We start from the raw sequence: 115,343 nt of genomic DNA on the forward strand, positions 1-115,343 counted from the left end.
TTCATTCTATCGAATTTCATTCGTGATGAGGAATAGGTTGTAGTCCCTATCTTTGATAGATTTTTACACAAATACCTATAAAAAACGGAATTTAATAAGTAGAATATACTAGTTAATAAGAATTAATTTATCTATTTATCATGAGTTTTAAATGTTTTGTGTGTAAAAATCTTGAGACGGAGGTAGTTTTCATTTCAAAAGATGTGTTAGGATTCACATCGCAAAGCTTTTCGTTTAAGTGTATCTTCATCATACGAATCTGTTTCTTTCAAAGCGTCCACCTCCAGATTGATTTTCAGAGAGCAGAATACTTGAATGTTGAAAATGATTCATGGGAAAATAAGGATGATTAAGCAGATAAGGGAGATGAGCTTTTGAAAAAAGTAACGCTTGGACGAACTGATTTACAGGTGAATCCGATAGGGCTTGGAACAAATGCAGTAGGTGGCCATAATTTATTCCCGAATCTGAGTGAAGATGCAGGGCGGGAGCTAGTAGAAACTGCTCTTGATCATGGTGTCAATTTCTTAGATTCTGCTTTTATTTATGGGCTGGGCCGTTCAGAAGAATTGATTGGCGAGATCATTGCCAAAAGAGGCGGCAGAAAAGAACTGGTTCTTGCGACAAAAGGGGCTCATAAAGAAGTAAACGGGCAAATTGAACTGGATAATAGCCGTGATTTCTTAAGACAGCAGGTCGAAGACAGCCTGAAGAGGTTGCAAACTGATTATATTGATTTGTACTATATGCATTTCCCAGACGGCCGCACGCCGCTGGATGAAGTGGCAGGTACTTTAAAGGAATTGAAGGATGAGGGGAAAATCCGGGCAATTGGGGCATCAAACCTTGATTTTGAACAGCTTCAAACCTTTAATCGAGATGGACACCTAGACGTGCTTCAATCAGAGTATTCTCTGCTAAAACGTCAGGCAGAACAAGACCTTCTCCCATACTGCGTGGAGCATGGGATTTCCTTTATCCCTTATTTTCCATTGGCGTCAGGCCTGTTGACTGGGAAGTTTACAAAGGATGCGACATTTGATGATATTCGAGCAAAGGACCCGCTTTTCCAAGGCGATGCTTTCCTTCAAAACCTCGAAAAAGTAGACAAACTGAAGGCCATTGCGCAATCAAAACATGCCGAAACAGCCCATGTAGCGCTGGCGTGGCTGTTGGCGCAGGATGGCATTGATGCCATTATTCCTGGTGCAAAACGAGCCGAGCAAGTCTTACAAAACTTGAAAACAAACGATGTTCAATTAACAAAAGAAGAAATCAACGAAATCGATCAGATCTTTTCATAATATAAAAAATAAGGTGCCAAGTAGCACCTTATTTTTTATGCCATTGTGAGAGGAATCTTGATCACGAGCCTCAGGTTTGGAGAACGATACGTAAAATCAAGCGTGCCGTCTGCCTTTTCAACAAGCTGATGAATGATATAAGTACCCATACCTTGATGATCACCGCCTTTTGTCGAGCGGCCAAACGTCTTGAACAGATGATCTAATATGTGTTTTTCCATGCCCTTAGTACTGTTTTCACAATGAATCAAAAAGAGCCCGCTTTGGATGGAAGTCGTGATCGAGATGCTTCCCTCGTTCCCAGCTTGCTTCGCTTCAATAGCGGCGTCTAATGCGTTATCAAGCAGGTTGCCAGTAAAACTCACCTGATCCGCCTTAGAAAAAGGAAGAGAAGAAAAGGGTGCTTGAAGATCTAGTGAAAGGGCAATGTCCTCTTTTTCAGCCCGCTGGAAAAAGGAATGAAGGGTGGAGGCCAAATAAGCATTTTCCCCTTTGATCCAAGGGAAATGTTTCACGTATTGCTGAATCAAATCTTTGATCTCATGCTCGTCATTCGATGCGGAAAAGGCATTTAAATGTCTAGCTGTTTCATGGTGTTTACTTCGCAGCTCAAGCAGCAAGTCATTGGTTCTCGACTCAGCATGAATCAGCTCTTGAAGCCGACCATTTAATCGTTGCTCCGTTTGCATCACCTTGAAGGAAAGGAGATCGGCTGTCAAAATGATGATGACAGTTAAAAGATGGCTTAGTCCATTTCCGTGCGTGAGAAAAAGTGAAATGCCTGAACAGGTGATGAGCACAAAAGCGCCTAATATCATGTAACCATTCATACCTAGCCAAAACCTTTTGTAAATGAAAAAGGTGTAAAGGCACAAGATGCAAAAGGTCAGAAGCCACACCATGCTTGATGACAAAGGCAGAACAGCTTTAGCAGCAGCTTGAACTGCAAGACCGAGCCAGATGAGCGTATATATGCGAAATCCAAGATAGAAAGCGTTCACGTTCGTTCTCCTTAAAAGTAGTATTTCTTAAAGTATTCTAATTGCTGCTTGGTCATCATGGCTTTTTTATCAGTCCCTTCAAAAGACACGATAAATGAATTTTTGGCATACGCCGAAAAGTTCTTAATGTAATGAATATTGATGATAAACGAGCGGTGGGAGCGGATAAAGTCTTTCTCAGCTAAATCACCTTTTAACTCGTTGAGAGTTTGGTATGTTTGAATATCTCCTGTTGTTGTGACAATGGTCGTCGACCTGCCAGTACGTTCAACAAAGATGACATCCTTTTTTTGCAGTACATGGATATCTGATTGCTGCTTGATGAGAAGCCGTCCGTGAATGCTTTTCTCCTGCTTGGTGGACATGTAGCGCTCTAAGGATTTGGCGATTCGATCAGCTTGATAAGGCTTCATAATATAATCATGGACATTCAAATCAAAGGCATGGACAGCATACCCACTGTTTCCCGTCACAAATACAACATCCACATTCAGTGCATGGGAGTGAATAAGGTCTGCTAATTCATAGCCAGACATGCCAGGCATCTCAATGTCTGCAAACAATAGATCAATGTCGCCCTGTTTGACCTTCTCATATGCATCCTCCGCTGACTGCGTCACAAAAACGATGTCAACGGCATCCATTCTGCCGACAATGGCATGCAGCTTTTCTAAATCCACTCGGTAATCATCGACAAGACCTACTTTTATCATAAAAATCACCTATGACTCTTCTTATTATTTGTCTATTTTACCATTTGTTTTTTAAAATGGATCATTTCAAGACAGAAAAAGGACGTTTCGCGACATTTTTATGTCAGACAGGCGGTATTTTTTCTATCATAGACGTAGATAGTCGAAAGGGGCGAACCAAATGATTACTCTCAGCGATTGTAGTTGCTGGTTTACAGATAAGAAAAAAGTCGTAAAGGCGATGAAACATATGACATTCTCCGTGAAGGAAGGAGAAGTCGTCGGCATCTTAGGAGAAAATGGTGCGGGGAAAACCACATTATTACGCGCCGTTGCGACATTATTGGAGCCTACTCATGGAACAGTCAATGTTGCAGGCTTTGATACAGTCAAAGAAGCAACTGAAGTGAAAAAGCGAATTGGTGTCTTGTTTGGCGGCGAGACGGGACTTTATGACCGTTTGACGGCTCGTGAAAACCTTGAATACTTTGGGAAATTATATGGCTTGGATCAGCATGAAATCAAAGCAAGAATTGAGGATTTAGCAAAGCGATTCGGGATGAGGCAGTACATGGATCGCAAGGTAAAAGGATTTTCAAGAGGGATGAAGCAAAAGGTGGCGATTGCCAGAACATTGATTCATGACCCTGACATTATTTTGTTTGACGAACCGACAACAGGTTTAGATATCACATCGAGTAATATTTTCAGAGAGTTTATTCATCAGTTGAAACAGCAAAATAAAACGATTCTATTTTCAAGCCACATCATGGAAGAAGTCAGCCTGCTTTGTGACAGTGTCATGATGATTCATCAAGGGGAGCTCGTGTACAAAGGAACGCTTCCAGAATTATATGCACAGGAACAAAGTGAAGACTTGAATTACATCTTTATGTCGAAGCTCGCAAGGGGGAATGCATAATGTGGAAAACCGTCTTTTTAAAAGAAATGACAGATTCGCTCAGAGACAGGAAAACGTTGCTCTTAACAGTGTTGATCCCTCTTTTGACGATGCTCGGACTCGTGTTTTTCTACGAAAGCATGATCGCTGATCCAGGCGATAAAACGTATACAGTCGCAATCAATGAAAAGCTTCCGTCCGATATGAATGACATGATCAAAGAAGTGAAAAACCTGAAACTTGAAACATTTGATGACCCGCAGCAAGCCGTTAAAGACGGTGAAGCAAATGCTTATCTAGAAATGCCAAAAGATGCAGGCGATATGCTTCAGCATCAAACATCGTTTGCCATTAAAGTCCATGGGTATCCAACAGATGATGATTCCGTGATTGCGGTTCAAATGCTGCAATCATTGCTTGAACAATATCAAAATCAAGTCGTAGAAAAGCGTTTGGCACAGGATCAGATCAAATCGTCAGTGATTCATCCGTTTGAGGTGCAATCGGTTGATGTGCAAGAAGGAGAGGACGGGGATGGAGAAAACGGGGTGACCACCATGCTGCTGTCGATTCTCCTTCCAATGATTTTAGTGACGTCTGTGATCTCAGGTGCTTTGCCAGCTGCGCTTGATATCGTAGCAGGTGAAAAGGATAGAAAGTCAATTGAAGCTTTATTCCTGACACCGGCCAGCAGACTTCAGCTTTTAATTGGAAAATGGCTAGCTGTTTCTATGTTTGGTATATTAAGTGGCATTGTGGCGATTGGCATGCTGCTGCTCTCTACATTGCTCTTTACAGAAAAACTGAAACAAGCGCTGAACTTCGGGGATCAAGTGTGGAGCATCATCGGCGTTATGTTAGCGGCATTAATTATTTTCTCATTTATGGTATCCATGATTGAACTGCTGCTCAGTGTCGTTTCAAGCTCAGTGAAAGAAGCACAATCGTACATGTCCATGATCATTACACTAGGTGTGATTCCGATGTTTTTCACCATGAGAGCAGGCGCTACGCAGCTAGATACGTATTACTTTGCGATCCCATTCCTTAATATTCACGCACTATGCAAGCAATTGATGTTTGGCATCGTTGACCCGATGTCAATTGCCCTGACGCTCGGCTCCTCGGCGCTGACAGTGATGATTTTGTTTGTCATCGTGAGAAGTTTGTTTATGAAAGAGAAATGGATGCTTGCGAAATAGAAAGAACATTTCATTGATAGAAATGAAGAACTTGTAGATTTTTTCTACAAGTTTTTTGTTTTGTATGTTTAAGTGAGTGATAAAAAAGGGCTGATAGAATTGAGAAATGCAATTGATAGAGCTTTAGGTTCTGTTGCACATTTATTCCAATCTGACTATGAAGGCGATGAAACTTATATTGCTTTAGTAGACGATGAGCAAAGGTTCGAGAAATTAATCACTCCTTATGTAGAGGAATACATACAAGAAGATGATGCAGTTGATCCGATTGACATCATAAAAGGATATGATGCTGAAAAGGGGAATTCATCTTCATAGTATGTTGTATCCTTTTGTCAGTATACGCCTTACAATAAGGAGGTGCGAAAATTGCCCGCAGCTTTCAGTTATGGAATCACCTGTTTCATCGCTTTTCTACTAATCATTTTTGTTCTCACCCATAAAAAACTAGAAAAAAAACTAGATCTCACAATTTTGATCGTAGTAGCCACCACATTATTGATGGTGAATGTCTTGTGGGTGTGGGTCACCATTTTCTTCCTTACTTGTTTGTATGTCGGAATCAAATATAGACATCAATCAAAAAAAGACTAAAGAAAACCCCCGGAAACCGGGGGTTTTTCTTTAGTTCTTGATGAACTTTTCAACCAACGAGCTTGTTTTGTAGTCGTTCAAATCAAGTTTCCATTGGTCGATATCGTTTTTCTTCATGTTCACTTCTACAGTTTCTTCAGAAGATGATGGTCCTAATTTTTTAAATTCATCTGGATAGATAGAAAGTAGATATTTCTGTGCATCATCATAAGATGCTGTACGGTTTTTGCTGTAGAATTCAGTTGCTTTTTCTTTTAAACGATCGACAAGCGGGCTTGCATCAATTGGTGTAAGTGTCACAGTCACGACAGCTTTATCACCGCTGATTGATTTTGTTTTCGTTGATACTTTTGATTTTTCAGCTAATGTTTCTTTTACAGCTTTTAGAAGCTTATCAAGGTTTTCGTCTTTTGCTGAGCTAGATGAAATACCAGAAGAAGAAATGTAGCCTTGTTTGAATGATTTATCAAATTCGTTTACGACAGTTGATTTGTTATCACCTGTTAGTTTTTCGAAATCGTCATTTTTCTTGCCAAAAATCATGACATCAATATAAGAAGAAAGGGCTTTTGCAGACGCTTGAAGTGTATCTGCCTTTTTCATCAAGTCTTTTCCTTTAATATCGAATTCTAGTGTTTTGTCATCTTTTTTCGATCCAGTACCAGGCTCTGTGTAGACAAGTTGATAGTCTTTTTCTTTATCAACTACATAGAAAAGACCACCTTTTGATACTTTACCTGCATTTAGAGAGCTTGAAGATAATACTTCGTTGTAGTCATCAGGAGAGATGGTAGACACCTGAGCGTCATCTTGGTAAAGCGTAAAGTTGCTTTTATCCACATTCAATGGTTCTTTGCTGATGTTTTTTACAGATACATTCACTTTTAGGACATATTGATCATCCTGAACAGATGTATCGTATTGAGGTGGTAAAGTGTACTCAGCACTTTCTACTTTTACTTCAGCTGCATCAAGGGATTTTTTTGTATCGCTTTCTTTCGCAGCAGTTTTGTCTTTTCCACCACTACAAGCAGCAGCGACAACAGTTACACACAAAATCAGAAGAAACAGGGATAATTTCTTTTTAAACATGAGATGTTTTCCTCCTCGGGTTTTATGGTGAATTTCATTGGAAAGCTTTAGTTCATATCGTTCTTTTTGCACAAAAAGAAAAATACTGTATGTTTTTTACTGTAGAATGAAGCGAAAGTACTGTCAATACCTCAGTGCGTTCGAAAGGTTCATCCACTTCAAGTAGTAAAAATGACACTATGTTGAGAGGAGAAATGTGTATTTTATTGTTTGAAATCTCCTGTAAAAACTCAACATTTTATATTTTAAGGTTTTGAGTCGGATTATTGAATAGGTTCAAATGACTGTTTTTGAAGAAGATGTAGCAAATAGAAGGATTTTTATGACTTGTAAATGAGTCGTTAGTAATGAATATTTTTTCCTGTGATGTGTATGATCACTAGGTTTGTGTGTTGTTGACATAGAGACACTTGTCCAGCGAAATGTTGAGGTATTTAGACAGGCTCTCGACACGGAATGTGTCTTTTCCCTTCAAAATGGCAGTCATCTACACAGAAACCCTACATAAAATAAAAGAGAAATGAATGGGAGGTGGATGTATGGCAGTGGTAAGAGCGACAAGCTCTGATATTGATTTAATGGCCAGACTGCTGAGAGCCGAAGCGGAAGGTGAAGGGAAACAAGGGATGCTGCTTGTAGGAAATGTAGGCATCAATCGTTTGCGTGCCAACTGTTCTGACTTTAAAGGGCTGCGTACGATTCCACAAATGATTTATCAGGAGCATGCGTTTGAGGCAGTCACGCATGGCTATTTTTATCAGCGAGCACGAGAAAGTGAAAAGACACTTGCACGGAGGAACATTAATGGTGAACGATTTTGGCCTGCGAAATTCAGTCTTTGGTATTTCAAACCGCCTGGAAATTGTCCATCCACTTGGTACAATCAGCCGTTTGTGGCAAGGTATAAGTCACATTGCTTTTACCAGCCCACAGCTGAAACATGTGAGAATGTTTATAACACCTTTTAGCTTGATGAACAGCACAATCCTTTGTATTCAAGAGGATTGTGTTTTTCTTTTTTTCAAAATGGGTAACCATTGTGTATCAACAAGATGAAGCACGTGATTGGAGGAAATGAAGATGTATCAAGATTTAAAAGGGAAAACAGCCATTGTGACAGGTTCTTCTAAAGGGATTGGACAAGCCATCGCCTTGAGGTTTGGACAAGAACAAATGAACGTGGTTGTGAATTATAAAGGTGATGAAGAGGGTGCTGAAGAAACAGTACAAGCCATTCAACAGCATGGAGGTAGGGCGGTGAAAGTACACGCAGATGTCTCCAAAGAGGAAGGGATTCAGGCGTTAATGGATGCCGCGCTGGAGAATTTTAACGCACTAGATGTGTTCGTCAATAATTCGGGATTTAATGGTGAAGAAGCAATGCCGCATGAAATGACGTTGGAACAATGGCAAAAGGTCATTGATGTGAATATCACAGGCTCATTTTTAGGAGCAAAGGCAGCAATCGCCTATATGATGGAGCATGATGTGAAAGGATCAATCTTGAATATATCCAGTGTCCATCAAGAGATCCCGCGTCCGTTCAATGTTCATTACTCTACTTCTAAAGGAGGAATGAATATGATGACGAAGACGCTGGCTCTTGATTATGCCGAAGCGGGTATTCGGGTCAATGCGATTGCACCAGGTACAATGGCAACGGAATCAAATGACGACCTTCAAGATGAACAGAAAAAACAAAAGCAGCTTGAGAAAATTCCAATGAGAACGTTTGGCGATCCAAAGGAGATTGGATCCGCCGCTGCATTTCTCGTATCGAAAGAAGCGGCCTATATTACAGGTACTACATTATTTGTTGATGGAGGAATGACACTTTATCCATCTCAATTAAATGATGAATAATAGAAAAACATCCGCCCCATTAGCCGGCGGATGTTTTTTCTTTGTAGCGGTGTGCTGACTTTGCTGGTTTGCCGAGCAGCATAGGATACTTGCTCAAGAAAGAGATACATGGCACCATGAGCAGCAATGTACCGATCGTATAAAAGAGCGTCCAAGAAAGCTGCGTTGTATCAGAGATATTGATGCCTAGTCCGTAATAAACAAATGCCTTCATGATATCGATACCGGCAAATTGCAGGACGAGAATCACAATGGAATGACGTCCGAGATACGTCAATATCGTGGACGTTTTCAATTTGAAGCTTAAATAAATAACAGCAGCTGAACCGAGCAGTGCACAAGCATAAAAAATGAATAGATCCCCATAGTCATTGACCCGCATATCAATTCGTGAATTAAAGCTTTGCATATATGCAGTCAGTACAAGCAGACCTGTACATAACAGAAGGGTAGGATCTGTTTTTAATTCCACAAACCATTGTTTTGCTAAAAATCCGATTGAATAAAACACAACAGCCGTTAACGCAACGTTGGCATTCCAAGGGAGACTCTGGTTTAACAATAGCGTGGAAGCATATCCGGCTCCGCCGCAAAGGACGGTCAGTAAAATCAATACAGCTGGTTTTCCTTTTGTCAGACGATGCATTAAGAAAAACAACATTTCCACTAAAAAGAGCGTCGTTAAAAACCAGATGGCTGGGTTATGCGTCAGTCTTGCTTCATCGGCATTTGAAATGAAAATTCCCGTAAATGGAACGAAGGGATCAATATCTGTTTGCCCCTTAAAGGCGAAAAATCGGGTCACCGTGAACCAGAAAACGTACGTAATAATGGAGAAATAGAGATAAGGTAAGAGCAAGCTTTTTGCTTTTTTCTGTATAAATGACATAGCAGGTTGTGAGGATGATCGAAACATCATACCTGATAGTAAAAAGAAGAGTGGCATATGAAAAGAGTATATAAATTGCTTGAATGAATCAGGAATGGGTACATGTGCCATAACGACGAGCAGAATGCCGATTCCTTTAGCCGCATCCACCCAGTCGAGTCGTTTATTCATGGCCAGTCATCTCCTTCCTTTCTCAGCATTGTAAACCGTTACTTCATATGTACCTCTACTATATAAAAGGTACACCTACCATGCGTTTACAGTTCGCTAACGATTAGAAGACACATTTGCGATCAGATGACAGAAGGAAGCTTTTTGACATCTCGATGTTACATTTCCCATTTTTTATGACAATGTAAAAAAAGAAGCCAATGAAAGATTGGCTTCAAAATAGTTCTGCGATTCGTTCAAAGGAACGCTGTTTTTCCATTGGATCAAATGAATTGTTTAATATCATCATCTCGTCCGTTTGATAACGGTCCATTAAGATTTTCAGCTGTTCTTGCACTGTTTGCTTTGAGCCAACAATCATTCGCTGGCGGTTTTGTACCACTTTTTTCTTTTCTTGCTCAGTGTAATGATAGTTCTCTGCTTCTTCTATAGAAGGAACGCGGCTGTCCAGCCCTTTTTCAACCCGAAGTAGCCATAAATCTGTACTGGTGGCAATGCGGCTTGCTTCCTCGTCTGTGTCTGCGCAGATCACAAAGACAGCAAACATAGACTGAGGCTGACGTGAGAAAACGGATGGAGAAAAGTGTGACCGATACGCTTCAAAAGCTTGCCGGCCTCGTGCAGGGTGAATAAAATGTCCGAAAATATAGTTGATTCCAAGTGATGCCGCCTTGATGGCACTGTTTTCCCCGAGTCCAAGCAACCAGACTGGCGGATAAGAATCAACGAGCGGAGCCGCTTTCACTCCTGCATGCCGATGACCAGAAGGCAGGCTGTCAGATAAGTAAAAAAGAAGGTCCTCCAGCTGGCGGTCAAATTGAGACAGTTCTTTCTTGACGCCGTCTGTCAAAGCGAGTCTCGTCCTTTCAATTCCGCCTGGGGATTTACCAACCCCGATCTCAATTCGTCCAGGGTAAAGGGCTTCAAGCTGGCGGGTGACTTCTGCTACTTTAAAAGGGCTGTACTGCGGGAGTAAAATACCCCCAGAGCCTGTGCGCAAAGTCGATGTGTGTGAAGCAATATGTGCCATTAATATTTCAGGCGCTGTACTCGCGAGTCCTCTCGTGCTGTGGTGTTCAGCAAACCAATACCGCTCATACCCCAGTGTTTCCGCAAGCTTGGCCAGCTCTGTCGTATGAACCAATGTTTCTTGTGCGGATTGGCCTTTAGGGATGGCGACTTGATCTAATATATGAAGTGATGGCATGATCAACACCCTTTCATCAATACGTTGAATTCTATCCATAAGTATAAAGAAAGTCAGGAACGGAAGGAAATGAAAGGGTTTATCACAGCTATGTACATGAATTTTCTATATCAACATATGAAGTGGGTGTGCGTCCTGTTTTTAAGCGAGAGGCTGTGTAACGGGAACATTCGACAATGTTTCACATGAAACACTTCTTTTACGACATGAATCATTTTTGTCATGGATCTTTCTTTAAAAAAATATCATCATATTGAAACCTCTTTTATACATAGATCGTATATACTAGTAAATAGAAAAAAGAGTAAGAGGCTCCAATGTCATTTCATGAATTTTGTCGAATTTTCATGTATGATGATTTTAATAGGGTCCATCGCTTAATAAATAGATTTTTATTATGCTGGAGGAGTGATTGATTTGGCGATTACATTAGAAAAAGGTCAACGTATTGATTTAACAAAAGGAAAAGCAGGACTAACCAATATTCTAGTTGGACTTGGCTGGGACCCTGTGTCACAAGGCGGCGGTTTTCTTGGAAAGCTGTTTGGCGGCGGAGGCGGCGCTGATATTGATTGTGACGCTTCAGTGCTGATGCTGAAAAATGATAAGTTTGTTGAAAATAAAGATTTGATTTACTTTGGTAACTTGAAAAGCAAATGCGGTAGTGTTGAGCATACAGGTGACAACCTGACAGGTGAAGGAGACGGAGATGATGAACAAGTCCTCGTCAACTTAAGCAAGGTGCCAGGCAATGTGAATAAATTGGTGTTCGTTGTGAACATTTATGATGCACTTAGAAGAAACCAACACTTTGGTATGATTCAAAATGCTTACATCCGAATTGTTGACCGTTCAAACAATCAAGAATTAGTGAAATATAATTTGAAAGATGAATATGCAGGTAAAACATCATTAATCGTTGGAGAGCTTTATCGCCACGAGAATGAGTGGAAGTTTGTAGCTGTAGGAAATGGTACAAACGATGCGAAGCTTGCCGATATTACGAGAAACTACATTTAATTAGAAGGGAGAGGTTCCTAGTGGGAATTTCTTTAGCGAAAGGTCAAAAAATTGATTTAACAAAAACGAATCCAGGTTTAACAAAAGTAGTCGTAGGTCTTGGCTGGGATGTAAACAAGTATGATGGCGGACATGACTTTGATCTAGACGCAAGCGTATTCCTTTTAGATGCAGCAGGGAAAGCAAACTCTCCATCTGACTTTGTCTTCTACAATCAAACAACTGGCGGTGGCGGAAGTATCGTACATACAGGCGATAACCGTACAGGTGAAGGAGACGGAGATGACGAGCAGGTCAATGTTGATCTTTCAACTGTACCAGCAAGTATTGAGAAAATCTCCTTCGTCATTACAATCCATGATGCAGAAGCACGCAGCCAAAACTTTGGACAGGTGTCTAACGCTTACGTCCGCATTTTAAATGCGGCATCAAATGAAGAGCTCATTCGCTATGATTTGGCAGAAGACTTTTCAATTGAAACAGCGATTATTGTAGGTGAATTATACCGTCATGGCGGAGAGTGGAAATTCTCAGCTGTTGGATCAGGCTATCAAGGCGGACTTGCCCGCATTGCAACAGACTTCGGCTTAGATATCGGGTAACGCCCGTTTTCATATTTTCAGAAGATAGGAGAGATACGAATATGGCGATTCAGCTTTCAAAAGGACAACGTGTCGATTTAACGAAAACCAACCCAGGGCTGACAAAAGTGATGATCGGACTTGGCTGGGATACGAATAAATATTCAGGCGGAGCCGAATTTGATTTGGACGCTTCGGCTTTCTTAGTAGATGCAAACAATCGTTGTCAACAAGATACAGACTTTGTGTTCTATAATAATCTGCAGCATCCAAGTGGCAGTGTCACTCACACCGGTGATAACCGTACGGGTGAAGGAGATGGAGATGACGAGCAAATTCTCGTTGATTTCTCGAAAATTCCTGCTAACATTGATCGTATCGGAATTACAGTTACGATTCATGATGCAGAGGCACGCAGCCAGAATTTTGGACAAGTCTCTAATGCATTTGTTCGTGTTGTAAATGAAGAGGGCGGGGAAGAATTGATTCGTTTTGATTTAGGCGAGGACTTCTCAATTGAAACAGCTGTCGTTGTATGCGAACTATATAGACACGGCAGCGATTGGAAGTTTAACGCAATCGGAAGCGGATTCTCTGGCGGACTTGCAGCTCTTTGTCAAAATTATGGGTTAGAAGTGTAAAGAGAAGAAACAACTTCATTCAAGAGGCGCTGCCAATGACTCATATGAGGGTATTTTCCAAAGTGAGAAAGAAACAGCGATCAAGAATAACAGCAGGCGAAAGCCTGCTGATGCTTCTACACTTATAGGAGGAAAACCAGTTGGACATTTTGAAACATATGTTGGACACGTATGCCTCGTTTTTTGATTGGCATATGTGGGCAGAGGTATTAACAGACCCTGTCTCTTGGGGGCTTATTGGGACCCTTGTCGTGCTTGAAGGTTTGTTGTCAGCGGATAACGCACTTGTATTAGCTGTTATGGTGAAACATTTACCTGAAAAACAGCGTAAAAAGGCATTAACCTACGGATTAATTGGCGCTTATTTCTTCCGTTTTCTATTTATTGGCGTAGGGATGCTGCTTATTAAGTTTTGGTGGATTAAGGTACTAGGCGCTGCATACTTAGCTTGGCTGGTCATTAAGCACTTCTGGTTAGGTGACGGAGATGACGAAGCGAAGGAATTGAAAAAAGAAGGCTGGATGATTCGTGTATTTGGCGTCTTCTGGGCAACTGTTATTTCTGTAGAAATTATGGACCTTGCCTTCTCGGTAGACAGTATTCTTGCTGCATTCGCTGTATCTGAGGAAGTATGGATTCTTCTTTTAGGTGGAATGCTTGGAATTCTCATGATGCGTACAGTGGCACAATTATTCCTTGTGCTCATCGACCGTATACCAGAGCTTGAGAATACGGCATTTATTCTCATTGGAATTATTGCCATCAAAATGGGCTTAAGTGCTGCTCATATTGAAATCCCGCATCTTGCATTCTTTGCGATTATTATCCTAGCGTTTATCGGAACGTTTATTGTTCATAAAATCAATAAGAAGAAGCATCAAGGTGTAACAAACGAAGCTGCGGCTTCAAAAGAAGAATAGGACGATCAAAAAGGAATGGAGTTGACTAGCGGCTCCATCCTTTTTTGAATCATCAAGTCATTACAACAGGAGGTGGCACTGCATGCGATATTTTCGTTTTTTATCAGAGACGAGGCAGCACGATATTTTTTTAAAGCGGCCGGCGGCAGTTCATTCATTGACGCCAAGGCATGTACTTGCGCATGCATTAGGTGCTACTTTGTATATGCCTGCGACAAGACAGGATGTAGCAGACATGCTGCTTTCGCAGAAATATGAAGCGCTTTGCTCTGTTGTGTTTTGCTTGGAGGACGCCATTGGTGATCAGGAAGTGGACATGGCTGAACAGAATATAGTGGCACAATTGACCTGCCTTTCTGAGACAATTCATCACTCTCCAGAAATAGCTGAGCATTTGCCGCTTTTATTTATTCGGGTTCGTTCGCCCAAACAGCTGCTCAAAATGGCAGATTTGCTCGGTCCCTCTCTTCATTTACTGACTGGTTTTGTGTTTCCGAAGTGCTCCGTTCACAATGCAAAGGAATATATGAACAGTTTGAAACAGGCTTCAGCACAAACTCAGAAAACACTATACGGAATGCCCATTTTAGAAACACCAGATTTACTAGAAAAAGAAACGAGATATCAGGTGTTGTCTGAGTTAAAGCAGATCATGCTGAATGATGAGGAATATATTTTGAATATTCGCATTGGGGCAACGGATCTGTGTGGATTATACGGCATTCGCCGTGATCGCGAGACCACTATTTATGAGATCAGAGTCATTGCTGAGTTGATCACAGATATCATCAATTATTTTGGTCGTTCTTTTGTGATATCAGGTGCTGTATGGGAGCATTTTGGACCGGCACGAAAAGAACAAAATCCATTCATCCGTGCAATTTCTAAGAGCGGTGAATCTTCCTCATCTGAACTCGATCATATGCAAGGTCTGCTCAAAGAGACAAGGTTGGATGTGGTAAACGGTATTCATGGCAAGACAGTCATCCATCCAACGCATCTCAAGCCAGTTCAAAGCATGTACGTTGTCACAAAGGAAGAGTACATGGATGCATTAAGTATTTTAGAACATGCAGATGGTACAGTCGGCGTGATGAAGAGTACCTTCTCTAATAAAATGAACGAAACGAAGCCGCACTATCGCTGGGCGGAAAACATTTTAATGAAGTCAGACATTTACGGGGTGTTTCATGAAAATAGAAGCTATATCGACATACTCACAGAATCAGAAGCCGCATACGCTGAACATCTTGGAACATATGGAGGTGGAGCTTAACCTCAAAGGGGGTACGCTTCAGCTTGAAAAAGAACATCTTTTTGACATGGCGGCACGGGTGAACAAAAAGAGAGCCTTTTTATTTGTTAGTAAGGTGCTCGGGAAACATATGCCTGTTCACCCGTTGAAACCACTCCTCGTCTCAGGTCTTTTGGCAATGGCTTATGCAAAAGAACAAACAGGCAAGACGCCCCCGCATCAAGACGATATAGTAGAAGCACTAAAAACGAATGATCATGTTAAGTTAACCGAAGCCTATGCTGCGCTCAAAAAAGAGAAGCTTTCGGCGGTAAACGAGCCGATTGTGATCGGCTTTGCTGAAACGGCAACTGCGCTTGGTCATGGTGTGTATGACGTCATAGAAGGAGCATCTTACATTCATACGACACGTGAACAGCTGTTGGATCTTGATCCTTCACTCGTATTTGAAGAGGAACATTCTCATGCGACAGATCAGCTTTGCTACGCAGACGACGCCTTACTTCGGACGGATCGCCCGATTGTGCTAGTAGATGATGAGGTCACGACAGGCCGGACAAATATGAACATCATTCGGGATCTGCACGCAAAGCACCCTAGATCCTCTTATACGATTCTATCCATTTTAGATTGGAGAACAGAGGAGCACGAGGAAGCAATGCTTCAGCTTCAAGAGGAGCTAGGTGTAAATATCACATCATTATCTTTATTAAAAGGGCAGATGATGTTTCGGGGGACAACGCTGGATGAGCCTGCTTATTCGTATGAAATTGCTACGCAAGAGAAAAGACCTGAACTCTCTTTTCATTCTCTTCAACCCTTCTTTAAGCAAGTGCCATATTCACTTTCCCATGCAGTCAATCCGGCGGGGCATTCGCCGTATATCCATGAAACAGGTCGTTTCGGTTTAAACGCAGCGGACACGGACGCCATTGATCAAGCAACTGCTGAGGCTGGGCTGAAGCTTCAGCGAAAACGAAAAGGAAAACAGACACTCTGCTTAGGAACAGGAGAATTGATGTATGTGCCGATGAGACTTGCAACTCATATGGGCGAAGGTGTCCTTTTTCATTCGACGACAAGAAGTCCGATTCATCCGGTTGAAAAGGAAGGGTACGCTGTTCAAAACGGATTCGCATTTTTGAGTCCAGAGGATGCCCGCATTCAGCACTACGTGTACAATATCCCTAAAGATCAGTACGATGATGTCTTTTTGTTTTTTGAGAAAAAGGTGTCTCAAGAAGCTTTGATGCCGCTGATCCACTTATTTGCTGAGCGGCATGTGAAGCATGTGCATATTGTGACTTTATCAGATGAGGTGAAGGTGAATGGCTAACGTGTATACAAAGATGGGAAGCTATCCAGAGCAGGACGTAACCTTCTTACTCAAGGATTTATCGTCGATTGAGATGGAGAAAAGTACAGAAGAGCGGGAGCGCTCTATTCAAAGCGGTGCCCATTACTCAGAAATGCTGCCAATTGAATATAAGCCGACGTCATCTTATATGGACTTATTCTATCAATCTCTTGAAGAAAGTAAGCAAAAGGTAGCGGAAGCCGTAGCGGTTGTCGCAGAACAAATTGTGAAAAAGCGAGGATTTCAAACCGTTCTTTGCAGCTTGGCACGGGCTGGGACACCAATCGGGGTGCTCATTAAACGGTATATCAGAAAGACGTATGGTCTCGATTTGCCGCATTATAGCATCTCTATTATTCGTGACCGCGGAATAGATGAAAATGCGCTGCATTATATCCTCAAAGAACATCCAGGTTTTGAGATTGCCTTTATTGACGGTTGGACCGGAAAAGGTGCTATTTCCAAAGAGCTTCAAAAAGCGGTGCTTGATTTTGAACAGAAGTATGGAATTCGTCTTTCGAGTGAGTTAGCTGTGCTTGCTGATCCTGGTTATTGTACAAATGTTTACGGAACGAGAGAGGATTTCCTCATTCCAAGTGCCTGCTTGAATTCAACGGTCTCTGGCCTAGTTAGTCGAACGGTGCTAAACAACCGCTGGATCCATGCCGATGATTTCCATGGGGCCAAGTATTATGAAGAGCTCATTGATGAGGATGTCTCTAATTTGTACGTGAATACAATTGAAGAAGCATTTTCTGAACTTAAGGCAAATGTACAAGAGAAAGCAGAGACCCTGCTCGCACAAGGAACGCCTCCTGATTGGCGGGGAATGACATCCATTGAAGCAATTGGTCAGGAGTTCAAAATAGACAATACACATTTGATTAAGCCGGGCGTCGGTGAGACGACCCGTGTGCTGCTCAGAAGAGTCCCTTGGAAAGTACTTATTCAGCCTGGATCTCGGGAAAAGCTCAAGCACATTTTACTACTCGCAGAGGACAGAGGCGTGCCCGTCATTGAATATGCCAACATGTCCTACACATGCTGCGGACTCATCCGCCCATTGGAGCAATCGTCATGAAGAATATCGCATTTGCCAGTGATTTAGACCGGACACTGATATACTCACATCGAATGCTGGAGCAGTATGCATACAAGGGAGCATACGAATTAATTGAGGTGCTGGACGACCGGCCGCTTTCCTACATGTCGATTGAAACGAAAGCATCCTTACAGGCAATTCATCAAGCAGGCTGGTTTATCCCAGTGACGACAAGAACGACAGCACAATTTGAACGAATCACTCTCTTTCAGCAAGAGATTAAACCAGAGTATGCCGTCACGACAAACGGCGGCTGTATTCTTCATCACGGTAAGCCGCTTGAGGAGTGGCAGGCGATTGTAGATGAGAGACTGCAAGAGTGTATGCCAGTGATAGATATGCTGCGGGCGATCTCTGAACTTCCGGTTGCCGCTTGGGTGAAACGTACTCGAACAGCTGAGGGAAGATTTCTTTATTTAATTATGAAAGACGAGTTTCTTTCTCATATTCCGCTCGCTGAATTAAGGCTGTGGGGTGAGGAGAGAGGCTGGCAAGTTTCCCTTCAAGGCCGGAAACTGTATTTTATTCCAAAGCCGCTCAATAAGTGGGCTGCTGTTGCTTTTCTAAAAGAAAGGCTACACCTTGAATATGTATATGGTGCGGGCGACTCCTTGTTAGATGCTGATCTCATACGTCAAGCGGATAAAGGCTTCGCTCCGAGTCATGGGGAAGTCTTAGATGTTGATCTATCGCTTGAACCGACGACAGCCTCTGGCATGGCGGCGGCAGACGAAATCGCCGCTTCTGTCGCAAAGAAGATGAACACAGCAAAAAAGCCTTCGATTCGATAGCAGAAGTAGAAGGCTGAATGATATGATAGTAGTAGCTTTCGAGAAAATATAGGAGAAAGGAAGGAGCGGCGTGAGCTATAAAGAAATCAACGTAACCCAGACACGGGCGAAACAGGAAGCCTGGAAAAACCTGCTGAAAAAGCCGCTCCCTGAACGAGATGGCTACGTCAAGGACGAGCACACTTTATCCTTGCCGCGTCTCGCTGCCCGCGTCCTTGGAACTCCGCATGATGCAACCGATTATTTTATTTATTTACATGAATTATACGAAACTGACGGCATGCATATTTTAAGTGAAACCCTCAACCGGCATATTGAGCCGGAGCACTTTCAAGCGCTCCAGCGGATTCATATGATCAATCAGGAAGAAAAGGGATTGTCCGTGAATCGATTTGTGGCTTTCTTAGACGGTGAACAGCTCATTGTCCGTCATCCAAACCCAGTGATGAACCGGCATATTCGCCTTTCGTTAATCCAGGTGTTTGAACATTTCAAGCAGTTGCATGAAGGGGGATTCCAGCATCCTGATTTCCGCCGCGTGCTGCTAGATGTAGTGAAGTTTTCAAATAATCATCTAGGACCATGGCTGAAGGAAGGCAATTTGGAAGAAAAAATGCCAGCTGTCATTTGGTATGGAGAGGCGAATAAAAGTCAGCTTTATTTTCTTTACTATGTCATGCTGATTGGCTGTGATGTGGTGCTGTTTCATCCAGAAGGCAAGGATCAATTTCGTGAATTAGATCCAGAAGAAAAGCTGACTTTTATTGATCAGTATCCAGGGACGTCAAAGCTTGAACCGTTCCCTACTGAAAAGCCTGAGAGGAAATCAACGGTGGCATATCGTTCGACAAGAGAGCTTGAAGAGGTACTTCACACAGAAGATTCCATGCTGTATAAGCCATGGCAATTTAGAGATCATACCCCTCATTCTATTACGCTAAAGACAACGTATGATGAGCTGTTTTTAATTGCAAAGGAACGGTCGTTTATCCGCCCGAATTTCAAAGCAGACCGTGACACCATACAGATTCCGAATCTTTTTGCGAAGATGATGGGGGTGACGAGAGACAAGCGAGAATATTGGGACCGTATCCATACGCTAATGGAGGGGAAAGAAACGAAAACGATCCGTCATTTCCCTTTCACACAAGAAGTGTCTTCGAATTATCAATTTCATTATCAGCATGCACTTTCTAAAGCAGGAGAAGTTGACCCTGATTTGTTAATGAAAAGCAATGTGTGGCAGTTCTCGCATTTGTATGAGGGCACGCAGCGTGCGATCGCAGAGGCCATTTCTCGAATTTGTCAGCATCCGAAGCTGTTAAAAGAAGGTCATGAGACCGAATTAGATGTGCGTATTTATTTATTCAAGCAGCTTTTGCATATGAACCAAGATGTAATTGAACTCATTCAAACCTTTGATTATGCCCAGACTGTACCGAAAGTGATTTTATACCATACGGAATATAATGGTGAGCTGACTCGTTCTGATGCGGCTGCCCTGATTTTCCTAAATGAAATGGGTGTGGATCTCTTCGTCTATCATCCCGCCGGCTATCAGTGTATAGAGCGGTATATAGACGATCAATTATTTGATACACATTGGCTTGATGAAATGGTCATGAACCAAGAGTTTAAAGAGCCGTCCATTGTGAGAAAGTTATTTCAATCCATTAAAAACCGATAAGGAGATCAAAGCTTATGACAAATACAAACGGAAATGACATCATTTCAATTGATAAAGAGGAAATCACGATTGAAAAGGCAGACGATATTCGCGTTCAGCTGCGCAATGAACCAGAAGTCCAAAACATTGCGAGACAGATTGATGCCAAAAATCAGCTTGAACTGCTTGAATACGGAAAACAGCCGGCTGTCGAAATCTCTAAGTTTTCTGACCGTATTCTCTCTATGATGCGTTCAACAAGTGTCACAGACTCAGGAACGATGCTTACACAGCTTGGAAAAATTATGGATCGTTTTGATAAAAATGATTTTGACGAGCCAAAGGGCGGTTTGTTATCAAAAATCTTTAAACGCGGTGGCAGCATGATCGAGAAGATTTTCAGCAAATATCAAACGCTCGGTGCAGAAATTGAAAAAATTAATGTGGAAATCAGTAAATACAAAGATGAAATGACCAAATCGACGGTTACGCTTGAAGAAATGTATGAGCATAACATTCAATACTATATGGAGCTTGAAAAGTATGTCGTCGCAGGGCAAATGAAGATCGAAGAATTAAAACAATTGGTTCCTTCTTATGAAGAAAAAGCGGCGGGGGGAAACCAGCTGGCACAAATGGAGCTGGATACGCTTCGTAATGGGATTCAAGCGCTTGAAGAACGTGTATATGATCTTGATATGGCACGGATGGTGGCACTTCAAACCGCACCGCAAATCCGTTTGCTGCAGCGTGGTAATACGAAATTAATCGGGAAAATTAACTCTGCCTTCATCATTACGATTCCAATTTTCAAAAATGGAATCATTCAAGCGGTAACAGCGAAGAGACAAAAGCTTGTGGCTGATTCCATGAGTGAGCTGGACAGAAGAACGAATGAAATGCTGAAACGAAATGCTGAAAATATCTCAAGTCAAAGTGTTGAGATTGCTAAATTATCAGGTCGTCCAAGCATCGACATTGAAACGATCGAATCATCCTTTAATACGATTGTACAAGGGATGAAAGAGACGAAACAGATTGAAGAAGAAAACAAACGATTACGTGAGGACGGAACAAAACGTATGCTTGAACTTCAAGATAATATTAAGAGAGCTGCCCTAGAGTCCTAAAAAAACAGGCTGTCTGTAACGAAAGTTGCAGGCAGTTTTTTCATGAATTTGATTAAAATTTGAGAAAAAAGGTTTTTATGTGACCTTTTTCGGGTAAATCCTGTTCAGGGGCATGGTTCACCGATGAAAGAAAAAGCCCGCTACCACAAGGATTTGACTTATTTTTTAGCACAATAAGGAATTTCCAGTAAAATATTGTCTGGTGAGAGAAAATACCCCGTAAAATATGTAGTTTATGAAGCATTCTATAGGATTTACGAGTAATACGGCGTATAAACTGTAATCACCAGACCTCTATATGGAATTCATACATATTGTACGGAAATAAGCGAATTCTAAAGATTGTTCGCATCATAACGCTTATGTTACGGTTATAAAGATGCTAATTTGGAGGGAAAAAATGAATTCTGAAGAGAGAAAGATCAAAATCAAGATAAATAATGTATCTAAAATTTTCGGTAAAAATGCTAAAAAAGCATCTCAAATGCTTGAAAAAGGGAAGACAAAGAGAGAAATCCTAAAAGAGACCGGCGCAACAGTTGGTGTCAATCGAGCAAATTTTGATGTGTATGACGGCGAGATATTTGTCATCATGGGGCTATCAGGGAGCGGAAAGTCCACACTTGTGCGGCTGCTGAATAGGTTAATCGAACCAACCTCCGGCGAAATTTATATTGATGGGGATATGATAACAAATATGTCAAAGGATCAATTGCGTGAAGTCAGACGGAAAAAGATCAGCATGGTCTTCCAAAACTTCGCATTGTTCCCGCATCGTACCATTCTGGAGAATACAGAATACGGACTTGAATTGCAAGGTGTAGAGAAGGATCAGCGCCGCTCTAAAGCACTTGAATCTTTAAAGCTTGTTGGACTTGAAGGTTTTGAAGAGCAGTACCCAAATCAATTAAGTGGCGGTATGCAGCAGCGTGTTGGATTGGCACGTGCACTAGCTAATGACCCTGATATTTTGTTAATGGATGAAGCATTCAGCGCACTAGATCCATTAATTCGTAAAGACATGCAGGATGAATTGCTTGAGCTTCATACGTCTGTAGGAAAAACAATTATTTTCATCACGCATGATTTAGATGAAGCGCTTCGTATTGGCGACCGCATTGTCCTCATGAAAGACGGGAATATCGTTCAAATCGGAACACCAGAAGAAATTCTGATGAACCCATCGAACGAGTATGTTGAACGTTTCGTTGAAGATGTAGACCTTTCTAAAGTATTAACCGCTGGTCATATTATGAAACGTGCAGAAACAGTTCAGATTGATAAAGGGGCACGTGTTGCGCTCACGCTCATGAAGAACCTTGGTATTTCGTCTATCTATGCAGTAGATAAGAAAAAGCATTTATTAGGTGTTATTTCTGCACAAGCAGCGAAAAAAGCGGCAGAAACGGGTGCGTCGCTAGAAACTGTTCTCGATAAAGAATTTACGACAGTATTGGAATCAACGTATTTAACAGAGATCTTTGATGCAGTATCTGATGCGGCAAATATTCCAATTGCCGTTGTAGATGAGAAAAACAGAATGAAGGGTATTGTGGTCAGAGGTGCATTGATTGGTGCATTATCAGGTAATGATGAATATATCAACATGTCTTCTAACAAGCTAGAGGAAATTAAAGCACAAGAGCCTTCTGCACAGGAGGTAGAATAAGATGTTTAGTATGAGTGATTTACCTAGAATTCCGTTCGCGGATTATATCGATCAATTTGTTGACTGGTTAACATTAACCTTTGGTGGTTTCTTTGATGGCATCACAAATGGATTAGCTGGAACAGTAAATGGTATTGTAGCTGCACTTGGCGTCATTCCATCTATTATTTTAACGCTTATCTTTGCCGGCATTGCTTGGTGGATCAGTACAAGAGGAGTTGCTCTTTTCACACTTATTGGATTCTTACTGATCGACTATTTAGGCTATTGGCAGCCAATGCTGCAAACACTTGCGCTCGTTCTGACAGCTGTGGTCATTTCTATCGTGATCGGGGTTCCGATCGGTATTTGGGCATCACAGAAGGAAACGGTGCGTAAAATTGTCACACCTATTTTAGACTTAATGCAGACAATGCCTGCATTCGTTTATCTTTTACCAGCAATCTTCTTCTTTAACATCGGAGTAGTACCTGGCGTTGTGGCATCGGTTATTTTCTCTATGCCGCCAACGATTCGTATGACCATTCTTGGGATTAAACAAGTACCATCTGATTTAATTGAAGCAACAGAAGCTTTTGGTTCAACGACATTCCAGCGTTTGTTCAAAGTTCAGCTTCCACTTGCTACAAAAACCATCTTAGCTGGGATTAACCAAAGTATCATGCTTGCTCTATCCATGGTCGTCATTGCGGCAATGGTTGGTGCACCAGGACTTGGTTCGGAAGTATATAGTGCAGTAACGCAGCTGAAAACAGGGATTGGTTTTGAAGCTGGTATTGCCATTGTTATCGTAGCGATTACACTGGATCGTATTACACAAAACATTAAAACGAAAAAAACCAGGGGGAATGCTTAATGTGGAAAAAGTCTCTCTACATTGGGATGACCGCCCTGCTTGTCTTTTTACTAGCCGCTTGTGGTGCACAATCAGATTCAAATGCAAGTGCAGCACAGCAAGTGAATAAAACGATTATCGGTATTGATCCGGGTTCAGGTATTATGGCGCTGACGGATCAAGCGAAAAAGGACTACGGTTTAGAGGATTGGACGGTTGTGTCTGCCTCAAGTGCAGCGATGACAGCGACATTGAAGAAATCGTATGACCGTAAAAAACCGATTATCATCACTGGCTGGAATCCTCACTGGATGTTTTCCCGCTACGATTTAAAATATTTAGATGATCCGAAAAAATCATATGGTGAGGAAGAAGAAATTCACACCATTTCACGTAAAGGATTTGCGAAGGATCAGCCGGAAGCAGCCAAAATGCTCAGTCAATTTAAATGGTCTCAAGATGACATGGGCGAAGTGATGCTTGATATTCAGGATGGCGTCAAACCGACGGATGCTGCTGTTAAATATGTGAAAAAGCATAAAGATCAAGTAGCGAAATGGACAAAAGGCGTGAAAAAGTCAAACGGTGACAAAATCAATCTTGCCTACGTTGCGTGGGATAGTGAGATTGCAAGTACCAATGTGGCCGCAGAGGTATTGCGTGAACTTGGCTTTAAAGTGACCTTGACTCAGGTTGAAGCGGGCCCAATGTGGACAGCAATTGCAACCGGAAGTGCTGATGCATCATTATCTGCATGGCTTCCAAATACGCATAAAACGTATGCAGCGAAGTTTAAAGGAAAATATGATGACCTCGGTACAAGTATGAAGGGTCTTCGCATGGGTCTCGTTGTTCCGACTTATATGAAAAACGTCAACTCGATCGAAGATTTGAAAAAATAGCCAATTGTATAACAGTTCCCTTATAATAGAAGGGAGCATATGGAAAAAGCAGTCTGCTCAAAAAGCGACTGCTTTTTCTTATATATAAGGATGGTGGATGAGTTGTCGATGGTGGAAAAACCAATGATGATTTTCCTGCACGGTGGAGGCGTAAGCAGCTGGATGTGGCAGGAGCATATGGAAATATTCAAAGAAACGTATGAATGCTATACCCCTGATTTTATCGGTCACGGGACAAGAGCAAATGAAACGTCGTTTTCCATGCGAGAAAGTGCTTTTGAAATCATTTCATGGATAAAGGAGCATGCACATGGTCGTACAGTCATTCTAATTGGCTTCTCTCTAGGTGCACAGGTAGCCGTTGATGTGTTATCGAGAGAGCCAGACATCGCAGACATCGCCATTATCAATAGCGCCCTTGTGTTGCCATTACCATGGCTCTATTTGATGGTAAGGCCCATTTTACCTCTTACATATCCGTTATTAAAGAAAGATTGGTTCATCCAGCTGCAAGCAGAAAAGATGGGACTTCCAAACGATGTACTGGATCATTATGCAGCGGATTCCAAACAATTGCAGAAGAAGACGCTGCTTACGATGTTTCAAGAAAATCTTCATTACAAGCTCCCTGAGACGTTTCAACAAGCGAAGGCACGGATTCTTGTGACAGTGGGAGAAAAGGAAAAGAGCATTATGACTAGGTCAGCAGAAAAAATCACGAATGCACACCCGAATGCAGCCGGGTTCATCGTTCCTGACATTGGACATACGTTTACTTTTGAAAAGAAAGAACTTTTTGTCGACATGATCAAAAGCTTTATAGAAGAGCGTGCGTTACCAGCGGAATTAAAGGAAATAAGGAAGCTAGGCCATTTAGAAAGTGAAGATGAGCATAAAAGGGGCAGGCATGTATAAGACATTGTATGATATAGGTATAAAACGCTTACAGATGAATGGGTATATGGATGGAAGCTTGTAAGTGAGCCATGAAGGAGGAAGCATGAGTAAAAACTATATCATATTTGGTGCGAGTCAAGGATTAGGGGATGCCTTTGTAAAAGGTCTTCCTTCAAGTGGAGATACAGTATGGATTGTGTCACGAAGTGAACCAAGCAGTTTGAACATAGACGATGGAGTGCGTAGAATTTGGCTGAAGATCGATTTATCAAGCCAAACTCATATCCCTTTTATGCTCGAAGCATTGAAGGATCAGACAATTGATGTACTCATTTATAACGTCGGTTTATGGGAGAAACGCGGCTTTGAAGATGATTATTCTTTCGATCTTGATCAACCGGAGGATATCGCTCATTTAATCAATGTGAACGTTACCTCAACGATTACCTACATCCAAGCTCTGCTTCCGCACGTAAGGACATCTGAGAATGGAAAGATCATCGTCATTGGTTCTACTGCGGGACTTGACCATACGAATTTGTCTCAGGTTTCTTTTGTTGCTTCTAAATTTGGGCTTCGTGGTATTGTGAACGCACTAAGAGAGCACGTAAGGAAAGATAAAATATCCGTTACCTGTATCAATCCAGGAGAGTTGGCGGCAGAAGTTCCGTACGAAGATGGCGCTGAAAAAGCCATTGCTCTGTATGATGAAACGAGAATACCTGTACAAGATATTGTCGAGCTGGCGAGATGTGTCATTCATCTATCCAGGGTGTCCTGTGTGAAAGAAATCAATGTACCGGCAATGACAGATGTGAATGCGTAAAATAAAGGAGGCCACCCGCTTCAGGAAAGACGGGTGGTTTTTTTATTTTACGATGAATGCTGCTGAAGTGTTTCGTATACAGCTTCCGTCAAAATCTCAATGCCGGTCAAAATCGCAGAGCGATCGAATGTCATATAAGGGTGATGAAGCCCAGGTTTTAAATCACAGCCTAAACCGAGCATCGTCGATTTAATATGAGGAAGCTTTGCTGCATAAAAATGAAAGTCCTCTCCGCCTGTCGTCACGATCGGTGGATCGAGCTGTTCTTTGCCTAGCACTTGCTCTATAGCATGTGACATGATCTCCACAGCTTCTTCATTTAATGTCGCAGCTGGAAGACGATGATCAGTTGAAAGTGTGATAGAGGCGCCAAAAGCATCCGCTACAGAATGGCATGCTCTTTCAATTTCCTTTTCTAATTCATCCATCACTTCGTTTGTCTGTGCCCGAACGTCGAGTGTAAAAGAGGCCTTGCCAGGTATGATGTTGGAGCTGCCGCCGCCTGCATTTAAATTGGTCATTTTCACAGAATGGGCGACTCGTGGATCGACATGGATATGCGCCAGTCTCTGCACAAGCGTAGATGCAACTTCGATGACGTTGACCCCAAGGTGCGGGCGTGCACCGTGTGCTTCCTCCCCTAGAATGGTCCCGACGTAATGATTACTTGATCCGTGCAAAATGGCAGGAGCGCAGCGTCCGTTTAAGGTTTCTTGAATTGGGCGCACATGCACCCCGTATAAATAATCGACGTCAGCTAACACACCTTTTTCGATCATCTTTAAAGCGCCGCCGCCTCTTTCTTCGGCAGGCTGAAAAATGAATCGGATCGTGCCACTTGGAAGTTCTTTTTCTTTCAATGCCATGAATGTCCCAAGTGCCATCGTCATATGTGCATCGTGTCCGCATGAATGGTTGGCTTGAAAAACGCCATCTACTTCCTGCCACAGTGCGTCAATATCGGCTCTCACAGCAACCACTGGTGCGCCTTCCCCAATTTCACCGATTACCCCTGTACAGTCTTCAAATGTTCTCGTTTTACAGCCTAATTTCTTTAATAGAGCTTCAATATAAGCTGTCGTATTTGTCTCTTCCCAGCTGATTTCTGGATGGGTGTGCAGATGTTCAAAGATGTCTGTCACGGTTTGTTTCATCTCGTTTGTCAAAGTTGTCATGAGAAGCCTCCTTGCTGACAGATAATCTGCCAAAACATTCTTTTAGTGAAATAATATTGATCTTAAATATCATCAGTGTTTATAATATAACACATCATTTGATTATTCAGAAAATTAAGTGAAATTCCGATCGGGACAAAGGGGTTTTGACAGATGAAAACAGCAACAGTATCAGCACCTGAGAAACAAAAAAGAAAACTTCAGATGCCGGATGCGTATGTACTCTTATTTATGATTGCTTTAATTTGTACGATCGCAACGTATTTTGTACCAGCCGGTGAATTTGATCGGAAAACGTCAGGAGAGATCACAACAGCTGTTCCTGGCAGTTATCACCGTATTGATCAATCACCAGTTAGTCCGGTTGGTTTTTTTACAGCGATTCAAGAAGGGATGGTTGGTTCATCCTCTATTATTTTTCTGATTCTTTTTACTGGCGGAACCATTGCAATTTTGGAAAAGACAGGTGCCATTAACGGGATGATTCACAATGTCATCAGCCGGTTCCAAACGAAACAGCTGTTGTTTATTTGTATTGTTGGCGGATTGTTTTCTGTACTTGGGACGACCGGAATTGTGGTGAACTCAGTCATTGGTTTTATTCCTATTGGGATCATTGTGGCACGTTCTTTAAAGTGGGATGCAGTGGCTGGAGCGGCGGTTATTTACATCGGCTGTTATGCAGGTTTTAACGCAACTATTTTGTCTCCATCTCCATTAGGTTTATCACAAACGATTGCAGAACTGCCGATTTTTTCTGGTATTGGGCTGCGTGTCATCATTTATCTTTGTTTTCTCCTATCTAGTATTGTGTACATCTATTTATATACAAAACGCTTGAAAAATAAAGAAAAGGGAAGCCTGCTTGGTGACGAGTGGTTTCCAGCTAAAGGGTTAGGAGGAGCTGATGCGGAATCTGTGGACAAGCCTGAATTCACCGGTAGACATAAGCTGATTTTAGCGGTGTGCGGTTTGTCGCTTGGGGGTTTTTTATATGGTGCGCTTCAGCTCGGCTGGACCGATAAGGAAATGGCTGGTGTGTTCATTTTCATGGCAATTGCTGCTGGCCTGCTTGGGGGATTAGCTGCCAATGATATTGCAAAAACGTTTATTGTCGGCTGTCAAAGCCTTGTATACGGCGCACTCATTGTCGGCATGGCACGCTGCATTTCAGTCATTTTGGAAAACGGCAAGCTGCTTGATACTGTGGTGAATGGGCTTGCGAGTATGCTGACAGGGTTTAGTCCAATCGCTGGTGCGATCGGCATGTATATCGCCAGTGCGCTCCTTCACTTTTTGATTTCATCAGGATCAGGAGAAGCGGTTGTTTTTATACCGATTCTTGCGCCGCTTGCTGATTTAATGGGTATCACGAGACAAGTAGCGGTAGAAGCAGTGATGCTCGGTGAAGGGGTGGTCAACTGCGTGAATCCGACTTCAGGTGTGTTGATGGCTGTCTTGGCTGCAAGTGGGATTCCTTACGTGAAATGGCTGCGTTTTATGGTACCGCTTGCGCTCATTTGGTTCGTCATCGGCCTTGTCTTTATTTGTATCGGTGTCATGATCAATTGGGGACCTTATTAAATAAGAAAGAAGCTGCCAAAGAGTGTTTGGCGGCTTTTTTCTTATGAGAAAATGTATGGGGACAGCGGTTTAAAACCACAATAAGAGTGTTCACAAAATGGCTACATTATTTTTTTGAGCAATCCCCTTGCAAAAGTTTGTGAAGTATTGCACAATAAGAATGTGAAATACTTCACATATGAAAAACAACCTAGTTTTACTCAGGAGGATGAGATAAATGTCAAACGAAAAAGTAAACAAAGTAGCACTTATTGGAGCAGGTTTTGTCGGTAGCAGTTATGCCTTTACATTAATAAATCAAGCAATCACAGATGAATTGGTAGTCATCGATTTGAATCAAGACAAAGCAATGGGTGACGTCATGGATTTAAACCACGGGAAAGCATTCGCCCCGCATCCTGTGAATACTTGGTATGGAGATTATGAGGATTGTCAGGATGCTGACATTGTATGTATCTGCGCTGGTGCAAACCAAAAGCCAGGTGAAACGAGACTTGATCTTGTTGAGAAAAATTTAAATATATTTAAAGGCATTGTAGACAATGTGATGAAAAGCGGATTCGATGGTATTTTCTTAGTTGCTACGAACCCAGTTGATATTTTGACATATGCGACTTGGAAATTCAGCGGACTGCCAAAAGAACGAGTGATTGGTAGTGGAACAACGCTTGATACGGCAAGATTCAGATACATGCTTAGTGAGTACTTTGAAGCAGCGGCGCACAATGTGCATGCGTACATCATTGGAGAGCATGGGGATACAGAGCTTGCTGTTTGGAGCCATGCGAATATCGGAAGTGTACCGATCACAGAATTAATGAAGAGAAATGACCAATACAAACAAGAAGATTTAGACGACATCATGGAAAATGTCCGTCATGCTGCTTACCAAATCATTGAGAAAAAAGGCGCGACTTATTACGGCGTAGCGATGAGTTTAGCCCGTATTACTAGAGCCATTTTACACAATGAAAACAGCATTTTGACTGTCAGCACTTATTTAGATGGAGAATACGGAGCAGAAGATGTCTACATTGGTGTACCTGCCCTTGTGAACCGAAATGGTGCAACAGAAATTATGGAGCTCGCACTGAACGATACAGAAAAAGAAAAATTCGCACACAGTGTGAATGTGTTAAAAGAAATTTTAGCTCCTCATTTTTAATCAATCAAAGGCAACCTATCTGAGCAGAAAAGGATGAATCACTATGTGGCAGCAAATATATGATCCGTTTGGCAATGAGTTCGTCAGTGCATTGGTGGCCATGCTTCCAATCTTGTTTTTCCTACTAGCATTAACTGTATTTAAGTTAAAAGGGGTATTAGCCGCTTGTTTTACCTTGATCGTCAGTTTTGTAACAGCTGTTTTCTTCTTTCATATGCCAATTGAAAAAGCATTATCTGCTGTGGTGCTCGGTGTATCTAATGGGCTGTGGCCGATTGGATATATCGTCATCATGGCCGTATGGCTCTATAAAATTGCTGTGAAGTCTGGAAAGTTTGATGTCATTCGTTCTAGTATTGCAGGAATTTCTCAAGATCAACGGTTACAGCTCTTATTAATTGGTTTTAGTTTTAACGCATTTTTAGAGGGAGCCGCTGGATTCGGTGTTCCGATTGCGATTAGTGCCGCTCTTTTAACAGAGCTTGGGTTTAAACCACTAAAAGCCGCCATGCTTTGCTTGATTGCAAATGCTGCGTCTGGCGCTTTTGGTGCAGTAGGTATCCCGGTTATTACTGGAGCGCAAATGGGGAATATGACGCCGCTTGAGCTGTCTCAAACCCTTGTGTACACCATTCCGTTTATTTCTTTCTGTATCCCGTTTCTGCTTATTCTCATTGTAGACGGCTTTAAAGGGATCAAAGAAACGCTTCCGGCCTTGCTTGTTGTGAGTGGAAGCTACGCGATTCTGCAGGCTGTTACAATGGTCACGATGGGCCCTGAGCTTGCCAATATTATTTCAGCTTTAGCGAGTATGGGAATTTTGGCTTTATTTCTTCGAAAATGGCAGCCGAAACATATTTATCGTGAAGAAGGGGCACCAGCCATTGAGAAGAAACAAACGTATAGCGGGGTTGAGGTGCTGAAAGCATGGTCTCCGTTTTATATTTTAACTGCCGTCATTACTGTATGGAGCCTACCAGCTTTTAAAGCATTATTTGCTGAAGGAGGACCGCTTAACTGGACAACCATTTTAGTGAAAATGCCGTTTCTGCATCAGCAAATTGTGAAATTACCGCCAATTGCCCAAACAGAAACACCGATTGATGCGATCTTTAAAATTGATGTTATTAGTGCAACAGGTACTGCCATTCTAATTGCAGTGATGCTGACAGGATTGTTCAGCAGACATATTACATTAAAAGAAGGGGCTGCCTGCTTAAATGCAGCGGTCAAAGAGCTTTGGGTCCCTGTTCTTACGATTTGTTTTGTCATGGGCTTTGCCAACTTGGCGAACTTTGCAGGTCTAAGTTCTGCTATCGGACTAGCGCTTGCTAAAACAGGCGATTTATTCCCGCTTGTCAGCCCAGTGCTTGGCTGGATCGGCGTGTTTATTACGGGATCTGTTGTGAGTAACAATGCCTTATTCGGCAACCTTCAAGCAGTCACCGCTTCTCAAATCGGCTCTCAGGCAGGTTTGTTAATCGGGGCAAATACGACCGGTGGTGTGATGGCGAAATTAATTTCTCCACAATCCATTGCCATTGCAACAGCAGCTGTTGGAGAAACAGGTAAAGAATCTGAGCTCTTCCAAAAAACAGTGAAGTACAGCTTCATTTTGCTCGGCATCGTATGTATATGGACATTTATTCTTGCTCAATTTATATAGGTTGATCGATTGATTGAAAAATGGAAGACTGAGAGATTTCTCAGTCTTTTTTTATGTGGATTCTCGTGTGACAAGCCGAGTAGGTAGCTGAATATGTTCACGTTGTAATGGTTTTTGATCTTGGAGCAGCTGAATCATTTGTTTTACAGACTGCTGGCCAAGCTCGACGATGGGGATGTCGATGGTCGTGATCGTTGGAGCTGTCACCTCGCAAATGTCTTGATTGTCATAACCGATTACCGCTAAATCCTTAGGAATGTGATATCCATATGAAATGGCTTGTTTAATGAGGCCTGCTGCCACTTGATCATTGCCGGTGAAAATCGCATCCGGCGCATCCGGCATCCGGTGGATTAAGTCCATCAAACGAAAGCCGTCCTCAATGGTAAAAGCCTCGCCGAACAGCCAATCTTCTTTAAGCGGCAAACCGTGATCAGAAAGCGCATCAAGATAGCCTTGCTTTCTTTGTTTTTGCGCTTCACTGCTTTCTGTATCAAAGCAAAATCCAATGGATGTACGCCCTGATTGAATCAAGTAGTCAACCGCTTTATAAGCAGCTTCCCGCTCATCATATCCGATAATCGGAATGTCTGCTGTTTGATGAAATTCATTTGCCATGACGATCGGGCCGTTTGCTAAAAATGGCTCGATTGTTGCCCACTTATTTTCTAACGCCCCCAATATGACACCATCTACTTCTTTTCTTTTTAATAATTGAAGCCCTTCAAGTTCTGCTGATTCTTGATAAAACGTCTGGAGCACGATGGCTTTATACCCTTGATCCAGTGCTTCTTTTGAAATGCCTTTAATCAATTGTGCAAAAAAAGGATGGTCCACAGCTGGAACAGACACAGCAATGGTTTTTGTCTGATGTGACCGAAGGGTGCGGGCTGCTGAGCTTGGTGTATACTCCATTTCCTTCATCACCTGTAAAATGTGCTGGCGCTTTTCTTCGGATACATATGGATGGTTGTTCAGCACCCGAGAAACAGTGGTCGTTGAAACCCCGCAGCGTTTGGCAATTTCATAAATTGTACACATATTAACAAATCCTTTACACAAAGTTATTGTTCTGAAATCGATAACATCATTTACAATGTGAAACAAGTTAAATATTAACAAATGGAATTGATTAATTGGAGGGAATGGAATGCAAATATTGACGAAGATATCAGGTAAAAGCAAGGATTATCTACCGTTGCTGGATATGATCAATCAAGGTGTTCAAGTAAAGGCTGATTCAGTTGAAAAGAATCTAGCGAATGATAAGCTTGCTGCGTTCCTTGAGCAAGATATTACGCGTACAGGTTTGGAAAAAATTCTCTTCCATTATAAACAAAATAAGGAAAAAAAGATACCGTTCCTGCCGGTCGATAAACTGATTTCAGAGGATGAGATCGATGATATTATGCAGGTGCTGAAAGAAGTATTAAGTTCAGGCCGTTTTACATCAGGCCCTTATATTCCAAAGTTTGAAAAGACGCTCGCAGCATACTTAGGGAAAAAATATGTCATTGCCACATCAAGTGGAACAGATGCCTTGATGATCAGTTTAATATCAGCAGGCGTCCATCCTGGAGATGAGGTCATCCTGCCTGCCAACAGCTTTGCTGCAACAGAAAATGCAGTGCTTGCGATTGGTGCGGTTCCAGTCTATGCCGATATTGATCCAGACACCTACTGCCTAGCGCCGAATGAAATAGAAAAGCATATCACAGATAAGACAGTATGTATTCTTCCGGTTCATTTGTATGGAAAGCAAGCGGATATGAAGGCCATTTCGACGATTGCGAAACGGCATGGTCTATCGATCATTGAGGATGGCTGTCAGGCGATTGGCAGTAGCGGGCTTGGGGAATTTGGGGATGGACTTGTTCTCAGCTTTAATCCTTACAAAAACCTTGGAGTTTGCGGAAAGGCAGGAGCCATCGCGACAAATGATGAAGCCCTAGCCGAAAAATGCATGGAAATCAGCTATCACGGTTTTGAACCAGGAAAGAAAAACGTGAAGCGCAGTGACTATGGCTTTAATTCTAAGATTGATAACTTACAGGCTGCAATCGGGCTAGAACGAATGAAATATTTAGGTTTACAAAACTTTAAACGCTTTTACTTGGCAAAGAGATACATAGATCAGCTGCAAACGCTGGAGGACGAGGGCTATATAAAGCTTCCGAAGCTGACAGAGGATCATGTATGGCATCTATTCCCGATCAGAGTGGTGAAGGGAAGCCGAGATGAGCTGGCAGAGAAATTACTGGAGATGGGCATAGAAACAGATGTCTATTACCCGATTTTATCGCATCAGCATCAAACGAATCTTGTTTCTCAAAAGTATAAACAAACGGCACTTCCACATACGGAAAAAGCCGTACAGCAATTACTCCATTTGCCGCTTTATCCAGGTATGCCGCTGCAAGATCAGGAGAAAGTCATCGAGGGGGTCCATCATGTTATCAAATCTTCCATTCAATAAAAAGCTGGTGCATCAACCACAACATCCGCAGTGGATCGTCTTCTGTGATTTCGATGAGACCTATTATTCTCACGGAATGACCGAGGAGCAGAGAGAGGATGTAAAACGGCTGGAAGCTTTTGTGGCAGAAAAGAGCGAAGCCGGACAGCTCATGCTGGGCTGGGTGACGGGAAGCAGCCTTGATTCTGTTACGAGCAAAATGGAGAAAGGCGGTTTCTATCAATTCCCGCATTTTATTGCGTCGAATTTAGGAACTGAAATCGTGTATACATCAGATGGGAAATTTGGACAGCCGGATGCAGAATGGATGAAACGGCTTGATGCACAGGGCTTTTCAGACGAAAAAATTGAAGATATTCTGCAAGCCGTACGTGAAAAGGGGATCACCCTTAGGCCGCAAACGCAGCTAGGCAGCTCTGGGTATAAAAAGAATTTCTATTATCAGGAGCAGGATGAACGAACAGATCTCCATCATCTATCATTCATCCAAACACTTGCGAAGGAGCGGGGAGTGGAGGTGAACATCAACAAATGCAACCCACTTGCGGGTGACCCTGCGGATTGCTATGACGTTGATTTTTTACCAGTGGGAACAGGAAAGGATGAAATCGTTCGGTTTATGCTGAATCAATATAACCTGTCAAAAGATAAGGGCTTTGCTTTTGGTGATAGTGGGAATGATCTGCGGATGCTTCAATCCGTCACGCACGGCTTTCTTGTCCAAAATGCAACAGCCGAAGCCAAACGGCATCATCATCAAATTTGTCATCATGGGTATGCAAAAGGAATCTATGAAACACTGAAAACAGTGATGTATAAACATGAGGAGGCACATTCATGAAGAAAATTGGAATTGTTGGAGCAGGGAATATTGCAAAAGCACATGCTAGAGCATTATCAACGATCAAAGGTACAGAATTATCTGGGGTCTATGACTTGCACGAATCCGTCGCACAAGGATTTATTAAACAGTACGGTGGACGGGTGTATGCCAGTATCGAAACACTAGCGGATGCATCAGATGGATTGATCATTGCTTCCCCTAACTTCTGTCACAAGGACCATGCCCTTCAGGCGCTTAGAGCAGGACAGCCGATTTTATGCGAAAAACCGATGGCTGTATCGTTAAAAGAAGCGAAGGAAATGGTGGAGACAGCCAAACAGTTCCAGATTCAAGCCAGTATGGGCTTTAACTATCGCTATTTATCCTTTGTGAATATTTTGAAGAACTTGATCGCCAATGGTGAATTAGGACGCGTTTTGACAGTACGGACACATTTTAAGAAAAATAGTGCCCTTAGAAGAAAGACATTTTCGTGGAGAGACAGCGGCGAAAGTCTGCGTACAAGCGGTGCATTAGGAGATTTAGGGATTCATTTGATTGATATGCTGTGGTACTTATTTGGCAGTGAAATGAAAAAAGAATCCCTTAATACGAAGATGCTGACACATGTAAAGGAAAAAGAAGAGAAAAAGGTACAGGTCGATGACCATACCGAAATTTTTGGGCAAATGGAGAATCAAGTGTTCTTTCATTTGGTGACGTCCAAAAGTACGCAGCCGGAGGAATGTGGATTTAGTGTAGAAGTAGTGGGGCATGACAAGGTTTTTAAATACCATACAAACATGAAAAACGAATATGAGATCAGTGATGGCTTGTGTGTAGAGCGTCATCAAATGCCGCAAACATTGCTGACAGATCCACCAAATGAATTTTATGGATGGTCTGATACATTCCGTGATCAGCTGATGCATTGGGTAAATACAAACTCATATCCATCTCATATGAAGGTAGCTGATTTTGAAGATGGTTATCGCGCGCAGGCTGCGCTGAATACGTGCTTCGAGAGGGAAGAGGCTGTCGTCTCTGCCCGCGCATATTAATGAAGAGGTGGAGCGGAGGATATCATGACTCCGCTCCTTTTTAGAGGAAGTGAAAAGATGAAAAAGGTGTTTTATTTTGGCTGTATCTTTTATTTTTTTATTGGGACCATTCATGTGTTTTTTGGCAGTTTAACGCCTTATTTGCTGTCTAGTTATGAGAAGGGTCCTGGGGAATTATCTTCTTTAATCTTCTTTCAGTTTATTGGCTTTTTGACAGGCGTTCTTTTGTCGCCCATTCTTGTGAGGAAAAAAGGCTATGGCGCTGTTCTGACGATGGGATTGCTGCTGATGATTGGAGCGCTTCTTCTTGGCCTTTTGGTGCCAGGCTGGACGATTCTTGTGGTGGCAGGTTTTTTCCTTGGGAGCGGTGCAGGCAGTCTTGAGACGACGGCCGGGGCGTATGTCATTTCAATGGCAAACAGTGCAAAGCGAATCAGCATCATGGAGGTCTTTTTTGGATTAGGTGCGCTATTATTTCCTCTATTGATTCTGCTGACTGTGACAGAGGAAACGTGGCATTATGTGTTTTTATTTGAAGTCGGTGCACTGACTTTTTTCCTTATGCTCTGGCTTACCTTTATGAATAAACTCCCTCGTGGGCGGATGGCGGCTCCTATTCAAGACATGAAGAAACCGTCCTTGCTGTTTGATCGAGGGAATCGAATGATTGTGGTGCTGATGATCTGTTTTGCGTTTTTCTACGCAGGAATTGAAACGAACTTTGCGAACTTTTTACCGTCGATCATGCTAGAAAAAGGGGGAGACAACTGGGGTCTTTTTGCGGTCTCTACTTTTTGGACAGCGATCGTCATTGGCAGAACTGTCATTGCGAGAAAAGCCGATCAGCTGCATCCGCTTCGTTTTTTAAAGTTAAGCGCAGCGCTGATGATTGTGCTGCTCGCCGTATTTGCTCTAGCCACCCACATCGCCGCGCAGCTAATTCTTATCTTTTTCATCGGTCTATGCGCAGCTGGCATGTTCCCCATTGCCTTGACAGCTTCTGCATTAATGATTGAAAATGCCATCGACGAGGCCACGAGTTATTTTATTGCTGCCGCTAGTTTAGGTGGAGCTTGTTTGTCCTTTTTGATTGGGTTTAGCCTTGAGTGGGCAGGTGCGGCAAGCGCCGTCTTTGTTTTCGCCTTTTTAGCTGTTCTCCTTTTTGCGGCTGCCATTCAAATGAATCGATCTCGGAAAAAAGAAACCATACCCACACAGCCGCCGGCGATGAAAGCAGATCGATAAGCAGCTGATCCGGTGGCTCCTCCTTTTGTATAGCTTATCTTCAGAAAAGGTGACGAAGGACTTGTACTAAAACAACGAAAGCGTGAATAACATGTACAAGTCAGCATCAAAAGGAGGACGTCTATGTGGCGGTGTTTTTTGGTTATATCTTTTTAGGGTTGTCACTTTCAGCGCCTGTTGGGCCAGTCAATGCAGCCCAAATCGACAGAGGGATTAAAAGTGGATTTTGGCACGCTTGGATTTTTGGTGTGGGGGCTATGGCTGCGGATATTGTCTATATGCTCCTCATCTATTTTGGTGTCGCCCAGCTTTTGACTGCACCTCTTGTGAAAACCTTTTTGTGGCTGTTCGGCTTTTTCGTTCTAACCTATACCGGTATTGAAAGCCTTCGTAAAATCAATTTGCAGGAAAGTCCAAAGAAGGATGGAGGAAACACGTCGATCGGGCATTCATTCATGACGGGCTTTTTCATTTCTCTTTCCAATCCGCTTAGCATTTTATTTTGGCTTGGAATCTATGGCAGTATTTTAGCCAATACGATCGAAAAGTATGGAGCATCTCAAATGCTGATGTATAGCGTGGCTATTTTTATCGGCATGCTCTTATGGGATTTCTGTATGGCGCTACTCGCCAGTACGTTTAGACGGTATTTAAATGAACGAATGTTGCACGGCTTATCCGTTCTGGCAGGTCTCTCTTTACTTGGCTTCGGTGCCTATTTTGGATATCAAGGGATCATGGCGCTCATTGGATAGAATGGTTGATAAGAAAAAGGGCTAAAATCTAAATCATTTTAGCCCTTTTTCATATTTGACAGAAATAGGACACTCTTCAATCATGATGGAAGATACATAAAATTGAAGGAGTTTTTGCCATGCGTATGTTCCTGCCAGCATTCAACTATGTGTGTATGCTGATTTTGTCTGTGATCACAGCGACATTTGTTTATACCATGTTGTTTGCCCCACCTGAATCCAGATTCAGTTATGTGGAGGTCACCAGTCTTTTCATTTTGATCGCTTATGTCCTATTTGCTACACCTATCCAAATGGTTTTACACCGTCATCCTGAGAAGTTTCGACGCCGTGATTTATTGGTTTATTTTATCGGGGCGTGGGTGGTTTGTACGGCGCTCGCATTATGGATTGATTATGGTGTTGTCGTCTTTATTAGCTACAAAGTTTATCTATTTAGCTTTTGTGCGGCCTTTATTTATTGGCTGCTTGATTCCGTCTTTTTAAAGAAGAAACAATCATAAAGGCTTTTCCCGTTTTTTCTCTTGAACATGAACGTGTATGACCTTCGAGAGTCCGCTTGATACAAAAGCAAGAGCCGTCATCAGAAGGACCCAATATAGATTGCTAAGGTCAAATCCAGTATAAGCGAAGATGAAAATCATCGAAATCACGGACGTTAATATGAGGACAGGCCATATCCGTTTAAATAGCAGATAACCAACAAATCCCCAAAGGAAAGCCATCACTGGTAGTGTAAATAAGATCAGATACATCGGATGGAGAAAAAGAAGACGCATGTCATTCACCCATTTCTTTTATAATGACCAACTCTATTAGATAGAGGCGGCTAAATGATGATATGCAGAAGCATACTCATACATGATTAGATAAATGGAAGTGAATTCCTGCTTCATCCGGCAAATCAATCACCTTGTGAATGTCCAGTGAAAGTCGTTGAAGGACAGTCACCACAGCTTTTTCCTCCTCATAGGCTATGGAGAAGACGCTAAAACGAGGTGGAAGAAAATGGCCCAGCTGTATGCAAAAAGTTGCCTTGATCAAAATCTACGATCACTGGAAGAATGGAAGCAGGATGCCTTCACGCAGTTTGGAGAGATGGTAGGGGATGAGGCAGATACATTTCCGTGTGTACCAGGCAGACAAGGATTTTTTCTCGATCATTTACGCTATGGATTTGTCGGTGATCCGCGGGGAGAAGAGGCCGTGAATGAATTAGCAGAGCTTTTAAGGGAATACCAAAGCTGCTCTAGGGAAACCGGTCAATATGCTTCGTTCATTTGCTTTTTTGAAACACCGCAGGATATGAAGGAGTATTCGCTCGAAGAGTATGAGGAGCAGTTTTGGTCGGTTGTTCAGCAATTACATCAAAAGGATGAAATGAAATGGCCAGAGGAAATTCCATCAGATCCTGAAAATCATGAATGGGAATTTTGTTTTCATGGGGAGCCTTATTTTATTTTATGCGCGACACCAGCGCATAAGCTAAGAAAAAGTCGTCACTTTCCTTATGTGATGTGGGCCTTTCAACCAAGGTGGGTGTTTGAAAAGATGAACGGTTCCACCACATTTGGTCAAAAAATGAGTAAACTCGTTCGGAAGAGGCTGAAGGCGTATGATCAAGTAGATGTACACCCAGCATTAAAATGGTATGGGGATCAGAAAAATTTAGAATGGAAACAATATTTTCTCTCAGATGATGAGGCGGAGAAACCAGCCTCCGCCAAATGTCCATTTACTGCTTTAAAAAACATGATGAAATTATGATGCGGCCTGATCCTGTTTCCACTTTTTTCTCATAAAGAGTACCATGATGCCAATCACGGCGATGATCCCAAGGCTTATAAAAAAGCCGGGTCGTCCGCTTGCCTCTGTCAGAGTGCCTGTAACGGCCGCACCGATTAAGAGCAGGGCAAGAACCGTTTCACACGTTTGACGAGTAGATGGTTTTGACAGCTTTTTGCTCGAAAGCAGAATAAACACCCATGTGTATAAAAGAGTTAAACCGGCTGCTGTTGTGAGATGCTCATATATGTGTTTGGACAAAAAGAGTGCCAGCAAAATCGAGACAATCAATCCAGCAGCAGTTAACAAAATCGAAGACCATCTGACATGAGATGGTTCTTTTTGTTTAAAACAAGCAGGTGCATCGTGATGTTCCGACATCGTGCCAAGCAGCGTCGTGACCGCATAGAGGGAGGCAACCAATGTGGAAAACCCGGCAATAATGAAAATGCCATTAAAAATATGAAGAAAAATGGATAAATGAAATGGCTCCAGTGATGTAATGAATGGACTGCTATTCTCGTTAAAGGCTGTCACTGGAACAAGCAAAAGCGCAAGGCCGATGGAGACGATATAAATGACAGCAAGAATGATCAGCATCACACGTCCAGATTTTGCGGCGTCTTTCGGGTCTTTTAAATGAACCGCCATCAGCCCCATGACTTCAATTCCCCCGAAAGCATAAAACGCATAAATCAGCCCATTCCATAAACCGAGCGGACCGAGCGGCATCCATTCATGGTCTTTATTTGGCAGGTGGAGGGTGGGCCTATGCTCTGTGAGAATGCCGCATAAAACAAGAACGGCAAGGACGACAAACAATAGGATCGCCCCGGTTTTCAGCACGGCAAGGACATTTTCCGTCTTTTGAAAAGAAGAGAGCCCAATGATAATCACAAGCAGGGCAAGAGCGGAATAAATCGCTGAAAATACCCAAAGTGGAATGGATGGAAACCAGTGACGAGTAAAAAGAGAAATCGCCGTCAGCTGACTACCTGTAATCAGCATTTCTGAAAACCAATACACCCAGCCATTACTAAAACCCGCCCAGCGCCCATAGGCTTTTCGGGCATAGGAACAAAATGATCCCTTATCTGGGTTCTCGGCTGTCATCGCAGCCAGGTGTTTAAAGACGAGATATGTGCCGACTGCCGCAAGCAAAAATGAAATGCAGACGGAATAACCGGATTTTGTAATAGCGATGCTGGAACCAAGGAAGAAACCAGTGCCGATTGTACAGCCGACTCCGATAAGAGAAAGCTGCCACCAAGATAAAGATTGTTCTTCTTTCAATGCATGTGCAACACCTTTCTGATTCAATAGCATTAGCTTGTGACCGCCTCTTTTTTTTATACATGATCAAGAGGACGTTTTGGGCATACTGTCAACATGGAAAGGAGTGCATGTGATGAACGGAGAATACGTGATTTTACCAAAGGATGGATTTGGCTTTCGGTTAGGAAAAGGACAATGTATGCGAGTGGTTGATGTCGAAGGGCAGCAAGTAGCAGACGTGATGGCCTATCATGAAAAGGATTTTTATGAAAAATTTGATCAAGGCGCTACAATGGATAGCCTGTTCTCTTCCAAGGTGAAAAAGGGAGATCAGCTTTATTCTAATTTATATAAACCAATGTTTACGGTCATCGAAGATACAGTCGAATGTCATGATTTATATATGCCTGCGTGCCGACAAGAAATGTATCAGCTCTTATACGGCAGGACGCACCTAGAGGTCATGCATACATGCTACGATAATCTCAGAACGGCTTTTGAGCCATTCGGGATTCCAAAGGAAGATATGTATTATCCTTTTAATGCGTTTATGAATACAGTCATTGATGAAAAAGGAAAGCTGTCTGTCGAGCTGCCAAAATCGCTCTCCGGTGATTACATTCGTCTGCGTGCAGAAATGGACCTCATTGTCGCGGTGTCTGCATGTCCTGCCGACATTGGAAAATGCAATGGCTCAAGCTGTACATCCATCCGGGTGGAGATTGATTGAAAAGGAAAGACCAGTCAAAACGGCTTGGTCTATTTCGTTTGTGAATGTTTGATCATTTATGAAAAAGGGGAACGTCTAAAAAATATCTTTTTTCAAAACATGATATAATAAAGTGGCTAAAATCGTAGGTAAATCAATTGAAATGGAAGTAAAACCTGTTCTCTTCATGTAGAGGATGCTTAGGAGGAAAAGTGTATGAGTTTGCAGAAAAAGATCAGCCAAGAGTTGCATGTGCAGCCCTCAATTGACCCAAAGCAGGAGATCGAAAAACGGGTTGGATTTCTAAAGGCTTACTTGAAAAAGACCGGTGCAAAAGGATTCGTTCTCGGTATTAGCGGCGGACAGGATTCAACACTTGCCGGCCGTCTCGCTCAGCTCGCTGTAAGTGAGCTTCGTCAAGAAGGAAAAGAGGATGCTGTCTTTATTGCAGTCCGCCTACCGCATGGCACGCAGCAAGATGAAGACGATGCGCAGCTGGCTCTATCATTTATTCAGCCGGACAAGTCTTGGAAATATGATATCGCACCTGCCGTGACGGCATTCAGTGAACAATATCAAAAGGAAACAGGCGGTGCGCTGTCTGATTTTAATAAAGGGAACGTCAAAGCACGCATGAGAATGATCGCACAGTATGCCGTCGGTGGACAGGAAGGCTTACTTGTCATTGGAACGGATCATGCAGCCGAAGCTGTGACGGGCTTTTTCACGAAGTATGGTGATGGCGGTGCAGATGTTCTTCCGCTCACAGGTTTAACGAAACGCCAAGGACGGTTGTTGCTAGAGACTCTTCAGGCGCCGGAGCGATTATACTTAAAGAAACCGACAGCCGATCTGCTGGATGACAAGCCTCAGCAAACGGATGAAACAGAACTTGGTATTACGTACAATGAAATTGATGATTACTTAGAAGGAAAACCAGTTTCAGATCAAGCAGCAGAAGCGATTGAAAAACGCTATGTTCAATCAGAACATAAACGTCAAGTACCCGCTTCTATGTTTGATGACTGGTGGAAATAAAATAAGTGACCTCTCCAGAAGATGGAGAGGTTTTTTTATGTCAAATTTCAGCTGAATTTGACAGAATGAATCGAAAATGGTTCATTAATTAGTAGAACGATCTACATAAGTCTGTTTGACTAAATAAAGGGTAAATTAAAGAAGAAGTGGTGAAATAATTAGTTCGATTCACTTAATTTCTCATCAAAAGACAGTATTTTCAGAAAAAATGATTGACGATAAAAACGAATGCGCTTACAATGAAAACACATTCCAAAAAGTGAAATTGAATTCCACTAGACGGAATAAAGGAGTCGTTCATCTCCAAATAAGTGGCTAAAGGAATGATTCACACAATGAAAAATCGAAGTGCACTGGAAATATACAAAGAAGGAGGCGCTTGGTGGGAGACTGAGATTAGTCATATTCAAAAAAATTCAATTGAACTTCGGGGCTATCCAATTGAAGAGCTTATTGGTCAATTATCGTATCCACAGATGCTTTATCTACTGCTTGTTGGTGAATTACTAGATGATTCGAAGGCAGCTCTTTTTGAAAGTGTTCTTGTCGCAGGTGCGGATCATGGGCCAAGAGCACCGTCTATTGCAGCGGCAAGAATGGCGGTTACGTGCGGCATTTCGTTTAATTCTTCTGTTGCAACAGGGGTGAATCTATTAGGTGATATTCATGGCGGAGCCGGAGAAAAGGCGATGCGTATGTTATACGAAGCCAAAGCAGCCTACGATGAACACAAGGATATCAAGTCTGCTGCAAAGCAAGTATGTCAGACATGGTTAGCTCGCAAGGAAAAAATTCCGGGAATCGGTCATCAGCTGCATGATGATGATCCGAGAGTGAGACGGCTGTATGAGCTGAGTCAAACATATGTGCAGCAAGGTGATATCAGCGGAACGTACTTACGGTTAGCTGAGGCGATTAGACATGAACTTGAACAATTAAAAGGGAAAAAAATCACGATGAACATAGATGGTGTATCTGCTGCGATCCAATGTGAATTAAACATTCCAGCTGAAGCGGCAAAAGGCATCTTTTCCTTATCCAGAGGAATGGGCATCGTGGCGCATGCATATGAAGAGCTGACAAAAGGTGCCCTAGTGAAAGGTCCTTGTCCGAATGAAGAAAGACTTGTTCGTTATGCGGGGGTCGGGACGCGTCACTTGAAGGAGGGTGAGAGAATTTGAGTGAATTGAAAGCGTTGTCATATATAAACGGCGAATGGCTGGATGCAAACCATGTCAAAGAAGGCATTATCAATCCATACTCTGGGGAAATGATCGGTACATCCTATCTTGCATCCTCAGAAGATATAGAACAGGCGCTTTCTATTGCGCAGCAAGCTAAAAAACAATTAGCGGCAATATCAGCATTAGAACGCTCAACGCTTCTAACAAAGGCAGCTGCCTTATTGGAAGAACAAAAAGAGCATTTTGCAAAACTCATTTCTTTAGAATTAGGCAAACCGCTTAAAAATACAAGAGATGAAGTCTCACGATCAATTGAAACGCTGGCGCAGTCAGCCGAAGAAGCCAATCGACTAATCGGTGAGACCATTCCTGGCAATGTATCTTCCCGTGGACAGAGAGCAATGGCGATGACATTTAAAGTACCGGTTGGGGTTGTGCTGGCGATTACGCCTTTTAATGCGCCTCTCAACTTAATTTGTCACAAAATCGGTCCAGCTTTTGCGGCAGGGAATGCCATTATTTTAAAGCCAGCACCGCAAACATCAGCTGTTGCCACAGCGTTTGTTAAGCTCCTGCTTGAAGCAGGGTTTCCAGAAAAGAGCCTGCAGCTTGTGATTGGAGGAGTAGACGCCGGCAGACAGTTAGTCACTGATGAAAGAACCAATCTTGTTTCTTTTACTGGCGGTGCGGTGGGCGGAGAACATATTTCAAACTCTGCTGGATTAAAAAAGGTACTGCTGGAACTCGGAGGAAATGGAGCGACGATTGTTCATCATGATGCAGATATCGAGCAAGCCGCATCTCTTTGTGCCAAAACGGGCTTTAGCAACTCTGGTCAAAGCTGTATTTCTGTTCAAAGAATTTATGTTCACAAGCAAATTATGTCGACATTTACTGAGACACTTAAACAAAAAGTAGAACAGCTCGTCGTTGGAGATCCGCTGTCTAGTGAAAGTGATATCGGCTGTATGGTTGATGTACAGGCAGCAAAACGTGTGGAGGCTTGGATACAAGAGGCAGAGAAAATGGGTGCCGAGCTTCTATCTGGAGGACAACGAAATGGCGCAAGCATCACACCGGCTATTTTGCTAAACCCGCCAAAACAAGCCAAGGTCGTCTGTGAAGAAGTGTTCGGTCCAGTTGTCAGCATTCTCCCATATGAGGAGCTGGATGAGGCAATCAAAGAAGCAAACGATAGTCGATATGGTTTGCAGGCAGGTGTCTTTACGAATCAGCTAGATGTTGCGTTACACGCAGCAAAAGAGCTTGAAACTGGCGGCGTAGTCATCAATGGGACATCGAATTTCAGACTAGATCACTGGCCATATGGCGGGATTAAACGAAGCGGTATTGGAAGGGAAGGCCCACGTTTCGCCATCGAGGAGATGACCGAAACCAAAATGGTTGTGCTGCCAAATGGGCTATAAAGGGGGCAGATGGATGTGAATGTCTTTCAGCAAAAGTTAAAAAATGTGCAAAATGGCGGTCAGCCAATGATTTGTACGCCGCTCATTGGACAAACAAAGGAAGAATTGTTTCTTGAAGTTGAGGTGTTAGCTGAGAAAAAGCCTGATGTGATAGAGTGGCGAGCGGATTTTTTCAATCACCTCAATGACAAGGAACAAGTCATCGCCACCTTGAAAGGGATGATCGAAAAGGCAGATAGCATCCCATTTTTATTCACCATTCGTTCTGAAAAAGAGGGAGGCGAACGCATCTCACTCTCAGAGGATGAAAAGGTTTCCCTGCTTGTCGAGCTTTGTTCCACTCAGCTTGTGGCTGCCGTTGATTTTGAATTAATGCATGATGTCTCGCATATCCAGCAAGTCAGTCAGGCGGCTAAGAGAAACGGGGTCATCTTGATTGTGTCGTACCACGATTTCCAGCGTACCCCTGCGGCGGATCGGCTCGTGGAGCTATTCACCCATGCAGAATCGGTTGGCGCCGATATCGCAAAGATCGCCGTCATGCCGCATTCCTATGAGGATGCATTGACACTGCTTTCTGCGACGGGCAAGGCGAACAAGCATCTGTCCATCCCCGTTATTTCGATGGCGATGGGGGAATATGGCGCCTTCACAAGAATGGTAGGTGGACTCTTTGGGTCTATCATGACCTTTGCTGTAGGGAAAGAAAGCTCAGCACCTGGACAAGTTGCGATACAGGGTTTGAATACCGTTCTATCGATTGTGTTTTCAAAGAATCAGTGAGTAGCAGATTCATAGCTGCACCGTGAGAGGAGAGAAACATGAAGAAGAATATATCTACACAGGTCATTCAGTATTTAGAAAATCGAGGAGTTGAGCATATCTTCGGTCTGTGCGGCCATACGAATATTGCTTTTTTATCAGCGCTAGAAAAAAGCCGTATTCAATTTGTGAATGTCAGACATGAACAGATAGCGGCGCATGCAGCAGACGGTTATGCACGAGCGAAAAAACAGACGGCTGTTGTGCTCAGTCACTTAGGTCCTGGACTCACCAATGCGGCAACAGGCGTAGCGAATGCTGCACTCGATTCCATTCCAATGGTTGTTATTGCAGGAGATGTTCCAAGTCATTACTACGGAAAGCACCCACACCAAGAAATCAATCTTCATTCCGATGCTTCTCAATACGAAATTTATCGCCCGTTTGTGAAAAGAGCATGGCGAGTCGACATTCCAGAATTATTTCCAGAAATTTTATCAAAAGCGTTTCAGTTAGCTGAAAGCGGCCGCCCTGGGCCAGTCCTGATTTCAGTTCCGATGGATGTGTTCTCAAAAGACTTAGATGTGTCGTTATTTGAACAAATCGCTCATCATACACACACCGTTGAAAAACCATCTATTGATGATCAAACAGCGAATCGGATATTAGATCGATTGCTGCAGGCAGACAAACCGCTTTTATATGTAGGGGGAGGCATTTTACTAGCCGATGCAGCAGAAGAGTTAAAGGCATTTTCTGACCATTTGAGTATCCCTGTTGCCCATTCTTTGATGGGGAAAGGGGCGATGCCAGATGATCATCCAATGACCCTTGGCATGACAGGGTTTTGGGGGACGAAATTTATCAATGATCAGTGTAAAGCAGCGGACTATATATTGGCTTTAGGCACCCGTTTTGCTGAAGCAGATGCGAGTTCGTGGGAATCGGAGTATACGTTCAATTTCCAATCAACCAAGCTCATTCATATTGACATTGATCCGAATGAAATTGGCCGAAATTATCCTGTGGAAATTGGAGCGGTAGCAGATCTCAAGCAGGCCCTGACCGTACTCAATCGTGTGGCGAAAGAAAGGTTGCCAGAAGGTCTGGATCGCCCTCAATTGAAAAAGGATATTGCGGTATATCGTGAGGAATTTCAGAAGAGCAATTTGACGAATATTCAAGACGAGTCTTTCCCAATGAAACCACAACGTATTTTGCAGGAAGTGCGGGAAGTATTGCCGCCTGATGCCTTCATTACAACCGATGTTGGCTGGAATAAAAATGGGGTCGGACAGCAATTTCCTGTATACACGCCAGGCACTATTTTAACCCCAGGTGGTTTTGCGACGATGGGATTTGGCGCTCCCGCTGCACTTGGAGCAAAGATTGCCCAGCCTGACCGTGTCGTTGTATCACTTGTCGGGGACGGCGGATTCGGTCAAAATCCATCTGTTCTCGCAACAGCTATGGAAGAAAACATTCCTGTCGTGTGGATTGTGATGAACAACAGTGCGTTTGGGACGATCGCCGGCTTGCAAATGGCACACTATGAAACGACATACGGCACTGTTTTTAGAAAAGATGGAGAAAGCTATTCGCCTGATTTTGCAGCCATTGCAAGAGGTTATGGGATGAAGGGGATCAAAATTACGGCGGCTTCTGAATTCAAAGAAGCTTTGGCGGAAGCGATCGCTTCTCAGGAACCGTGTGTCATTGATGTAGCGATGAAAAATGATCCTGTGCCTACTGATGGACATTGGAACATTAATGATATTTATTCACCAAATACAAAACGTTCACATGTCAGTGTGAACTAAACATGACTAGGGAGGAATCAACAATGAAAATTAAAGTATTAAATCCATTTCAAGACGGTCATCCATTATGGTTAGGTTTAGATCATCCAGAAGAGAACATGATTCGGAAGGTGTTTCAAACGATCACACCAGATACCGTTGGATCAGAGCATATGATGGCAGGTCTCACTATTTTTGAGCCGGGAGAAGCAAGCTCAGTACACAATCACCCGGGTTCAGAGGAATTTGATTATGTGATTAAAGGGTCTGGCGAAGTCATTTGCGATGGAGAAAGACAATCATTTAAACAAAATGACTTTATGTTTATTCCAGACGGTGTCTCGCATCAGCATGTGAACACAGGGGATGAACCTTTATGGCTGATTTGGCTCTATACACCGCAAGGGCAGCTTCCGAAGGACTAAAGAAACCTTGCACGAGAGAAAGAAGAAAAGGGGCTAAAATAGAAAGCATTTTAGCCCTTTATCAATTGAACGAAAGGGAGTCAAGCAATGAATAAGAATACACCGCTTGAAGGAATCAAAATATTAGATGTTTCTACGATGATTGCTGCACCATACGGCGCGGTGCTTCTAGGAGATTTCGGTGCAGAGGTCATTAAAGTCGAGATTCCTGGAAAAGGGGATACACTGCGGCATGTTGGCCCTTTTGCAGATGGTGAACCTTTGAGATGGTCAGGGCTTTCAAGGAATAAGAAATCTCTTACACTCGATCTACACAAAGAAGAAGCAAAAGACATTTTTAAAAAGCTTGCAGCGCAGGTTGATGTGATCATTGAAAATTTTCGTCCGGGCACACTTGAAAAATGGGACGTTGGGTACGATGTATTAAAAGAAATCAACCCTCGTTTAATTATGATTCGTGTTTCTGGTTATGGGCAAACCGGTCCATTTAAGGACAAGGCGGGATTTGGTACACCTGCGACGGCGTTTAGCGGCTTTACATATATTCAAGGGTTTCCAGATCGGCATCCAGTCAGCCCGTCCTTTTCCCTTACGGATTATATCGCAGGAATCTATGTGGCGTTTGCCACTGTGACAGCGATGTATTACCGTGACACACATCCAGAAGGAACAGGGCAAATGGTGGATTTGGCTCTCTATGAATCTGTGTTCCGCATGTTAGAATTTTTGGTTGCTGAATATGACAAGCTAGGGAAGGTGCGTGAGCGTTCACCAGGGTTAAGCGGTCATTCAAGCCCTGCCGGCACCTATGAGACAAAGGACGGGCATTATTTGGTTCTTGTGACGAGTACAGATTCGACCTTTAATCGATTGGCAGAGGCGATGAATCGCTTAGATTTACTAGAGAACGAGAAATTCTCTGTGAATGCAGCCAGGCTGAAGCATAACGATGAAATGGATGCGATCGTCTCGCAGTGGATTGCGTCCAAAACAAGAGATGATGTCCTAGACATTCTAGATACACATGGTGTGCCTGTGAGTCCAATTCTAAGCATTCGGGATATCTTTGAGCATCCGCAATTTAAAGCACGAGAAAATATTGTCGAGGTGCATCATCCACGTCTTGGAAAAGTGAAGGTGCCTGGAATCATTCCGAAGTTTGAAAAAACCCCCGGCCGTATTCGCCATATTGCGCCTGATTTAGGTGAACATAATTATGACATTTTAACGAATATGCTTGGCTTCACAGCAGAAGAGTGTAAACAGTTAGAAGAAAAAGGGGTCATTTAAGACACTCAACCGATCCGCACGCTGCGGAAACAAAGGAGGATGGTTATGAAAGTGCATTCAGAACTGAAGGGGAACGACTTGCGGCCTGCTTATGTGAAACCAACAAAAGCTCGTTTCGGCATCTTGATTCTGTTGTTTTTTATTACCGCTATTAACTATATTGATCGAGCCAGTGTATCCATTGTTGCACCTGCGATTCAGTCTTCATTGCAATTAAACCCTGCCTTATTAGGCCTCATCTTTTCAGCATTTAGCTGGACCTATACAGCCATGCAGATCCCTGGCGGCTTTATTCTTGATAAGTTTGGATCAAAGGTAACGTATGGAATATCACTCATTACTTGGTCTATTTTCACCGGTTTACAGGCGTTTGCGAACAGCTTTGCCTTCTTATTTGGCTGCCGTTTGTTTATCGGAATTACAGAATCTCCCGCATTTCCTGCGAATAATCGCATTGTGACCACATGGTTTCCAAGGCGGGAACGCGCATTTGCAACAGGGGTTTATACCGCTGGAGAGTATGTGGGGCTTGCATTTGCGACACCTCTTCTTTTTTGGATCATGACAACTTTCGATTGGAGAACCGTCTTTATCACTGCTGGTGCGCTCGGTATTATATTTGCTTTCTTTTGGTACAAGTTTTATCACGAACCGAAAGAGCATCCGAAGATCAATGAAGATGAGTTAGAATTGATCCGTCAAGGCGAAGGACTGACTGTGGCATCACAGGAGAAACTGAAATGGGCAGACTTTGCCGCACTTTTAAAATATCGTAAATTGATTGGACTCTATATTGGTCAATTTTCTGTTGCGTCTACCCTCTTTTTCTTTTTAACATGGTTTCCGACCTATTTAGCAGAGGCGAAAAATATGGCCTTTCTCAAAGTGGGTTTTGCGGCATCCCTGCCATACATCGCTGCATTCTTTGGAGTGCTGTTTGGAGGCTATGTGTCTGACTGGCTGCTTAAAAAGGGTGTATCGGTCAATGTAGCGAGAAAGCTGCCGGTTGTGGTCGGTCTGCTTCTGACAAGTACCATTGTTTTAGCGAATTTTACAACGAATATCCCGCTTGTGCTGACTATTTTATCCATCGCGTCCTTTGCGCAAGGACTGTCTAATATCTCCTGGACCATGCTGTCTGAGGTAGCACCAAGAGAAATGGTCGGGCTGGCTGGCGGCGTATTCAACTTTTTTGCTAACTTATCCGGCATCATCACCCCGCTGATCATCGGATTCATTGTATCGGCGACAGGCTCTTACAACGGCGGTATTTTATTCGTCAGCCTAGTGGCATTAGGCGGAGCGTTGTCGTATATCTTTATTGTAGGTAAGATTGAACGGATTCAATTAAAATAATAGAGAGTAAGAAAAAGAGAACTCATTGGGTTCTCTTTCAGCGTGTAGACAAACCCTCGCATTCGGTGTCAGTCCTGCGTGCCGGTGCTCACGAATGTCAAATTCGCTCCGCGCCGGTACTCGTCCTTCCTAGGGCTGCAAAGGTTTTCTATCACACTGAAAAAAAGACAAAGGGCTAAAATCAAGTTCATTTTAGCCCTTTGTCAACAATCTTAAAAGAGAACTCATTGGGTTCTCTTTTTCTATGAATAAAAGATGACGGTGATGATCGTTGCACATGCGATACCCATGCTGATATAAAAACCAGCAAACCAGATATTCCATCGAGTGATTCGGTAAGGGTTGACCTTCATCAAATCGGCTAATAGGGAGACAGATACATTATATGGGCTAAACATGACCGTTGAGGTTCCAGCGATAATGAGCATGATTGCGATGGGAAGGGCAGGCAGTTCATGAATGACAGGTGCCATCAAGCTCACTAAGAGAGCAAGCGAAACGAGCGGGTGGAAACCGCAAAGAGCGGTGATGAGAAAATACAGCCCGATGACCCCATAAACCCAAATGGCATGATCTGATATACTGACGATAAATGCTTGAATCGGCTGCAGGCTGTTTGTGACAAGTAGCATATCGACAAAGAAGCCCGCGCTTAAAAATAGACACATATAATTGGAGAGCTGGCGGGTTCGTTCTTTCCAATGGGGAATAGAGACAGCTACATATTGTTTTCGTTTTTTGATGATAGACGAGAATAATAGAGCGAAAGGAATAATCGTCAGCACAACAGCGAACAGATAACCTTTCCCAATCCAGGCGTCAACAAGCGAAACGACTGTCATAAAACTGAGCAGCATGAAAGCAAGCTGAATGGTTTTTCTCTTGATGCGATGAGGGTTGGAGTGAGCTTCTGCCGGCTGGATGATATGCGGCAATCGTTTGCTTTGACGAGAAAACAGCAACCAATCCGTCAACAGCACAAGCACCATTAAACAAAAGGTAACGGGTGCAATCTGATAATATTTCAATTTGGTTGCATCAATGGTGACACTCACCAGTACTTCGACAGGACTCCAGCTAAGACATAGCGCATATGACCTTAAAAGATTGCGCGTATAAAGGTGCTGTTTGACTTGTTCCTGAAGGGCGTTCAGCGACGGTTTCAAGGATGTATATAATAAGGGAATCGTTGCGATATTTAAAAACATGCCAAGAACATGAGTGACAAATGAACTCTTGCGATAAAGCTGATTTGTACTCGTTGTATGTAAGGTAAGCAGTTTATTTAATTGAGTATCGAAATGTCCAACATGTATGAGAGAATGAATAAATGGCAACATGAAAAATAAAGAAAGCAAGCCTAGCATGGAATGAAAATGAAGGAAAAGCGTATGCAAAGGCTGTTCTGACCAGAAAAATAACACCAATCCAATCAAGAGAAACATAGCACCCGTTTTCAAATAAAGCCCATTGGCCTTCTTAAAGGAAATGGTGAGCGAAGCAGCCGCCAGCAGACCAACCAAATAGGAGAGAATGGGAGCAGGGAATAGTTGATGAACGATGTATAAGCTAATAAGAAGTGTGAAAATGAGCAGGTAGATCATAATATCTCCTCCATCAAAACATCTATCGGTTTTATTCCGTACAGTGGAATTTGTTTTCTTTTAATGGAACATTTAAAATGGATTATAGCAAAATTGGTTAATCATGTCGATAAGAAATCAAAGGGGAAAAGGAGAAAGTGAACATGGCTGACAAAAAGTCAAAAGAAGAATCAGGATTGCGTACCGTTCAGCGCGCTTTGGATATTCTTTCTTGCTTTAGCGAAGAACGTCAAGAGTTGACGCTAACGGACATTTCAAAAGAGATGAACTTAGCAATGTCTACCACAACGAGACTGCTCAAGGCACTTGAAATGAATCATTTTGTGGAAAAGAACCAAGAGACAATGAAGTACCGGCTCGGTCAAAGACTTTATCTTCTCGGTTATATTGCTGGGAAGTCCATCAAATTGAGGGAACTGGCAAAACCGCTCATGTACACACTTCGTGATGAAACAAAGGAAACCGTTAACCTGTATGTGCTGGATCACAAAAGCAGGGTATGTATTGAACAAGCCGAAGGGCTGCAATCGATTCGGCATCTTGTGAAAATCGGTGAGAAGCTGCCGTTATACGCTGGTGCTGGTGGAAAGGTGCTGCTTGCTTTCCAAAGCGAAGAGTTTCAACAGCAAGTTTTTGCATCTGAGGCTGATCACATGACGATGGAGGAATGGCAAAAAGAATGTCGTCATATTCTTGAAACGTATACGGCTTGCAGTATTGATGAACGGGAAGTCGGATCGGCGGCAGTGGCGGCACCGATCTTTAACATTCATGGGGAGGTGCAGGCATGTTTATCCATATCTGGACCGACCCAACGATTTACTGAAGATGTCATCCCTCAGCTGCAGCAAAAAGTGAAAGAGCATGCCGAGAAGCTCTCCGAACAGCTCGGTTACGTCGTCAAACACAATTTTTAAGAATGCCTATCTTTTCTCAGTCCATTTATCATATAATAGAAACATTATGTAGCATTCCTTGTCGTAAGGAGGACGTGTCACGAACATGAAAAACAATAGAGAGATTCCTGTGAGACAGCGAAATATTGTCCTCATTGGCTTTATGGGCGTTGGGAAAACAACCATTGGGCAGCTGGTTGCCAAAAAGTTATATAGAGATTTTATTGATGTTGATCAGGAGATTGAGAAAAAGTACAACATGACGATTCCAGAAATGTTTCAACAAAAAGGAGAAGATTTCTTCAGACAGGCTGAAAAGGACTATATCGTCGATTTATGTGAACATACTCAGCTAAAGATCGTGTCTCTTGGAGGCGGTGCGTTTAAACAGGAAGAAATCAAACGATCTTGCTTAAAGCATTGTACGGTTCTTTTCCTTGACCTATCTTGGGAGAATTGGAAACAGCGGCTGGATATTTTAATTGAAAACCGTCCTGTTCTTCATAACCGCACGCTTGACGAGATGAAAGAACTGTTTGAAGAGCGCCGGGAAATTTATTCCCTTCATAACTCAAGAGTGGAAACAGATCATCTAGAAGCTGAAGAAGTCGCCAATTATATTGTCGACACACTCAAGCTTGGCTGGGATCTATATTCGAAATAAAAAAGTCTATCCTAAGGGGGTAGACTTTTTCTATTAGATCAGGAGTAGTCAAAGAAATCACAGTCTGATGGATGAAAAAAAGAAGAAAAGATGTTTTTTCCTTCGTCATTATATCAAAATGTATGCATCCTTTATGTGGTGTGTCTAGCCGTTTGAAAAAAGTGGTGATCAGACTACAACTAGGTCAAGATGATGAGGTTTTTTGATTGATGTGGGAAACGAAATATATCTCTCATTTTCTTTTTTTGAAAAAATAAAATAGTATCTAAATTCTAATAATAATTTTTTGAATTATTATAATTTTTAAAAATATTGTTGACACCTTCGGTTAGATCATTCTATGATTATTAACGTAAACGCTTACCGTAAACGTTTACTATAACCGATGGGGAGGAATTTGTTGATGAAAAATAAAGAAAAATGGAGCGGTGTATTCCCGGCAGTCTTAATTCCTTTTAAAGATGACTATTCAATTGATGAACCTGCTTTTCGTAAGCTTGTTCGCTGGGTGGCGGAGCACGAAGGGATTAATGGGATCGTTGTCAATGGACATACTGGCGAGATTATGACTTTGCTGCCACATGAACGAGCTGAAGCTGTGCGTATTGCAGCCGACGAATTAAAGGGAGAAATTCCTGTCATTTCTGGGGTTTCTGCTGAAGGGACAATTGAAGCGATCCAGCATGCAAAAGCAGTGGAGGAAGCTGGTGGAGAAGGTATTCTTCTTATGCCGCCACATTCATGGCTGAGATTCGGTATGCAGCCTGAGTCACCTGTCCAATTCTTTAAAGATGTTGCAGAAGCAATTGATATTTCAATCATCGTCCATCAATATCCAACATGGACAAAAACCTCTTATACAACCAGTCAATTATTAGAAATGTCGGAGATTCCAAACGTTGTCTCATTTAAAATCGGTCAAAGAGACATGGCGCAATATGAAGTCGATGTGCGCGCACTGAAAAAGCATGCACCAGATGTATCATTGCTCACATGTCACGATGAATATTTATTGCCAACATTAGTTCAAGGAATTGATGGGGCGCTTGTAGGTTTCGGCTGTTTTGTACCAGATTTGATTGCTGAGCTTGTGAAATGTGTGGAAGAACAAGACCTTGTAGCGGCTAATAAAGTGTACGATAGAATCTTTGAATTAAAGCATGCTGTGTATAAAATGGATGAACCTTCCTCTACCTCTCATCTGCGAATGAAGGAAGCGATGTTCCAGCGAGGTTTGATCAGCAGTTCGCTTGCGAGGAAGCCAGTATTACCTTTAACTCAAAAGGAAAAAGAAGAGATTCGTCAGGGCCTTCAAAGTGTTGGTTTACTTAAGGAAAACGTTAGTAAATAACAGACCATTGATTTCATGATGAAGGTGAGTCAGGTTATAATAGAGTATAAAACAACAGACTCCCGGAGGTATGAAATGTGTCAGTAAGTATTAAAGATGTCGCATTGAAAGCTGGAGTATCTATCGCCTCTGTTTCCCGAGTATTAAGTGGCAAACCAGGAGTAGGTGCTCAAACGGCTGAAAGAATTAAACAAGTGATTGATGAATTAGGCTATCGTCCTAATTTAGGAGCTAGAGGGCTCGTTAAAAGAAAGACTGGCAATATTGCTGTCGTGGTTCCTCGTGGTTCATATATTTTGAATAATCCATTTTTTTCGACGATTTTAGATGGGATAGCGAAGGAATTAGATGAGACTGAATTCAATATGTTGATGTCATTTACATCTGTACAGCAGCAGCGATTACTTGAAACGCAGGCTGTAGATGGTGCCATTTTATTTTCTCCAAGAAATGAAGAATTGAGCATGGATTGGTTAAAAAGTTTAGCTATTCCCATTATCGTTGTCGGAAGTTACTTAGAGGATTCTCCATTTCCATGTGTCAGGCCTGATGATGAAGAAGGTGTGTGCCAATCTGTCACGGCCTTATTTGATAAAGGTCATCGAACCATTGGACTGGTCAATGGTCCAATGAGTTCGATGCATAGTGTGAGGTATTACAAGGGGTATGAGCGTACACTGAAAAGTTTAGGATTAACAATGAACAAAGAGCTTGTGTTTGAGTTAGATGAATTTGATGGGGGAAAAGTAGTAGAAGTGGTTTCTCAATTTCTCCAAGGAAACCAGCACATGACTGGAGTTGTTTGCTCTTCAGATTTTTTGGCGATAGGGGTCATGAAAGCGGCAGATATCGCAAATGTGTCAATACCTCATGATTTGTCTGTCATTGGTGCTGATGATGTGCCCATTGCAAGTTTTCTAACCCCTTCTTTATCTTCTGTTCATGTTGATTTAGTTGGAATGGGAAGAAAAGCGGTTTCTTTACTAACGCAGTTAGTAGAAGGAGAACAGTTAGAGAAGATGGAACATATCTTCCCGATGTACTATGTAGATCGTGGCACCACTGGAACGCCAAAAAAGAAATGATAGATGCTGAAAACTCATATGATCGCTTTAGAATGTCTCTTCATTTAAAATGTAAGCGATTTCTTTTGTGCTCATCAGCATGTACTTTTGCATCATTTCCTCTATTAAGGAGGAGATATCATGACGTTAGAACTCAGCGGAAATTCAAATTCTCATGATGAGCAAGTTGTTGATAGAGCTTCACAACTATTGACTAGGATGGAAAGTGTACCTTTTTCGAGATGGCATTTAAAACCTCGTATCATTATGGGATCTGCTACCTTTTTTGATGCTTTTGATGCACTATCTTTAGCGTTTGTTCTCCCAGTTCTCATCGGCATGTGGAATTTATCACCTGCTCAAATTGGTCTTCTTATTGGGTCTGGTTATATCGGACAAGCGATTGGTGCTATTTTCTTTGGATGGTTAGCAGAAAGACGTGGCCGTGTATTTAGTGCAAAGTGGACTGTATTTCTCATGTCTATTATGAGTATCGCATGTGTATTTTCAGGTAACTTTATGGCCCTTTTTATTTTTCGTTTTATACAGGGGATTGGAGTAGGAGGAGAAGTGCCAGTAGCGGCCTCATATATCAATGAGTTGTCCCGGGCCCAAGGCAGAGGGAGATTTTTTATGCTCTATGAGATGATTTTTCCATTAGGATTAATGATCTCGGCTCAAATTGGTGCATTTGTTGTCCCTAGCTTTGGGTGGAAATGGATGTTTTTGATTGGTGGAATTGGCGGTTTAATCGTCTTTGTCTTCTTTTTCATGTTGCGTGAATCTCCAAGATGGCTTATTTCAAAAGGCAGGTTAGATGAAGCCGAAAGAATCATTGAAGAGATTGAAGCTAGTACGGATAAACGAATGCCTGTTGCAAAGCAAGTGTCCAGCAGCACTGAAAAAGGCGACTGGAAAGAGCTCTTTTCTACTTTTTATCGTAAAAGAACATTGATCGTATGGGGACTATGGTTTTCTGCCTACTTTGTATCGAATGGATTGAATAACTGGTTACCGAGTCTTTATAATACGGTTTACAATTTGCCAGTTGGAGATTCATTAAGGGCAGCCTCTCTCACAAATATTTTACAGACCATAGGGGTATTCGCTTGTGCATTTTTAATCGATAAAGTAGGACGGAAGCGCTGGGCAACCATTGCATTTATCGTAACAGGTGCTTTATTAACGGCTTTATGGATCAGCGGAGCAAATTCTCCAGAAAGCGTTATTTATTTAGGGTCCGCTGCCTACGGAATGATGGGGACAATTACAGTTCTTCTCTATTTATATACACCTGAAATCTATCCAACCCGTATGAGGGTAATTGGTACGGCATTTGCTACAGCGTGGCTTAGGCTGGCCTCAGCGATTGCTCCTATTATGATAGGTTTTATTTTAGAGGTGAGCGGTGTTTCAACTATTTTTATTCTTTTTGCAAGTGTGACTGTAGTGGGAGCAATTCTTGCTTTTAAAATGATCGAAACGAGAGAGAAAGTATTAGAGGATATTGCACCGTAAGTGATGCATGCAGTGAAGAACTTATTCTAAAGAGGGTAGGTTCTTTTTTTATTCAGAGGATTTACGTACACTTTTGAAAAAGCCTAACCTACCTCAGTTCAATTATCTTATAATAGAAACATCATGCAGCACTCCTTGTCACGAACATGAAAAGTAATATCTATCAGATAGTGGAAATGTATATTCATAATATAAAAGTCTACCGGCTAGGGTAGACTTTTTCGATCAGTTTAATGTTTGATCCCTTGAAGCAGTGCAGCTTTTAGGCAAAAGGATGTTGGCTGACGATGTTCGTCGAATTGCAGTTGAAACAGCTGTTTCGTTTCATCGTCTGCAGCATGAAGGTGGGCAACGATTTCCTTTTGAACATTTTCTGGTGTACGTCCTCGTATGATCCAGTCCTGATAATCAATATGCAGATCCCAGTAACGGATATCTTCTTTCGTCAGATGGTTGTCAGCGAAAAGCTCTTTCCATTCTGATAACGAGCTTTCTCGCACATGGGAGGGATCTCTCAGTCTATTTAAATGATTAATAAAGTCATCCTGTGCTTGGTTTTCAGGTGCATAATGATCGACAAGTAGAAATTTGCCGCCTTTCTTTAAGACTCGGCTGATTTCAGACATGGCTGCCGGGAGATGTGGGAAGTGATGGGCAGCAAATCGGCATGTGACGAGATCAAATGATGCATCAGAAAAGGGCAATGCGTCTGCGGATGCCTGCTCAAACGTAATGTGGTTCAGTTGGCGCTCTTCCGCAAGTGCTGTAGCAACCTCGATCATTTTGGGTGTGACATCAATCCCGATTCCTTTAGAGATGACGTCTGAAAAGGAGAAAACGGTATGACCTGCCGCGCAGCCGATATCAAGTAGATGCTCATCGCCCTTTGCCTTCGCCGCCGTTTTCATCCATTCAAGTTCTTTTCCAGCTGCAAAGATGGGTGAATCTCGGTAGTTCTCTGCATTTTGTGAGAATTGTTTCTCAGCTTTTGAATATGGATTCATTCCTTTACCCCCTTTTTGTTGTTTCTTTATCGTAGGGTTCTTCCCGTGATTTGTCTAAGACATAAAAGATATGATATGAATAGTTAAAACCTATGAGGTGAGAGAAGTGGATATACGAATGATGGAATATGTCATGGAAGTGTACCGGCAGCAAAGCTTTACAAAAGCAGCGGAAAAACTTCACATTGCACAGCCCTCGTTAAGTCAGCAAATTAAAAAACTTGAGGAGGAATTAGATACTCCTCTGTTTATTCGGAAGTATGGACAAGTCACTCCTACACCTCAAGGAAACCGATTGATCAAAAGAGCAGAAACCATTTTGAAGGAACGAGATGATTTATTGCGTGAGATGGGGGAAGCTGCTTATGAGGTAGGGAAAGAACTGATGATCGGTGCGCCAGCTGTCACAGGGGGATATGTCCTGCCAAGTTTATTAAAAACCTATTGTCAAACGTATCCGCACGTTCACGTTCATTTGATAGAAGAATCGCCTCGTGAGCTAGAAAGACGTTTACTCGCTGGGAAACTGGATCTGGCGATTCTTTCTCTGCCTGTCGAGCATGAATCATTGAAAACAAAACAAATGCTGACAGAGCCGCTTCTCCTCGCCATTCCGCAAACGGCTCAACCGTGGTTGACGGATGAACTCAATGAAATCATCAATCAAGCGGATCAAGAAGGGTCTATCCCGTTTCATCTTCTGGAAGATGCCCCATTTATTATGCTGAAAGAGGGATATGGCTTTCGGCAAGTGGTCACGGAACTGTGCCGTCATCATGGCTTTCGGCCGAGGATTGCATTTGAAACAAGTCATATTCAAACAGCTCAGGCATTGGTTGAAAATGAGCTAGGTGTGACGGTGGTGCCGAAAATGGTGGCACAAGAGGAAAGGAAAGCAGTCACTTATTTACACATTGATTCATGCCCAACCCGTACTCTTGTGTTTGCATATGTGGAAGAAAGATATTTAACGAAAGCCGCGCAAGCCTTCATGGACCTTCAACAGAATCAAGGAAAAACTTAAACAAACGTTTAATTAAACGTAAAAAGCAGGGGAGTCCCCTGCTTTTACCTTTTTTCAGCGTGATAGAAAACCTTTGCAGCCCTAGGAAGGACGAGTACCGACGCGGAGCGAATTTGACATTCGTGAGCACCGGCACGCAGGACTGACACCGAATGCGAGGGTTTGTCTACACGCTGAAAGCAGGGGGCCCCTGCTTTCTAATATAAATCCAGCCGCTGATCTGTCATGACGGGGATTTGTTGTCTCACTTCATCTACGAGCTGAAGATCAATGTTTGCATAATAAATGTCTTCTTCATCATTTGTCTCAAGTAGAATGCGTCCGAGCGGGTCAATCACCATGGAGTGACCAGGGAATTCAGTGTCTCTGCTTGTGCCCGTCCGGTTCACCGCAATCACAAATGACTGATTCTCAATGGCTCTTGCGATGAGCAGACTGCGCCAATGGTCCACTCTTGCTGACGGCCATTGAGCGGTATTAACAAGCACCTTCGCCCCTTTGTTCACGAGCGTCCTAGAAAGCTGAGGGAAGCGGAGGTCATAGCAGATCATCGCACCAATCTTGACATCTTCACCATAGTCAAATAAACCAAGCTGATCACCAGCGGTTAAATAGTTATGCTCATCCATTAAGCGGAATAAATGAATTTTGTCATAATCTAACAAAAGCTCACCTTGGCGGTTAAAGACATACATTGTATTGGTGATGTTTTCATTTGTTGTCCGTTTATTCAAGACACTTCCAGCGATGAGATACACTTGGTGCTGACGAGCAAAGGAAGAGAAGAGTTGTTTTGTCCGCTCACCATCTGCATCGGCAAGCTCATCCGCTTGCTCTAACGCATAGCCGGTATTCCACATTTCAGGTAGAATAATCAAATCAGGCTGTTGGCGGATGGCTTCTTCTAAAAACGCTTCTGCTTTCTGAAAGTTTACATCAGGTTCTCCTATTTGTACGTCCATTTGAATCAGGGCGATGTTCATGTCGGTCTGCCTCCTTTATTCGTTTCATGCAATGAATGGTTCGGGTGATATTGCCTGAAGCATCTAGTCTTCAAGCCAGTTTCTTTATCATAAAGCTTTCCGCCATCTTTGCCAATAGAAATGTCAGAAGGTTTTGTTAAATGACTTTCTCAATCAAGAAATGAGTGGTATGATACTCATAACTAATAAAACAAAGGGGAATAGTATGATATGCAATTGTTCGATTTATCACTAGAAGAGCTAAAAAAATATAAACCAAAGAAAACAGCACGTCCTGATTTCTCAGACTTTTGGAAGAAATCGCTCGAAGAACTGCGCCAAGTGGAGGCAGAGCCAACACTTGAATCTTATGACTATCCAGTGAAAGGCGTCAAGGTGTACCGCCTGACGTATCAAAGCTTTGGACATTCTAAAATTGAAGGCTTTTATGCTGTGCCTGATCAAACTGGTCCGCATCCAGCGCTCGTTCGTTTTCATGGCTATAATGCCAGCTATGACGGCGGCATTCATGACATCGTCAACTGGGCGCTGCACGGCTATGCAACATTTGGTATGCTCGTCCGCGGTCAAGGTGGCAGTGAAGACACATCAGTGACGCCAGGCGGGCATGCATTAGGATGGATGACAAAAGGCATTTTATCGAAGGATACGTACTATTATCGAGGCGTTTATCTAGATGCTGTTCGTGCACTTGAAGTCATTCAGTCTTTCCCCGAAGTAGATGAACATCGTATCGGCGTGATCGGTGGAAGTCAGGGGGGGGCGTTAGCGATTGCGGCTGCAGCCCTTTCAGACATTCCAAAAGTCGTTGCGGCAGACTATCCTTACTTATCAAATTTTGAGCGTGCAGTTGATGTTGCCTTGGAGCAGCCTTATTTAGAAATCAATTCATACTTTCGCAGAAACAGTGATCCAGAATCTGAAGAAAAGGTATTTGAGACATTAAGTTACTTTGATTTAATCAATTTAGCCGGCTGGGTGAAACAGCCAACATTGATAGCGATCGGTCTGATTGATCAAGTGACACCGCCATCCACCGTGTTTGCGGCATACAATCATTTAGAAACAGATAAAGAGCTGAAAGTGTACCGATATTTTGGGCACGAGTTTATTCCTGCTTTTCAAACAGAGAAGCTGTCCTTTTTACAAAAGCATTTGCTTCTATCAACATAAGAGCATGACAAAGAGCTAAAATGACATTCATTTTAGCTCTTTGTCTTTTTCAGCTATTGGAGCGATCAGCTTAATAACTGGTGTTCTGTCTTGTTTTTTCATCAGGCACTAATGCTGTAACGATCAGGGCAAGGGCTGTGATGATGTGAAGGATGAATCCGAGAATCGGAATCCATGCAAGGCAGGATGTGACAATTCCAATGATACTTCCAATCATTGGTCCCTGGTCTCGCTTCGATAAGACGAGTGTGATAATATGCAGAATAAGCATGACCATGAGCGGTGAATAGCCATTGCTGATAACGAATAGACCTCCGATCACAGGGATAGCAAGGCAAGCTTCAAAAATCCCAGTGATCCATTTCATAATGCGAGATATAGACATCAGATCCAACTCCTTTTTCATATATGTCTTATTCGTATTTTCCCAAAAGGTGAAGAAGTCATGCAGAATTCTATAGAAAGAGTTGATGGACACTTGAGAGAGAGAATTAAGGAAGAGCTGAAAATCATCGAAGAAACGTATGACGTCAAGATTTGTCTTGCCGCGAATCAGGCAGCAGGGCATGGGGTTTTCCCTCGACCGATAGTGATTATGATGTTCGCTTTTTATATGTTCCCCGGAAAGAATGGTATTGGGCGATGGAAGAGCATCGTGATGTCATAGAACGACCGATTGATGACATGCTTGATATCAGCGGCTGGGAGCTTAGAAAGGCACTGCGCCTATTCAATAAATCAAATCCGTCCATTATGGAATGGCTGTCTTCTGATATCATCTATGCTGAATCTTTCTCTTTGGCAAAGCAGCTAAGAGAATTAAAGGATCGAGCGTTTTATCCTGCGGCTTTGATGTATCATTACCTCAATATGGCGAAGCGGAATGAAAGCCGGCATTTACGAGGAGAGCAGGTGCGAATCAAGAAGTATTTCTATGTGCTTCGTCCGCTGCTTGCCTGCAAGTGGATTGAACGTTACCGAACAGTTCCACCAATGGACTTTCATGAATTACTCAAGGAGCTTGTGGAGGAAGGCCCGCTGTTAGCAGAAATTCACGAACTGCTCAAACGTAAAATGGACGGAGAAGAAATGGATGTAGAGAACCGTCTCGCTCATGTCCATCCATTTATTGATCAAGAGCTGGCGCGTTTTGATGAATTGGTGAAAAGCTACAATCAGCCGAAAGACAATCTGATGCAAGAATTAAATGAGCTTTTGCAGTCTACCCTTGATGAGGTGTGGGCGTAGGAGGGGAGAGTCAGCCGGATCGCGGCAGACTCTTTTTTTATCTCCTATTGTGATAAAACCACAAAAAAAGTCAGAATTTTTGTCATCTTCAAATATTGTAGCGGACAGCTCATGAGCCTTACAATAAAGACATAGCTTACAAAGAGTGGGAGGTGCCCTTTATGGAGTCGGTCACAAGAAATTTCTTCTTGTTTTTGTCAAAGAGCAGTCTCTTGAACCATATTGCTCGTAATTGGGGAAGTGCTGTTGCATCAAAGAAAATCATCGGTGGGAAGGATTTTGAGAGCGCTATCCCTGTCATCAAACGATTAAACGATCAAGGTATGGCCGTAACGGTTGATCATCTCGGTGAGTTTGTCACAAAGGCAGAGATTGCAAATGAGCGGACGAATGAGTGTATTCAAACCATTCAGCGCATTGCAGAGGCGGGACTCAATTCCCACGTGTCACTTAAAATGACATCGCTTGGCTTAGATATTGACGATGACCTCGTGTATCGCAATATGAAAAGCATTTTAGATACGGCAGAGAAACACCGTATTATGGTGACAATTGATATGGAGGATGAACAGCGCTGTCAAAAAACGCTGGACATTTTTAAAGAAATGAAATCTCAATATGAGTATGTCAGTACGGTTTTGCAGGCGTATTTGTACAGAACAGAACAAGATCTTGATGACCTAAATGAGTTGCAACCATTTTTAAGACTTGTAAAGGGTGCCTATAAGGAATCCGCCGAAGTGGCGTATCCAAACAAAAAAGACGTCGATCAGAATTACAAGAAGCTGATCGAAAAGCAATTACTCTCAGGGAACTATACAGCCATTGCGACACATGACGATCAAATGATCGAATTTACGAAACATATTGTGAAAAAACACAATATACAGACAAGTCAGTTCGAATTTCAAATGCTGTATGGCATGAGATCAGAAACGCAGCAAGCACTCGTGAAGGAAGGCTATCAAATGAGGGTCTACACCCCGTATGGACGAGAGTGGTATGGCTACTACATGAGACGTCTTGCAGAAAGACCAGCAAACATTGCATTTGCTTTAAAAGGGATGACGAGAAAATAATTTGAAACGGGAGCGTGACAAAGATGACAACACCTTACAAGCATGAACCATTCACGGATTTTAGCCAGGAAGAAAATCGCCAAGCGTTTGAACAAGCATTAGCCAAAGTAACAGAATCACTTGGGCAAACCTATCCGCTTGTGATTAATGGAGAAAGAATCGAAACAACAGACAAGATTGTCTCGATCAATCCGGCGAAGAAGGAAGAAGTCGTGGGTACCGTATCAAAAGCTGGGAAAGAAGAGGCAGAGCAAGCGATTCAAGCTGCGGCAAAAGCGTTTGAAACATGGCGCTACACGTCTCCAGAAGAAAGAGCCGGCGTCTTATTCCGCGCTGCGGCAAGCATTCGCCGTAAAAAGCATGAGTATTCAGCCCTTCTCGTAAAAGAAGCAGGGAAGCCTTGGAATGAAGCAGATGCAGATACAGCAGAAGCCATTGACTTCCTAGAGTATTATGCCCGTCAAATGCTAGAGCTTGCGAAAGGCAAACCGGTGAACAGCCGCGAAGGGGAACGCAATCAATATGTGTACACACCAACTGGCGTGACGCTTGTCATTCCACCATGGAACTTCTTGTTTGCGATCATGGCAGGAACAACCGTTGCACCAATCGTCACAGGGAATACAGTTGTATTAAAGCCAGCAAGTGCGACGCCTGTCATTGCTGCCCGCTTTGTAGAAGAACTGGAGCAAGCAGGTCTTCCGAAAGGTGTTGTCAACTTCGTGCCAGGTAGCGGAGCAGAAGTTGGAGATTACTTAGTAGATCATCCGAAAACAAGCCTTATTACATTCACTGGATCAAGAGAAGTGGGCACACGTATTTTTGAACGTGCGGCAAAAGTACAGCCAGGACAACAGCATTTAAAGCGTGTTATTGCTGAAATGGGCGGTAAGGATACAGTCGTTGTAGATGAGGATGCAGATGTCGAATTAGCCGCTAACGCCATTTTCACATCAGCCTTCGGGTTCTCAGGTCAAAAATGTTCAGCTGGATCTCGTGCTGTCGTCCACGAGAAGCTGTATGACCAAGTCGTTGAGCGAGTGAAGGAAATCACAGAAACGAAAACAACAGCGAATCCGTTATCAGCTGATGTGTACATGGGACCTGTCATTGATCAAGCTTCCTTTGACAAGATCACGGAATATATCGAGATTGGCAAGCAAGAAGGTCGTCTAGTCACTGGCGGAACAAGTGATGATTCAGAAGGGTACTTCATTCATCCAACCGTGTTTGCAGATCTAGAGCCAACATCTCGTTTAATGCAAGAAGAAATCTTTGGACCTGTCCTAGCTTTCTCAAAAGTCTCAAGCTTTGATGAGGCACTTGAAGTAGCCAACAACACAGAATACGGGTTAACCGGTGCGGTCATTACAAATAATCGTGATCACATCAACCGTGCGAAGCAGGAGTTCCATGTCGGGAACCTTTACTTTAACCGTAACTGTACGGGAGCGATTGTGGGATACCACCCATTTGGCGGCTTTAAAATGTCAGGAACTGATTCAAAAGCAGGCGGACCAGATTATCTTGCTCTGCACATGCAGGCCAAAACGATTAGCGAAATGTTTTAATATGGAAAAGCATGAACTCGTGCAGGCGAGTTCATGCTTTTTTTACCTGTCTACGACTTGTTTCTATACAAATATGACTGGAAAGAAGTATGATAAATGTATCACTTATTCAGGGAGCAATCGGGATGGAAGAGATATTAGAAAAGCTTCATACATTTTTTGATGTCGATAAATTAATTGCATTTATTAGTGGGTATTTAAAAAAACCAGTCATTTTAGAAAGTACTGAATGTCAGCTGCTTGCTTATAATTCTTACAGCATCCAGCAGTTCGACCCAGTCAATCAGCAAACCATTTTCTCAAAGGAATGCCCAGGAGCTGTGGTGGATTGGTTAAAAAAAACAGGGGTCATTGAGCAGCTATATACAGATTCAAATCCTTTTTATGTGAATGGTCATGAGGAGCTCGGGTTTAATCGACGAGTGGCTGTGAGCGCCAAACACAAACAAGAGGTTGTCGGCTTTATTTGGGTGCAGGACATTGAAGATTCTCTCTCTCAAGAGGAGCTGCAATTTTTACACGAGGCATCGTTTCAAGTTGGAAAAGTTATTTATAAAAATAAGAAACAGTTGGAGAAAAAGGAAGGCAAGATTGAAGAGTTCTTCAAAAAGGTCATGGATGATCATTTTTATACAGAAGAAGAGCTGAAATGGGAAGCTGAGAATTTAAGCATTCCACTGCCAGCTGTCTTTACTGTGATGGTTGTTCATGCCGCCGATAACAAAAGTGAGACGGCAGAAGATGTGAAGGATATGATTAGAACCTATTTACAGCTAGAAGACAAGGTCAATCACGTCTACTCTGTGCAAGCAGACATCGTCGTGATATTAGGCAGTTTGTCAGATCGCCACTCACCAAAAGCGACCGCTGCGGATGTCGTCGCCCATCTTCAATCGAAAACGCATACACATCCATCTCCTTTATATATTGGGATGGGAAGAGAATATCGAGATGTCATGAAAATGAGCACAAGTCGATTTGAAGCGATAGAAGTCGTGAAAGCAGTGAAGATTGTCGGCGGACAGGAATTGATTCCATACGATTACGAGCATTTGGGGGTCTTCCGGTTCTTAGACTCGATTTACAGTCACCAAAAAAAGAAAAACGACTTTAATCCAGATTTGTTGCGCCTAAAGGAAAAAGACCGTGACAGCCAAACATCATTTTTAAAAACCTTAGAGGTCTACTTATTGAATAATTGTAAGCTAAAACCAGCTGCAGAGCAGTTGTTTATTCATCAAAATACACTAAACTATCGAATGAAACAAATTTTTGAAATGACGTCTATAGATTTAAGTCATTTTAGCCAGCGATGTGAGTTATTTATTGAATTGATGCTGATGAAAAAAGATCAATAGGCGTGGACTCCGCAGGTGCAAAGGATGACCTGCGGATTTTTATGCGAGATCATAAAATGGCATACAATTGCCTTATTTCGTTGTATGATAGATAAAGATTTTATGAGGAAAGTGAAAGGAGGGCCACCTTTGGGATCAGTCACCTTGGCCATTTTAATTTTCATCATGACCCTCGTCCTTGTCATTTGGCAGCCAGGACGTTTAACCATTGGATGGTCAGCGTGCGGGGGAGCGATTCTTGCTCTTGTTTTTGGGGTCGTTCATTTGGGCGATGTATGGGAAGTTACCCAAATTGTCTGGAACGCCACCTTTGCATTTATTGGAATTATCATCATTTCATTGATTTTAGATGAGATTGGTTTTTTTGAATGGGCGGCACTTCATATGGCAAAAGCCGCAAGAGGGAACGGGGTCCGCATGTTTATTTATTTAACATTGCTCGGCGCTGTGGTAGCAGCTTTTTTTGCCAACGATGGAGCAGCACTTATCTTAACCCCGATCGTTTTATCTGTGGTCAGAGCGCTGAAGCTGGATGAGCGTATGATCCTGCCATTTGTCATGGCAAGCGGCTTTATTGCAGATACGACGTCTTTGCCATTTGTCATTAGTAACTTGGTCAATATCGTATCAGCCGATTATTTTCATATTGGCTTTCTTGAATATACAGCAAACATGTTCGTCCCAAACCTTGTATCGCTTGGCGCTAGTATGCTTGTGCTGTATGTGTTTTATCGGAAACTCATCCCGAAAACGTACGATGTTTCGCAGGCGAAGGAACCAGTTTCGGCCATTCGTGATCTACGCATGTTCCGGTTATCTTGGTATGTGTTAGGGTGCTTGCTTGTTGGATATTTTGCTGGGGAATTGGCAGGCATTCCGGTGTCAATCATTGTAGGAGGCATTGCCATTGCTTTCTTATGGCTGGCAAAACGGAGTCCACAAGTAGCGACAAAACGAGTCGTCAAAGAAGCACCGTGGTCGATTGTGTTTTTCTCTATCGGCATGTATGTCGTGGTGTATGGGCTGAAAAATGTCGGCCTGACAGAAATTTTAGCGGCGTGGATTGAACAGGGGGCGTCACACGGTTTACTTGCGGGAACGATGTTTATGGGGGTTCTGGCAGCAGTGCTATCTTCTGTCATGAACAACCTCCCAACCGTTTTAATTGATGCGATTGCCATCGGTCACACAGATACAGCAGGTGTGATGAGAGATGCACTGATTTATGCCAACGTCATCGGCTCAAACCTTGGTCCAAAAATGACCCCAATCGGTTCATTGGCGACATTGCTGTGGCTTCATGTCTTGAAGAAAAAAGGTGTGCATATTTCTTGGGGGGCATACATGAAAGCTGGAATCATTCTAACCATACCAACTCTGATCATCACGTTATTGGGGTTGTATGTGTGGTTATGGCTGATACATTAAAAAGCAGATCTCAAGGATCTTAGCGCGTAGGCAAACCCTCGCATTCTTTGTCAGTCCTGCGTGCTGGTGCTCACGAATATCAAATTCGCTCCGCGCCAGTGCTCGTCTTTCCTAGACTGCAAAGGTTTTCTATCACGCTGAAAAGAAAACAAAGGGCTAAAATCAAGTTCATTTTAGCCCTTTGTCAACAATCTAAGCAGATCCAATGGATCTGCTTTTTGTTGTTATAGATATTTTGCATAGCGTTTTTCCAAAAAGTCTTGGAGCAATGAGACCACACTGCATATGCCCCAGTAAATCAAGGCAACCAATATATACATGGTCATATAATCGAATTCTCGTCCACCCACAATTTTTGCTTGCTGGAAGAGTTCGGGCACAGTAATCATTGCCGCTAGTGAGGAAGCTTTGATTAAATCAAGCATGACGTTGGTCAGGGGCGGCAGTGCAATGCGCACGGATTGAGGCAAAATGACTCCACGCATCGTTTGCCAATAGCTGAGACCAAGTGATTTGGCGGCTTCCACTTGACCACTTGGAACAGAGGAGAGAGCCGCCCGGTTAATTTCGGCAATGTATGCAGCGCTATTGAAGCTGAATCCAATAATAGCAGCAGTGACAGCTGTAAATTCAATGCCGATGTAAGGGAATCCGAAATAAAGGATAAACAAAATGACCAGAATGGGAACCCCTCGCATAAATGAAATATACAGCCGTGCAGGCAGCCGAAGGAACCACGTATTTGCCATCCTAGCAAGGGCAATAAAAAAGCCTAGAATCGTACCAAAAAACATGCTCACAAAAGAAATGAGCAGCGTCAGCCAGATGCCTTTCATCACAAACGGAAATGACGCTTTTGCCAGTGCAGGATTAAAGATATATTCTAAATGAATATCTCCCACGTCTGCGGCTCCTTATTTAGAAATGTCGACATCTTCGACATCAACATCAATTTTCTTTGAGACGTCAGCATGATTAAAGAATTTCTCTGAAATCTTTTTCATGGTTCCATCTTTTTTCATCTCTTTTAATACACGATTTAATTCTTTTTGAAGCTCTGTATTGTCTTTTTTCATCACAAACCCTTGTTCATTCGGCATGTATTTTAAGTCTGGATGGATCGTAATATTTAGCTTAGGGAATGCAGCAAGCGCCAGTGTTTGCAAGTAGTAGTCATTTAAAATGACATCTGTACGGCCGTTTGCGACATCCTTTAAATATTGCTCGTTTGTGGCATTATCATAGATGACTTCTTTTGCACCATACTTACGGGCAACATCCATATAGATGGTCGTTGCAGCACCTGCTGCTTTCTTTCCTTTTAAATCCTTTAGCGTTTTAATACCTGACAGATCATCTTTTCTGACGATAGCGGTTCCATAGGAGTATTTATAAGGTGTTGAAAAGGCGAACTTATCTTTCCTGTCATCTGTGATGTCGATATCGTTTGCAGCGGCATCCACCTGACCTGAATTAATGGCACTGAGCATACCGTCATAACCCATTTCTTTAAATTCTACTTTTACGTCAAGGCGCTTAAATGCTTCTTTGACGACTTCCACTTCATAGCCAGTCAATTGATCCTTGCCGTTCGATGTATCATGGTAAGACGTAGGATACAAGGTGCCTGAAGTAGCGACCACGATTTTCCCTTTCTTTTGAATCTGATCCCACTTTGATTCTCCAGACTGAGATGAGCCTGATTGATTGCAAGCAGACATGACAAGCATGAGAGCAGACACAACAAGCAGCACCCATATAGGTTTTCTATGATAAAAACGACTCATTTAAGAATCCTCCTCTATTTTTTATACAAAACAAAACATAGCACGCTTTTTCAGTTAGGACAACGTTTTCAGATGAAAAGCGAAAAAGTAAGAATATTATGTGCAATTTCATGCTGTGAATAATGTATAAAAAAGGAAAGAGTGTGCAAATTAAAATCGAATAAAGGAGGGAACGACAGAGATGAAAAAAACAAGTGGTTTGATCTTACTAACGATGGTGCTATTATTTGGTTTTCAGGTGAATACGGCTCATGGAGAAACACCCCAAATGGAAAAGCGCCCCGTCACGCATCAAGTAAAATTAACGACAGAGCAACAAAAACAAATTGAAGTACTTGAACAGCAAATTTTGTCTAAACGAAAAGAAGTGATCGAAAAATACGTTCAGTATGGTGTGTTAACGAAGGAACAAGGCACGCACATCACAAAACGAATGGATGAACATTACAATCACTTAAAAAATAACGGGTTTGTTCCATTACTAAAAAAACCACAGCACCATCGACCATAAGTTTAAGAAAACCGGCAGCAAGGGGCCGGTTTTTATTGTTTATGTGTTAAAAGGTCAGCGTCTCACCATCTTGAGGGACAAAAATGGCCTGATCTGCATGTTTCTCTTGAATGTAAGATGTTAATGCGGCTCTTGTTAATAAACAATGATTCACGGCTTCAAGGTGACAGGCGATGATTTGAGCTTGTGGTTGAGTATGGTGAATGTCTACAATCTCTTCTTTTGTCATCGTAATAGGGTCTCCCTCTAAAAATTGGGCAGCCCCACTATTGACCACAATAATATCTGGCTGGCATGTATTCACAACCTCTTTCGGCTCATCACACCAAATGGTATCTCCTGCAATATAAAGAGTAGGCTCATCAGGATGAGAGAAAACAAAACCGCTCACTTGTCCCATCCGTTTAGCGGTTTCTCCTGTCCCGTGCTGCCCGCCAGTTCGTTTCATATGAACACCGCAAACATCCATTTCATCTTCAATGCATGTAACATGCTGAAATCCAGCTTCTTTCACTATCGTGCGATCTTTCTCTGATTGAGTATAGATCGGCAAAGTTTGCGCTAACCTCTTTTTTGCCTCGTCGTCAAAGTGATCTACATGTAAATGAGTGAGCAGGACAGCATCCGGCTGTAATATCTTGTCCAAATCAATGTTTGCAGGCAGATCCACAATTGGATTGTTTACATGTTGATTGGCAGTATGTGGGAACGGTGGATAGGTTCCTTTTGCTGCTAAAAAGGGATCGATTAAAAATGTTGACGGACCATATTGAAGGTATAAAGTAGCATTACGAATGAGTGTTATTTTCATTAGAAGGCCTCCTTTTTTTCTCATTAAGTTTACAGTATATTAAAAGAGCTTCATGTGACAGAGGATCATGAAAGTCTTTCAGCGGAACGACTTGATTTTTGAAAGAGGTGAGCCAATGCTAGACAAAACAGATATGGATATATTAAAAGAACTCTCAAAAAATAGCCGATTGACGATGAAAGCACTTGGTGAAAAAGTCCATTTAACCGGTCAAGCTGCTAAAAATAGAGTTTTAAAGCTTGAAGAAGAGGGGGTTATTGAAGCCTATACCATTTCAATTAACTGGCGGACACAGCAGAACATCCAAACATTTTTACAGCTCTTTACCCGAAGTCATGATCATGAACCGCTTTTATCGTTTCTCCATCAAAAGGAAGAAATCAAAAACCTGTTTAAAATAAGTGGAGAGGGCTGTTATATGGCTGAAGGACATTTTTCCAGTCATGATGAGCTTGATCAATTTTTAACGGAGCTAACAAAGCATGCAAATTATAAATTGTCTATCGCTGTGAAACGTCTCACTCATCAAGAATAGATGAGACGCAGGAGGAAATAACCGATGAAAAGATTAATTGAACATCAGGCTGAACCGATCACAAAGGAAAGAATCAAAGCGGATTTGGTTCAACTTGGTGTAAGGAAGGGCATGATCTTATGTGTCCACTCATCCTTGTCATCTATTGGCTGGGTGAATGGAGGAGCTATAGCCGTTGTACAAGCTATGATGGATATTTTAACAGATGAAGGAACACTGATTATGCCGGCACAAACATTAGAGCTGTCGGATCCTGCTGATTGGATCAATCCGCCTGTTCCTTATTCTTGGTGGAAACCGATCAAAGACACAATGCCTGCATTTGATCCAGCTTACACAGCTCCAACAGCAATGGGAAAGGTAGCGGAGACCTTTTGGAAATACCCAGGCGTAGAAAGAAGCAATCATCCTCATTTCTCATTCACCGCCTGGGGGAAAAGGAAAGATGAAGTGTTGAAACACCATGCGCTTCCTTATGGTTTAGGAGAAAATTCACCTCTTGGACGTATGTACGATCTTGATGCAAAAGTGCTGCTAATTGGCACGTCATTCGAGAGTGTGACAGCTTTTCACTTAGCTGAATATCGAATCTCACAGCAAGACCTCATGACACGAGGGGCCCCCATTTTAGAGAATGGTTGGAGGGTGTGGAAAGAGTATCAAGATATCATCACAAGAGAAGAACTATTTGAACAGATTGGTCGTGATTTCTTACAATCAGGATGTAGTTATAACCACAGTCAAATCGGGCTAGCCAATTCGTATTTATTGCCGATGAGAGAATCGGTCGATTTTGCGGAAAAATGGCTTGAACAGTACGACCAGGCGTGATCTAAGCAGTCTGAAAATCAAAATAATAGAGATCTTGATCAGGGTGCTCAGATATATAGCAGGTGAGCTGATAGTCTCCTTTTGGAATGGAGAAAGACAGTACCTGTGCCATGACGCTTGTCAGATAAACATGATCACTTGAATGAGTAAATGGCACTGTGATGACTCTATCAACGGATGATGGAGGCTCATGGCTGTTTAATGTCACGATAATAGAAGCTTTTCCGTTATTGATGCCTTCAAAAGAAATACCTCGATCCCCAGTTGCGAATCCTTGAAGAATATCGTCATCTGTCCAATCAATCACAGGTGGCGTCGTGCTTCCAGTGTATACGGTGATTTGGTGATAGGAGATAGATAGGGGATACGTTTGATTTAAATCATTCATAATAGATAACTCCTTTATTCATAAAATTTGTCCAGCTTGGGATCATGTTGAAAAGTGAATGTTTGAAAGTAAGATAATTGAAGAGAATGTTAGGCAGCAAGACGATTGTCGCCGTCTTGCGCTACTGTATGAGGGATCTAGATGTGAAATTGCGAAACCATTTCTTTTAGGTCTCCTGCTAAATGGGCGAGAGCCTCTGATGAAGCTGTTACTTCTTCCATTGCTGCAAATTGTTCTTCTGTTAAACCTGCTACTTGTTGTGAATGTTCACTCGTCAGTTTAACGCCTTCTGTGATAGAGGCAAAGGTTTGCTTCGCATCATTTGTATAAGCTGCGATTTTTTGGGATGCATCTGATAAATGTTTAATGCCATCTGCCATTTCCTTCATTGACTGCTGAATGTCAATAAATGAATCCTCTGTATGAGAAATAAGAACAGCCCCTTGAGCCGCTTCCTCTCGTACTCGTTTAATGGCACTCGTCGAATGATTCATCTCTTTTTGTATTTCGGAAATGAGATGTGAAATCATGTTGGATGATGTTTGCGATTCTTCTGCGAGCTTCCTCACTTCGTCTGCCACAACGGCAAAACCTTTTCCATGTTCACCTGCGCGTGCTGCCTCAATGGCCGCATTAAGAGCAAGTAGATTTGTTTGGTTAGCGATATCTGTAATCACTTTGGAAATTTGATCAATCTCGGCTGAACGTGTTTCTAGCGCTTGAATTGCTGTGCCGTTCTCTTCAATTGATTTTGCAATAGATGTCATTTGTGAATTGACTTCACCGATATTTTGTACACCTTTTTGGGCCATTTCTTGTGCGGACTGGCTTCTTGTTGCCATTTGTCCCGCATTTTCAGTGATGTTTACCAGCTCGTTAGATACTTGTCTCATCGTGTGCTCACTAGCTGTCATTTGGGACGATTGCTGTTCAGACGATTGAGCGACTTCTTGAATGGTATGGGTAATTTTTTCTGATGCTGCACTCGTTTCTTCTGCGCTAGCTGACAGCTCCTCAGAAGAGGTGGCTACTAATTCAGATGTTTTGATCACATTTAAAATGGTTTGATTTAATTTCTCACGCATCTTATTAAAGTGACCTGCCAGCTCAGAAAGTTCATCGCCTGTGTGATCTGTCACGTTGATGGTTAAATTTCCTTCGCCCGCACTCTTAATAGCAGATGCCATATGTTTGAGACGTGTCTGAATCCGCTTTGTGAAAATAGAAATAATGATAACAGAAACAATTAAACTTAACAGTAAAACCGTGACAAATTGAATAAAGAAAGACTGAAGCATTTGTGAAATCATGCTTTGATTTGCACCGGTATAGAAAATACCAATCGTTTCCCCTGTATCATTTTTGATGGGCATATAAGCCGTTTGGTAGTCTTTACCCGCAACATTGGCTGTTCCGTAATAATGTTCGCCTTTATCCAAAACAGCGGTCTTTACTTCAGGTGAGACTTCGGTTCCTACAGCTCGTTTCCCGTTTAACATGACATTTGTGGCAACACGGGTATTTCCTTGGAAGATCGTGATTGTATCACCAGTATATTCGGCTAATTGATCAACCAATGTGTCATGGTTATTGATTTGAGTATTTCCTTTGTAAAGCTTGCCATCTTTTATCTGCCACGAGCCAGCAACCTTTTCAGTTAGGTAAGCGTATCCTAGCTTTAGATCGCCTTTTGCTTTTTCGGTGGCCATTTGCTTAATGTTCTCTGTCATTTCGCGGTTCACTACATAACCAACCACTGCTGAAAATACGATGAGGACACTTAAAAAGATCAGCATTATTTTGGCGCCAAGCCTCAGTTTTCCTTTTTTCTTCATGCTTTTTACTCCTTTAGGTATAAGGTAGGGTATCCCTCCTTAAAGATTATCGGCATGAAAAAAATGTTTGATATACGTGAATGCACTTACACAGAAATTTTTGTTATGAAAAAAGGAAAGATCGTGCTACTCGATAATAAATTGGATTCTTGTGCCATCAGGATCATCTGATAATTGATGACTTACCCAAGAGCCTGCCCCCCTATTATCCGAAGGACGTACATATTTGACAGAAGCCCCTGCTCCACCTTCTTTACACATCGCCATTGGCCATTCATCACGATCATAACCACGCTTTGTTGGAATGCCATGAAGTGATTTGTCTCTTTGCTCATCACTATTTTTCCGATCAATGGTGCAAATGGAAGAATGACCTTCGTCAATAGCTTCTTCTATGTGCTTCGCAGTTTCTGGATAACGATCTGATGGAAAGTGAATGGTTTTGTCATAAGAAGAGTTTGTCGTCTCTTGTTTATGTTGCCCTAGTTGGACATAGCCTGTTGCTACACCAATGACAATCAATAAAAGCAAGAGAATGGTTTTAAGAAGTTTCATAGATGCTAGCTCTCTTTCTCTTTAGCGTATTTTGTAAACAGAAGTATAGCAGAATTACTTACCAATTTCTCCTCGTTTTGAAAAAACGTCTTTTAAAGTTCGAAAAACGTTTTTTACCTGTTTATGCTCTTTTCCTCGTTGTACAAACATCATAAAAATTTAATTTTGCTACTCAAAAAACATATATGCTGATGCAAAATGGCTTTATGATTGGTTTTTGGGCTAATTTCAAGATTTTAACACACAGAAATTTCAAAAAAATAAAATTGACTAGACCGATATGCTTTAATAATATGGAGTCAAATATCAAAAAATGTCGTAATTTATCAAAATATGATTCCATTTACATGACAGGAGGGAAGTACAAATGGCGGATGTCTCTTATCGGCTCGGAATAGACATAGGTGGAACATTTACTGATTTATCGCTGATGAATGAAGCAACAGGGGAGCTGACTGAACTCAAGACACCTACAGTGACAGATGACCCAGCTCAAGGAATTATCAATGGGCTAAAACTTCTAAAAGAAAGAGGTGTCGATTTATCCAAAATCCAATATCTCGTACACGGCATGACAATCGGTCTTAATACATTATTGCAGAGAAAGGGAGCAGATTTAGCCCTTTTTGTAACGGAAGGTTTTCAAGACATTTTGTCATTACAGCGTTTACGTCTACCCATTCCTTATGACTTTAATTCTCAATTGCCAGAACCATTGATACCACGAAAACATGTATATCCAATCTCTGAAAGGCTCATACACGATGGTTCGATCAAAAAACCTCTCCAACTGCAGCAATTAGATGATGCTGTCCAGCAGGTCATCTCTAAAAAACTAGCAGGCATTGTCATTTCTTTTTTACATAGCTATCAAAATCCAGTTCATGAATTACAGGCAAAAGCCTATATTCATCATCATTACCCACAGTTAGAAGTCCTGACATCATCAGAATTATGGCCACAAATGAGAGAATATGAGCGGACAGTGATGTCTGTTGTCAATTTGTACATTCAACCAAAGGTGAAACAATATTTACAAACGTTGAAAAACCGTTTGAAAGAAGAAGGTGTACCAATTTCTCCATACATTACCCAATCAAATGGTGGTTTAATGGATGCAGAAAGCGCAGCCACTTCACCCGTTAAAACACTTTTTTCTGGCCCGGCAGCTGGAGTAATTGGTGCGGCAAGAATTGCAACATCTGCAAATGAACCCAATTTAATTACGTTTGATGTTGGTGGCACAAGTGCAGATATCTCGATCATTCAAAATGGGCAGCCTACAATGGCTCAGTCGAATCAGCTTTCAGGATTTCCGATCATTCTTCCATCTGTTGCAATGTATTCGATAGGGGCTGGCGGAGGTTCTGTTGCATGGCTTGATCAAGGCGGGCTTCTTAAAGCAGGACCGGAATCAGTTGGCTCGCAGCCTGGGCCTGCTTCGTATGGAAAGGGAAAAAAAGCTGCTTTAACCGATGCATTTCTCATATGCGGTTACCTCAATCAAGATCGGTTTGCCGGAGGACATTTACAATTGCAGCGGTCTGCAGCGGAAATAGCCTTTCAGCCAATTGCTGATCAGCTTCATAAAACGGTCGAACAGGCGGCTGACCAGTTGATTCAAGTGGCTGTTGCCAATATGTACACAGAACTAAGCAATGTCATGGAGCAGCAAGGGTTTGATCCTAGAGATTTTAGTTTGCTAGCATTTGGCGGGGCAGGGCCTGTTGTCGCGAATTTCCTTGCGAGAGAAATTCATGCGAAAAATGTGGTCGTCCCTCCAAGTCCAGGGACATTATGTGCGCTAGGTGCACTTACAGCCGATTTTATCCATGATGCTGTGTTGTCTAAGAAAATATGCTTACAAGACTATACGATGGACGAATTAAAACAAGATTATGAAATGCTTTCTCGCAAAGCAACGGATTGGTTCAGCCAGCAAAATATTCAACATATCAAACAAACGTCCATTTTGTTATTAGCAGATGCCCGCTATCAAGGACAGGCATTTGAGATTGAATTGCCATTATCGGTGGATTGGCTAAAGCAGGAACAAGACGTCTATCATCTGATTGAAGCTTTCCACAGCCTGCATGAGCGTCAATATGGCCATAGAGATGATCAGGCGAACATTGAATTTACTCATTTGCGAGTTCGGGTTATAGGTGAAACGCCTCCACTGCCTTTCTCTTCTGTTGATGAAAGCAGCGGACAGCCTTTAATACCACAATCATACAGACGAATCTTTATAGAAGAAAAAGAGTACGAAGCATCTGTTTACAATCGGAGTACTTTGTCATTAGGTGCTGTTGTGAATGGACCTGCCATCATTGAGCAAGATGATACGACAACATTGATTTTGCCAAACTGGGCAGGCAGCATAGACCATTCAGGAAACTTGGTGATTTCAAGGGAGGCAGCTTTACATGGGAACTGATCCAGCAAAGCTTGAGATGATGAGGAGTTATTTTAATGCGATTGCATCAGGCATGGGACATGTCATTGAGCGGACATCCTTTACAACATTCGTAAAAGAATCGGCGGATTTTGCCACAGCATTAGCCACGCCTTCTGGAGATTTCTTTGTTTACCCAAAAACAGTCGGTGTCACGATCTTTTTAGGGCTGAGTCTCAGAAAAGCGATTGAAGAAAGCGGACCGATGCAGCCGGGTGACATTATCATCACAAATGATCCTTATACGACAGACGGTTTAGCGACTCATTTGCCAGATGTTCATATCATCAAGCCCATTTTTATAGAAGATGAAATTGTCAGCTATGCCTGGTCTTTTGTTCATGTAAGTGATGTGGGCGGTCTTGTCCCTTCAAGTATTTCTCCAACTGCAACAGATGTTCATCAAGAAGGATTAAGAATTCCGCCAGTGAAAATCTATGAAGGTGGAAAAGAGAATCAGGTTGTTCGTACCTTTTTAAGAGCTAATAGCCGGGCGAGTCATTTAAATGATGGCGATATTAATGCGATGATTGCCGCTGTTAATACAGCAGAAATCAGACTAAAAGAAATGATCGAGAAATTTGGAAAAAACGAAGTGAAGCAAGGAATGATTGATCTGCTGAAGCAAGCAGAGGATCGCGCCGGAAAAGTAATTGAAGCCATTCCTGATGGAACGAGTGAATTCGCTGATTATTTGGATGATGATATGATTTCGGATGTGCCGATCCGATTAAAGATCAAGCTGACGGTCAAAGGGAAACAGCTGACACTGGACTTCTCTGAGTGTGACCCGCAAGTTAAGACAGCTTTTAATCTTGTCACCAATGGTCAAAAGCACTCCTTCTTATATCAAGGGTTGATTAATTACATCATTAGTAAAGATCCTTTTATTCCGATTAATGGTGGGATTACGTATCCGATAGACGTGATTTCACCTAAAGGAACGCTTGTCCATCCAGAATATCCGGCTTCTGTCGGTATTCGGCATTCCATTACAATGAGACTGTATAATGTCGTGCTAGGTGCTATTGGTAAGCTGTTGCCTGAAGCAGTGCCGGCGGCAGGTGCAGGTCAATCCGCTATCGTCGTTCTCTCTGTTCCTGATGATCAAACAGGAGGCAGAAAAATGTCTGTGGTCGAACCGTTAGGCGGAGGCGGCGGTGCTCAAAAAGGGACTGATGGAGTAGATGGAATTGATCATTCGTCAGGATTTTTAAAAAATACACCTATCGAGAGCTTGGAACAGCATATTGATATTCATGTACACCGATATGAACTGTTGCCGAACACAGGTGGAGCAGGGGAACATAGAGGGGGACATGCGATTGGTTTAGAATTTGAAATGATCAAGCCAGAATCGATGGTGACGGCACGAGGAATGGAACGAATGAAGTTTCAACCTTGGGGGTTAATGGGTGGCCGAGCAGGAGCAATTGGTGAGGTGAAATTGACCAAACCAAATGGGGAGACACAAAACCAGCCGAAAATTGATGTCATGCGTCTTGAAAAAGGCGATATTGTTCAATTGGTTTCACCAAGTGGGGGAGGATGGGGGAATCCATTTGCTAGAAAGAAAGAAAAAGTCCTTCATGAAGTGGAAGCAGGGCTATTAAGTGAAGAAAGAGCACTTCAGCAATATGGCGTCAAAGTCTATCGAGATCATAATGAATGGAAAATTGATGACGAACAGACGAGCAGGCTTCGTGAAAAGATGAATGATGCTGATGCTGTCGCTTGGGATTTTGGAGAGCAAAGAGCAGCTTATGAGAAAGTGTGGACGGACGAAGCCAGCAGTGAGCTTGCTGTGCAGCTTCGTTCATACCCAGCAAATGAGCGTACGCACTATAAACATGCGGTTCATTCTCATTTTGGTCATAGACAGGAACCGTTAACAAAGATGGATATTATTCAAGCACTTCATCACTTGAATCAACAAAAAGGGGGAAATGAATCATGAAAAGAAGAGTAATCGCCATATTTGCAGGTGTCCTATCCGTCATGTTACTGCTGTCTGCATGCGGTGGAAATGGGCAGGACCAAAGTAAACAGCAGCAGACTGTGATCGTTGGTGTCTACGGAGGAGATTGGGAAAAGAATATTAAGCCAATCCTCGAAAAGTTTGAAAAGGATACAGGCATTAAGGTACAAACGGTCTCTGGGGCAGATTCTGAATGGTTTACAAAATTAAAAGCATCTAATGGTAAAAATCCACCGTATGATTTGCTTATTTTACAGCCTGATACGATTCAAAGAGGCATTGCGGCAAACGTTCTTGCGCCTATTGATGAAGATCAAGCGCCAAATGTGAAAAAGCTTTATCGTTCTGTTCAAAAGAAACTCACTGTTGATGGAAAACAATATGCAGCAGGCTTTAGTATGGGACAGCTTGGAATTGCTTATAGAAAAGATCTTGTCAAACAGGAGCCAAACAGCTGGACAGATTTATGGAGCGATCAACTGAAAGGGAAAGTGGCGATTTCTTCCCCAACTTATTCAGCGGGCTTACAATTTTTCTCTGCACTTGTCCATGCTCAAGGAGGGACAGAATCAAATCCTAAGGATATTGATAAAGCATTTAAAAGCCTCGCACAATTAAAAGGGCGTGTAGCTGCTTTTCCTGATAACCCAGGGTCTATTCAAACGCTGTTAGAACGTGGTGACGTGACGGCAGTTCCATATTGGGATGGCCGAGCATTTGCACTTGAAGAAGAAGGGATGGATATTGGATTCTCATATCCGAAAGAAGGCGCTGTGGCAGCAGTTGCGAGCTGGGCGTTAACAAAGGGAAGTCAGCATGAGGAAGCGGCTTATAAGCTATTAAACTACCTTAGCGGGAAAGAAGCTCAAGAAGCCTTCTCAGAAAAATCTTACTATGGCATGTCGAATTCTGATGTGAAATACGGAGACAAAATTAAAGGGAAAGTGAAAGTTGGCGAAAATTATTATAGCAAGCTGACTTGGGTAGATTACGAAACAGCGACTTCAGAGCTCGGTCAATGGACAAATCGATGGAATGAAGTACTAGGCGGAGGAAAATAGGTGATCGCATGAGTGGAATCAATTTGGAACATATCAGCCAGCATTTTGGCGAGCAGATTGCTCTTGATGATGTCAGTCTTACGGTAAAAGAGGGGGAATTTTTCTCCCTTCTTGGCCCTAGTGGCTGCGGAAAATCAACTTTACTCAATATCATTGGTGGTTTTTTAGAACCAACAAAAGGAGTCGTCTATATTGGTGATCAGGATGTGACGACTTTACCTCCTTATCAAAGGAAAACGGGGATGGTCTTTCAAAGTTATGCACTTTTCCCACACCTCACCGTATTTGATAATGTTGCATATGGGTTGAAGGTTCAAAAGAAAAAGAAGGCGGAAATCAAGCAAAAGGTGATGGAGAGCTTGTCTCTTGTTCAATTAGAGTCATTTGCCAAACGTATGCCGCACCAATTAAGTGGTGGTCAGCAGCAACGGGTCGCAATTGCACGGGCACTTGCTATCCAGCCGGCTGTTCTCCTTCTGGATGAACCACTCAGTAACCTAGATGCAAAGCTAAGAAAAAATATGCAGACGGAGCTGCGAAATATTCAACGGAATGTCGGAATTACGACTATTCTTGTGACGCATGATCAGGAGGAAGCCTTAAGCCTTTCCGACCGAATTGGGATATTAGGTGAGGGGAAAATTCAGCAGATTGGGACACCTTTAGAAGTATATCGTCAGCCAAATAATCGTTTTGTTGCTGAATTTATCGGACAGGTCAATCTATTTGAAGCGGAGTATGATGAAGTTACTTCCACATACACTGTTCCACATTTCACTCAATCAAACGGGAAGCAAGTTCAGCTAAAAGCCGCATTTAAAGAGAAGAGCGAGAAGCGTTTACTCATGCTGCGTCCTGAGAGAATCAAGTTATCTTCTGGCGGGGAGGAAGTTCAGCCAAATCATGTCACAGGAATGTTGGCAGATGTCAGTTATATTGGGCACTCTTTACGTTTGGTCGTTGGGCTTAATCAAGGTGAAATCATTGTCCATGCATCAGACGCAGCATTTCCCGAGCTGCCTCAAGTTGGAGAAACTGTGCATATTCATTGGCAGCCTGAAGATATTGTGTTCTTAGATTCGAAGGTGCATGCGTGATGCGAATCAAAAAAAAGAATCAGCGCTTTCATTGGTTTATGCTGCTGCCAGCTTGTTTGTTTCTAGTTGTATTCCTTCTTGCTCCGCTTGTGATGATGTTTGTCCTCAGTTTTCGTGATGTGGATTCGATGATGAATACGTTACAATCCTATAGTTTGTCTCAATATTTACATGTATTTACGACAGATGCATATGTGAAAGCAATTGGAAGTACTGTGTGGGTGGCCTTACAGACAACGGTGATTTGTTTATTGATGGCATATCCTGCAGCTTATGTGCTAGTGAAAGCACCTCATCCAAGATTGCGGGCTTTTTTCTATATCTTACTTGTATCGCCGCTTTTGACGAGTGTCGTCATTCGGACATTTGCATGGATCGTTCTTCTTTCGCAAAATGGCTTGATCAATGGCATGCTGATCGATTTACATCTGATTGAGAAACCGCTATCGATGCTGTGGAATATGAATGCGGTCATTATTGCTTATGTTCAAGTGATGCTGCCTTTTGCAGTGCTGCCTATTGCAACGAGCTTAACTGATATGGACCGTCACTTAAGACCGGCTTCTATGAGTCTTGGTGCTGGGCGTATACGGACATTTTTTCATGTGACCTTGCCGCTTACGATTCCAGGCATGATCACCGGAGCAATTATTGTCTTCTCACTTGCAGCAGGAAGTTATATTACTCCTCTGCTAGTCGGCGGACGGATGCAGCCGCTCTTGCCACTGTCCATTTATCAGCAGGTCATGCAGGTGTATAATTTGCCTCTTGCCGCTGCGATGTCTTTTACTTTATTGATTTGTGTGCTAGCGGTCGTCAGTCTATTAAGCTATCTATTGAAGCGTTGGGAGGCGAGGATGCATGCGTAAAAAATCAATAAGTGACCGTTTGCTTTCGATTCTGATATGGACCGCAGGCTCACTCGTTTATCTCTTTTTAACCGTACCTGTTCTTGTCATTGTTCTTTCTGCTTTTAGCCCGAATGCCTTTCCTGAATTCCCGCCGACTTCATTTTCCGTTCGTTGGTTTCATGAGGTCGTGTCGAATCCAGAATGGATGGAATCTTTGCGTATCAGCGTGATTCTGTTATTGATTGTGACGCCGCTTACTGTTCTTTTAGGAACGATGGCTTCTTATGCTTTAGCAAGGCTTTCCTTTAAGGGAAAGGAAGCTGTTCAAGCCTTTATTTTGTCACCTCTTATGATTCCTCAGGTGGTATTAGGGATTGCGATGCTGTATTTGTTTACGGCTATGGGTTTTACAGGGTCTTTGTGGGCATTAGTCATTGGGCATGTCATCATTGGTTTTCCTTATGTGGTACGAACCGTGGGTGTCAGTGTTTCAAATCTTGATCCACGTCTTGAGCTAGCTTCCATGAATCTTGGTGCAGGGCCCATACGTACTTTCTTTCGTGTGACACTGCCCTTGATCAAGCCGGGCATTATCGCAGGTGGCGTGTTTTCTGCTGTGACATCATTTGGTGAAATCTCGATTAGTTTGTTCGTTTCTTCACCTCAAACCATTACGATTCCCGTGAGGACGTTTAATTACATTGAGCAAACTTTTGATCCGAGTGTCAATGCGATATCTGTCATATTTATTATCATTTCTATCATTGCGTTGCTCATTATTGAGAAAACGATTGGTCTGTCTAAGGTGATGTAAATATAATGAAGAAACAAGGAGCTGTCATTTGAAATGACAGCTCTTTTTGTATTGTTTTTTATGGTAAAAATATTCAAAGTTTTAGGGAATATAGTTCTTAAGATTTAAGAAAATGCGAGGCGTGATAGGAGACCTCTCTCCTACATTTTCGGTCATATTTGCAAAATTTAAGGAAAAACATGAAATTTTTGCGGTAATTGGTCATTTATTTTCGGTGGAACGCAACTATTATTAGTTATTTTCGGTAAATATCGTAAATTATGATGTGATCCCTTCGGCATAACGCATGAATCTTTACACCCATTTTTCGGTGAAAAAAACAATAATTTCATATAAAGTGGACGTAAATAGAAAATATCTAAAAGAAAAGAAGAAAAAGGCAAATCTATGGAAACATAGAGACGCAAAGCCATGTCCTAAGGTAAAAGTTTCTTTTTTACTATGGTCGGCAGGTTACCGAATCAAAATGGGAGTCCCTCCGTTTTATTCGGGGTGGGCTCCTTTTCTGTTATTCGTCTATTTTGATGAAATAGACTTGGTTCTTTTGATATAGAGGGTGCAGGGTATCACATTTGGTGGAGAAAACATAGAAGAGCGGAGGATAAGAATGAGTACAGTTTATTACCCCTTAACACATGCGCAAAAGCGAGTATTCTACACGGAAAGATTTTATCCAGGCACAAGTATTTCTAATTTGGGTGGGTTTGCCAAGTTAAGATCGGTATCAGGTCTAAATCCTTCTTTGATCGTTGATGTGCTTCAAGCGTACATTCGTGAAACTGATTCTCTTCGTTTAAGGCTGGTGTATCAACATGAGCAGGAGGAGCCCGTTCAATATATCAAGCCATATGAAAAACAGCCGATTCGTTTGGTGAAAGGATGGAGTGAAAAGGAAGTCAGGGCGTGGGCGAACGAGGAGATTCGTGAGCCGATGGAACTGATTGACCGTTCCTTAATCGAATTTACGGTCTTTCAAATCAGTGATCAAGAGTGCTGGCTGTTCTGTAAAGCACATCATATTGTGGCTGATGGTATTTCAATTATCTTGATGGGAAACCGAATCATTGATCTATACCATGACATGCTGCAGGGGACAGACATCTCCCCAATTGAAGACATTTCCTTCGTTGATCACATCATGAGTGAGCAAACGTATGAATCTTCTAAACGTTTTCAGAAAGACCAAGCTTTTTGGAACGAGCAATTTGCCAATATTCCAGATTTCGCTTCTTTAACACCGCATAAAGGTTACGAGATGAGTTTGCATGCGGAGAGATTTTCAGGGGATATTCCAGATGCTTTAAAGGAGAAGCTTCGAGTTTTTTGTGAAGAAGAGAAAGTCAGTATGCTTTCTATGTTTATGTCCGCTGTCTATATTTACTTGCACCGATTTAGCGGCATGGAGGATGTGGTCCTTGGAACCTTTATGGGCAATCGGACAAATGCAAAGGAAAAAAAGATGATTGGGATGTTTGTGTCGACCATTCCGATGCGCGCATCTGTGCAAGGATCCCTCACGTTTCTTGATTTCGTGAAGCAAGTCATGGCGGATCAGATGAAGATCTTGCGTCATCAAAAATATCCTTACAATGTGCTCATGAATGATTTAAGGGAAAGAGATGGATTTACAGGACGCCTGTTTGATATTTCTTTAGAGTATCAGGTCATGCAGTGGCAGAAAAAAGAGAATCTTTCGTTCATTACGGAGCCGATTTTTAGTGGAAGCGGAATGAATGATATATCGATTCATGTGAAAGACCGCTGGGATACAGATACATTGACCATTGATTTGGATTACCGTACAGATCTATTTAGTGAAGACGATATGAGTAAGCTGTTTGATCGATTGATGATTTTGCTGGAGGCGGCAGTCTCTCAGCCAGATCAGCTGATTGGGGCTCTCTCTTTACTGCCAGCAGATGAACAAAAGCAGCTGCTTCAATTATCTAAGGGAGAAGCATTTGATTTACCAGGAGCGAAACCAGTTCACCACTTATTTGATGAGGTAGCTAAAAAGTATTCAGAACGAGCAGCTGTGGTAGCGGAAAATGGAACGTTCACTTATGGAGAGCTGTATCAAAAAGCGGACAAACTGGCACGATTTTTACAGATGAAAGGTGTCTCGCGTGATGTACCAGTTGCCGTTTTAATGGAACGGACGGCAGATGCGATGGTTGCCATTTTTGGGATATTAAAAGCTGGCGGTGCATATGTACCGATCGATCCGGCATTACCTGAGGAACGCATTCAATTTATTGTAGAAGATTCTGGTGCTTCTATCGTTTTAACAGAAGAATCGTTTGTTCAGCGATATTCATCCATTGCCGAAAAAATGGTTGTCCAGCAGCATATGGAATTAGAAGATCGTCCGCTGCCTGAGCTGATCGATCAGACGACATCACAGGATTTGGCTTATCTCATTTATACATCGGGTACGACTGGAAAGCCGAAGGGAGTGATGATCGAGCATCTTCAGCTGCATCATTTGGTTCATGCCCTGCATCACGAAGTGTATGAGGGGGCAAATCAGCTTCAAGTGGCGCTTCTTGCACCATTCCATTTCGATGCATCTGTTAAACAAATCTTTGCTGCTCTTTTATTTGGACATACGCTTCATATTGTGCCAAGAGAAACGACACGAAACGGTGTACAGCTAGCGGCTTATTACAAAGAACATCAAATCAAAGCAACAGATGGAACGCCAGCACATGTGCAGCTTTTACTTGCAGCTGATTTGGATGGGCTTGCACTGACTCACATGCTAATTGGGGGAGAAGCACTCCCTGCGAAAGCAGCGCAGGCGCTGATTGAAGCTGTGCGTGTCAGCCAGCCCGATTTTGCCTTGTGGAATGTGTATGGTCCGACAGAAACGTGTGTGGATGCGACGGTTCACCGTCTAGATCTCAGTGAGCTGCAGAAGTCACCAGAACAGCGCTATGTGTCAATTGGAAAGCCACTGGGCCATCATCGGATTTATATTTTAAATGAACATGAACAACTACAGGTGCAGGGAGCTGTGGGAGAACTATGCATTGCGGGAATAGGAGTGGGACGGGGCTATGTGAATCAGCCTGAATTGACGGAGAAGGCATTCAGACCAGATCCATTTTTTCCTGAAGACCGGATGTATCGCACAGGTGATGTAGTGAGATGGCTTCCAGACGGCACAATTGATTACCTTGGAAGAATAGATGATCAAGTAAAAATAAGAGGTTACCGCATCGAAACAGGTGAAATTGAGGCAGTCATGGAGCAGATAGACGGAGTCGATCAGGCTGTCGTGCTTGTCGTGGATGAACCGGACGGTGGAAAGGCTTTAAGTGCTTACTATCAAGCACGACAAGAATTTCTTTCCGTGGACACCCTGCAAGCCGCTATCAAACATCAGCTGCCAGCTTATATGATGCCGCTTTATTTCAAGCAGCTTGAGGCATTTCCACTGACAGTTAGCGGGAAAGTCGACCGGCGTGCGCTTGCTGCATTAAAAGGAGACAAGGCTGTCAGTGCTGTTTATGTAGCGCCTAGAAACGATGTAGAAACGAAGCTTGTTCGTTTGTGGGAAGACGTTCTTCATCAAGAGAATATAGGTGTGTACGACTCATTCTTTGACATAGGCGGGCATTCACTCAAAGCGATGAAAGTTCTTACACTCGTTCAGCGGGCTTTTCAAGTGGAGGTCCCTTTATCTGTTTTATTTGAACAGCAAACGATTGCAGCACTTGCTGTTTATATTGAACAAGCGGAAAAGTCTTCACAAGTGGTCATACCGAAAGCACCGACTGCCGCCGATTATCCACTGTCACCAGCGCAGCAGCGTGTTTATATGGTGACTCAGCTGGAGCAGAGCATCGCCTATCATATGCCTGCCGTTGTGAAATTAAGAGGAACGCTGCAACGAGAGAAATTGGAGGCAGCTTTTGGAAAACTGATCGCACGTCATGATATGCTGCGCACTTCTTTTCATACAGTCAAAGGAGTCCCTCGTCAGCGGGTAGCTTCATCCGTTCCATTTCAAATAGAACAGGTGACAGGCAGCACGATGGAAGAGAACATGCGTCAATTTGTCCGACCTTTTTATCTTGAGCAGGCTCCGCTTTTGCGTGTTGGGCTACAGTCTTTACATGATCAGGAGCATCTTCTCTATTTCGATATGCATCATCTGATTTCAGATGGTCTTTCAATTGATTTGATGCTGCGTGAGCTGTCTGACGCATATGAGGGATTAGTGAAAGCGCCATTGAAGCTTCAATATCAAGATTATGCTGTTTGGCAAGAACAACAGGCAGAGCAAGGCGGTCAAATAGATGAAGCATTCTGGCTGAAAGAATTTTCAGGAGATATCCCTGCTTTGAAGCTGCTAACGGATTATCAGCGTCCCGCTGTCCAGTCTTTCGCTGGAGACCGCGTTCTCAGAAACATCGATGAGACGTTAACAGGCCGTTTGCAGGAGCTTGCAGCGAATCATCATACGACGCTGTATACCGTGTTGCTTTCTGCTTACTATACATTGCTTGCGAAATACACAGGTCAAAAGGAGTTTGTGGTGGGGACGCCAACAGCAGGCAGGGTGCATGCAGATTTGAATGACATGATCGGCATGTTTGTCCAAACACTTGCTTTACGTTCAGAGGTAGATCCGAACGGTTCAATGACACAGTTGATTGAGCAAGTAAAGGAAAAGACGATGAGGGCGTTTGAGCATCAGCAATATCCATTCGAGCGGCTGCTTGAAAAGCTAAATGTGCAAAGAGATTTTAGCCGCCATCCATTGTTTGATACGGTCTTTACTCTGACGCCAGATCATTCAACAACCCAGCATATTGGAGAGATGAAAGTCGAAGTCGAGGAAACCAATTTCCATATTGCGAAGTTTGATCTCACACTTCAAGCGACGGAGTCAAGTCATGGTCTTTCTTTTGTTCTCGATTACAGTACGGCGTTATTTAAACGAAGTACTGCCGAGCAGATGCTCAAGCATTATGTTTATCTTCTGGAGCAGATGGTTGAAGTGCCGGAGCAAGCGATTCAATCATACCGCTTACTGTCTGAACAAGAGGCAGCGGCTCAATTGAAGATGTGGAACCCGTTACCTACGCCTTATCCTGCGGAAGAAACCATTGTGACGCAATTTGAATCACAAGTACAGCAGCATGGTCATCAGCCTGCTTTGCAATGTAAAGATGTGGTTCTTTCTTATCAAGAGCTGAATCGCAGAGTGAACCAGCTGGCTCATTATTTACACGAACATGGTTTTGAAAAAGGGATGAAAGCGGCTTTATTCTTTGAACGTTCCAATGAGATGGTGCTGTCGGTTTTAGCTGTGCTAAAGGCTGGCGGTGTCTATGTGCCAATTGATCCTGACTTCCCTGATGAACGTATCAAGCACTTTTTGACAGATAGTGGTGCACAGTTTGTCCTGACCCATCAGGTGCTGCGTCATCGTTCTGTGCTTACTGCATTTGAAGGGAAAATCATAGAAACAGAAGATCAAGCCGTTGATCAGCAGTCAGAGAGCAATCCAGTTGTATGTGTTTCGCCTTTGGACTTGGCGAATTTGACCTACACATCTGGTACGACAGGCAAACCTAAAGGGAACATGGTGACGCACCGGAACATTTTGAGAACAGTGAAGCAGTCGAATTATCTCACCATTCATCATGAAGACACGGTGATGAGCCTTTCAAACTATGTATTTGATGCATTTATGTTTGATGTGTTTGGTGCTTTATTGAACGGAGCGAAACTCATTGTTTTGCCAAAGGATCAGATTTTAAATATGAATGAGCTTTCTGGCGCGATTGAGAAGGAAAAAGTCAGTATTTTAATGATCACGACCGCTCTATTTCACTTACTGATTGATATGAAAAAAGGCAGCCTGAAAAACGTCAGAAAAGTGCTGTTTGGCGGGGAACGTGCTTCTGTGCCGCATGTTGTGGCAGCGCTTGAAACGGTTGGAGAAGACAAACTTATTCATATGTATGGACCTTCTGAAAGCACGATTTTCACAACGTATTATCCGGTGAATCACATTGAAGAACAAGCACTGTCGATTCCGATCGGAAAGCCGGTGAGTCAAACGGCTGTTTATATTGTCGATGAGTTTGGACATGTGCAGCCGCCGGGAGTAGCTGGAGAGCTTTGTGTCGCAGGTGACGGACTGGTCAAGGGGTATTATCAACAGCCAGAACTAACGAGCGAAAAGTTTGTTGAAAATCCTTTCCGATCTGGTGAAGTCATGTACAAAACGGGCGATCTCGCACGATGGCTGTCAAATGGAGATATTGAATTCATTGGGCGAATAGATCATCAAGTCAAGATTCGAGGTCAGCGTATCGAGCTTGGCGAAATTGAACACCAGCTATTGCAGCATCCGCAAGTGAAGGAAGCCGTTGTCATTGCGATATCAAATGATACATTGTGTGCATATTTCACAGCAGAAGGTGCTGTTCCGCTGTCGGATTTACGTGAGCAAGCAGGACGAGAACTCCCTGTTTATATGATGCCAGCTTTCTTCATGCAATTAGACGAGCTGCCACTAACGGGGAATGGCAAGGTAGACAGACGGGCATTACCGGTACCTGATGTAAGTGAGCAGGCGGCAAATGAATACGTCCCTCCTCAATCAGATACAGAGCGTATATTGGCACACATTTGGGAGGAAGTTCTTGAGGTGCCGAAAATCGGCAGACATGATCATTTCTTTGAATGCGGTGGTCATTCACTGCGCGGCATGAAAATGCTGAACAGGCTCTATGAAGAGATGCATGTGGAATGTACTTTGAAAACATTATTTGAATCACCCACTTTAGAGGCGTTTGCCCTTGCGGTGGATCAAACAGATCGAACTGAAATCAGGCGAGTGGAGAAAGCGGAAGAAGCGGCTTTTTATCCTGTGACATCTGCTCAGAAAAGATTGTTTGTTCTGCAAAAAATGACAGATGCCGAGCAGAGCTATCATATGCCAGTTGCTTTAAAGCTTGAAGGTGTATTTGATGAAAAACGATTTAAAAAAGCCATTGACCAGCTTGTTCATCGTCATGAAGCATTCCGTACGAGCTTTGACTTCGTTCAGGGTGAACCTGTTCAGCGAATTGAAGCGAATGTCTCTGTGAACATTGAAAACATCGAAGGGGATGGCCGAGACATTCAGCAATTAATGAATGATTTTATCCGTCCATTTGATGTAGGAAAAGCGCCGCTGCTCAGAGTGGGGCTTGTGTCTGAATCTTCGACTGTTCATTATTTGTTGATTGATATGCACCACATCATTTCAGATGGTGCGTCTGTCGGTATTTTAATTGATGAGCTATCGATCTTGTATCGAGGAGACGAACTTGATGAATTGCCTATTCAATATAAGGATTATGCGGTTTGGTCAACAAGTGAAAAATTCCTTGCACAAAAAGAGGCTGAAGCGGCGTTTTGGTTGGAACAATTACAAGGAGAACTGCCTGTTTTGGCGCTGCCTGAGGATCTTCCGAGACCAAAGGTTCAGACGTTTGAAGGGGGCCGCGTCGAATTCTCTATAGACGGTGCGCTTAAAGCGCAATTGGATGAGTTGGTTAGATCACTCAACGGTACAACGTATACAGTGCTGCTTGCTTGCTACAGTACGCTTTTAAGTAAGCTTTCGAGACAAGAAGACATCATGATCGGTTCTCCAGTGGTGGGCAGAACCCATCCTGATATTCAATCAGTCATCGGCATGTTTGTGAATACGCTGGCACTCAGAACAAAACCAGAAGGACATCAGACATTTTCTCAATTTGCGTCAACAGTTCATGAGCTTGTGTTAGCGGCAAATGAACACCAGCTTTACCCATTTGAAGAACTGGTGGACCAAGTGCAAACAGTTCGCGACACAAGCCGCCATCCAATCTTTGATGTGGTGTTCTCGATGGAAAATGCAGATATTCGTGACCTGTCGATGGATGGACTTGATATCATTCCCCAGCCGTTCAATGAGAACATAGCAAAATTTGACTTAACCTTAACTGGAAACGAATCTGACGATCAAATCGAGCTTGTGTTTGATTATAATTCTTCTATCTTTGAACGGTCGTCGATTGAGAAGTGGAAGGAGTATTTCCTTTACTTGATCGAACAAATGGTGTCAGCACCAGATCAATTATTAGATCAGATGCAATTATTATCACCAGCGCAACAGCAAAAACTGCTTGATGAATGGTCCGGACCTATCCTAGATGTCCCGACAGATCAAACGGTTCATGCATTGATTGAGGCGAAGTCACAGGAAGTACCTCATCAAAAAGCCGCAACTTTCTGCGGCACAAGCTGGACGTATGAAGAACTGAACAACCGGGCGAATACAGTCGCCGCAAGACTCATTTCCAGCGGCACAAAACCGGGAGACCGCATTGGCATTCTCACACGTCCATCGCTTGAGATGACAGCCGCTGTTCTTGGAGTTCTCAAGGCAGGTGCGGCATTTGTGCCGATTGATGCCGATTATCCAGCGCAGCGCATTGCCTACATGCTGGAAGATGGCGGGGCAGAGGTCCTTCTGATTCAGAAAGAGCTCACTGCACCACCTTCATTCAGAGGTCATACCCTCTTCATAGAAGAGGCAGTAGAAGGAGAAGCACACGAGATTCAGGTTCCTATCAAACCAACGGATCTCGCTTATATGATTTACACATCTGGAACGACTGGACAGCCGAAGGGTGTCATGGTCGAGCATCAGTCTCTTGTCAATCTTGCTTTTTGGCACAATGATGCTTTCCAGGTGACGAAACAAGACCGAACCGCTAAATATGCCGGCTTTGGCTTTGATGCCTCCATTTGGGAGATGTTCCCGACATGGATCGCCGGCGCAGAGCTCCATATCATCGACGAAGCGATTCGCCTCGATATGATCAAGCTCAATTCGTATTTTAATCATGAAGGCATCACCATTGCGTTCCTGCCAACACAGCTATGTGAGCAGTTTATGTCGATGGACAATCATTCTCTCCGTTACTTACTGACAGGCGGGGACAAGCTAAAACAGGTGAAGCCCGTTCCATACAAACTCGTCAATAACTACGGCCCAACAGAAAATACGGTTGTGGCGACAAGCTGGATCATTGATCCAGATCAAGGCACGCTTCCTATCGGAACAGCGATTGCCAATACTCGTTTTTACATTATGGGTTCGTTATATGACCTCTCGCCGCAAGGCGTACCGGGTGAGCTCGTGATTGCGGGGAAAGGACTGGCAAGAGGCTACTGGAATCTCCCAGAGGAAACGGACAAACGATTTGTCCCAGATCCGTTTTATCCTGGAGAGCGCATGTACCGTACAGGCGACTTGGTGAAATGGACAGAGGATGGCGAGCTGATCTACCTCGGTAGAAAAGACCATCAAGTGAACATCCGCGGATTCCGGATTGAGCTATCAGAAATTGAAGCGCAGCTCCTTGCGCTAAATGAAGTGAAAGAAGCCGTCGTGACAACGGTCAAAGACGCAAGTGATCAAGACGCTCTTGTCGCTTACGCCATCACAGATAAAGAAACGGATACGTTGAAAGATAGCTTAAAGCGCACCTTGCCTGAATATATGGTGCCATCATGGATCATCAAGCTAGACCAACTGCCGATGACGGCAAATGGCAAAGTGGATCTCAAAGCACTGCCAGCACCTGATATGGAAGCGAATCAAACAGCATACGAAGCCCCAAGAGATGAAGTGGAAGCACTGCTTTGCGGCATTTGGGAAGATGTGCTTGGCGTCAGCCAAGTTGGTATTCACGACCACTTCTTCTTCCTTGGCGGAGATTCGATTAAAGGCATCCAAATGGCAAGCAGACTCACGCAAGCAGGCTGGAAGCTCGATATGAAACTGCTTTTCCAATATCCAACGATTGCGGAGCTTCGCCCATATATCGAAGAAGCGGATCTTCTCACAGCCGATCAGTCAGCTGTCGAAGGAGAGGTTATTTTAACACCGATACAGCGCTGGTTCTTTGAACGGAACTTCAGCAGCCAACATCATTGGAATCAGTCCGTTATGCTCCATGCGGCAAATGGTTTGGATGAAGTGCTTGTCAAACAAGTGCTCGAGCAGATGATGACCCATCATGATGCTTTGCGATTGGTTTATCCGATAGAAGAAGGACGCATCATCCAGCGTCATCGTGGAGTAGATGAAAATGATGTAGCGGTGAACGTGATAGAAGTACAAGGAGAACGATCACAGCAAATCCAGCAGGTAGAAAAGCTAGCAAATGAAGTGCAGGCGAGTATTTCTTTAACAGAGGGACCATTAGTCAAACCTGCGATTTTCCGTACGGATCATGGAGATCACTTATTGCTCGTTGTACATCACCTTGTCATTGATGGTGTGTCATGGCGTATTTTCCTTGAAGACTTCATGGCTCTTTATGAGCAGGCGAAGCGCGGGGAGGAGCTGACACTTCCTGAAAAAACACATTCATTCCAAGCATATGCCCAGAAGTTGACGGAATACGCAGTGTCAGATGAGCTGCTGGCAGAAAGGGACTATTGGAAAAAGGTACTTGGGCATTTAACTGCACCTCTGCAAAAGGATCATGTCACAGAGGATCAAAGAATGCTGCATACAAAAACCATTCGCTTTACGCTGTCTGAGGAAGAAACACGCAGCCTACTGACAGAAGTACATGAGGCGTACCACACGGAAATCAACGACATTTTGCTAACCGCTTTAGGATTGACCCTGAAAGAGTGGACAGAAGAAGACAGACACTTTATTCACCTTGAAGGACATGGAAGGGAAGACATCCTTCCGGCGGTCAATGTGTCGCGGACCATCGGCTGGTTTACGAGCATGTATCCTGTGCTGCTTGATTTGTCGCATGCGGAGGATCTTTCGTATCAAATCAAGCTTTTGAAAGAAGAGCTCAGACACATTCCGAACAAGGGAATCGGCTATGGCGTTTTAAAATACTTAACGCCTGACAAAATGAAGGACGGTCTCGCATTTGATGTCACGCCAGATATCAGCTTTAACTATCTTGGTCAGTTTGATGAACAGATTGGCGGGGGTGAACTAAGTCGATCCACTTGGCAGGCAGGTCAATCATTAAGTCCAGAATCAGAGAAACCTCATGCATTAGATATTGTTGGTTTCGTAGAACAGGGCATGTTCCATATGACGATATCCTATCACCAGCTTGAATTTGAAGAGCAAACGATGGAACAGTTTAAGGACCTTTTAGAAAAGAACGTGAAGGCACTCATCTCACATTGTGTATCACAAGATGAAGCGCAAATTACGCCTAGTGATGTAGGAGACGATGACCTGACCATGGATGAACTTGAAAAGCTAATGGATATATTTTAAGCAAACGAAGAGGTGGACTATGAGCAAACAGAAGATTCAAAAGGTATATCCTTTAACACCAATGCAAGAAGGCATGTTATATCATGCCATGCTAGACCCTAATTCGTCCTCTTATTTCACACAGCTGGAGCTTGGAATAAGAGGGGAGTTTGATCTCGATCTTTTTGAAAAAAGTCTCAATGAGCTCATCGGCACATATGACATTCTCCGTACAGCCTTTGTCTATCAGCAATTACAGAAGCCTCGACAGGTTGTACTGGCAGAGCGCAATCTAGATGTGTATAGAGAGAATCTATCTCACCTGAACCATCAGGAACAGCAAAAGGTACTAGATCAATATAAAAAGCAAGTGAGAAAGCAAGGCTTCCATTTAACGAATGATTTGTTATTGAAGGTCGCTGTTTTTCAACTGAATGAAACAAACTGGCATCTCATTTGGAGCAACCATCACATCATCATGGATGGTTGGTCCATGGGAGTTTTGATGAAAAAATTGTTTCATTACTACGAATCTTATCGGAACGGCAAAACGCCGGATCGCTCACAAGGAAAACCTTATGCAGATTATATTCAGTGGCTTGGCAAGCAAAATCAACAAGCAGCGGAAGGCTATTGGAAGGATCGCTTAGATGGTGCGATTCAGCATCAAGGGCTTTTGCAGCAAAAAGAAGCGAACGGACAATATGACCATCAGGAATGGACGTTCACATGGGATGCTGAAATGGTCAGCACCATTCAAGAGATCGCAAGGAATTGCCAAGTGACAGCACCAAATCTATTCCAGGCTGTTTGGTCGGTTCTTTTAGGCACTTACCATGCGGCACATGATGTCACTTTCGGAACAGTCGTATCTGGCAGGCCGCCAAGTGTGGCTGGTATAGAACAGATGGCAGGACTTTTTATCAATACAATACCGGTCAGGGTAGAAATGGATCAGGAAGACACCTTCAAACAGCTGTTTCAAAAAGTTCAGCAGCATGCGCTGGAAGCGGAAAACTATGATTTTATGCCGCTTTATGACATTCAGCAACAGACAGCTGCAGGAGGACAACTCTTCGATCACTTGGTCGGGTTTGAGAACTATCCTTTAGATCAAGAGCTATCTGGTGACACCATGTCGGAACGTCTAGGGTTTTCCATTGATGTAAAAGACGGATTTGAACAAACGAATTTCGATCTAAATGTCCTTGTATATCCAGGTGAAACATGGACATTGAAAATCAAATACAATGCGGTTGCTTTTGAAGAAGAGGTCATTGAAAAAATATCGAAACACCTGACCAACCTCATGAAGCAGATCATCGAGAATCCGGAAGTTCGCCTTCATGACGTGACGTGTATCACCGAAGAAGAAAAACAGCAGATTGAAGCATGGAACAAGACAGAACGAGATTATCCAAAGCATCTGTCTATTCCTGAGCTTCTTAAAGAACGCATTCAAACGCAGCCAGACCATCTGGCGTTAGTCGAAGGAGAGCGGGCATTCACCTATGAAGAACTCGGCCAAGAAATCCATCGTGTTGCGGGATATTTGATTGATAGCGGAGTGAAACAAGAAGATGCCGTCGCAGTGTATATGAATCGATCTGCTGAAGCGGTGATCGCCATTTTAGCGATTCTTCAAGCAGGGGCTGCTTATGTACCAATTGATCCAGCCCAGCCAGAGGAGAGAATCCGCTTTATGCTTGAAGACAGCGGCGCATCCGTTTTGCTCTATGCGGACAGCCAGCCGCCAGTTCATGAAAGTATCCAAGCCGTTCGTGTGTCGGACATATCGAATCAGTCAAACGGACCATTCGAAGTCGAGACCTCTCCTTCGCAATTGGCGTATATCATGTACACGTCGGGGTCAACCGGCCAGCCAAAAGGTGTTCAAATTGAGCATCAGCATATTGTCAGATTGGCATGTTCTCAGGAGGCACTGGGCTTGAACAAGTCGGATCGTATGGCACATACAGGAGCAGTCAGCTTTGATGCCATTACTTTTGAAATTTTCACCACACTGCTGAACGGTGCAACGCTTTATCCTGTTGACCGTGACACGTTATTGGACATCAACCGGTTTGAACGCTTTATCCAAACGAATCAAATCTCGGCGCTCTTTTTAACAACTGGTTTGTTTAATCAACTCGCTCAGCAGCGGCCGCATATATTTAAAGGACTGTCCAAATTGATCACAGGCGGTGATGTGATCAATGTGAAAAGTGCAGAGCTTGTGAAGAAAAATCATCCATCACTTGTTTTACTGAATGCGTACGGCCCAACAGAAAACACCACCATCTCGACCATTTATGAGGTGAGAGGGGATGAAACGGGCACGATTCCAATTGGTCAGCCGATCAATCATTCGTCCGCTTACATTTTAGATGACAATCAAAGACTTCAGCCAATTGGCGCGCCAGGAGAGCTGTATGTTGGCGGAGACGGTGTCTCAAGAGGATATCTCCATCGTCCAGAATTAACAAAGCAAGCATTTATCGCTGATCCTTTCAAGGCAGAAGGGCGTTTGTATCGAACAGGAGATTTGGCTAGGTACGGTTCAAATGGTCAAATCGAATTCCTCGGACGGACAGATGATCAAGTGAAAATCCGTGGTTTCCGTATTGAGCTCGGTGAAATTGAAACGATTCTTCAACAAGAGACGGGGATCGATGATGCGGTTGTGCTCATCCATGAGTCTCCTTCAGATGAAAAAGAAATGACTGCTTACTATATGGGAACGATCACGGAAGAAGAAGTGCGGGCTCTATTTAATCAAGCACTGCCAGCATATATGGTACCTCATCACGTCATGAAGCTAGATGCTTTTCCGCTTACCGCAAACGGAAAGGTCGATCGAAAAGCTTTACCAACGCCTGACGAAGCTGATCGTGAAGAAATCAGGATCATTCCACCTGAAACCGAGACGGAAAAGGCGCTTGCTCAAATTTGGGAGGAACTGCTTGGGAAAACGGTGGGAATAGATGAGCATTTCTTCATGACTGGCGGACATTCACTCAAAGCAATGATGATGTCAGCCAAAATCCAAGAAGTGTTCCAAAAGGAAGTTCCGATTCAAGTGATATTCGAAAAGCCAACGGTTCGATCGCTTGCGTCATACATTGACCAGGACGGTCAAGAAGAACAAGGACATCCGATCTTACCCGCAGCGAAGGCGGAGAACTATCCAGTGTCACCAGCTCAGCGGCGCTTATACATTTTACAAACACTTGAACCTAAGAGTACGAACTATCATATTCCGATCGTCTTAACGCTTGAGGGTACGCTCGATCATCAGCGGCTCACCTCAGCATTTGATGAGTTGATTCAAACGCATGAAATCTTAAGAACGAGTTTTCATATGAAAGGCGAGAACATCGTCCAAAGGGTACATGAACGAGCGGCATTTGACCTCCCCATCCATGATGTAAAGGAAGAAGAGGCCGAGGCATTTCTTGCTGAACGTCAGGCGCCGTTTGATTTGACAGCCGCTCCCCTCCTGCGGGCACAGCTGCTCAAAGTGAGTCATGATCGTCATCTATTAGTTCTGGAAGCACATCACCTGATTACAGATGGCAGCTCCATGAAGACGTTCATTCAGGATTTGGCGAAAGCCTATGATGGAGAGGCACTTGCAGAAAGAGCCATTCATTATAAAGATTACGCTGTCTGGCAGTTAAGTGAAGAAGAAACAGAGAAACAGCGTGTGCATGAAGCGTATTGGCTGAAGCAATTCCAAGGAGATGTACCGGTTTTAGATTTGCCGACAGACTTTCCGCGTCCAGTGGAACGTGATTTTTCTGGAGAACGAGTGATGTTTGGCTGTGATCAAGCGACAACTCAGCGTATTCATGAGCTGCTCAAGAAAACAGATACGACGCTGTACATGTTCTTGTTATCTGCATTTCAAGTGCTGCTCGCATCCTACAGCGGACAGGAAGATATCATTGTCGGATCTCCTGTTGCGGGACGAACACATCCAGATATTCAGGACATGCCGGGGATGTTCATCAATACCATTGCGATGCGCGGGAAACCGGAACAAACAAAGTCATTTTTACAGCTGCTTGAAGAAATAAAAGAAACGAGTGTAGATGCTTTTGCACATCAAAGCTATCCGCTCGAAGAGTTAATCGCGCGTCTACCGCTTGATCGTGATACAACCCGAAGCCCGCTCTTTAGTGTTTCGTTTAATATGCAGAACATGGATGTTCCTGCACTAAAGCTCGGCGATCTGAACATTTCGCCTTATGCAATGCAACACCGATCCGTCAAATTTGATCTGTCTCTAGAAGCATTTGAACGTGAGGGAGAAATAAAACTAAGCCTAGACTATGCAACGGCATTATTTAAAGAGGAAACCATCCGCCGGTTCGGAACACATCTTCTTGCGATTATTCGTGAGGCGGTCCAGCATCCGAATGAACAAATTGGCTTGTTCAACCTCTTGGATCAGCATGAGCAAATGGAGCGGCTGGAGAAAAGGGATGGGGAACAAACAGGTCAACATGAGCCGTACCATGTGCAATTTTCACGTCAAGCCATGGAAACGCCTGATGCCATTGCGGTGATGGATGGTGAAAGGAAGCTGACCTACCGTGAACTAGATCACATGTCCAATGCTCTTTGCAGTGAGCTGAAGATGCAAGGCGTAGAGAAAGAAAGCACAGTCGCACTTATTCTTGATCGCTCTGTCTATGTCATTGTCTCCATGCTAGGTGTAATGAAAGCAGGCGGTGCATTTGTACCAATTGATCCAGCTTTTCCTGCGGAACGTATTCGTTACACATTAAAAGATTCAGGGGCAAAAGTCATCGTGGCAAATGAGTCTCTTGGCGATTCGTATCAGCATCTCAAGTCGATTCAGGTCGTACATGTGGAGAAAGCCGTCCAACGAAACGATTCTCTAGACCTGCCGGACGTATCGGTTGATCAACTGGCTTATGTGATTTACACATCTGGAACAACAGGGAAGCCAAAGGGTGTACAGCTCACGCATCGTAATCTATCACACTACGTCAATTGGTTGACACATGAAGTGACTTTACAAGAATGCGATCGAACGGCACTCCTGTCTTCTTATGCATACGACCTTGGTTACACAAGCATTTTCCCGGTTCTAAAAGCAGGCGGGACACTCTATATTCCTCGTGAAGACGTGTATACAGACCCTGTACGTCTCATGCGTTTTATTGATGAACAAGAGCTGACTTATATCAAAATGACACCATCCTTATTTCATATGATGGCAGATTCGAAGGGTCATACATTTGACGCTTTACGGCTTGTGGTATTGGGAGGAGAACCGATTGTCTCTGAAGATGTTGAGACATTTATGAAACAGCATCCATGCGTTGCAGTGATGAACCATTACGGTCCGACAGAAACAACGATTGGTACAGTGAGCAAGCTAATGACACCGCATGAACTGGACGCTTTAAAGGAGCGTTCTATCATTGGAAAGCCTATTGCTCATACAAGAGCGCTCGTATGCAATCGCGAGCAGCGCCTTGTTCCTTATGGTGCACCGGGGGAGCTTTATATTTCAGGTGATGGTGTTTCAAGAGGTTATTTGAATCAGCCTGAATTAACAGCGGAGCGTTTTCTTGAAAATCCTTATTTCCCTCAAGAGCGGATGTATCGAACGGGAGATTTGGTTAGACAGCATGCTAATGGGGAGATTGAATTCCTTGGAAGAGTAGACGATCAAGTGAAAATTCGCGGTTATCGAATTGAGAAACAAGAAATTGAGCATGCCGCACGTGCCCTTTCAACCATTCAAAAAGTGTATGTCAAAGTGATCAACACATCTCGTTTACCGGAGCTGGCGTTATATTATACAGCACCTGATCACATTGGAACGCTGACATTTAGAGAAAAGCTTTCAGAGACACTACCGGATTACATGATTCCTACTTATTTTGTCAAAGTGGATCATATGCCGCTGACGCAAAACGGAAAAGTGGATGCAAAATCTCTGCCGCTTCCTCATGAGGCACATATGAACCGCACGGCACATGCAGCACCAGAAACGGCGCTTGAGCAGACGCTTTGTGATATGTGGTCAGATGTTCTTGAGATTGAAAAAGTCGGCATTGATGACCATTTCTTTGAATTAGGCGGGCATTCTTTGAAAGGCATGGTGCTCATTTCGAAAATGCAAGCCAAACTGAATCAGCATGTTCCACTCAAGGTTCTTTTTGAAAAGCCAACGATACGGGCGATAGCTGCCTATTTGGAAGAAGCTGATGCTTCGCTCGTCACATCCATTCAGCCAGCGGAAAAGCAAGATTTCTATCCAGTCTCTTCCGCACAAAAGCGAATGTACGTATTACAGCAGTTGCATCCAGAATCCGTCACCTACCATATGCCAGCCGTTTTCATGATGGAAGGAAACCTTGATCTGAAGCAGCTAGAAGGAGCGATTCAAGCTTTAATTGATAGACATGAGTCATTGCGGACAGCCTTTGTTGAAATTGATGGCAGTCCCGTCCAAAAAATCTATCGCCGTGTGCCGTTTACGTTACAGATGGTTGAAGTAGAAAGCGATCAGGTACAATCTGTCGTAGACAACTTCATGACACCATTCTCATTACATCAAGCACCTCTAATGAGAGCAAAAGTGGCAAAGCTGTCTGATGACAAATATGTGTTCATGATGGATATGCACCATATCATCGCAGACGGAGTGACACGCAGTCTGCTTATTCAAGAATTAGCGGAGTTGTATGAGCATAAGACGTTACCGCCAGTTCAGTTGCACTACAAGGATTATGCGGTATGGCAGCAAGAGGAAGAGCAGCAAGCAGCACTTGAAAAACAGCGGCAGTATTGGCTGGAGCAATATGCACAGCCGCCAGAAGACTTAGCACTTCCGCTTGATTTCCCGCGGCCTAGCGTGCAGTCATTTGCAGGAGACCGGGTTGATAGATGGCTGTCTGCTGAGAAGGCGAAGCATATCAAAGCGTTCATGGCTGAAAAAGGTGTGAGCTTGAACATGGTGATGCAAACGGCCTTTGCCATTCTCCTTCATAAATTGACTGGGCAGCATGACATCGTCATAGGGGCTGTAACGGCTGGACGTACACATGCGTCAATCGACCGGATTCCGGGCATGTTTGTGAATACACTGGCCCTTCGACATGACGTTCAGTTAGAAGAAACTGCAGAGCATCTGCTAGAAAAAATAAGAGATCACAATCTATCAGCTTATGAACATCAAGGATTCCCATTTGAGGATTTGGTCGCGCAGTTAGACCTTCCGAAAGACACGAGCCGCAACCCGTTGTTTAGTGTCATGATGACAACGGATGAGCGTGATCTGACGTTACCGGATTTGAATGGACTTACGCTTTCGCACAAACAGCAAGAAGCCGTTCAGGCAAAATTTGATTTAACGCTCGGTGTCTTTGAGGAACAAGATCAAGTGGGCTTGCGCTTTGAATATGCAGCGGCATTATTTAAAAAGAGTACCATTCAGCGATGGAGTCAATATTTTGAGCGAATCATAGACGAAATGCTTGCGAAATTGAATCAGTCGATCTCGACCATCTCCATCTTAACAAAAGAAGAAGAGCGACATCTGCTTGATGAATGGTCCGGACCTATCCTAGATGTCCCGACAGATCAAACGGTTCATGCATTGATTGAGGCGAAGTCACAGGAAGTACCTGATCAAAAAGCTGCAACTTTCTGCGGCACAAGCTGGACGTATGAAGAACTGAACAACCGGGCGAATACAGTCGCCGCAAGACTCATTTCCAGCGGCACAAAACCGGGAGACCGCATTGGCATTCTCACACGTCCATCGCTTGAGATGACAGCCGCTGTTCTCGGAGTTCTCAAGGCAGGTGCGGCATTTGTGCCGATTGATGCCGATTATCCAGCACAGCGCATTGCCTACATGCTGGAAGATTGCGGGGCAGAGGTCCTTCTGATTCAGAAAGAGCTCACTGCACCACCTTCTTTCACAGGTCAAACCCTCTTCATAGAAGAGGCAGTAGAAGGAGAAGCACACGAGATTCAGGTTCCTATCAAACCAACGGATCTCGCCTATATGATTTACACATCTGGAACGACTGGACAGCCGAAGGGTGTCATGGTCGAGCATCAGTCTCTTGTCAATCTTGCTTTTTGGCACAATGATGCTTTCCAGGTGACGAAACAAGACCGAACCGCCAAATATGCAGGCTTTGGCTTTGATGCCTCCATTTGGGAGATGTTCCCGACGTGGATGGCCGGCGCAGAGCTCCATATCATCGACGAAGCGATTCGCCTCGATATGATCAAGCTCAATTCGTATTTTAATCACGAAGGCATCACCATTGCGTTCCTGCCAACACAGCTATGTGAGCAGTTTATGTCGATGGACAATCATTCTCTCCGTTACTTACTGACAGGCGGGGACAAGCTGAAACAGGTGAAGCCCGTTCCATATACACTCGTGAATAACTACGGCCCAACAGAAAATACGGTCGTGGCGACAAGCGGGATCATTGATCCAGATCAAGGCACGCTTCCTATCGGAACAGCGATTGCCAATACTCGTTTTTACATTATGGGTTCGTTATATGACCTCTCGCCGCAAGGCGTACCGGGTGAGCTCGTGATTGCGGGGAAAGGACTGGCAAGAGGCTACTGGAATCTCCCAGAGGAAACGAACAAACGGTTTGTCCCAGATCCGTTTTATCCAGGAGAGCGCATGTACCGTACAGGCGACTTGGTGAAATGGACAGAGGATGGCGAGCTGATCTACCTCGGTAGAAAAGACCATCAAGTGAACATCCGCGGATTCCGGATTGAGCTATCAGAAATTGAAGCGCAGCTCCTTGCGCTAAATGAAGTGAAAGAAGCCGTCGTGACAACGGTCAAAGACGCAAGTGATCAAGACGCTCTTGTCGCTTACGCCATCACAGATGAAGAAGCGGCCACTTTGAAAGAAAGCTTAAAGCGCACCTTGCCTGAATATATGGTGCCATCATGGATCATCAAGCTAGACCAACTGCCGATGACGGCAAATGGCAAAGTGGATCTCAAAGCACTGCCAGCACCTGATATGGAAGCGAATCAAACAGCATACGAAGCCCCAAGAGATGAAGTGGAAGCACTGCTTTGCGGCATTTGGGAAGATGTGCTTGGCGTCAGCCAAGTTGGTATTCACGACCATTTCTTCTTCCTTGGCGGAGATTCGATTAAAGGCATCCAAATGGCAAGCAGACTCACGCAAGAAGGCTGGAAGCTCGATATGAAACTGCTTTTCCAATATCCAACGATTGCGGAGCTTCGCCCATATATCGAAGAAGCGGACCTTCTCACAGCTGATCAATCACCTGTGGAAGGAGAGGTCATTTTAACACCGATACAGCGCTGGTTCTTTGAACGTAACTTTGATCACCAGCACCACTGGAATCTCTCAATGATGCTTCATGCGCCAAAAGGGTTTGACTTGGCTGTCACAGAACAAGTTCTGCAAAGACTGCTCTCACATCATGATGCACTGCGCATGGTGTTCAGACAGGAGCATGATGACATTCTGCAATACAATCAGCGGGAGCTGACAGAACCATTTTCAATTATTTCTTGTGATGTTTCAAAAGCGCAAGATGTGAAACAGGCGATTTCAACTTACGCCAATGAGTATCAGCGTCAACTGAATCTTGAAAAAGGTCCATTGATGAAAGTGATTTGTTTCCATACAGAAAACGGTGATCACTTACTCATCATCACACATCATCTTGTGATTGACGGCGTTTCTTGCCGGATTTTACTAGAAGACTTTATGTCTCTTTATCATCAGGCAGAAAAAGGAGAAACGATGGTTCTGCCGCCAAAAACGCACTCTTTCAAAGAATGGGCAGAAGCGGTTGAACGATACGCGCAGTCGCAGTTGCTAAAAAACCAGAAGGAGTATTGGGCAGCGATTGAAAATAGACCGTTTACGACTTTACCTGTTGACCATGAAGTAAAAGAAAGAAAAGTCGCGGATACGAAAGCGGTCAAAATGCAGCTGACAGAAGCAGAAACCGAGCATCTGTTAACGAATATCCATCTTCCGTACACAACAGAAATGAATGATATTCTTCTATGTGCGCTCGGGCTGGCCGTTCAGGAATGGACAGGACAATCTCATGTACATGTACAGCTTGAAGGTCATGGAAGAGAGGATATTTTATCAGGATTAGATATATCCCGCACAGTTGGCTGGTTTACGAGCATGTATCCAGTCGTTCTTGAAGCGAAACCGAATCAGACCATTGCAGACGCTATTAAAGGAACGAAAGAGATGCTGCGGCGTGTACCGAATAAAGGGATTGGTTACGGTATTTTAAGATACATGACACCATCCGAACCGTCAGTCAAACACGTGCAGCCTGAAATCAGCTTGAACTATCTCGGGCAGATTGATCAGGAAGTGACGACAGAACTCTTTGGGCCCTCAACCTATGATATGGGCCGTCAAGCAAGCCCTGAATCAGAAGCTGTTTATAAGCTGAACCTCAGCGGTCTTGTTCAGCACAATCAATTCATTCTGTCGTGCTCATATTGTGCAAGTGAATATGAAGAACAAACGATACAGCAGTTCATCGCATTGTTGAAGGAGAAAATCAGATCCATCATCACTCATTGCTTAGCGCATCAAGAGCGAGAATTTACGCCAAGTGATTTCTCGGCTGCAGACCTTGAAATGGATGAAATGGACGATATCTTTGACATGCTCGAGGAGAAATTGACGTAACACCACTAGATCAGTCATGAAAAAGGAAAGGAGGAATGAAATAGATGAGTCAATTTAAAAGGGATCAAGTTCAAGATATGTACTATCTGTCACCGATGCAAGAAGGAATGCTGTTTCATACCCTCCATCATCAAGAAAAAGGCTTTTATGTAGAACAAATGGATATGAACGTGAAGGGGACACTTCGGTCTGATCTTCTTGAGAAAAGCATGAATATCATCGTGGAACGGTACGATATTTTTCGTACCGTGTTCCTCCACGAAAAAGTGAAGCGTCCTGTCCAAGTTGTATTAAAGAATCGACCTTTCCAGCTTGATATTGTGGACATACAGGATCTTTCTGAAAGTGAACAGCTTGAACGTATCGATCGTTTTAAACAAAAGGATCAGCTGAGAGGATTTGATCTCTCGAAGGATCTGCTCATGCGGGCCTCTGTTTTTCAAACGGGTCCTTCAAGCTATCGCTGGATATGGAGCTATCACCATATCCTTCTAGATGGCTGGTGTTTTGGTCTAGTTGTGCAGGAATTGTTTGCGATTTATCATGCACTTTTGCATGACATCCCTTACAGGCTGGAGCCAGTCAAGCCATATAAAGAATATATTCAATGGCTGGAAAAACAAGATAAACAAGCCTCACTTGAATATTGGACGCAATCTTTGGCGGGCTTTGAGAGGCAATCGACTTTTAAAGAACAGCGAAAGCAAACAAATGAGCATGAATTAGGCGAAATCGAATGGGCCATGAGTAAAGAAGAAACAGCTGCTTTATCAGAGTTAGCCTTGCAGCAGAATGCCACGTTAAGCAGTGCGCTTCAATCGATTTGGTCTATCTTACTCAGCAGGTATCAGCGCTCAAACGATGTGTTGTTTGGAACGGTTGTGTCAGGACGTCCAGCAGATTTGGCTGGTGTAGACCGGATGGTGGGATTGTTCATTAATGTCATTCCAAGACGAATTCAGCTGACAGACCAAATGACGTTCCGTTCTCTATTATCAGAGACGCAGCAGCAGTCTTTAGCGGCTGAACCGCACCAATATATCCCGATTTATGATATTCAGGCTAAAGCAGGTCAGCAGCAGCTCATTGATCATATTGTGGTGTTTGAGAATGTCCCAGCTGCAAAGAAAGACGAGCAGGAGTCACTGCTTGGCTTTACAGTAGAAGACATGAATGTCTATGAAAAATCGAACTATGATCTCAATTTACTTGCATCACCTGGGGAACAATTGCAGATGAAGCTGGCCTTTAATCAGCGTGTATTTGATCCTGCATTTGTCCATAAATTAAAGGATCAGCTGACCCTTTTGATCAGAGGGACCATCAAACATCCAGATCAGTCAGTTCATACACTGACACTTGTGACTAAGCAGGAAAAGCAGCGAATGTTAGAGGAATGGAATGCACCTGAGCTGGAGCATGATCAGCTTTATTTGACAAAGTGGTTTGAACATAATGTCCGAAAACAGCCGAATGCAGTGGCATTATCGGCAGGTGATCACACGATGACATATGCGGAGCTGAACGAACAAGCCAATCGACTGGCAAGGCATTTGCAAAAAAATGGGGTCGAACATCAAACGGTGACCGCCATTTTAGCAGAGCGGACACCTGAACTCATTGTCAGCTTACTCGCTGTCTTAAAAGCAGGTGCCACCTATGTGCCGATTGATCCAGATTATCCAGAAAGCCGTATCCAATATATGCTGAAAGACAGTGGAGCGACGCATCTTCTGACTCATTCATCCTTTATCAGTCAGACGAGGTCACTCGCATTTGATGGCACGTATCTTTTTGCAGATGATCAAGAAATTTTACTGATGAGCTCAGAGAATCTGCCACTTGAAGCAGGTTTAGATGATACGGCATACATCATGTATACATCAGGAACAACCGGACAGCCAAAAGGCATCATGACGACCCATTCCAATATTGCCCGGGTGGTCAAAAATACGAATTACTTAACTATTTTAGAAACAGATACATTGCTGTCGTTATCAAATAGCGTATTTGATGGCTTTACATTTGATGTATATGGTGCGCTTTTAAACGGAGCAAAGCTTGTCCTGCCGCAAAAAGAAACCATTTTAGATATGGGGAAGCTCACTGAGCTGATAAAAGGAGAGCATATTTCTGTCATGTTTGTTCCAACCGCTTTATTCCATCTTCTCGTTGATGAAGGAACAGACTGGATGCGCGGTGTGCGTAAGGTGCTGTTTGGGGGAGAGAGGGCATCGGTTCAGCATGTGAGAAAAGCCTTTGATGTGATGGGAAAAGGCAGATTGTTGAATGTATACGGACCAACCGAATCAACGGTTTTTGCCACGTATTATCCGATAGATGAAGCGATCCCTTTAGAGTCACATTCTATTCCAATTGGGAAGCCGCTCAACCAGACGGGCGCTTATATATTGAGTGAGCACAGGCAGCTTCAGCCGATTGGTATGGTTGGAGAGCTTTGTCTGAGCGGCAAAGGACTGGCAAAAGGATATTTGAATCGTCCTGATCTGACAAAACAAGTGTTTATTCCTCATCCTTTCGCTTCGGGTGAGCGCCTGTATCGCACAGGGGATTTAGCTTACTTTCGAGAAGACGGTCTGATTGAGTATGCAGGCAGAGTTGATGATCAGGTAAAAATTCGAGGACACCGAATTGAACTGACCGAAATTGAAGCCAACCTTCTCATGCACCCAGGTGTAAAACAAGCTGTAATCCTAGCGGATCATGATGAAACCAATCATACAAGGCTGCTTGCCTATATCACGTGTGATGATGCATGGAAAGGCAAACTCGATGATATCAAATCAAGGCTGAAAGAGCGTCTTCCAGCTTATATGCTGCCTCATGAGCTGATTGAACTGGAGAACCTCCCACTTACGCCAAATGGGAAGGTTGATAAACGCCAGCTACCAAAACCAGAGGCGCCGCAAGGAAACCGCCGTGTGAAACTGCCCGCAAATGAAGTGGAACAAAAGCTGTTGGTGATGTGGCGGGAAGTACTTGAACGAGAAGATATTAGCACAGATGACCATTTCTTTGAGCTTGGCGGACATTCTTTAAAAGCGATGTCTCTTTTGTCCAAAGTATCAAAAGAGTTTGAGGTTCAGGTGCCGATCCATTTGTTGTTTGAGACCCCGACGATTGAAGCGCTTAGTCATTATATTCAGCATCAGGACGGGGAAACCGCTGGCTATCTTGTATTCAATGAATCTCAAACATCAACAGTCTTTGCTCTTCCGCCGTTACCAGGCTACGGCTTTATCTATCAGGAAGCAGCAAAAACGCTTGATGATGTCCGGTTGATCGCCTTTGATTTTATTGAAACGAATAACCGAATGGCGCAGTACGTTCAGCATATTCAGCACCTTCAGCCAAAAGGGCCGCTGACGTTGATGGGGTACTCAGGCGGGTGTTACCTCGCCTTTGAGCTTGTTCAAGCGCTTGAACAAGGAGGGCGGACAGTCGAGAAGGTCATCATGATCGATTCCTATAAGAAAATTGGAGAAAGTGATTTAGAAGGGCGATCCATTGATGATGATATTGAAGCGATTGTTCATCAAACGAAACAAAGCGAACTTGCTCAAGGAGAGATCGTTCAAGAAGCGCTTGCCCAAAAGACGCGCGCCTACTATGAAACGTTTGTTAAGGGGGTGAATCAAGGCAAAATACAGGCAGATATTACGTTCATCCAATCTGAAGAACAAATAGCGATCCCGGACTGGATGGAAGAGTGGACACAGGCAACGACCGGATCTTTTACCCAATACCAAGGCTATGGCCGGCATGCTGATATGTTCAAACATAAAGAATGTGCAGCTCAAAATGCAAAGCTGATCAAACATATTGTCAATCAAACAAATAGAGAACGAGTCTTGTAAACTTTAGATTAGGCAGGATGCAGCCTTGCAGTCCTGCCTAACAAAAAAGGAAAGGAACTCATATGAAACCATCAACCATTAACCAAACGAGTATACATGAATCAATGGATGCGATTTTACAAGATGTAAAGACAACCATTTTACAAACCAACGAAATCGAACGCTTCGCTGTTTTTTCACGTGAAAAAACCATTCGACCGCGGCCGTATCACCTCTCTCATTTATTTCTCGACAAGCACATTGAGCAGGAGGCCGCAGCGGAAGCGATACAGGCGCAAACGGCTGTACCTGCTTTGGTCGACATGCCGCCCGCTCTTTCCTATGGAGGGGATCTCGACGTCACACAAGGCGCACAGACCTTACAGGAAGTCTTAACAGAGGCTGCAAAAACGACAAATGGGCTTACGTATATCGTGAATAGCAAGAACGAACTCACACAATCTTATGCGCAGTTACAAGGAGACGCCGAGAGGGTTCTGACTGGTTTAAGGGCACTGGGGCTTAAGGCAGGCGATCCTGTTTTCTTTCAATTCTCATCGAATCATGCCATGGTCACTGCCTTTTGGGCATGTGTATTAGGCGGATTTGTTCCAACGCTTGTGTCAGCTGCCCCAACCTATCGGGAGATGAATGCTGCAGTGAAGAAGCTTCATCATGCTTGGAAGCTGCTCGAGCATCCGCTCATCCTAACAGATGACTCACTGATCGAGGAGGTGCAAGGGTTAGCCTTACTGTGGCATACAGACCAATTACGTGTCGCAGCAGTTGAGCCGATGCTGACATTAGAAAGAGATACAGCCGCTCACCCTGCCGCGCCGGATGATTCCGTCTTCTTTATCTTAACGTCTGGAAGTACAGGGATGCCAAAGTGTGTAGAGCATTCCCATAGAAGTGTGCTGGCGAACGTCAAAGGAACAGTGGTAGCGAATCAATTTACACAAGAGGATGTCTCGTTAGACTGGATGCCTTTAGATCATATTGGTGGCATCGTGATGTTCCACCTTGTCAATGTGTACACAGGCTGCGAGCAGATTCGGGCAAGAACAGATGACTTTATCGCTCAGCCGCTGCGGTGGCTTGACTGGATGGACCGCTACCGTGCAACGAAGACGTGGGCACCTAACTTTGCATTTGCGATGATCAACGATTATGAGAAAGAGATTTCATCAGGGTCTTGGGATCTGTCGGCGATGGCCTGCATGATCAATGGGGCAGAGGCGGTCGTTCCAAAAACCATCCACCGATTTCTAAACTTGCTTGCTCCGCACGGCTTAAAGGGAGATGTGATTAGACCGGCTTTCGGCATGTCTGAAATCTCATCAGCGGTTGTGTTTTCCTTTGCGATTGAGCGTGGAGATGAAAACAGCGGGGTTCTGACCTTTGAGGAAACGTCGCTGACAGAGCAGCTAAGACCAGCAGAAGCACGTGAGACAGGAACCGTCAGCTTTACAGAGCTGGGCAAACCGATTCCAGGTATCACGATACGCATCGTCAATCATCAGCATGAGCTTCTTCCAGAAGATCATATTGGCCGTGTGCAAATAAAAGGCCCAACCACCATGAAGGGCTATTACCGGAATGACGAAGCGAATCAAGAAGTATTTCAAGCGGATGGCTGGTTTCACACGGGTGATTTAGGTTTCCTGCACGAAGGAAGGCTGACACTAACCGGTAGAGAAAAAGACATGATTATCATCAACGGGAAAAACTATCACAACTATGAAATTGAAGCCATAGCAGAGGAAGTACCGGGAGTAGAAACGAGCTTTGTGGCTGCTTGTTCCGTCCGAATGGAGGCTTCTGCATCCGATGAACTGATTCTCTTTTTTACACCGAAGCTGTATGAGCCGACTTATATTATGAGGGCAAGTCAGCACATTAAATCCCATATTGCAACAAAAATGGGCTTGTCTGCATCTCGCATCATTCCTGTCCAGAAGCATGCATTTCCCAAAACAAGCTCTGGAAAAATAGAAAGGGCACAGCTCAAGACAAGATGGCAAGAAGGCGAATTTGATGAAATGATCATGGAAATGGACATGAGACTTGAAAATGAACATACCTTGCCTGATTGGAGTTATCAAAAGAAGTGGATACCAGCTCCACTTGATGCAGCTGACAAGCAGATCGTAGGGGACGTTGTGATCTTTGCAGATCCATTAGGACTGGCAGATCAATTGAAATCTTTTGCAAACAGTGAACAAACATACATTACGGTTGAACCGGGTCAAGCGTTCAAACAACTCACACACACTCACTTCATCATCCACCCGAATCGGCCGTCTGACTACGAACAACTCTTTGAGACGCTCCGTTCGTATGGCGTTTCGGTGAAACACATCATTCACCTTTGGAACTATACAAACCAAGAAGACAAGCTTTATGTGGCCAAGGCGAAACAAGCGCAGAAAACGGGCAGCATGAGTGCATTATTTTTAACAAAAGCCATTTCCGTCTATGAGGAGCAGGTGGCCATCACTTTTGTCTCAGCCCATGCGATGAATGTGCCGGAGGATCATATCCACGATGTAGAAAAAGCAACGACAGCCGGACTGATGACAGCAGTTCAGCATGAATGGCCGTTTATCAAGGTGCAATGTCTTGATTTTTCACTAGCAGAATCGGTATCTAGTCATTCCCATGCAATGGCGATTATGGCAGAACTCACGCATGACCAAGACCGTCATGTCGCTGCTTATCGTCAAGGTGTTCGTTATATTCCCTTTTTAGCACCTCTTCATTTGGAAAAGGAACAGAAAAGGAAAGAGCCGCCATTTGAATCATCTGGGCTTTATGTCATAACAGGCGGGCTAGGCGGAATTGGACGTTTAGTCAGTGAACACCTACTGACATCTTATCAAGCACATCTCGTGTTGCTTGGAAGGAAAGAGAGAGAGGCACTTTCTAGTGACCAGCAAGAGACATTGTCTTTGCTAGAAAAGCAGGCAAAAGTGCATGGCGGCAAGGTTCTTTATGAGAAAGCAGACATCACGGCTGAAAAAGAGGTGGAAGCGATCATCTCTAGACATGAGGTCGCTGGAAATCAAAGGCTGGATGGCATCATTCATTTCGCAGGTATCATTCAAGAAGAACTACTTGCTGATATGACATCTGTGTCTCTGAATGACATGTATGAAGCGAAGGTATATGGAACGATTGCGCTTCATGAAGCTGCCTCCAAACGCAGGAATGTTTTATTTCTTTCCAGCTCGTCAGCCCGAACGCTAAAGGGCGGTATGACTGTCGGCGCTTATTGCGCTGCCAATGAGTTCGTGGAACAATTTGCTCATTATCAGAAGCTGACATCTACAGTGAAGCCATATTGCTTTAGTTTCAGCATGTGGGACGAGATTGGTATGAGTGAAGGCTCCATGATAAAAGGCATGTTAAAAGAAAGAGGTTATCTTCCAATTTCAAAGCAGGCAGGCTTCCAAACGATGCTCGCATGTCTGATGACAGATGCTCCGCTCATTTATGCGGGATTGGATCGATCGAAGAAAGAGATTCACGAGATGATCCATGCGGATGCGGAGATGCAAACAGAGCAGACCTTTTACGTCTTTTTCAAAACGGATCAAACAAAGGCGGTGGAAGAGCGGCTTTATCAATCGATTCATACATGTTTACAGTCCCGTCTATCTGGTGAATATGCCGTACATTTGTTTCCTGAGGAATATTGGAAAGAAACAGAAGATGGATCGCCAGACGAGGCATATTTTCATGAATTAATAGAGGAAAGCGGAATGGATGCAGACAACAGAGCACCTCACACAGAAACGGAGAAACTGCTCGCACACATTTGGTCAGAGCTGCTCGGTGTCTCAGATGTCAACTGCGGCGATCATTTCTTTCTACTAGGAGGTCATTCGCTGAAGGCGACGCAAATGCTGTCTGCGGTTAGACAAAAAACAGGGTTTGACGTGCCGCTTGCTGTGTTGTTTGAACATACGAGACTCGGAGAATTAGCAGACTGGATCGATTCAAATGCCAAAGCAGATGAAGTGATTCCGATGAGAAAAATGGAGAAGGGTCAGGAAATTCCGATGTCTTATGCCCAGCAAAGACAGTGGTTCCTCTATCAATTAGAGCCGGATCTGCCATTTTACAATAATACGATTTCGTTTCGGATGAATGGGCCTTTAGATATCAAGGTGCTTCAGGAAAGTCTGCATCATATGGTGGAAAGACATGAATCGCTCAGAACGTCCTTTACGATGAGCGGGGATGAACCGGTACAGGTCATTCATGAACAGATGGCCCTGCCAGAGCTTGAGGTGATGGACCTTTCAGGCATAGCGTCACAGGAAGAGAAAGAACAAAAAGCGACTGAATGGGCGAAAGAAGAGGCATCCACACCTTTTCAATTAGAACACGAAGCGCTCTTTCGAGTGAAGCTGATTCGACTTTCATCCGCAGAGCATATCTTGCTTATGTCCATTCACCACA

General features: G+C 43.3%; 83 protein-coding genes, 1 pseudogene and 1 riboswitch (1 of these 85 running past the window's edge). Of the genes and pseudogenes, 65 read left to right on the forward strand and 19 right to left on the reverse strand.

The genetic code is table 11. The features are described 5' to 3' along the window. Positions 1–374: 374 nt before the first annotated feature. Complete coding sequence (locus tag NST73_RS01570; protein WP_144679699.1) at positions 375–1,304, forward strand: aldo/keto reductase; 930 nt, start codon at positions 375–377, stop codon at positions 1,302–1,304. 35 nt (positions 1,305–1,339) lie between these two features. Here the strand turns inward: NST73_RS01570 and NST73_RS01575 are convergent, their stop codons facing one another. Next, the gene (locus tag NST73_RS01575) at positions 1,340–2,305 is read right to left on the reverse strand and encodes a GHKL domain-containing protein (protein ID WP_342499320.1); all 966 of its coding nucleotides are present in this window, start codon (positions 2,303–2,305) and stop codon (positions 1,340–1,342) included. A gap of 11 nt (positions 2,306–2,316) precedes the next feature. Beyond that, the gene (locus NST73_RS01580) at positions 2,317–3,018 is read right to left on the reverse strand and encodes a LytTR family DNA-binding domain-containing protein (protein ID WP_007498366.1); all 702 of its coding nucleotides are present in this window, start codon (positions 3,016–3,018) and stop codon (positions 2,317–2,319) included. 160 nt (positions 3,019–3,178) lie between these two features. On the opposite strand from NST73_RS01580, the gene NST73_RS01585 reads away from it, so the two are divergent. From NST73_RS01585 to NST73_RS01595, 3 genes are all read left to right on the forward strand, one after another. Continuing rightward, positions 3,179–3,919, forward strand: a complete 741-nt coding sequence (locus tag NST73_RS01585; protein WP_007498365.1) for an ATP-binding cassette domain-containing protein — start codon at positions 3,179–3,181, stop codon at positions 3,917–3,919. After that, the gene (locus NST73_RS01590; RefSeq protein WP_046526598.1) at positions 3,919–5,100 is read left to right on the forward strand and encodes an ABC transporter permease; all 1,182 of its coding nucleotides are present in this window, start codon (positions 3,919–3,921) and stop codon (positions 5,098–5,100) included. Before NST73_RS01585 ends, NST73_RS01590 begins: the two co-directional genes overlap by 1 nt. Before the next feature lie 99 nt (positions 5,101–5,199). Beyond that, positions 5,200–5,418 carry a hypothetical protein gene (locus NST73_RS01595; protein ID WP_017358599.1) on the forward strand — a complete coding sequence of 73 codons (219 nt, stop codon included), beginning with the start codon at positions 5,200–5,202 and terminating at the stop codon, positions 5,416–5,418. A gap of 306 nt (positions 5,419–5,724) precedes the next feature. On the opposite strand, the gene NST73_RS01600 is transcribed toward NST73_RS01595, so the two are convergent. Further along, the gene (locus NST73_RS01600; protein WP_039166404.1) at positions 5,725–6,786 is read right to left on the reverse strand and encodes a DUF4352 domain-containing protein; all 1,062 of its coding nucleotides are present in this window, start codon (positions 6,784–6,786) and stop codon (positions 5,725–5,727) included. 539 nt (positions 6,787–7,325) lie between these two features. On the opposite strand from NST73_RS01600, the gene NST73_RS01605 reads away from it, so the two are divergent. Together NST73_RS01605 and NST73_RS01610 are read left to right on the forward strand one after the other, a co-directional pair. Then, the gene (locus NST73_RS01605; protein ID WP_008342138.1) at positions 7,326–7,754 is read left to right on the forward strand and encodes a cell wall hydrolase; all 429 of its coding nucleotides are present in this window, start codon (positions 7,326–7,328) and stop codon (positions 7,752–7,754) included. Between the two features lie 112 nt (positions 7,755–7,866). Continuing rightward, on the forward strand, positions 7,867–8,649 hold the full coding sequence (locus NST73_RS01610; RefSeq protein ID WP_017366553.1) for a glucose 1-dehydrogenase: 783 nt from the start codon (positions 7,867–7,869) through the stop codon (positions 8,647–8,649). A 19-nt stretch (positions 8,650–8,668) separates the two neighbouring features. Here the strand turns inward: NST73_RS01610 and NST73_RS01615 are convergent, their stop codons facing one another. Both NST73_RS01615 and NST73_RS01620 read right to left on the reverse strand, forming a co-directional pair. Continuing rightward, positions 8,669–9,709 carry an acyltransferase family protein gene (locus NST73_RS01615; protein ID WP_017366554.1) on the reverse strand — a complete coding sequence of 347 codons (1,041 nt, stop codon included), beginning with the start codon at positions 9,707–9,709 and terminating at the stop codon, positions 8,669–8,671. A 214-nt stretch (positions 9,710–9,923) separates the two neighbouring features. After that, positions 9,924–10,916, reverse strand: a complete 993-nt coding sequence (locus tag NST73_RS01620; protein WP_342499321.1) for an LLM class flavin-dependent oxidoreductase — start codon at positions 10,914–10,916, stop codon at positions 9,924–9,926. A gap of 417 nt (positions 10,917–11,333) precedes the next feature. Between NST73_RS01620 and NST73_RS01625 the strand changes: the two genes are divergently transcribed. The 15 genes from NST73_RS01625 to NST73_RS01695 all read left to right on the forward strand — a co-directional run bounded on the left by NST73_RS01625 (position 11,334) and on the right by NST73_RS01695 (position 26,508). Continuing rightward, on the forward strand, positions 11,334–11,936 hold the full coding sequence (locus NST73_RS01625; RefSeq protein WP_008342134.1) for a TerD family protein: 603 nt from the start codon (positions 11,334–11,336) through the stop codon (positions 11,934–11,936). A 20-nt stretch (positions 11,937–11,956) separates the two neighbouring features. Further along, entirely contained in the window at positions 11,957–12,538 is a 582-nt protein-coding gene (locus NST73_RS01630) for a TerD family protein (RefSeq protein ID WP_008342133.1), read from the forward strand. A gap of 41 nt (positions 12,539–12,579) precedes the next feature. Then, positions 12,580–13,158: a TerD family protein gene (locus tag NST73_RS01635; RefSeq protein ID WP_007498343.1), complete on the forward strand. Its 579-nt coding sequence runs from the start codon at positions 12,580–12,582 to the stop codon at positions 13,156–13,158. Between the two features lie 140 nt (positions 13,159–13,298). Next, on the forward strand, positions 13,299–14,078 hold the full coding sequence (locus NST73_RS01640) for a TerC family protein (RefSeq protein ID WP_008342130.1): 780 nt from the start codon (positions 13,299–13,301) through the stop codon (positions 14,076–14,078). 82 nt (positions 14,079–14,160) lie between these two features. Then, complete coding sequence (locus NST73_RS01645; RefSeq protein WP_342499322.1) at positions 14,161–15,354, forward strand: HpcH/HpaI aldolase/citrate lyase family protein; 1,194 nt, start codon at positions 14,161–14,163, stop codon at positions 15,352–15,354. Beyond that, positions 15,338–16,669, forward strand: a complete 1,332-nt coding sequence (locus tag NST73_RS01650) for a phosphoribosyltransferase family protein (protein ID WP_342499546.1) — start codon at positions 15,338–15,340, stop codon at positions 16,667–16,669. Before NST73_RS01645 ends, NST73_RS01650 begins: the two co-directional genes overlap by 17 nt. Then, a complete protein-coding gene (locus NST73_RS01655) occupies positions 16,662–17,771 on the forward strand; it encodes a cysteine protease StiP family protein (protein ID WP_342499323.1) in 1,110 nt (369 codons plus the stop codon). The genes NST73_RS01650 and NST73_RS01655 overlap by 8 nt, the downstream gene beginning before the upstream one ends. Then, entirely contained in the window at positions 17,768–18,583 is an 816-nt protein-coding gene (locus tag NST73_RS01660) for an HAD family hydrolase (protein ID WP_058336322.1), read from the forward strand. The genes NST73_RS01655 and NST73_RS01660 overlap by 4 nt, the downstream gene beginning before the upstream one ends. A 70-nt stretch (positions 18,584–18,653) precedes the next feature. After that, positions 18,654–20,270, forward strand: a complete 1,617-nt coding sequence (locus NST73_RS01665) for a YceG family protein (protein ID WP_035703101.1) — start codon at positions 18,654–18,656, stop codon at positions 20,268–20,270. A gap of 14 nt (positions 20,271–20,284) precedes the next feature. Then, entirely contained in the window at positions 20,285–21,379 is a 1,095-nt protein-coding gene (locus NST73_RS01670) for a toxic anion resistance protein (RefSeq protein ID WP_024719000.1), read from the forward strand. A 400-nt stretch (positions 21,380–21,779) separates the two neighbouring features. Further along, positions 21,780–23,048 (forward strand): glycine/proline betaine ABC transporter ATP-binding protein OpuAA, encoded by a 1,269-nt coding sequence (opuAA, locus tag NST73_RS01675; protein ID WP_096880961.1) that lies wholly within the window; start codon positions 21,780–21,782, stop codon positions 23,046–23,048. A 10-nt stretch (positions 23,049–23,058) separates the two neighbouring features. Then, the gene (gene opuAB, locus NST73_RS01680) at positions 23,059–23,904 is read left to right on the forward strand and encodes a glycine/proline betaine ABC transporter permease subunit OpuAB (RefSeq protein ID WP_024718999.1); all 846 of its coding nucleotides are present in this window, start codon (positions 23,059–23,061) and stop codon (positions 23,902–23,904) included. Then, positions 23,904–24,785 (forward strand): glycine betaine ABC transporter substrate-binding protein, encoded by an 882-nt coding sequence (locus tag NST73_RS01685; RefSeq protein WP_041091220.1) that lies wholly within the window; start codon positions 23,904–23,906, stop codon positions 24,783–24,785. The genes opuAB and NST73_RS01685 overlap by 1 nt, the downstream gene beginning before the upstream one ends. Positions 24,786–24,824: 39 nt before the next feature. Then, a complete protein-coding gene (locus tag NST73_RS01690; protein ID WP_024718997.1) occupies positions 24,825–25,700 on the forward strand; it encodes an alpha/beta hydrolase in 876 nt (291 codons plus the stop codon). A gap of 85 nt (positions 25,701–25,785) precedes the next feature. Next, the gene (locus tag NST73_RS01695) at positions 25,786–26,508 is read left to right on the forward strand and encodes an SDR family oxidoreductase (RefSeq protein ID WP_058336326.1); all 723 of its coding nucleotides are present in this window, start codon (positions 25,786–25,788) and stop codon (positions 26,506–26,508) included. 47 nt (positions 26,509–26,555) lie between these two features. Here NST73_RS01695 and NST73_RS01700 read toward each other — a convergent pair whose 3' ends face one another. Continuing rightward, positions 26,556–27,683, reverse strand: a complete 1,128-nt coding sequence (locus tag NST73_RS01700; RefSeq protein ID WP_335350186.1) for a M20 peptidase aminoacylase family protein — start codon at positions 27,681–27,683, stop codon at positions 26,556–26,558. A 153-nt stretch (positions 27,684–27,836) separates the two neighbouring features. Between NST73_RS01700 and NST73_RS01705 the strand changes: the two genes are divergently transcribed. The 3 genes from NST73_RS01705 (at position 27,837) to NST73_RS01715 (ending at position 32,098) form a co-directional block, all read left to right on the forward strand. Then, on the forward strand, positions 27,837–29,267 hold the full coding sequence (locus tag NST73_RS01705; protein WP_007498311.1) for a YfcC family protein: 1,431 nt from the start codon (positions 27,837–27,839) through the stop codon (positions 29,265–29,267). Between the two features lie 217 nt (positions 29,268–29,484). Continuing rightward, complete coding sequence (locus tag NST73_RS01710; RefSeq protein ID WP_342499324.1) at positions 29,485–30,432, forward strand: L-lactate dehydrogenase; 948 nt, start codon at positions 29,485–29,487, stop codon at positions 30,430–30,432. A gap of 43 nt (positions 30,433–30,475) precedes the next feature. Further along, positions 30,476–32,098 carry an L-lactate permease gene (locus tag NST73_RS01715; RefSeq protein WP_045034616.1) on the forward strand — a complete coding sequence of 541 codons (1,623 nt, stop codon included), beginning with the start codon at positions 30,476–30,478 and terminating at the stop codon, positions 32,096–32,098. A 51-nt stretch (positions 32,099–32,149) separates the two neighbouring features. Here the strand turns inward: NST73_RS01715 and NST73_RS01720 are convergent, their stop codons facing one another. Continuing rightward, on the reverse strand, positions 32,150–33,139 hold the full coding sequence (locus NST73_RS01720) for a LacI family DNA-binding transcriptional regulator (protein WP_144679681.1): 990 nt from the start codon (positions 33,137–33,139) through the stop codon (positions 32,150–32,152). Positions 33,140–33,248: 109 nt separating this feature from the next. On the opposite strand from NST73_RS01720, the gene NST73_RS01725 reads away from it, so the two are divergent. The 6 genes from NST73_RS01725 to NST73_RS01750 all read left to right on the forward strand — a co-directional run bounded on the left by NST73_RS01725 (position 33,249) and on the right by NST73_RS01750 (position 38,961). After that, positions 33,249–34,574 (forward strand): DegT/DnrJ/EryC1/StrS family aminotransferase, encoded by a 1,326-nt coding sequence (locus NST73_RS01725; protein WP_326241366.1) that lies wholly within the window; start codon positions 33,249–33,251, stop codon positions 34,572–34,574. Further along, complete coding sequence (locus NST73_RS01730; RefSeq protein ID WP_159145373.1) at positions 34,549–35,415, forward strand: HAD-IIB family hydrolase; 867 nt, start codon at positions 34,549–34,551, stop codon at positions 35,413–35,415. The genes NST73_RS01725 and NST73_RS01730 overlap by 26 nt, the downstream gene beginning before the upstream one ends. Then, the gene (locus NST73_RS01735; protein WP_024718988.1) at positions 35,412–36,458 is read left to right on the forward strand and encodes a Gfo/Idh/MocA family oxidoreductase; all 1,047 of its coding nucleotides are present in this window, start codon (positions 35,412–35,414) and stop codon (positions 36,456–36,458) included. The genes NST73_RS01730 and NST73_RS01735 overlap by 4 nt, the downstream gene beginning before the upstream one ends. A 57-nt stretch (positions 36,459–36,515) precedes the next feature. Beyond that, positions 36,516–37,703 (forward strand): MFS transporter, encoded by a 1,188-nt coding sequence (locus NST73_RS01740; protein ID WP_342499325.1) that lies wholly within the window; start codon positions 36,516–36,518, stop codon positions 37,701–37,703. 125 nt (positions 37,704–37,828) lie between these two features. After that, positions 37,829–38,458, forward strand: coding sequence for a LysE family translocator (locus NST73_RS01745; protein WP_024718986.1), 630 nt, complete (start codon positions 37,829–37,831; stop codon positions 38,456–38,458). Between the two features lie 119 nt (positions 38,459–38,577). Next, on the forward strand, positions 38,578–38,961 hold the full coding sequence (locus NST73_RS01750; protein WP_024718985.1) for a UPF0715 family protein: 384 nt from the start codon (positions 38,578–38,580) through the stop codon (positions 38,959–38,961). Here NST73_RS01750 and NST73_RS01755 read toward each other — a convergent pair. Beyond that, the gene (locus NST73_RS01755) at positions 38,956–39,237 is read right to left on the reverse strand and encodes a DUF2651 family protein (protein ID WP_024718984.1); all 282 of its coding nucleotides are present in this window, start codon (positions 39,235–39,237) and stop codon (positions 38,956–38,958) included. The two genes, NST73_RS01750 and NST73_RS01755, sit on opposite strands and share 6 nt — an antisense overlap. Positions 39,238–39,466: 229 nt before the next feature. On the opposite strand from NST73_RS01755, the gene NST73_RS01760 reads away from it, so the two are divergent. Further along, on the forward strand, positions 39,467–40,225 hold the full coding sequence (locus tag NST73_RS01760) for a YqcI/YcgG family protein (protein WP_024718983.1): 759 nt from the start codon (positions 39,467–39,469) through the stop codon (positions 40,223–40,225). Here the strand turns inward: NST73_RS01760 and NST73_RS01765 are convergent. Beyond that, positions 40,220–41,569, reverse strand: a complete 1,350-nt coding sequence (locus tag NST73_RS01765) for an amino acid permease (RefSeq protein ID WP_024718982.1) — start codon at positions 41,567–41,569, stop codon at positions 40,220–40,222. The genes NST73_RS01760 and NST73_RS01765 overlap by 6 nt on opposite strands. 82 nt (positions 41,570–41,651) lie before the next feature. Here NST73_RS01765 and NST73_RS01770 point away from each other — a divergent pair, with 82 nt between their 5' ends. From NST73_RS01770 to NST73_RS01810, 9 genes are all read left to right on the forward strand, one after another. Further along, a complete protein-coding gene (locus NST73_RS01770) occupies positions 41,652–42,248 on the forward strand; it encodes an urea carboxylase-associated family protein (RefSeq protein WP_144679673.1) in 597 nt (198 codons plus the stop codon). Positions 42,249–42,443: 195 nt separating this feature from the next. Then, positions 42,444–43,265 (forward strand): ammonia-dependent NAD(+) synthetase, encoded by an 822-nt coding sequence (nadE, locus tag NST73_RS01775; protein WP_007498287.1) that lies wholly within the window; start codon positions 42,444–42,446, stop codon positions 43,263–43,265. A 323-nt stretch (positions 43,266–43,588) separates the two neighbouring features. Continuing rightward, positions 43,589–44,446: a citryl-CoA lyase gene (locus NST73_RS01780; protein WP_025206709.1), complete on the forward strand. Its 858-nt coding sequence runs from the start codon at positions 43,589–43,591 to the stop codon at positions 44,444–44,446. Further along, a complete protein-coding gene (locus NST73_RS01785; protein ID WP_326241365.1) occupies positions 44,443–45,876 on the forward strand; it encodes an aldehyde dehydrogenase family protein in 1,434 nt (477 codons plus the stop codon). The genes NST73_RS01780 and NST73_RS01785 overlap by 4 nt, the downstream gene beginning before the upstream one ends. 9 nt (positions 45,877–45,885) lie before the next feature. Continuing rightward, positions 45,886–46,659: a type I 3-dehydroquinate dehydratase gene (gene aroD, locus NST73_RS01790; protein WP_342499326.1), complete on the forward strand. Its 774-nt coding sequence runs from the start codon at positions 45,886–45,888 to the stop codon at positions 46,657–46,659. 38 nt (positions 46,660–46,697) lie between these two features. Beyond that, the gene (locus NST73_RS01795; RefSeq protein ID WP_045034610.1) at positions 46,698–48,458 is read left to right on the forward strand and encodes a thiamine pyrophosphate-binding protein; all 1,761 of its coding nucleotides are present in this window, start codon (positions 46,698–46,700) and stop codon (positions 48,456–48,458) included. 23 nt (positions 48,459–48,481) lie between these two features. Continuing rightward, complete coding sequence (locus NST73_RS01800; RefSeq protein WP_024718975.1) at positions 48,482–48,862, forward strand: cupin domain-containing protein; 381 nt, start codon at positions 48,482–48,484, stop codon at positions 48,860–48,862. Positions 48,863–48,949: 87 nt separating this feature from the next. Then, positions 48,950–50,152: a CoA transferase gene (locus NST73_RS01805; RefSeq protein ID WP_159145378.1), complete on the forward strand. Its 1,203-nt coding sequence runs from the start codon at positions 48,950–48,952 to the stop codon at positions 50,150–50,152. A gap of 45 nt (positions 50,153–50,197) precedes the next feature. Next, on the forward strand, positions 50,198–51,508 hold the full coding sequence (locus tag NST73_RS01810; protein WP_268438513.1) for an MFS transporter: 1,311 nt from the start codon (positions 50,198–50,200) through the stop codon (positions 51,506–51,508). A gap of 242 nt (positions 51,509–51,750) precedes the next feature. Here NST73_RS01810 and NST73_RS01815 read toward each other — a convergent pair whose 3' ends face one another. Then, positions 51,751–53,112, reverse strand: coding sequence for a hypothetical protein (locus tag NST73_RS01815; protein ID WP_039166336.1), 1,362 nt, complete (start codon positions 53,110–53,112; stop codon positions 51,751–51,753). A 143-nt stretch (positions 53,113–53,255) separates the two neighbouring features. Here NST73_RS01815 and NST73_RS01820 point away from each other — a divergent pair, with 143 nt between their 5' ends. The 5 genes from NST73_RS01820 (at position 53,256) to NST73_RS01840 (ending at position 58,605) form a co-directional block, all read left to right on the forward strand. Continuing rightward, positions 53,256–54,029, forward strand: a complete 774-nt coding sequence (locus NST73_RS01820; protein ID WP_100325507.1) for an IclR family transcriptional regulator — start codon at positions 53,256–53,258, stop codon at positions 54,027–54,029. A gap of 85 nt (positions 54,030–54,114) precedes the next feature. Beyond that, a complete protein-coding gene (locus NST73_RS01825) occupies positions 54,115–54,672 on the forward strand; it encodes a shikimate kinase (RefSeq protein ID WP_025206715.1) in 558 nt (185 codons plus the stop codon). A gap of 403 nt (positions 54,673–55,075) precedes the next feature. Further along, positions 55,076–56,023, forward strand: a complete 948-nt coding sequence (locus NST73_RS01830; protein ID WP_039166333.1) for a dihydrodipicolinate synthase family protein — start codon at positions 55,076–55,078, stop codon at positions 56,021–56,023. A 77-nt stretch (positions 56,024–56,100) separates the two neighbouring features. Then, positions 56,101–57,108: a LacI family DNA-binding transcriptional regulator gene (locus NST73_RS01835; protein WP_039166332.1), complete on the forward strand. Its 1,008-nt coding sequence runs from the start codon at positions 56,101–56,103 to the stop codon at positions 57,106–57,108. Between the two features lie 120 nt (positions 57,109–57,228). Beyond that, entirely contained in the window at positions 57,229–58,605 is a 1,377-nt protein-coding gene (locus NST73_RS01840; RefSeq protein WP_024718969.1) for an MFS transporter, read from the forward strand. Between the two features lie 230 nt (positions 58,606–58,835). Here NST73_RS01840 and NST73_RS01845 read toward each other — a convergent pair whose 3' ends face one another. Then, on the reverse strand, positions 58,836–59,609 hold the full coding sequence (locus NST73_RS01845) for a class I SAM-dependent methyltransferase (protein ID WP_327877968.1): 774 nt from the start codon (positions 59,607–59,609) through the stop codon (positions 58,836–58,838). A 118-nt stretch (positions 59,610–59,727) separates the two neighbouring features. On the opposite strand from NST73_RS01845, the gene NST73_RS01850 reads away from it, so the two are divergent. Then, positions 59,728–60,633: a LysR substrate-binding domain-containing protein gene (locus NST73_RS01850; RefSeq protein WP_342499327.1), complete on the forward strand. Its 906-nt coding sequence runs from the start codon at positions 59,728–59,730 to the stop codon at positions 60,631–60,633. Positions 60,634–60,830: 197 nt separating this feature from the next. Here the strand turns inward: NST73_RS01850 and NST73_RS01855 are convergent, their stop codons facing one another. Then, entirely contained in the window at positions 60,831–61,616 is a 786-nt protein-coding gene (locus NST73_RS01855) for a carbon-nitrogen family hydrolase (RefSeq protein WP_256688985.1), read from the reverse strand. A 210-nt stretch (positions 61,617–61,826) separates the two neighbouring features. Between NST73_RS01855 and NST73_RS01860 the strand changes: the two genes are divergently transcribed. Next, the gene (locus tag NST73_RS01860) at positions 61,827–62,789 is read left to right on the forward strand and encodes an acetylxylan esterase (RefSeq protein WP_326242729.1); all 963 of its coding nucleotides are present in this window, start codon (positions 61,827–61,829) and stop codon (positions 62,787–62,789) included. Between the two features lie 70 nt (positions 62,790–62,859). On the opposite strand, the gene NST73_RS01865 is transcribed toward NST73_RS01860, so the two are convergent. Next, positions 62,860–63,174: a hypothetical protein gene (locus NST73_RS01865; RefSeq protein ID WP_008342068.1), complete on the reverse strand. Its 315-nt coding sequence runs from the start codon at positions 63,172–63,174 to the stop codon at positions 62,860–62,862. 60 nt (positions 63,175–63,234) lie between these two features. Between NST73_RS01865 and NST73_RS01870 the strand changes: the two are divergent. The 5 genes and pseudogenes from NST73_RS01870 to NST73_RS01890 all read left to right on the forward strand — a co-directional run bounded on the left by NST73_RS01870 (position 63,235) and on the right by NST73_RS01890 (position 69,473). Further along, a pseudogene (locus tag NST73_RS01870) lies at positions 63,235–64,037 on the forward strand (nucleotidyltransferase domain-containing protein). A 161-nt stretch (positions 64,038–64,198) separates the two neighbouring features. Then, positions 64,199–65,116: a proline dehydrogenase gene (locus NST73_RS01875; protein ID WP_024718963.1), complete on the forward strand. Its 918-nt coding sequence runs from the start codon at positions 64,199–64,201 to the stop codon at positions 65,114–65,116. A gap of 23 nt (positions 65,117–65,139) precedes the next feature. Then, positions 65,140–66,687, forward strand: a complete 1,548-nt coding sequence (pruA, locus tag NST73_RS01880) for an L-glutamate gamma-semialdehyde dehydrogenase (RefSeq protein ID WP_007498254.1) — start codon at positions 65,140–65,142, stop codon at positions 66,685–66,687. Between the two features lie 125 nt (positions 66,688–66,812). After that, a complete protein-coding gene (locus NST73_RS01885; protein WP_008342058.1) occupies positions 66,813–68,045 on the forward strand; it encodes a helix-turn-helix domain-containing protein in 1,233 nt (410 codons plus the stop codon). Positions 68,046–68,174: 129 nt separating this feature from the next. Then, positions 68,175–69,473 (forward strand): arsenic transporter, encoded by a 1,299-nt coding sequence (locus NST73_RS01890; protein ID WP_144679661.1) that lies wholly within the window; start codon positions 68,175–68,177, stop codon positions 69,471–69,473. A 224-nt stretch (positions 69,474–69,697) separates the two neighbouring features. Here the strand turns inward: NST73_RS01890 and NST73_RS01895 are convergent, their stop codons facing one another. Both NST73_RS01895 and NST73_RS01900 read right to left on the reverse strand, forming a co-directional pair. After that, positions 69,698–70,375 (reverse strand): amino acid ABC transporter permease, encoded by a 678-nt coding sequence (locus tag NST73_RS01895; RefSeq protein ID WP_008347854.1) that lies wholly within the window; start codon positions 70,373–70,375, stop codon positions 69,698–69,700. Positions 70,376–70,387: 12 nt separating this feature from the next. Further along, a complete protein-coding gene (locus NST73_RS01900; protein WP_008347852.1) occupies positions 70,388–71,260 on the reverse strand; it encodes a transporter substrate-binding domain-containing protein in 873 nt (290 codons plus the stop codon). 181 nt (positions 71,261–71,441) lie between these two features. Here NST73_RS01900 and NST73_RS01905 point away from each other — a divergent pair, with 181 nt between their 5' ends. After that, a complete protein-coding gene (locus NST73_RS01905; protein ID WP_024718960.1) occupies positions 71,442–71,771 on the forward strand; it encodes a YckD family protein in 330 nt (109 codons plus the stop codon). A gap of 46 nt (positions 71,772–71,817) precedes the next feature. Here the strand turns inward: NST73_RS01905 and NST73_RS01910 are convergent, their stop codons facing one another. Next, a complete protein-coding gene (locus NST73_RS01910; protein ID WP_216895540.1) occupies positions 71,818–72,582 on the reverse strand; it encodes an MBL fold metallo-hydrolase in 765 nt (254 codons plus the stop codon). A gap of 115 nt (positions 72,583–72,697) precedes the next feature. Between NST73_RS01910 and NST73_RS01915 the strand changes: the two genes are divergently transcribed. Together NST73_RS01915 and NST73_RS01920 are read left to right on the forward strand one after the other, a co-directional pair. After that, positions 72,698–73,117: an Lrp/AsnC family transcriptional regulator gene (locus NST73_RS01915; RefSeq protein ID WP_024718958.1), complete on the forward strand. Its 420-nt coding sequence runs from the start codon at positions 72,698–72,700 to the stop codon at positions 73,115–73,117. Between the two features lie 24 nt (positions 73,118–73,141). Beyond that, positions 73,142–73,948, forward strand: a complete 807-nt coding sequence (locus tag NST73_RS01920) for an AAC(3) family N-acetyltransferase (RefSeq protein ID WP_259254051.1) — start codon at positions 73,142–73,144, stop codon at positions 73,946–73,948. A 1-nt stretch (position 73,949) separates the two neighbouring features. On the opposite strand, the gene comJ is transcribed toward NST73_RS01920, so the two are convergent. The 3 genes from comJ to NST73_RS01935 form a co-directional block, all read right to left on the reverse strand. Continuing rightward, positions 73,950–74,336 (reverse strand): competence protein ComJ, encoded by a 387-nt coding sequence (gene comJ / locus NST73_RS01925; RefSeq protein WP_039166300.1) that lies wholly within the window; start codon positions 74,334–74,336, stop codon positions 73,950–73,952. 137 nt (positions 74,337–74,473) lie between these two features. Continuing rightward, positions 74,474–76,171, reverse strand: a complete 1,698-nt coding sequence (locus NST73_RS01930) for a methyl-accepting chemotaxis protein (RefSeq protein ID WP_326242339.1) — start codon at positions 76,169–76,171, stop codon at positions 74,474–74,476. A gap of 126 nt (positions 76,172–76,297) precedes the next feature. After that, positions 76,298–76,726 (reverse strand): NucA/NucB deoxyribonuclease domain-containing protein, encoded by a 429-nt coding sequence (locus NST73_RS01935; protein WP_058336347.1) that lies wholly within the window; start codon positions 76,724–76,726, stop codon positions 76,298–76,300. Between the two features lie 367 nt (positions 76,727–77,093). Between NST73_RS01935 and NST73_RS01940 the strand changes: the two genes are divergently transcribed. From NST73_RS01940 to NST73_RS01985, 10 genes are all read left to right on the forward strand, one after another. Beyond that, positions 77,094–79,163 (forward strand): hydantoinase/oxoprolinase family protein, encoded by a 2,070-nt coding sequence (locus tag NST73_RS01940; protein WP_041508230.1) that lies wholly within the window; start codon positions 77,094–77,096, stop codon positions 79,161–79,163. Continuing rightward, positions 79,153–81,138 (forward strand): hydantoinase B/oxoprolinase family protein, encoded by a 1,986-nt coding sequence (locus tag NST73_RS01945; RefSeq protein ID WP_144668204.1) that lies wholly within the window; start codon positions 79,153–79,155, stop codon positions 81,136–81,138. Before NST73_RS01940 ends, NST73_RS01945 begins: the two co-directional genes overlap by 11 nt. Continuing rightward, on the forward strand, positions 81,135–82,220 hold the full coding sequence (locus NST73_RS01950) for an ABC transporter substrate-binding protein (RefSeq protein ID WP_017358546.1): 1,086 nt from the start codon (positions 81,135–81,137) through the stop codon (positions 82,218–82,220). Before NST73_RS01945 ends, NST73_RS01950 begins: the two co-directional genes overlap by 4 nt. Before the next feature lie 8 nt (positions 82,221–82,228). Continuing rightward, the gene (locus NST73_RS01955) at positions 82,229–83,317 is read left to right on the forward strand and encodes an ABC transporter ATP-binding protein (protein WP_144679651.1); all 1,089 of its coding nucleotides are present in this window, start codon (positions 82,229–82,231) and stop codon (positions 83,315–83,317) included. Continuing rightward, positions 83,317–84,186 carry an ABC transporter permease gene (locus tag NST73_RS01960; protein WP_008347830.1) on the forward strand — a complete coding sequence of 290 codons (870 nt, stop codon included), beginning with the start codon at positions 83,317–83,319 and terminating at the stop codon, positions 84,184–84,186. Before NST73_RS01955 ends, NST73_RS01960 begins: the two co-directional genes overlap by 1 nt. Beyond that, a complete protein-coding gene (locus tag NST73_RS01965; protein WP_144679649.1) occupies positions 84,179–84,982 on the forward strand; it encodes an ABC transporter permease in 804 nt (267 codons plus the stop codon). Before NST73_RS01960 ends, NST73_RS01965 begins: the two co-directional genes overlap by 8 nt. A gap of 368 nt (positions 84,983–85,350) precedes the next feature. Further along, positions 85,351–85,443, forward strand: a riboswitch (cyclic di-GMP riboswitch). Positions 85,444–85,589: 146 nt separating this feature from the next. Further along, positions 85,590–96,305 carry an amino acid adenylation domain-containing protein gene (locus NST73_RS01970; protein ID WP_342499328.1) on the forward strand — a complete coding sequence of 3,572 codons (10,716 nt, stop codon included), beginning with the start codon at positions 85,590–85,592 and terminating at the stop codon, positions 96,303–96,305. 19 nt (positions 96,306–96,324) lie between these two features. After that, entirely contained in the window at positions 96,325–107,019 is a 10,695-nt protein-coding gene (locus NST73_RS01975; protein WP_342499329.1) for an amino acid adenylation domain-containing protein, read from the forward strand. A 44-nt stretch (positions 107,020–107,063) separates the two neighbouring features. Further along, positions 107,064–110,897: an amino acid adenylation domain-containing protein gene (locus tag NST73_RS01980; protein WP_342499330.1), complete on the forward strand. Its 3,834-nt coding sequence runs from the start codon at positions 107,064–107,066 to the stop codon at positions 110,895–110,897. Positions 110,898–110,959: 62 nt separating this feature from the next. Then, positions 110,960–115,343 carry the start of an amino acid adenylation domain-containing protein gene (locus NST73_RS01985; protein ID WP_342499331.1) on the forward strand. Its footprint extends 5,759 nt past the window's final position, so only the first 4,384 of its 10,143 coding nucleotides appear in the window; it begins with the start codon at positions 110,960–110,962; its stop codon lies off the right edge, out of view.

Origin of the sequence: Bacillus sp. FSL W7-1034, from assembly GCF_038593365.1 — a bacterium.
GTDB classification, from domain to species: domain Bacteria; phylum Bacillota; class Bacilli; order Bacillales; family Bacillaceae; genus Bacillus; species Bacillus altitudinis.

Bases quoted from the DNA above. Each gene is read 5' to 3' on its own strand.
- NST73_RS01915 (WP_024718958.1), top strand. From the start codon at position 72,698: ATGCTAGACAAAACAGATATGGATATATTAAAAGAACTCTCAAAAAAT.
- NST73_RS01700 (WP_335350186.1), bottom strand. From the start codon at position 27,683: ATGACAACTTTGACAAACGAGATGAAACAAACCGTGACAGACATCTTT.
- NST73_RS01705 (WP_007498311.1), top strand. From the start codon at position 27,837: ATGAAAACAGCAACAGTATCAGCACCTGAGAAACAAAAAAGAAAACTT.
- NST73_RS01735 (WP_024718988.1), top strand. From the start codon at position 35,412: ATGAAGAAAATTGGAATTGTTGGAGCAGGGAATATTGCAAAAGCACAT.
- NST73_RS01655 (WP_342499323.1), top strand. From the start codon at position 16,662: ATGGCTAACGTGTATACAAAGATGGGAAGCTATCCAGAGCAGGACGTA.
- NST73_RS01845 (WP_327877968.1), bottom strand. From the start codon at position 59,609: ATGAATCCATATTCAAAAGCTGAGAAACAATTCTCACAAAATGCAGAG.
- NST73_RS01760 (WP_024718983.1), top strand. From the start codon at position 39,467: ATGGCCCAGCTGTATGCAAAAAGTTGCCTTGATCAAAATCTACGATCA.
- NST73_RS01930 (WP_326242339.1), bottom strand. From the start codon at position 76,171: ATGAAGAAAAAAGGAAAACTGAGGCTTGGCGCCAAAATAATGCTGATC.
- NST73_RS01610 (WP_017366553.1), top strand. From the start codon at position 7,867: ATGTATCAAGATTTAAAAGGGAAAACAGCCATTGTGACAGGTTCTTCT.
- NST73_RS01780 (WP_025206709.1), top strand. From the start codon at position 43,589: ATGATTCACACAATGAAAAATCGAAGTGCACTGGAAATATACAAAGAA.
- NST73_RS01600 (WP_039166404.1), bottom strand. From the start codon at position 6,786: ATGTTTAAAAAGAAATTATCCCTGTTTCTTCTGATTTTGTGTGTAACT.
- NST73_RS01900 (WP_008347852.1), bottom strand. From the start codon at position 71,260: ATGAGTCGTTTTTATCATAGAAAACCTATATGGGTGCTGCTTGTTGTG.
- NST73_RS01885 (WP_008342058.1), top strand. From the start codon at position 66,813: ATGGAAGAGATATTAGAAAAGCTTCATACATTTTTTGATGTCGATAAA.
- NST73_RS01905 (WP_024718960.1), top strand. From the start codon at position 71,442: ATGAAAAAAACAAGTGGTTTGATCTTACTAACGATGGTGCTATTATTT.
- NST73_RS01855 (WP_256688985.1), bottom strand. From the start codon at position 61,616: ATGAACATCGCCCTGATTCAAATGGACGTACAAATAGGAGAACCTGAT.
- NST73_RS01650 (WP_342499546.1), top strand. From the start codon at position 15,338: ATGGAGGTGGAGCTTAACCTCAAAGGGGGTACGCTTCAGCTTGAAAAA.
- NST73_RS01725 (WP_326241366.1), top strand. From the start codon at position 33,249: ATGCAAATATTGACGAAGATATCAGGTAAAAGCAAGGATTATCTACCG.
- NST73_RS01695 (WP_058336326.1), top strand. From the start codon at position 25,786: ATGAGTAAAAACTATATCATATTTGGTGCGAGTCAAGGATTAGGGGAT.
- aroD (WP_342499326.1), top strand. From the start codon at position 45,886: ATGGATGTGAATGTCTTTCAGCAAAAGTTAAAAAATGTGCAAAATGGC.
- NST73_RS01950 (WP_017358546.1), top strand. From the start codon at position 81,135: ATGAAAAGAAGAGTAATCGCCATATTTGCAGGTGTCCTATCCGTCATG.
- NST73_RS01830 (WP_039166333.1), top strand. From the start codon at position 55,076: ATGAAAAATAAAGAAAAATGGAGCGGTGTATTCCCGGCAGTCTTAATT.
- NST73_RS01715 (WP_045034616.1), top strand. From the start codon at position 30,476: ATGTGGCAGCAAATATATGATCCGTTTGGCAATGAGTTCGTCAGTGCA.
- NST73_RS01720 (WP_144679681.1), bottom strand. From the start codon at position 33,139: ATGTGTACAATTTATGAAATTGCCAAACGCTGCGGGGTTTCAACGACC.
- NST73_RS01940 (WP_041508230.1), top strand. From the start codon at position 77,094: ATGGCGGATGTCTCTTATCGGCTCGGAATAGACATAGGTGGAACATTT.
- NST73_RS01875 (WP_024718963.1), top strand. From the start codon at position 64,199: ATGGAGTCGGTCACAAGAAATTTCTTCTTGTTTTTGTCAAAGAGCAGT.
- NST73_RS01820 (WP_100325507.1), top strand. From the start codon at position 53,256: ATGGCTGACAAAAAGTCAAAAGAAGAATCAGGATTGCGTACCGTTCAG.
- NST73_RS01860 (WP_326242729.1), top strand. From the start codon at position 61,827: ATGCAATTGTTCGATTTATCACTAGAAGAGCTAAAAAAATATAAACCA.
- NST73_RS01740 (WP_342499325.1), top strand. From the start codon at position 36,516: ATGAAAAAGGTGTTTTATTTTGGCTGTATCTTTTATTTTTTTATTGGG.
- opuAA (WP_096880961.1), top strand. From the start codon at position 21,780: ATGAATTCTGAAGAGAGAAAGATCAAAATCAAGATAAATAATGTATCT.
- nadE (WP_007498287.1), top strand. From the start codon at position 42,444: ATGAGTTTGCAGAAAAAGATCAGCCAAGAGTTGCATGTGCAGCCCTCA.
- NST73_RS01750 (WP_024718985.1), top strand. From the start codon at position 38,578: ATGCGTATGTTCCTGCCAGCATTCAACTATGTGTGTATGCTGATTTTG.
- NST73_RS01765 (WP_024718982.1), bottom strand. From the start codon at position 41,569: ATGCTATTGAATCAGAAAGGTGTTGCACATGCATTGAAAGAAGAACAA.
- NST73_RS01615 (WP_017366554.1), bottom strand. From the start codon at position 9,709: ATGAATAAACGACTCGACTGGGTGGATGCGGCTAAAGGAATCGGCATT.
- NST73_RS01795 (WP_045034610.1), top strand. From the start codon at position 46,698: ATGAAGAAGAATATATCTACACAGGTCATTCAGTATTTAGAAAATCGA.
- NST73_RS01710 (WP_342499324.1), top strand. From the start codon at position 29,485: ATGTCAAACGAAAAAGTAAACAAAGTAGCACTTATTGGAGCAGGTTTT.
- NST73_RS01865 (WP_008342068.1), bottom strand. From the start codon at position 63,174: ATGTCTATATCTCGCATTATGAAATGGATCACTGGGATTTTTGAAGCT.
- NST73_RS01590 (WP_046526598.1), top strand. From the start codon at position 3,919: ATGTGGAAAACCGTCTTTTTAAAAGAAATGACAGATTCGCTCAGAGAC.
- NST73_RS01970 (WP_342499328.1), top strand. From the start codon at position 85,590: ATGAGTACAGTTTATTACCCCTTAACACATGCGCAAAAGCGAGTATTC.
- NST73_RS01670 (WP_024719000.1), top strand. From the start codon at position 20,285: ATGACAAATACAAACGGAAATGACATCATTTCAATTGATAAAGAGGAA.
- NST73_RS01810 (WP_268438513.1), top strand. From the start codon at position 50,198: ATGAAAGTGCATTCAGAACTGAAGGGGAACGACTTGCGGCCTGCTTAT.
- NST73_RS01755 (WP_024718984.1), bottom strand. From the start codon at position 39,237: ATGCGTCTTCTTTTTCTCCATCCGATGTATCTGATCTTATTTACACTA.
- NST73_RS01645 (WP_342499322.1), top strand. From the start codon at position 14,161: ATGCGATATTTTCGTTTTTTATCAGAGACGAGGCAGCACGATATTTTT.
- NST73_RS01580 (WP_007498366.1), bottom strand. From the start codon at position 3,018: ATGATAAAAGTAGGTCTTGTCGATGATTACCGAGTGGATTTAGAAAAG.
- NST73_RS01965 (WP_144679649.1), top strand. From the start codon at position 84,179: ATGCGTAAAAAATCAATAAGTGACCGTTTGCTTTCGATTCTGATATGG.
- NST73_RS01690 (WP_024718997.1), top strand. From the start codon at position 24,825: ATGGAAAAAGCAGTCTGCTCAAAAAGCGACTGCTTTTTCTTATATATA.
- NST73_RS01825 (WP_025206715.1), top strand. From the start codon at position 54,115: ATGAAAAACAATAGAGAGATTCCTGTGAGACAGCGAAATATTGTCCTC.
- NST73_RS01840 (WP_024718969.1), top strand. From the start codon at position 57,229: ATGACGTTAGAACTCAGCGGAAATTCAAATTCTCATGATGAGCAAGTT.
- NST73_RS01805 (WP_159145378.1), top strand. From the start codon at position 48,950: ATGAATAAGAATACACCGCTTGAAGGAATCAAAATATTAGATGTTTCT.
- NST73_RS01585 (WP_007498365.1), top strand. From the start codon at position 3,179: ATGATTACTCTCAGCGATTGTAGTTGCTGGTTTACAGATAAGAAAAAA.
- NST73_RS01605 (WP_008342138.1), top strand. From the start codon at position 7,326: ATGGCAGTGGTAAGAGCGACAAGCTCTGATATTGATTTAATGGCCAGA.
- pruA (WP_007498254.1), top strand. From the start codon at position 65,140: ATGACAACACCTTACAAGCATGAACCATTCACGGATTTTAGCCAGGAA.
- NST73_RS01955 (WP_144679651.1), top strand. From the start codon at position 82,229: ATGAGTGGAATCAATTTGGAACATATCAGCCAGCATTTTGGCGAGCAG.
- NST73_RS01920 (WP_259254051.1), top strand. From the start codon at position 73,142: ATGAAAAGATTAATTGAACATCAGGCTGAACCGATCACAAAGGAAAGA.
- comJ (WP_039166300.1), bottom strand. From the start codon at position 74,336: ATGAATGATTTAAATCAAACGTATCCCCTATCTATCTCCTATCACCAA.
- NST73_RS01980 (WP_342499330.1), top strand. From the start codon at position 107,064: ATGAGTCAATTTAAAAGGGATCAAGTTCAAGATATGTACTATCTGTCA.
- opuAB (WP_024718999.1), top strand. From the start codon at position 23,059: ATGAGTGATTTACCTAGAATTCCGTTCGCGGATTATATCGATCAATTT.
- NST73_RS01730 (WP_159145373.1), top strand. From the start codon at position 34,549: ATGTTATCAAATCTTCCATTCAATAAAAAGCTGGTGCATCAACCACAA.
- NST73_RS01635 (WP_007498343.1), top strand. From the start codon at position 12,580: ATGGCGATTCAGCTTTCAAAAGGACAACGTGTCGATTTAACGAAAACC.
- NST73_RS01620 (WP_342499321.1), bottom strand. From the start codon at position 10,916: ATGCCATCACTTCATATATTAGATCAAGTCGCCATCCCTAAAGGCCAA.
- NST73_RS01945 (WP_144668204.1), top strand. From the start codon at position 79,153: ATGGGAACTGATCCAGCAAAGCTTGAGATGATGAGGAGTTATTTTAAT.
- NST73_RS01975 (WP_342499329.1), top strand. From the start codon at position 96,325: ATGAGCAAACAGAAGATTCAAAAGGTATATCCTTTAACACCAATGCAA.
- NST73_RS01800 (WP_024718975.1), top strand. From the start codon at position 48,482: ATGAAAATTAAAGTATTAAATCCATTTCAAGACGGTCATCCATTATGG.
- NST73_RS01960 (WP_008347830.1), top strand. From the start codon at position 83,317: ATGCGAATCAAAAAAAAGAATCAGCGCTTTCATTGGTTTATGCTGCTG.
- NST73_RS01770 (WP_144679673.1), top strand. From the start codon at position 41,652: ATGAACGGAGAATACGTGATTTTACCAAAGGATGGATTTGGCTTTCGG.
- NST73_RS01850 (WP_342499327.1), top strand. From the start codon at position 59,728: ATGATGGAATATGTCATGGAAGTGTACCGGCAGCAAAGCTTTACAAAA.
- NST73_RS01935 (WP_058336347.1), bottom strand. From the start codon at position 76,726: ATGAAACTTCTTAAAACCATTCTCTTGCTTTTATTGATTGTCATTGGT.
- NST73_RS01815 (WP_039166336.1), bottom strand. From the start codon at position 53,112: ATGATCTACCTGCTCATTTTCACACTTCTTATTAGCTTATACATCGTT.
- NST73_RS01685 (WP_041091220.1), top strand. From the start codon at position 23,904: ATGTGGAAAAAGTCTCTCTACATTGGGATGACCGCCCTGCTTGTCTTT.
- NST73_RS01660 (WP_058336322.1), top strand. From the start codon at position 17,768: ATGAAGAATATCGCATTTGCCAGTGATTTAGACCGGACACTGATATAC.
- NST73_RS01910 (WP_216895540.1), bottom strand. From the start codon at position 72,582: ATGAAAATAACACTCATTCGTAATGCTACTTTATACCTTCAATATGGT.